The sequence below is a fragment of the Citrobacter sp. Cpo142 genome (genome assembly GCF_030332425.1).
Taxonomy (GTDB): Bacteria; Pseudomonadota; Gammaproteobacteria; order Enterobacterales; family Enterobacteriaceae; genus Citrobacter; species Citrobacter portucalensis.
On sequence record NZ_JAOWHW010000097.1, the window covers coordinates 57672 to 158976 of the forward strand.

Annotated in this window: 96 protein-coding genes, 2 tRNA genes, 4 pseudogenes, 1 riboswitch and 1 other annotated feature (1 of these 104 running past the window's edge); of the genes and pseudogenes, 57 read left to right on the forward strand and 45 right to left on the reverse strand. The window is 49.1% G+C overall.

Translation table 11 applies throughout. From position 1 onward, the window contains the following. The 14 genes and pseudogenes from OGY18_RS05385 to gnd all read left to right on the forward strand — a co-directional run. Window positions 1-873 carry the 3' portion of an NAD-dependent epimerase/dehydratase family protein gene (locus tag OGY18_RS05385; RefSeq protein ID WP_063940478.1) on the forward strand. 123 nt of this gene lie to the left of the window's left edge, so only the last 873 of its 996 coding nucleotides appear in the window; its start codon lies beyond the left edge, outside the window; its stop codon occupies window positions 871-873. 237 nt (window positions 874-1110) lie between these two features. Next, window positions 1111-2004: a UTP--glucose-1-phosphate uridylyltransferase GalF gene (galF, locus tag OGY18_RS05390; protein ID WP_286552152.1), complete on the forward strand. Its 894-nt coding sequence runs from the start codon at window positions 1111-1113 to the stop codon at window positions 2002-2004. 366 nt (window positions 2005-2370) lie between these two features. Next, a pseudogene (gene rfbB / locus OGY18_RS05395) lies at window positions 2371-3457 on the forward strand (dTDP-glucose 4,6-dehydratase). Between the two features lie 79 nt (window positions 3458-3536). After that, the gene (gene rfbA / locus OGY18_RS05400; RefSeq protein ID WP_286552154.1) at window positions 3537-4409 is read left to right on the forward strand and encodes a glucose-1-phosphate thymidylyltransferase RfbA; all 873 of its coding nucleotides are present in this window, start codon (window positions 3537-3539) and stop codon (window positions 4407-4409) included. A gap of 4 nt (window positions 4410-4413) precedes the next feature. Then, a complete protein-coding gene (locus tag OGY18_RS05405) occupies window positions 4414-4827 on the forward strand; it encodes a sugar 3,4-ketoisomerase (protein ID WP_286552155.1) in 414 nt (137 codons plus the stop codon). A gap of 38 nt (window positions 4828-4865) precedes the next feature. Next, a complete protein-coding gene (locus tag OGY18_RS05410; RefSeq protein ID WP_286552251.1) occupies window positions 4866-5963 on the forward strand; it encodes a DegT/DnrJ/EryC1/StrS family aminotransferase in 1098 nt (365 codons plus the stop codon). A gap of 31 nt (window positions 5964-5994) precedes the next feature. After that, window positions 5995-6540 carry a dTDP-4-dehydrorhamnose 3,5-epimerase gene (gene rfbC, locus OGY18_RS05415; protein WP_286552158.1) on the forward strand — a complete coding sequence of 182 codons (546 nt, stop codon included), beginning with the start codon at window positions 5995-5997 and terminating at the stop codon, window positions 6538-6540. After that, window positions 6537-7364 carry an NAD-dependent epimerase/dehydratase family protein gene (locus tag OGY18_RS05420; RefSeq protein WP_286552160.1) on the forward strand — a complete coding sequence of 276 codons (828 nt, stop codon included), beginning with the start codon at window positions 6537-6539 and terminating at the stop codon, window positions 7362-7364. Before rfbC ends, OGY18_RS05420 begins: the two co-directional genes overlap by 4 nt. Window position 7365: 1 nt before the next feature. Next, window positions 7366-8613 (forward strand): MATE family efflux transporter, encoded by a 1248-nt coding sequence (locus OGY18_RS05425; RefSeq protein WP_286552162.1) that lies wholly within the window; start codon window positions 7366-7368, stop codon window positions 8611-8613. Beyond that, the gene (locus OGY18_RS05430; protein ID WP_286552164.1) at window positions 8603-9577 is read left to right on the forward strand and encodes a glycosyltransferase family 2 protein; all 975 of its coding nucleotides are present in this window, start codon (window positions 8603-8605) and stop codon (window positions 9575-9577) included. The genes OGY18_RS05425 and OGY18_RS05430 overlap by 11 nt, the downstream gene beginning before the upstream one ends. Window positions 9578-9589: 12 nt before the next feature. Then, the gene (locus OGY18_RS05435) at window positions 9590-10126 is read left to right on the forward strand and encodes a serine O-acetyltransferase (protein WP_286552167.1); all 537 of its coding nucleotides are present in this window, start codon (window positions 9590-9592) and stop codon (window positions 10124-10126) included. Next, on the forward strand, window positions 10123-11103 hold the full coding sequence (locus tag OGY18_RS05440; RefSeq protein WP_286552169.1) for a WaaS/CpsH family glycosyltransferase: 981 nt from the start codon (window positions 10123-10125) through the stop codon (window positions 11101-11103). The genes OGY18_RS05435 and OGY18_RS05440 overlap by 4 nt, the downstream gene beginning before the upstream one ends. Before the next feature lie 19 nt (window positions 11104-11122). Continuing rightward, window positions 11123-12361 carry a hypothetical protein gene (locus OGY18_RS05445; protein WP_286552171.1) on the forward strand — a complete coding sequence of 413 codons (1239 nt, stop codon included), beginning with the start codon at window positions 11123-11125 and terminating at the stop codon, window positions 12359-12361. Window positions 12362-12550: 189 nt separating this feature from the next. Beyond that, window positions 12551-13957 (forward strand): NADP-dependent phosphogluconate dehydrogenase, encoded by a 1407-nt coding sequence (gene gnd, locus OGY18_RS05450; RefSeq protein ID WP_286552173.1) that lies wholly within the window; start codon window positions 12551-12553, stop codon window positions 13955-13957. Between the two features lie 372 nt (window positions 13958-14329). Here the strand turns inward: gnd and OGY18_RS05455 are convergent, their stop codons facing one another. Together OGY18_RS05455 and OGY18_RS05460 are read right to left on the reverse strand one after the other, a co-directional pair. Next, window positions 14330-14743 (reverse strand): MaoC family dehydratase, encoded by a 414-nt coding sequence (locus tag OGY18_RS05455; protein WP_212025338.1) that lies wholly within the window; start codon window positions 14741-14743, stop codon window positions 14330-14332. Then, window positions 14744-15481 carry an acyltransferase gene (locus tag OGY18_RS05460; RefSeq protein WP_286552179.1) on the reverse strand — a complete coding sequence of 246 codons (738 nt, stop codon included), beginning with the start codon at window positions 15479-15481 and terminating at the stop codon, window positions 14744-14746. A gap of 883 nt (window positions 15482-16364) precedes the next feature. On the opposite strand from OGY18_RS05460, the gene ugd reads away from it, so the two are divergent. Further along, complete coding sequence (gene ugd, locus OGY18_RS05465) at window positions 16365-17531, forward strand: UDP-glucose 6-dehydrogenase (protein WP_286552180.1); 1167 nt, start codon at window positions 16365-16367, stop codon at window positions 17529-17531. A 59-nt stretch (window positions 17532-17590) separates the two neighbouring features. Here ugd and OGY18_RS05470 read toward each other — a convergent pair whose 3' ends face one another. Beyond that, window positions 17591-18595: an NAD-dependent epimerase gene (locus tag OGY18_RS05470; protein WP_286552182.1), complete on the reverse strand. Its 1005-nt coding sequence runs from the start codon at window positions 18593-18595 to the stop codon at window positions 17591-17593. 399 nt (window positions 18596-18994) lie between these two features. On the opposite strand from OGY18_RS05470, the gene wzzB reads away from it, so the two are divergent. After that, on the forward strand, window positions 18995-19978 hold the full coding sequence (wzzB, locus tag OGY18_RS05475) for an LPS O-antigen chain length determinant protein WzzB (protein ID WP_063940466.1): 984 nt from the start codon (window positions 18995-18997) through the stop codon (window positions 19976-19978). Between the two features lie 55 nt (window positions 19979-20033). Here the strand turns inward: wzzB and hisIE are convergent, their stop codons facing one another. The 9 genes from hisIE to hisL form a co-directional block, all read right to left on the reverse strand. Then, complete coding sequence (hisIE, locus tag OGY18_RS05480) at window positions 20034-20645, reverse strand: bifunctional phosphoribosyl-AMP cyclohydrolase/phosphoribosyl-ATP diphosphatase HisIE (protein ID WP_103285506.1); 612 nt, start codon at window positions 20643-20645, stop codon at window positions 20034-20036. Then, window positions 20639-21415, reverse strand: a complete 777-nt coding sequence (gene hisF, locus OGY18_RS05485) for an imidazole glycerol phosphate synthase subunit HisF (protein WP_000880132.1) — start codon at window positions 21413-21415, stop codon at window positions 20639-20641. The genes hisIE and hisF overlap by 7 nt, the downstream gene beginning before the upstream one ends. After that, window positions 21397-22134, reverse strand: a complete 738-nt coding sequence (hisA, locus tag OGY18_RS05490) for a 1-(5-phosphoribosyl)-5-[(5-phosphoribosylamino)methylideneamino]imidazole-4-carboxamide isomerase (RefSeq protein ID WP_008785166.1) — start codon at window positions 22132-22134, stop codon at window positions 21397-21399. Before hisA ends, hisF begins: the two co-directional genes overlap by 19 nt. After that, the gene (gene hisH / locus OGY18_RS05495) at window positions 22134-22724 is read right to left on the reverse strand and encodes an imidazole glycerol phosphate synthase subunit HisH (protein WP_001103544.1); all 591 of its coding nucleotides are present in this window, start codon (window positions 22722-22724) and stop codon (window positions 22134-22136) included. The genes hisA and hisH overlap by 1 nt, the downstream gene beginning before the upstream one ends. Next, on the reverse strand, window positions 22724-23791 hold the full coding sequence (gene hisB, locus OGY18_RS05500) for a bifunctional histidinol-phosphatase/imidazoleglycerol-phosphate dehydratase HisB (RefSeq protein WP_032943910.1): 1068 nt from the start codon (window positions 23789-23791) through the stop codon (window positions 22724-22726). The genes hisH and hisB overlap by 1 nt, the downstream gene beginning before the upstream one ends. Continuing rightward, the gene (hisC, locus tag OGY18_RS05505; protein WP_048235080.1) at window positions 23788-24867 is read right to left on the reverse strand and encodes a histidinol-phosphate transaminase; all 1080 of its coding nucleotides are present in this window, start codon (window positions 24865-24867) and stop codon (window positions 23788-23790) included. The genes hisB and hisC overlap by 4 nt, the downstream gene beginning before the upstream one ends. Then, a complete protein-coding gene (gene hisD, locus OGY18_RS05510; RefSeq protein ID WP_279275744.1) occupies window positions 24864-26168 on the reverse strand; it encodes a histidinol dehydrogenase in 1305 nt (434 codons plus the stop codon). Before hisD ends, hisC begins: the two co-directional genes overlap by 4 nt. A 127-nt stretch (window positions 26169-26295) precedes the next feature. Further along, a complete protein-coding gene (hisG, locus tag OGY18_RS05515; RefSeq protein ID WP_003834191.1) occupies window positions 26296-27195 on the reverse strand; it encodes an ATP phosphoribosyltransferase in 900 nt (299 codons plus the stop codon). A gap of 45 nt (window positions 27196-27240) precedes the next feature. Next, window positions 27241-27363 (reverse strand) — a sequence feature (His leader region). Beyond that, entirely contained in the window at window positions 27339-27386 is a 48-nt protein-coding gene (hisL, locus tag OGY18_RS05520; RefSeq protein WP_100250077.1) for a his operon leader peptide, read from the reverse strand. (Overlaps the previous feature by 25 nt.) Before the next feature lie 174 nt (window positions 27387-27560). Between hisL and OGY18_RS05525 the strand changes: the two genes are divergently transcribed. From OGY18_RS05525 to plaP, 4 genes and pseudogenes are all read left to right on the forward strand, one after another. Next, the gene (locus OGY18_RS05525) at window positions 27561-28385 is read left to right on the forward strand and encodes an SDR family oxidoreductase (RefSeq protein ID WP_286552186.1); all 825 of its coding nucleotides are present in this window, start codon (window positions 27561-27563) and stop codon (window positions 28383-28385) included. 41 nt (window positions 28386-28426) lie between these two features. After that, window positions 28427-29411 (forward strand): annotated as a pseudogene (locus tag OGY18_RS05530) (LysR family transcriptional regulator). A gap of 162 nt (window positions 29412-29573) precedes the next feature. Continuing rightward, on the forward strand, window positions 29574-29636 hold the full coding sequence (gene yoeI, locus OGY18_RS27300) for a membrane protein YoeI (RefSeq protein WP_099045591.1): 63 nt from the start codon (window positions 29574-29576) through the stop codon (window positions 29634-29636). Then, window positions 29626-30987: a putrescine/proton symporter PlaP gene (gene plaP, locus OGY18_RS05535; protein ID WP_003834188.1), complete on the forward strand. Its 1362-nt coding sequence runs from the start codon at window positions 29626-29628 to the stop codon at window positions 30985-30987. The genes yoeI and plaP overlap by 11 nt, the downstream gene beginning before the upstream one ends. A 58-nt stretch (window positions 30988-31045) precedes the next feature. Here the strand turns inward: plaP and sbcB are convergent, their stop codons facing one another. Next, on the reverse strand, window positions 31046-32470 hold the full coding sequence (gene sbcB / locus OGY18_RS05540; RefSeq protein ID WP_286552190.1) for an exodeoxyribonuclease I: 1425 nt from the start codon (window positions 32468-32470) through the stop codon (window positions 31046-31048). Between the two features lie 399 nt (window positions 32471-32869). Between sbcB and phsA the strand changes: the two genes are divergently transcribed. From phsA to OGY18_RS05575, 7 genes are all read left to right on the forward strand, one after another. Further along, the gene (gene phsA / locus OGY18_RS05545) at window positions 32870-35143 is read left to right on the forward strand and encodes a thiosulfate reductase PhsA (RefSeq protein ID WP_286552192.1); all 2274 of its coding nucleotides are present in this window, start codon (window positions 32870-32872) and stop codon (window positions 35141-35143) included. Window positions 35144-35157: 14 nt separating this feature from the next. Then, complete coding sequence (gene phsB / locus OGY18_RS05550; protein WP_286552194.1) at window positions 35158-35736, forward strand: thiosulfate reductase electron transport protein PhsB; 579 nt, start codon at window positions 35158-35160, stop codon at window positions 35734-35736. Then, the gene (phsC, locus tag OGY18_RS05555) at window positions 35733-36500 is read left to right on the forward strand and encodes a thiosulfate reductase cytochrome B subunit (protein WP_191222409.1); all 768 of its coding nucleotides are present in this window, start codon (window positions 35733-35735) and stop codon (window positions 36498-36500) included. Before phsB ends, phsC begins: the two co-directional genes overlap by 4 nt. 139 nt (window positions 36501-36639) lie before the next feature. Further along, the gene (dacD, locus tag OGY18_RS05560; RefSeq protein ID WP_032934491.1) at window positions 36640-37812 is read left to right on the forward strand and encodes a serine-type D-Ala-D-Ala carboxypeptidase DacD; all 1173 of its coding nucleotides are present in this window, start codon (window positions 36640-36642) and stop codon (window positions 37810-37812) included. A 123-nt stretch (window positions 37813-37935) separates the two neighbouring features. Then, a complete protein-coding gene (sbmC, locus tag OGY18_RS05565) occupies window positions 37936-38403 on the forward strand; it encodes a DNA gyrase inhibitor SbmC (RefSeq protein WP_008785156.1) in 468 nt (155 codons plus the stop codon). A 107-nt stretch (window positions 38404-38510) separates the two neighbouring features. Next, the gene (locus OGY18_RS05570; RefSeq protein ID WP_003834178.1) at window positions 38511-39569 is read left to right on the forward strand and encodes an FUSC family protein; all 1059 of its coding nucleotides are present in this window, start codon (window positions 38511-38513) and stop codon (window positions 39567-39569) included. Between the two features lie 238 nt (window positions 39570-39807). Continuing rightward, entirely contained in the window at window positions 39808-40143 is a 336-nt protein-coding gene (locus OGY18_RS05575) for a DUF496 family protein (RefSeq protein ID WP_003834176.1), read from the forward strand. 40 nt (window positions 40144-40183) lie between these two features. Here OGY18_RS05575 and OGY18_RS05580 read toward each other — a convergent pair whose 3' ends face one another. The 21 genes from OGY18_RS05580 to pduA all read right to left on the reverse strand — a co-directional run bounded on the left by OGY18_RS05580 (window position 40184) and on the right by pduA (window position 56943). Beyond that, entirely contained in the window at window positions 40184-41050 is an 867-nt protein-coding gene (locus OGY18_RS05580; protein WP_003834174.1) for a GHMP family kinase ATP-binding protein, read from the reverse strand. Between the two features lie 92 nt (window positions 41051-41142). Next, a complete protein-coding gene (locus OGY18_RS05585) occupies window positions 41143-42357 on the reverse strand; it encodes an acetate/propionate family kinase (RefSeq protein ID WP_003834172.1) in 1215 nt (404 codons plus the stop codon). Then, complete coding sequence (gene pduV / locus OGY18_RS05590; RefSeq protein ID WP_286552201.1) at window positions 42342-42794, reverse strand: propanediol utilization protein PduV; 453 nt, start codon at window positions 42792-42794, stop codon at window positions 42342-42344. The genes OGY18_RS05585 and pduV overlap by 16 nt, the downstream gene beginning before the upstream one ends. Window positions 42795-42798: 4 nt before the next feature. Then, window positions 42799-43149, reverse strand: a complete 351-nt coding sequence (gene pduU, locus OGY18_RS05595; protein WP_003834168.1) for a propanediol utilization microcompartment protein PduU — start codon at window positions 43147-43149, stop codon at window positions 42799-42801. Further along, a complete protein-coding gene (gene pduT, locus OGY18_RS05600; protein ID WP_003030201.1) occupies window positions 43149-43703 on the reverse strand; it encodes a propanediol utilization microcompartment protein PduT in 555 nt (184 codons plus the stop codon). The genes pduU and pduT overlap by 1 nt, the downstream gene beginning before the upstream one ends. A 2-nt stretch (window positions 43704-43705) precedes the next feature. After that, window positions 43706-45061, reverse strand: coding sequence for a cobalamin reductase PduS (pduS, locus tag OGY18_RS05605; RefSeq protein WP_126317740.1), 1356 nt, complete (start codon window positions 45059-45061; stop codon window positions 43706-43708). Beyond that, complete coding sequence (locus OGY18_RS05610; protein WP_286552203.1) at window positions 45058-46170, reverse strand: 1-propanol dehydrogenase PduQ; 1113 nt, start codon at window positions 46168-46170, stop codon at window positions 45058-45060. The genes pduS and OGY18_RS05610 overlap by 4 nt, the downstream gene beginning before the upstream one ends. A 10-nt stretch (window positions 46171-46180) precedes the next feature. After that, window positions 46181-47566, reverse strand: coding sequence for a CoA-acylating propionaldehyde dehydrogenase PduP (gene pduP, locus OGY18_RS05615; protein ID WP_286552205.1), 1386 nt, complete (start codon window positions 47564-47566; stop codon window positions 46181-46183). Continuing rightward, window positions 47563-48570, reverse strand: a complete 1008-nt coding sequence (gene pduO, locus OGY18_RS05620; protein ID WP_148361808.1) for a two-domain cob(I)yrinic acid a,c-diamide adenosyltransferase PduO — start codon at window positions 48568-48570, stop codon at window positions 47563-47565. Before pduO ends, pduP begins: the two co-directional genes overlap by 4 nt. A gap of 8 nt (window positions 48571-48578) precedes the next feature. Beyond that, window positions 48579-48854, reverse strand: a complete 276-nt coding sequence (locus OGY18_RS05625) for a EutN/CcmL family microcompartment protein (protein ID WP_003030211.1) — start codon at window positions 48852-48854, stop codon at window positions 48579-48581. A gap of 3 nt (window positions 48855-48857) precedes the next feature. Next, entirely contained in the window at window positions 48858-49349 is a 492-nt protein-coding gene (gene pduM / locus OGY18_RS05630) for a microcompartment protein PduM (protein ID WP_003834149.1), read from the reverse strand. Next, entirely contained in the window at window positions 49346-49978 is a 633-nt protein-coding gene (locus tag OGY18_RS05635; protein WP_197385737.1) for a phosphate propanoyltransferase, read from the reverse strand. Before OGY18_RS05635 ends, pduM begins: the two co-directional genes overlap by 4 nt. Then, complete coding sequence (locus tag OGY18_RS05640) at window positions 49978-50442, reverse strand: BMC domain-containing protein (protein WP_148361809.1); 465 nt, start codon at window positions 50440-50442, stop codon at window positions 49978-49980. Before OGY18_RS05640 ends, OGY18_RS05635 begins: the two co-directional genes overlap by 1 nt. Window positions 50443-50466: 24 nt before the next feature. Then, entirely contained in the window at window positions 50467-50742 is a 276-nt protein-coding gene (gene pduJ, locus OGY18_RS05645; RefSeq protein ID WP_001057752.1) for a propanediol utilization microcompartment protein PduJ, read from the reverse strand. Window positions 50743-50754: 12 nt separating this feature from the next. Further along, window positions 50755-51111 carry a glycerol dehydratase reactivase beta/small subunit family protein gene (locus tag OGY18_RS05650; protein WP_198579311.1) on the reverse strand — a complete coding sequence of 119 codons (357 nt, stop codon included), beginning with the start codon at window positions 51109-51111 and terminating at the stop codon, window positions 50755-50757. After that, window positions 51101-52933: a diol dehydratase reactivase subunit alpha gene (locus tag OGY18_RS05655; RefSeq protein WP_198579310.1), complete on the reverse strand. Its 1833-nt coding sequence runs from the start codon at window positions 52931-52933 to the stop codon at window positions 51101-51103. Before OGY18_RS05655 ends, OGY18_RS05650 begins: the two co-directional genes overlap by 11 nt. A 15-nt stretch (window positions 52934-52948) precedes the next feature. Next, complete coding sequence (gene pduE, locus OGY18_RS05660) at window positions 52949-53467, reverse strand: propanediol dehydratase small subunit PduE (RefSeq protein ID WP_003834133.1); 519 nt, start codon at window positions 53465-53467, stop codon at window positions 52949-52951. Window positions 53468-53481: 14 nt separating this feature from the next. After that, window positions 53482-54156, reverse strand: coding sequence for a propanediol dehydratase medium subunit PduD (gene pduD / locus OGY18_RS05665; RefSeq protein ID WP_003834131.1), 675 nt, complete (start codon window positions 54154-54156; stop codon window positions 53482-53484). A gap of 10 nt (window positions 54157-54166) precedes the next feature. Continuing rightward, window positions 54167-55831 (reverse strand): propanediol dehydratase large subunit PduC, encoded by a 1665-nt coding sequence (gene pduC / locus OGY18_RS05670; RefSeq protein WP_003030249.1) that lies wholly within the window; start codon window positions 55829-55831, stop codon window positions 54167-54169. A gap of 18 nt (window positions 55832-55849) precedes the next feature. After that, window positions 55850-56662, reverse strand: a complete 813-nt coding sequence (gene pduB / locus OGY18_RS05675) for a propanediol utilization microcompartment protein PduB (protein ID WP_003834129.1) — start codon at window positions 56660-56662, stop codon at window positions 55850-55852. Next, window positions 56662-56943 (reverse strand): propanediol utilization microcompartment protein PduA, encoded by a 282-nt coding sequence (gene pduA / locus OGY18_RS05680; protein ID WP_003030255.1) that lies wholly within the window; start codon window positions 56941-56943, stop codon window positions 56662-56664. The genes pduB and pduA overlap by 1 nt, the downstream gene beginning before the upstream one ends. A gap of 525 nt (window positions 56944-57468) precedes the next feature. Here pduA and pduF point away from each other — a divergent pair. The 23 genes from pduF to ldtA all read left to right on the forward strand — a co-directional run bounded on the left by pduF (window position 57469) and on the right by ldtA (window position 77532). Further along, a complete protein-coding gene (gene pduF, locus OGY18_RS05685; RefSeq protein WP_003030258.1) occupies window positions 57469-58278 on the forward strand; it encodes a propanediol diffusion facilitator PduF in 810 nt (269 codons plus the stop codon). A 203-nt stretch (window positions 58279-58481) separates the two neighbouring features. Continuing rightward, window positions 58482-59393 (forward strand): transcriptional regulator PocR, encoded by a 912-nt coding sequence (gene pocR, locus OGY18_RS05690; RefSeq protein WP_003834122.1) that lies wholly within the window; start codon window positions 58482-58484, stop codon window positions 59391-59393. 332 nt (window positions 59394-59725) lie between these two features. Beyond that, window positions 59726-59900: riboswitch (cobalamin riboswitch) on the forward strand. Between the two features lie 88 nt (window positions 59901-59988). Beyond that, window positions 59989-61368 carry a cobyrinic acid a,c-diamide synthase CobB gene (locus tag OGY18_RS05695; RefSeq protein WP_286552208.1) on the forward strand — a complete coding sequence of 460 codons (1380 nt, stop codon included), beginning with the start codon at window positions 59989-59991 and terminating at the stop codon, window positions 61366-61368. Further along, window positions 61365-62324 (forward strand): adenosylcobinamide-phosphate synthase CbiB, encoded by a 960-nt coding sequence (gene cbiB / locus OGY18_RS05700; RefSeq protein ID WP_286552209.1) that lies wholly within the window; start codon window positions 61365-61367, stop codon window positions 62322-62324. Before OGY18_RS05695 ends, cbiB begins: the two co-directional genes overlap by 4 nt. 10 nt (window positions 62325-62334) lie before the next feature. Further along, window positions 62335-62967, forward strand: coding sequence for a cobalt-precorrin-8 methylmutase (locus tag OGY18_RS05705; RefSeq protein ID WP_003834115.1), 633 nt, complete (start codon window positions 62335-62337; stop codon window positions 62965-62967). Next, entirely contained in the window at window positions 62964-64100 is a 1137-nt protein-coding gene (gene cbiD, locus OGY18_RS05710) for a cobalt-precorrin-5B (C(1))-methyltransferase CbiD (RefSeq protein WP_126317751.1), read from the forward strand. Before OGY18_RS05705 ends, cbiD begins: the two co-directional genes overlap by 4 nt. Then, window positions 64094-64699 carry a cobalt-precorrin-7 (C(5))-methyltransferase gene (locus OGY18_RS05715; RefSeq protein ID WP_198579308.1) on the forward strand — a complete coding sequence of 202 codons (606 nt, stop codon included), beginning with the start codon at window positions 64094-64096 and terminating at the stop codon, window positions 64697-64699. Before cbiD ends, OGY18_RS05715 begins: the two co-directional genes overlap by 7 nt. Further along, window positions 64689-65258 (forward strand): decarboxylating cobalt-precorrin-6B (C(15))-methyltransferase, encoded by a 570-nt coding sequence (locus OGY18_RS05720; protein WP_003834109.1) that lies wholly within the window; start codon window positions 64689-64691, stop codon window positions 65256-65258. Before OGY18_RS05715 ends, OGY18_RS05720 begins: the two co-directional genes overlap by 11 nt. After that, complete coding sequence (locus OGY18_RS05725; protein ID WP_003030275.1) at window positions 65251-66024, forward strand: cobalt-precorrin-4 methyltransferase; 774 nt, start codon at window positions 65251-65253, stop codon at window positions 66022-66024. The genes OGY18_RS05720 and OGY18_RS05725 overlap by 8 nt, the downstream gene beginning before the upstream one ends. Further along, window positions 66005-67060 (forward strand): cobalt-precorrin 5A hydrolase, encoded by a 1056-nt coding sequence (cbiG, locus tag OGY18_RS05730; protein WP_286552213.1) that lies wholly within the window; start codon window positions 66005-66007, stop codon window positions 67058-67060. Before OGY18_RS05725 ends, cbiG begins: the two co-directional genes overlap by 20 nt. Then, window positions 67060-67785 (forward strand): precorrin-3B C(17)-methyltransferase, encoded by a 726-nt coding sequence (locus tag OGY18_RS05735; RefSeq protein ID WP_003030278.1) that lies wholly within the window; start codon window positions 67060-67062, stop codon window positions 67783-67785. The genes cbiG and OGY18_RS05735 overlap by 1 nt, the downstream gene beginning before the upstream one ends. After that, window positions 67782-68567: a cobalt-precorrin-6A reductase gene (locus OGY18_RS05740; protein WP_123267447.1), complete on the forward strand. Its 786-nt coding sequence runs from the start codon at window positions 67782-67784 to the stop codon at window positions 68565-68567. Before OGY18_RS05735 ends, OGY18_RS05740 begins: the two co-directional genes overlap by 4 nt. A gap of 10 nt (window positions 68568-68577) precedes the next feature. After that, a complete protein-coding gene (cbiK, locus tag OGY18_RS05745) occupies window positions 68578-69372 on the forward strand; it encodes a sirohydrochlorin cobaltochelatase (protein WP_003834103.1) in 795 nt (264 codons plus the stop codon). After that, a complete protein-coding gene (locus OGY18_RS05750; RefSeq protein ID WP_063940443.1) occupies window positions 69369-70082 on the forward strand; it encodes a cobalt-factor II C(20)-methyltransferase in 714 nt (237 codons plus the stop codon). Before cbiK ends, OGY18_RS05750 begins: the two co-directional genes overlap by 4 nt. Then, window positions 70079-70816, forward strand: a complete 738-nt coding sequence (gene cbiM, locus OGY18_RS05755; protein ID WP_003834098.1) for a cobalt ECF transporter S component CbiM — start codon at window positions 70079-70081, stop codon at window positions 70814-70816. Before OGY18_RS05750 ends, cbiM begins: the two co-directional genes overlap by 4 nt. Before the next feature lie 2 nt (window positions 70817-70818). Further along, window positions 70819-71100 (forward strand): energy-coupling factor ABC transporter substrate-binding protein, encoded by a 282-nt coding sequence (locus OGY18_RS05760; RefSeq protein ID WP_003030289.1) that lies wholly within the window; start codon window positions 70819-70821, stop codon window positions 71098-71100. Beyond that, complete coding sequence (locus OGY18_RS05765) at window positions 71087-71764, forward strand: energy-coupling factor ABC transporter transmembrane protein (RefSeq protein ID WP_286552253.1); 678 nt, start codon at window positions 71087-71089, stop codon at window positions 71762-71764. The genes OGY18_RS05760 and OGY18_RS05765 overlap by 14 nt, the downstream gene beginning before the upstream one ends. A gap of 8 nt (window positions 71765-71772) precedes the next feature. Continuing rightward, window positions 71773-72588 carry an energy-coupling factor ABC transporter ATP-binding protein gene (locus OGY18_RS05770; RefSeq protein WP_286552215.1) on the forward strand — a complete coding sequence of 272 codons (816 nt, stop codon included), beginning with the start codon at window positions 71773-71775 and terminating at the stop codon, window positions 72586-72588. Further along, on the forward strand, window positions 72585-74105 hold the full coding sequence (locus OGY18_RS05775; protein ID WP_003834085.1) for a cobyric acid synthase: 1521 nt from the start codon (window positions 72585-72587) through the stop codon (window positions 74103-74105). Before OGY18_RS05770 ends, OGY18_RS05775 begins: the two co-directional genes overlap by 4 nt. After that, a complete protein-coding gene (gene cobU / locus OGY18_RS05780) occupies window positions 74102-74647 on the forward strand; it encodes a bifunctional adenosylcobinamide kinase/adenosylcobinamide-phosphate guanylyltransferase (RefSeq protein ID WP_003834083.1) in 546 nt (181 codons plus the stop codon). Before OGY18_RS05775 ends, cobU begins: the two co-directional genes overlap by 4 nt. Continuing rightward, complete coding sequence (gene cobS / locus OGY18_RS05785) at window positions 74644-75387, forward strand: adenosylcobinamide-GDP ribazoletransferase (RefSeq protein ID WP_286552217.1); 744 nt, start codon at window positions 74644-74646, stop codon at window positions 75385-75387. Before cobU ends, cobS begins: the two co-directional genes overlap by 4 nt. A gap of 24 nt (window positions 75388-75411) precedes the next feature. Next, window positions 75412-76476 carry a nicotinate-nucleotide--dimethylbenzimidazole phosphoribosyltransferase gene (gene cobT, locus OGY18_RS05790; RefSeq protein WP_198579306.1) on the forward strand — a complete coding sequence of 355 codons (1065 nt, stop codon included), beginning with the start codon at window positions 75412-75414 and terminating at the stop codon, window positions 76474-76476. Window positions 76477-76602: 126 nt separating this feature from the next. Then, window positions 76603-77532, forward strand: a complete 930-nt coding sequence (gene ldtA, locus OGY18_RS05795) for a L,D-transpeptidase (protein WP_286552220.1) — start codon at window positions 76603-76605, stop codon at window positions 77530-77532. Between the two features lie 24 nt (window positions 77533-77556). On the opposite strand, the gene OGY18_RS05800 is transcribed toward ldtA, so the two are convergent. Genes OGY18_RS05800 through OGY18_RS05810 form a run of 3 tightly spaced genes read right to left on the reverse strand, consistent with a single transcriptional unit; the run spans window position 77557 to window position 80960 of the window. Continuing rightward, on the reverse strand, window positions 77557-78240 hold the full coding sequence (locus tag OGY18_RS05800; protein ID WP_032669186.1) for an ABC transporter ATP-binding protein: 684 nt from the start codon (window positions 78238-78240) through the stop codon (window positions 77557-77559). A 10-nt stretch (window positions 78241-78250) separates the two neighbouring features. Further along, on the reverse strand, window positions 78251-79939 hold the full coding sequence (locus OGY18_RS05805) for an ABC transporter permease (RefSeq protein ID WP_148361816.1): 1689 nt from the start codon (window positions 79937-79939) through the stop codon (window positions 78251-78253). After that, window positions 79923-80960 carry an extracellular solute-binding protein gene (locus OGY18_RS05810; protein WP_148361817.1) on the reverse strand — a complete coding sequence of 346 codons (1038 nt, stop codon included), beginning with the start codon at window positions 80958-80960 and terminating at the stop codon, window positions 79923-79925. The genes OGY18_RS05805 and OGY18_RS05810 overlap by 17 nt, the downstream gene beginning before the upstream one ends. A 793-nt stretch (window positions 80961-81753) precedes the next feature. On the opposite strand from OGY18_RS05810, the pseudogene OGY18_RS05815 reads away from it, so the two are divergent. From OGY18_RS05815 to OGY18_RS05825, 3 genes and pseudogenes are all read left to right on the forward strand, one after another. Then, window positions 81754-82817: pseudogene (locus OGY18_RS05815) on the forward strand (DNA cytosine methyltransferase). Continuing rightward, the gene (locus OGY18_RS05820; protein WP_286552222.1) at window positions 82804-85779 is read left to right on the forward strand and encodes an ATP-binding protein; all 2976 of its coding nucleotides are present in this window, start codon (window positions 82804-82806) and stop codon (window positions 85777-85779) included. Before OGY18_RS05815 ends, OGY18_RS05820 begins: the two are co-directional and overlap by 14 nt. A 1-nt stretch (window position 85780) precedes the next feature. After that, window positions 85781-87424: a response regulator receiver domain gene (locus OGY18_RS05825; RefSeq protein ID WP_286552226.1), complete on the forward strand. Its 1644-nt coding sequence runs from the start codon at window positions 85781-85783 to the stop codon at window positions 87422-87424. 1111 nt (window positions 87425-88535) lie between these two features. Here the strand turns inward: OGY18_RS05825 and OGY18_RS05830 are convergent. From OGY18_RS05830 to OGY18_RS05840, 3 genes are read right to left on the reverse strand one after another with little or no spacing between them, the layout of a single operon-like run. Continuing rightward, window positions 88536-88856, reverse strand: coding sequence for a hypothetical protein (locus OGY18_RS05830; RefSeq protein ID WP_286552229.1), 321 nt, complete (start codon window positions 88854-88856; stop codon window positions 88536-88538). 1 nt (window position 88857) lies between these two features. Further along, window positions 88858-93693 (reverse strand): RHS repeat-associated core domain-containing protein, encoded by a 4836-nt coding sequence (locus OGY18_RS05835; RefSeq protein ID WP_286552233.1) that lies wholly within the window; start codon window positions 93691-93693, stop codon window positions 88858-88860. 15 nt (window positions 93694-93708) lie between these two features. Continuing rightward, window positions 93709-94488, reverse strand: coding sequence for a DUF4123 domain-containing protein (locus OGY18_RS05840; RefSeq protein ID WP_286552235.1), 780 nt, complete (start codon window positions 94486-94488; stop codon window positions 93709-93711). A 445-nt stretch (window positions 94489-94933) separates the two neighbouring features. Here OGY18_RS05840 and OGY18_RS05845 point away from each other — a divergent pair, with 445 nt between their 5' ends. Then, window positions 94934-95395, forward strand: coding sequence for a hypothetical protein (locus tag OGY18_RS05845; protein ID WP_286552237.1), 462 nt, complete (start codon window positions 94934-94936; stop codon window positions 95393-95395). Beyond that, the gene (locus tag OGY18_RS05850) at window positions 95392-95613 is read left to right on the forward strand and encodes a helix-turn-helix domain-containing protein (protein WP_286552241.1); all 222 of its coding nucleotides are present in this window, start codon (window positions 95392-95394) and stop codon (window positions 95611-95613) included. The genes OGY18_RS05845 and OGY18_RS05850 overlap by 4 nt, the downstream gene beginning before the upstream one ends. Before the next feature lie 465 nt (window positions 95614-96078). Here the strand turns inward: OGY18_RS05850 and OGY18_RS05855 are convergent, their stop codons facing one another. After that, entirely contained in the window at window positions 96079-96201 is a 123-nt protein-coding gene (locus tag OGY18_RS05855; RefSeq protein WP_286552243.1) for a hypothetical protein, read from the reverse strand. A gap of 271 nt (window positions 96202-96472) precedes the next feature. Between OGY18_RS05855 and OGY18_RS05860 the strand changes: the two genes are divergently transcribed. Further along, window positions 96473-97360: an integrase domain-containing protein gene (locus OGY18_RS05860; protein ID WP_286552245.1), complete on the forward strand. Its 888-nt coding sequence runs from the start codon at window positions 96473-96475 to the stop codon at window positions 97358-97360. Window positions 97361-97985: 625 nt separating this feature from the next. On the opposite strand, the gene OGY18_RS05865 is transcribed toward OGY18_RS05860, so the two are convergent. From OGY18_RS05865 to mtfA, 3 genes are all read right to left on the reverse strand, one after another. After that, window positions 97986-99248 carry a tyrosine-type recombinase/integrase gene (locus tag OGY18_RS05865; RefSeq protein ID WP_286552247.1) on the reverse strand — a complete coding sequence of 421 codons (1263 nt, stop codon included), beginning with the start codon at window positions 99246-99248 and terminating at the stop codon, window positions 97986-97988. Window positions 99249-99409: 161 nt separating this feature from the next. Next, window positions 99410-99485, reverse strand: a tRNA-Asn gene (locus tag OGY18_RS05870). Between the two features lie 132 nt (window positions 99486-99617). Next, complete coding sequence (gene mtfA / locus OGY18_RS05875; RefSeq protein WP_126317759.1) at window positions 99618-100382, reverse strand: DgsA anti-repressor MtfA; 765 nt, start codon at window positions 100380-100382, stop codon at window positions 99618-99620. Window positions 100383-100475: 93 nt separating this feature from the next. On the opposite strand from mtfA, the gene OGY18_RS05880 reads away from it, so the two are divergent. After that, window positions 100476-100565 (forward strand) — tRNA-Ser (locus OGY18_RS05880). 166 nt (window positions 100566-100731) lie between these two features. On the opposite strand, the pseudogene OGY18_RS05885 reads toward OGY18_RS05880, so the two are convergent. Continuing rightward, window positions 100732-101305: pseudogene (locus tag OGY18_RS05885) on the reverse strand (IS3-like element ISSen4 family transposase); the annotation flags it as partial.

Consider the following 101305-nt stretch of genomic DNA (forward strand, 5'->3'; position numbering starts at 1 on the left):
ATCACGCAAATCGGCGATGTTCGCGATCAACAAATTTTGGATCAGGCGCTTTCAGGCTATGATACGGTTGTTTTGTTAGCGGCTGAACATCGTGATGATGTCAGTCCTACTTCACTCTATTATGATGTGAATGTCCAGGGGACGCGCAATGTATTGGCCGCTATGGAGAAAAATGATGTTAAGAACATCATTTTCACCAGTTCTGTTGCGATCTATGGCCTGAACAAAACCAACCCTGATGAAAATCATCCTCACGATCCCTTCAACCACTACGGTAAAAGCAAGTGGCAAGCGGAAGAGGTTCTCCGTGAATGGCATGCTAAAGCGCCTGATGATCGTTCGCTGACTATCATTCGTCCAACCGTTATCTTTGGTGAGCGCAACCGTGGTAACGTTTATAATCTGCTCAAGCAGATTGCTGGCGGTAAGTTTATGATGGTTGGGGCGGGTACGAATTATAAATCAATGGCTTATGTGGGTAATATTGTTGAGTTTATCAAGTATAAGCTGAAGAATGTGACTGCTGGTTATGAGGTTTATAATTACGTTGATAAACCTGATCTGAATATGAATCAACTGGTTACCGAAGTTGAACAGAGCTTAAGTAAAAAAATCCCCTCAGCACACTTACCTTACGCTTTAGGCATGTTAGGTGGCTATTGCTTTGATATTTTGGGTAAAGTGACCGGCAAAAAATATGCTGTCAGCTCTGTGCGCGTGAAGAAGTTCTGTGCCACTACACAGTTTGATGCAACTAAAGTCCACTCATCCGGTTTTGTCGCACCTTATACATTGTCTCAGGGGCTGGATCGCACTTTAAAATACGAATTTTTGCACGATAAGAAAGATGACATTACGTTTGTCTCTGAGTGATTGCTGTTTGTTGAGTGTTTGGGGCTTAGCTAACTTCGATTTTTCGGAAATGCTATAAAACTGACGAGATGAGTTCGTTTCCGAGGAATCCGAGTTCACCTCGGTGCTGGTGAAGTGTAAAGTTTGCATTCGGTTTACCTTAACCTGGTTATTTCGTGTTAAGGATGGAGCCAGCAATATTGGCTAACGTACGGCTAAAGTCTATACTTTATCAGCCGTTTGGAGGTAGGAGAGAGAATGACTAATTTGAAAGCAGTTATCCCGGTAGCGGGCCTGGGGATGCACATGTTGCCTGCCACGAAGGCAATCCCTAAAGAGATGCTGCCGATCGTAGACAAGCCGATGATTCAATACATTGTCGACGAAATTGTAGCTGCCGGTATCAAAGAAATCGTTCTGGTGACTCATGCGTCTAAGAACGCAGTTGAGAACCACTTCGACACCTCTTACGAACTCGAATCACTCCTTGAGCAGCGTGTTAAGCGCCAGCTCTTAGCCGAAGTGCAGTCTATCTGTCCTCCGGGCGTGACTATCATGAACGTTCGTCAGGCTCAGTTACTGGGTCTGGGTCACTCCATTCTTTGTGCTCGCCCAATTGTTGGTGACAACCCGTTCGTCGTGGTGCTCCCGGATGTCGTTCTTGATACCGCGAGTGCGGACCCTCTGCGCTACAATCTTGCTGCCATGGTTGCTCGTTTTAATGAAACCGGGCGCAGTCAGGTACTGGCCAAGCGTATGGAAGGCGATCTTTCTGAGTACTCTGTTATTCAGACCAAAGATCCTTTAGACAACGAAGGCAAAGTCAGCCGTATTGTTGAGTTCATCGAAAAACCAGACCAGCCGCAGACACTTGATTCCGATCTGATGGCCGTAGGGCGCTATGTGCTGTCTGCTGATATTTGGGCAGAATTAGAGCATACCCAACCAGGTGCCTGGGGGCGTATTCAGTTGACGGATGCCATCGCTGAGCTGGCGAAAAAACAGTCTGTTGACGCCATGCTGATGACGGGTGACAGCTACGACTGTGGTAAAAAAATGGGCTACATGCAGGCGTTCGTTAAGTATGGACTTCGTAACCTGAAAGAAGGGCCTAATTTTCGGAAAGGTATTGAGAAGTTGCTGAGCGAATAGCTTTCAGATCTTTGTAATAATATTTAGTAAAAAAGCGGCAGCTAACATCCCAGAGTCTATGCATTATGCATTGGAATGTTACTGTCGCTTTTTATATAAAAAGTAAATAATTACAATAGGTTAGTCCGCTCGGCTTAATCTGTTTTTTGTTGGATTTTTCCTTGTTTCTGGTTGCATTTGGTAAGACAATTAGCGTTTGAAGTTTGGAACGCTGTGCGATAACTGGCGGGGCTGGTTACACCACTATCATTAAGTAGTGCTCTGGTTGCTGCAAAGCCAGGGGCGGTAGCATGGGTAATACCAGATATGTGAATTGTTTGCCAGCATGTTAATAGTAGTCATATAAACGATATTCGGAATTAAAACGTGAAAATACTAGTTACTGGTGGGGCGGGTTTTATTGGATCCGCAGTTGTTCGTCATATTATTAAAAATACTCAGGATACCGTTGTTAATGTCGATAAACTAACCTACGCCGGTAATCTTGAGTCTCTTGCCGAAGTCAGCGAAAGTCACCGCTACTATTTTGAACATGCGGATATCTGTGATAAACCGGCAATGGAACGTATTTTTGCCGCGCATAAGCCGGATGCGGTGATGCATCTGGCAGCTGAAAGTCATGTTGACCGCTCTATTACTGGGCCAGCAGCTTTTATCGAAACGAATATTGTTGGTACCTACGTATTGCTGGAAGCAGCCCGTGGCTACTGGAACGAGCTGGATGCTGATAAAAAACAGGCATTTCGTTTCCATCACATCTCCACAGATGAAGTATATGGCGACCTGCCACATCCAGATGAAGTGGCTGTCGGTAGCGTACTGCCTCTGTTCACTGAAAAGACGGCTTATGCGCCGAGTAGCCCATACTCTGCTTCAAAGGCCTCAAGCGATCATCTGGTTCGCGCATGGCTGCGCACCTATGGTTTTCCAACGATTGTCACTAACTGCTCCAATAACTACGGTCCGTATCACTTCCCTGAAAAGCTGATCCCGCTGGTGATTCTGAATGCGCTGGAAGGTAAAGCATTGCCAATTTATGGCAAAGGCGACCAGATTCGCGACTGGCTTTATGTCGAAGATCACGCCCGAGCGTTGTACACCGTAGTGACCCAAGGGATTGTAGGTGAAACATACAATATCGGTGGTCATAACGAGAAGCAAAACCTGGACGTGGTGCATACTATCTGCGACTTGTTGGATGAGATGGTGCCAAAAGAAGATTCTTACCGAGAACAACTTACTTACGTGACTGACCGACCTGGGCATGACCGTCGTTATGCAATTAATGCCTCAAAAATCAGTAATGAATTGGGTTGGAAACCACATGAAACATTTGAAAGTGGCATCCGTAAAACGGTGAAATGGTATCTGGAAAATCAGAAATGGGTAGATAATGTTAAGACGGGAAATTACAAGATCTTGGATCACCAAAAATTATAAGTATAGAAGTTAAATCAGATTTAAAGTATAAATAGAATTTGCCATTTATATGACAAATTATTATATCAAATTTTGTTTTGTGAGGTGAAAATATGAAAGGGATTATATTGGCTGGTGGGTCTGGCACAAGACTGTATCCAATAACGAAGGGAGTTTCAAAGCAACTTTTGCCTGTCTACGATAAACCAATGATTTATTATCCTCTTTCAGTATTAATGTTAGCTGGAATACAAGATATAATTATCATTACAACACCTGAAGATAATAATAGTTTTAAACGTTTACTAGGTGATGGTTCAGATTTTGGAGTTAATATATCTTATGCAGTTCAACCTAAACCTGAAGGATTAGCTCAGGCATTCATTATTGCTGAAGATTTCATTGGTGATGACAGTGTTTGCTTGGTTCTGGGCGATAATATATTCTTTGGTCAAAGTTTTAGTAAGAAATTACGTGAAGCAGCTCAAAATAAAAATGGTGCGACTGTTTTTGGCTATCAAGTAATGAATCCTAAAAGTTTTGGTGTGGTTGAATTTGACGACGAATATAATGTTATATCCATTGAAGAAAAACCAAAAACACCAAAATCAAATTGGGCTGTTACTGGTCTTTATTTTTATGACAATGATGTTATCTCTATTGCAAAAGATATTAAACCCTCAGAACGAGGTGAACTTGAAATTACCTCAATTAACCAACAATACCTCAAAAAGGGAAAATTAAAGGTCGAGTTACTCGGTCGTGGTTTCGCTTGGTTAGATACGGGAACACATGAAAGTTTGATTGAAGCCGGCAATTTTGTTGAAACCGTGCAAAAACGTCAGGGGATGATGATCGCTTGCCTTGAAGAGATCGGTTGGCGTAATGGTTGGGTAACATCTGCAACTTTAGAATATCGGGCAAAAGAGCAAAGCAAAAATGATTATGGTAGCTATCTCTTAAGAATTTTGGGTGGGGCTCAATAACTCTATGGAAATTAAACTTATCCCACTTCAAACTCATGGTGATGATCGGGGGTGCTTGGTATCCCTTGAACAAACAAAAAATATACCCTTCGAAATTAAAAGAGTATATTACATGTTTGATACTAAGCAAGGCATAAGCCGTGGTTATCATGCTCATATCAAATTAAAACAGGTTGCTATTGCTGTAAAAGGTTCCTGTCGGTTTATCCTCGATAATGGTTCAGAACGTGTTGATATTATTCTGAATAATCCAGCACAAGGTTTGTTAATAGACTCGACAATGTGGCGAGAAATGCACGATTTCTCAGAAGACTGTGTGCTTATGGTACTCGCTGATTCTTTTTACGATGAAACAGATTATATTAGAGATTATAATCAATTTAAATCATTAGTTAATAGCAGTAAGTTATCAGACTAAAGAAATTTTATTAAAAAAAGGCTTGCAAAATGAATAAGATTATAGATTTTTTAAATTTGGGTAAAATAAACAATAAGTATAGAGCAGAAATATTAGAAGCATTTACCCGAGTATTAGACTCTGGATGGTACATCGGAGGTAGAGAACTGAAAAACTTTGAGTCGGCTTTTGCAAAATATTGTGGTGTGAAATTTGCCATTGGTGTTGCAAATGGATTAGATGCTTTAACTTTAACACTACGCGCTTGGAAGCTTATGGGTAAATTAAAAGATGGGGATAAAGTAATTGTACCCGCAAATACATATATTGCTTCAGTTTTAGCTGTTACTGAAAATAAACTCCGGCCTGTATTTGTTGAACCAAATATTAATACCTTTAATTTATCAGCTGATAATGTAGAAAAGCATATTGATGATGATGTAAAATGTATCCTTGCTGTTCATCTTTATGGCCAAATTAGCCCAATGGATGAATTGACAGCATTGGCTGCCAAACATAACTTATTGGTACTTGAGGATTCGGCTCAGTCTCATGGTGCGAACCTTGCGGGAATTAAAAGTGGGAATTGGGGTGATGCTAGCGGTTTTAGCTTTTACCCGGGTAAAAACCTCGGTGCGTTAGGCGATGCAGGATTAATCACCACGAATGATGCTGAACTAGCTGATATGTTAATTGCATTACGCAATTACGGTTCATTTAAAAAATATGAGAATACTTATATTGGTGTTAATAGCCGGCTTGATGAACTCCAGGCTGCCATTCTTAATATAAAACTATCTCATCTTGAGAATGAGAATGAGAATAGAAGGAGAATATCAAGTTATTATAGGATTCATATTAATAACCCGAAAATAAAACTGCCGACAGTGAAAAATGAGAGTGAACATGTCTGGCACCTTTTTGTTATTACGACAAAATACCGTGATGAATTGCAGAAATATCTCAAAGATAATGGTATTGAAACACTTATTCACTATCCAATTCCACCCCACAAGCAAAAAGCGTATGCAGAATATAACCATTTATCGTTGCCGATTACTGAAGAAATACACCGAACAGTGTTGAGTTTACCAATTGATACCACAATGTCTGAAGAAGATATGATTAAAGTTGTGAGTGTCATCAATGCGTTTTAGTCGTTTGTATTTTCAGTAGAGATAATAATATATGAAAGTTATTGATACAGGGCTTGATGGTTGTCTGCATATCCAACCTAACGTATTCAAGGATGAAAGAGGTTATTTTCTTGAAGCTTTTCACGAAAAGAAATACGCAGAATTTGGTATTGTGGATAAATTCGTACAGGATAATCGTTCACGTTCAGTCAGGAATGTGTTGCGGGGCTTGCATTTTCAAATATGTAAGCCACAAGGCAAATTGGTATCAGTTACAGCAGGTGAGGTTTTTGATGTTGCGGTAGATTTACGCCCAATGTCAAGAACCTTTGGTAAGCATTATTCAGTTATACTAAGCTCAGATACACATAACCAACTTTATATTCCTCCCGGTTTTGCACATGGATTTTGTGTACTTTCAGAAACAGCTGATTTTCAGTATAAATGTACCAGCTTCTATGATTCCAATGATGAGGGTGGGATCATCTGGAATGATATAGAACTCAATATACCTTGGCCTATAGAGATACCAATTATATCCGCAAAGGACCAAAAATTATTATCATTCGCGGAATTTAAATCCAGGGTTTTAGCATGAGAAAAACTAAGGTTTTTATTATTGGTGGGAATGGGTTTATTGGTAGCGAGATCGTAAAAGAATTTGCCCATGAAGAGGTTGAAGTAGTCGTTCCTGCGAGAAATGAACTGGTTGCTGGTAATGGTGAAAAAGATATCATCATTTACTGTGCAGGTAATGGTGATTGTTCAAAACCTGAACAAATGCTTGATTCGAATATTAATTATCTGCAGAGAGTTTTAATTCATTGCACCTTTAAAAAATTAATATATTTATCTTCAACCAGATTGTATCTAAATTCGGAATTATCTGACGAAGATTCGGCAATAACTATTCACAGTGAAGATAGTAGACGTCTTTTTAATTTAACAAAACTCACTGCAGAAGAATGTTGCTTAAAATCTGAAAAAAATACTCTTATAGTTAGACCAAGTAATGTATATGGTAAAGCCTTTGATAGTAAATTATTTCTTCCAATGATTGTCAAACATGCAATTCTTAACAAAAAAATTAATATGTATGTCGATAAAGATTATAGTAAGGATTATGTCTCAGTAAGTGATGTTGCAGATGTGGTGAAATATCTTGCGTTAAACTACAATGGCAATAATGATATATTTAATATTGCTTCTGGAAAAAATACTACAGCGCTAGAACTTGCAAATATAATTCAATCAAAAATTAATTGTGAAGTTGTTTGGAATGAAAATACAACAAAAGAAAAATTCCCATTAATTAATATTTCTAAAATTAATGGTATTATGCAATACACTCCAAATAGTGTAACCGATGATTTATCTCTAATGATCGATAAGTTTGTAGAACGTTTTCAAAAAGAGATATAGGATGATTATTAAAACTGCATTCTGGGCTATGTCACAGACATTAGCAAAACTAATAGCTGGTTTTATAATTATCAAATTGATTGCAAAAGTGGGAGGGCCTGATGCCCTCTCTAATTTTGGCTTATATCAAAACTTGGTGACTGTATTATTAATGGTAAGTGGCGGTGTGATGTTTGCAGGCGTAACATCAAAAATCGCAAGGGCCGAAAATAATGACGAGTTTACACGGTTTTATACTGGCGCCAATATATTTCTGAATAGACTGTTATTAATCTCTTTCTTTGTTTTTTTCCCATTATGCATCTTTATTTTATATGTCACGGTTGATTGGATGAGAGGTAACATAATTGCGTTGCTTCTACTATCGTTACCATTTATTTTACTACAAACGCGGTTTAATTTTTATTTGGCCGTTTTAAATGGACTAAGTAAGGTTAATTTATTAGCGCGAGATAATATTTATGCTAGTATTCTAACGATTCTGATTGCGTGCGTTGCTTTCTTCATCACAACTGATTGGCGATATTTTGCTATTTGTATGTGCCTAGGACCGACCCTCAGGTATATATATGTTGTTGGTAGAAATAAGCAGGAGTATAAGTTATCAGAAAACATAAAGCCTGAAAAAGATCTTCGCTACTTGTTGAGATACTCTCTCGTTGGTCTGATATCATCTCTTTGCCTGCCTATCGCACAAATCATTGCTAGAAATTTTATAACAAACCATAATGGACTTTTTGAATCAGGCATTTGGCAGGGATTAACTCGTTTTTCTGAAGTTTATTTAGTATTAGTCTCTTCGGTATTGAGTGTCTATGTATTACCAAAAATTTCTCCTGCCAAGAATAGAATACAAATAAAGGAATGTATACTTCCATTAATCATATTGTTGATACCACTTATTGGTATAGGTGTATTATTTATATACTGTCTAAAAGAATATGTTGTGATCATTTTGTTCAGCCGTGAATTTCTTCCAATGCAAGATTTATTCATTTATCAACTACCGGGCGATATATTCAAAATTTTTGCATGGGTTTTAACATTTTCATTGTTGGGATTAGGGAAAACAAAGACTCTTATTTTTTTAGAGTTAGCTTATTTTTGCACCTATCTAGCTCTGGTATATTTCGCTGTTCCAATCTATGGAGTTAAAGGCGCTGTTGTAGCATATTCTGCAAGTTATTTATTATATTTATTTCTTACAATAGCAGTATTTGTTTATTGGTATAAAAAATATGACAAGTAAGTATTCACCTAAAGTTTCTGTTATTATTATTACGTACAATCAAGAAGCATTCATTAGCGACACTTTAGATAGTGTGCTGGTTCAAAATTATCCTAATCTTGAAATCGTAGTAGCAGATGATGCTTCTACAGATAATACACCAATGATTATTGAGCAATACCATGAAAAATATCCTGAAATTATAAGGCCAGTACTAAACCCTAATAATTTAGGCATCACTGGAAATTCTAACGCAGCATTTTTTCATTGCACCGGGGAACTTATTGCAATCCTTGGCGGTGATGATATTTTTCTACCTGGCAAAATAGAAAAGCAAGTAAGACAGTTTGAAGATCCAAAAGTGGTCCTTTCCTATCATCAAGTTGATATATTTTTGCACCAAACAGGCGAAACTTTATTTGTGACAAACACCACTGAGCGTGAGTTTATCGGGAATGCATATGATATTATTTCTAAAGGTGGGATTCCTGGGGCTTCTTCAGTAATGGTGAGGCGTTCAGCTTGTCCTGAACATGGTTTTGATCCTCAATTTCCGGTTGTTTCTGACTGGATTTTTTACATTGAGGTCGCGTTAAAAGGAAAAGTTGCATTTCTCAATGAAATGCTCGGCCGCTATCGGAAGCATGGTAAAGGTGCGAGTGAACGTACCCTTGAACTTATGTCTGAGTCTTTAATGACCCTTGATGTTGTTATTGAGCGATATGGAAAAAATGATAGACACTTAATTAACGTTTGTAAGAAAGGGAAAAGACGTTATATTCTGGGTGAAGTTTATCGGCAGATTATTTTAAATAAAACGGAAAATATGCCGTACCTGTTTAAATTACTACAGCAAAACAATAATGGAATTGAAATATGTTTCATGAAATTTTTTGGAATTATTTTGTCAAATAAATCTATAGTCACATATTTATCACTTGTGCTACCTAAACTTAAAAATTTCATCAAGCGGAATATATTGTAAAGGTACCTGAAAATGATTAAAGAAGATTTGGCCCATTTCTTTAGCATATATAAAATGAATAAAAAAATATCCGTTATTAACATTATTAAATACTCTTTTCACCCACGATTCTCAAGTGTGGCTATTTATAGAGCTAGCAAGTATTTTCATCTTAAAAGAATGAGAGTGTTATCTCGTCTTTTACAACTATTAAATTCAATTGTTTTTGGTGTTGAAATTAGTATGGACACCGATATTGCTGGTGGTCTTTTTATTCCGCATACTTATGGAATAGTCATCGGTGCATCTAAAATCGGGAGAAATTCAGTAATATACCAGGGTGTAACACTTGGTGCAAAAGAACTTGATGTACCTTTTAATCATTCTCACAGACCAACAATTGGCAATAATGTAATAATTGCGTCAGGTGCAAAAGTTATAGGTGGAATATATATAGGTGATAATGTCACTATAGCTGCCAATAGTGTTGTACTTCATTCTTGTGAAGGTCACTGTATTATAGGCGGCATGCCTGCCCGTATTTTGAAAGTAAAGGATGTTGTTGTATGAATGCATTACTGATTTGCCCTGAGTTTTTTGACTATGCTACTCATATGCAAGATGCAATAGAGAGACAAGGTTTACAATGTTTTCGTATCGATGAAAAACCATCTAATATCTCCTTTTCTAAAATTATAATTAGATTGTTAGGACGGAAAAAAATCGTTCAAAAATTTTTGCTTAAAAGCTTACAAAATAAAGTTAATACACTAAACATTGATTCATTTGACTATATCGTTATTATTAAAGCTGAATGTGTATCTAATGAATTTATGATATGGCTGAAGAGTAAATATATTAAAAGTAAATTTTTGTTCTATGCTTGGGATTCAATTAGAAACTATCCACATGTTGAAGGTTTATTGCATCATTTCGATCAATGTTTTTCATTTGATAGAAATGATTCATTAAATTATGAGCGACTCGAACATTTACCACTTTTTTATTCTCCGCATTATAAAAAAAGTACAGAGACACCTAAGGTTGGAAGAATCTCGTTCATAGGTTCATACCATAGTGATAGATTTGATGTATTGAATAAAATACAAGAAAAATATAGCGATATATATGATCTAAACTTTAATATATATTTTCCATCAGTAATTATATTCTCATCTTTTTTGATGAAAAACTATAGATCACTATCATCTTTCAAAAACTTTCGACTTACACTTAAACCGATATCAGGTGAAGATATTGTTAAAGTATATAATAACTCATCGGCTGTTGTGGATATTCATCACCCCCACCAGAATGGTTTAACCATGAGGGTTATAGAATTATTACCACTAAGACGCAAGATAATAACAACTAATGAATCTGTAAAAGATTACCCTTTTTATCATAAAAATAACATTTGTATTATTGATCGTGATGATCCAGTCATTGATGATGAATTTATTACTGGAAAATATGTTCAGACGGATGAATTATTTATTAGTCTATATAGCATAGATTCTTGGGCTAAAAAATTGCTCTCTATTTAGGATTTAATTTGGAGTTATTATGTCTCAAACTAGGCGAGGAATTCCTGTTTCGACATTGTTTCTGTTAAGTGTTATTCCTGGGGGAACACTTTTTTTTTATATTCTGCCTGCACTGCTTAGCTATTTAATAAATGGTGATAATTACTCTCTGGAAATGTTAATAATATCTACAGTGTCTGTGGCTTTTTTTATTCTGGTACTGCTTTCTAATTTCGATAGGTTGTTATTACCCTATATCCCAAAGAAATTTTACATTGATTTGGCATCGGTTTCTAAAATAATCATTGTTACATACAGTATCCTGATGTTATACACAGCTATTACTGCTCCATCAATACCTCTGTTGGATGCACTTAGAGGCAGTAGCATAGATGTTATATCAAATGGGCGAGAAACTTTTTTGCGAACTCGAACTGGATGGGAGTCGTTGCTAAATTATTTTTTCGCAATGTATCGTTCTATACTAATGCCATTTGCAATTTGTTGGCTTTTTTATATAAAGAGTAATTGGAGATTTACTTCGGTTTTAATTTTCCTAATGACTTTATTGTTAACTCTTGAAAAAAGTGTCTGTGTTATAGCGCTGATACCTTTGTTCTTTCTCTTTTTCCAAATAAAGCCTAAGATTGCTCGTAGGATATTGTATGTAACAATTCTATTAGTTGCTGCAACATCGTTTCTTGCTCGCGGTGGTGTATCTACTGATACAGGATCAAGTGATTTAAGCTACGTTCCAACTCAATACAATATGTTTAAATCTGATAGCCAGATTTTTTATGTGCTGAACAGAGTGCTCTTTATCCCCTACGCGACAAGTGTTGATTGGCTTAGATATCGAGATGTAAAATTAGGTGGAAAGGAGTTGATGGGGCGTAACATTTCAATTGTTGCGGCTTTAAATGGTGAAGAGAAAATTAATATTGAACGTGAGGTTTTTGCATTTCAATGGGGACAAAATGAAAGCGGTACAGGTTCAGCGAATACCTCGTATTTTATTGATGCCTATATAAACTGGGGGGTGCTTGGCGTTCTTCTTTACAATTTAATTATTGTTTTTATTATAAGGGTTTCAATTCGCAGTGATATATTCGTTATTAAGGCATGCACGTTTGTACCATTGATTTTTCTTTTGTTTAACTCTCTTTCGGCTATGCTATTTAGTGGTGGTTTATTTATTTTGTTATTTATTGGATTATTTCTTTTTGACCCAGCGCAATATGAGCGAGGGCGAATGAATCGTATTCGGGTAGGTGATTGAATTTATTTCTAATAAGTATTGTTTTATGCTGGACCAATTTTTGATTTGCACTTTAATTTCACTCTCGATGTATTTTAAATCAAAAAGCTAACTAAAGACTGGTCGCTACCGTTTACTTTAGGTTAATATCTTTAGTACATTCAAACCGCGCATACGTAGCGCGGTGACCACACCTGACAGGAGTATGTAATGTCCAAGCAACAGATCGGCGTCGTCGGTATGGCAGTGATGGGGCGCAACCTGGCGCTCAACATCGAAAGCCGTGGTTATACCGTCTCCATCTTCAACCGCTCCCGCGAGAAAACTGAAGAAGTTGTTGCCGAGAACCCGGGTAAGAAACTGGTTCCTTATTACACGGTGAAAGAGTTCGTCGAGTCTCTTGAAACCCCACGTCGTATCCTGTTAATGGTGAAAGCGGGCGCTGGCACCGATGCTGCCATCGATTCCCTGAAGCCGTATCTGGATAAAGGCGACATCATCATTGATGGTGGCAACACCTTCTTCCAGGACACTATCCGTCGCAACCGTGAACTGTCCGCGGAAGGTTTTAACTTCATCGGTACCGGCGTGTCCGGCGGTGAAGAGGGAGCCCTGAAAGGCCCATCTATTATGCCTGGTGGCCAGAAAGAAGCGTATGAGCTGGTTGCGCCGATCCTGACCAAAATCGCAGCCGTTGCGGAAGATGGCGAGCCGTGCGTGACCTATATTGGCGCTGACGGCGCAGGCCATTACGTGAAGATGGTTCACAACGGCATTGAATATGGCGATATGCAGCTGATTGCTGAAGCCTATTCTCTGCTGAAAGGCGGTCTGAACCTGTCTAACGAAGAACTGGCAACTACCTTCACCGAGTGGAATGAAGGCGAGCTGAGCAGCTATCTGATCGACATCACCAAAGACATCTTCACCAAAAAAGATGAAGACGGTAAATACCTGGTTGACGTGATTCTGGACGAAGCTGCGAACAAAGGCACCGGTAAATGGACCAGCCAGAGTTCTCTGGATCTGGGCGAACCGCTGTCGCTGATCACCGAATCCGTATTCGCTCGCTACATCTCTTCTCTGAAAGACCAGCGCGTTGCGGCATCTAAAGTCCTGTCTGGCCCGCAGGCTAAACTGGCTGGTGATAAAGCAGTGTTTGTTGAGAAAGTGCGTCGCGCGCTGTATCTGGGTAAAATCGTCTCCTACGCGCAGGGCTTCTCTCAACTGCGCGCTGCGTCTGACGAATACAACTGGGATCTGAACTACGGTGAAATCGCGAAGATCTTCCGCGCGGGCTGCATCATTCGTGCGCAGTTCCTGCAGAAAATCACTGACGCTTATGCTGAAAACAAAGATATCGCGAACCTACTGCTGGCTCCGTACTTCAAAAATATCGCTGACGAATATCAGCAAGCGCTGCGTGATGTAGTGGCTTACGCTGTGCAGAATGGTATCCCGGTACCGACCTTCTCTGCAGCAGTAGCCTACTACGATAGCTACCGTTCTGCAGTACTGCCGGCAAACCTGATCCAGGCCCAGCGCGACTATTTTGGTGCACATACGTATAAACGCACCGATAAAGAAGGTGTGTTCCACACCGAATGGCTGGGTTAATTTATTAACTAGTAGCAGTTTTAGTTAGTCAGCGTATCCAGGTTTTTTCTACTCTTGGATACGTTCATCTATCTGTCCTCGGTTGATTTTGGCGATAATGGTTATTTTATCTCATTCTTAATTTTTGTAATTATATGCATACCATATTATGGCATTCATAAGAATGATTATAATGAGTTTTTGTGGTTTTATAAATTGTATATTTTAAAGTCTAATTAATATTCATGTCTTTTTATTGCTAGGTTTTCATATAAATGTGCGCTTCATATAATATATTGAATTTTAGATGTTGTAATTTGTCAGTTGCTAAATATAAATAATATTTGCAACTGACAAAAATATTTAATAATTTTTTAGGCGTTAATGATTATTTTATTCCTGTTCTGGTATGTATATTTCAGCCTCTCCTGTTATTACTTTTGATTTTCCGACCTTGCAATAAGTATCAAAAAAAACACGTCTTTTATTAATATCTATGCTTTTAACTTCAATGGTGGCAACTACCGTATCGCCTATATATACAGGCTTCCTAAATTTAAGGTTTTGCGAAACATATACACAACCTTCTCCCGGTATTTTAGTCCCAAAGAGCGCAGAGAAAAAACCCGCACTTATCATGCCATGTGCAATTCTTTTTTTGAAGCGAGAAGATTCGGCATATTTTTCATCTAAATGTACTGGGTTTCTATCTCCTGATATTCCAGCAAAAGACTTTATATCAGCATCGGTTATTGTTTGTGAATATGATGCAGACATGCCAATTGAAATGTCTTCTATTTTATACATTTAAAAGTCCTCTTTATTCCATGAATCGACGATATGTTTTGGATAACCTCTCGTGAAATGTTTTCGCCATGGATATGCTGGTTTTCTAGAACCATCACGTAATTTTAATTTACTTGTCGGGCCTATACATTTGGCGGGACTACCAGAATAGATCATATCTTCTTCTGTTTTTCCAGATATTGATGAGTGGGCACCTACTAACACACCCTTGGCAATATGTGCCCCAGGTAATATGACAGACATTGTTGCTATAACTGCAAAATCATCTAGTGTAACTCCGAGCATAACATTACTCGGTGGATGCGGATCATTAGTTAAAACTACATAGGGAAAAATCCATACGAAATTGCCTATTTCACTATGTTGTCCAATATGTACATTACTGTGGGTCCTTACATAGTCACCAATATTACAATGGCCCTGTATGTCTGAGAGTGTTCCTATTTGAAATCCTTTTCCGGCGCTAGTCTTTTCTCTAACAGTTACCCGGTGACCAGTTATTAGTCCATCACCAAATATGGAACCTTCATAAAAAATGCTGTGAGACCTAATGTGCGAGTTTTTACCTATAATTAAGTTGTCACCATTTGAAAGATGGTTTGGAACACCTAATTCAGTGTAGGATTCGATGATGCAATTGTCACCAATAATGACATTGTCATGTATGGTTACAAAATCACCTATTGTAACATTTATTCCTATTTGTGCTTTTTTTGAGATGATTGAAAATTGTCCCATTTTATTTCTCCGCTCGATTTTTACTAGGTTTCTATTTTCATCAGGAAAACCACTATTACTTTAGGCACTCTCCGATTCGCTAACTTAATGTTCAGCATAAAACTGAAAATAGAAGAGGCAATATAGATATTTTAGCATCAAAAAAAAATTTTAACAGTCGTCTTGCTATAGCAATTTTGCCACGGATAAGTGAGTCTAAGGCTTAAAATGGTTACGATTAAGATTTTAATTATGCTTACAATAAAAGAGAGATTGTATTCGTTTTAAACACCTACCACACTTTGTAGTGTTTGTCGATTTAATTGTGTTCATGATGGGTTTTGGAGGAATGTTATGCAGATTTATTAAAATAATTAAGGAGTTTTCCCTCTCGTAAATTAGGTGTGTTTAATCTACCTCTTACACTATAGGAGCCCCTGGGATTTTTGGTATATCTGTACTGATTATCGCTACCTATCGTGACCCTAATTTACTAAAGCGTGGTTCATTACTATTAGCAATATAGTTCGATAAATAGCATTTCCCGCCGCGTGTGAAAATATAAGTATGCTCGTAGATTGATTTTATTCTGATTAATGTTAACTTTATATCAAGAGTTAAAATGTTTTGGTTGGTCTAACAGTGCATTATTTAAAATAGTTTATGGGTTTTTAATAATTGCATGATAAGTTAAGTCTTTTTTCAAGTCCGTATAAGTGATCTTGGGTTTCAATACATCATTTTCTACAGTCCATTACTCTGATATCTATTTTTTTTGTGATGAGCATTATCTGATTTATTCAGCTTTTATTGGCTTTGTTTTTATTTTTGAGTTAGCATTACTTGCTTTTGTTAGGATGTGAACACTATATTATTGATGGTTAATTTTATTCTGAGGCATAAAATGAAAATAGCTGTTTCCGGTACTGGATATGTTGGTTTATCCAATGCTCTGCTCATTGCACAGCATCATCAGGTTGTCGCGTTGGACATTATACCATCACGTGTTGATGCTTTAAATAGAAGAATGTCACCTATAGTTGATAATGAGATTCAGCAGTTTTTACAATCTGAAAAAATTAACTTCAATGCTACGCTAGATAAATGTAAAGCTTACACTGATGCTGATTATGTAATAATTGCAACACCTACCGATTATGATCCAAAGACGAACTATTTTAATACATCTTCTGTGGAGTCTGTTATTCAAGATGTTATTGAATTAAATAAATCTGCAACAATGGTTATTAAATCGACAGTTCCAGTTGGTTTTACTGAGAAAACGCGTAAAAAATTTAACTCTAATAATATTATTTTCTCGCCAGAATTCCTGCGCGAAGGTCGTGCACTGTACGACAACCTGCATCCGTCCCGTATCGTTATTGGTGAACGTTCCGAGCGTGCCGAGCGTTTTGCCGCGTTGCTGCAGGAAGGTGCGGTTAAAAAAGACATTCCGACGCTGTTTACCGACTCGACTGAAGCCGAAGCCATCAAGTTGTTTGCTAACACCTATCTGGCGTTACGTGTGGCCTACTTTAACGAGCTGGATAGCTATGCAGAAAGTCTTGGCTTGAACTCACGGCAGATTATTGAAGGTGTGTGCCTGGATCCGCGTATCGGTAATCACTACAACAACCCGTCATTCGGCTATGGTGGCTACTGCCTGCCGAAAGATACTAAGCAGTTGCTGGCGAACTACGCGTCCGTACCGAATAACATTATTGGTGCGATCGTTGATGCGAACCGTACGCGTAAGGACTTCATTGCAGATTCTATTCTTGCGCGTAAGCCTAAGGTAGTTGGCGTGTACCGTTTGATCATGAAAAGTGGTTCCGATAATTTCCGGGCTTCATCGATTCAGGGCATCATGAAGCGCATTAAGGCAAAGGGCGTGCCCGTTATTATCTATGAACCGGTCATGGAAGAGGATGAATTTTTCCATTCCCGAGTTGTGCGTGATCTTAATGCGTTCAAAAATGAAGCGGATATTATTATTTCTAACCGTATGACGTCAGAATTAGCTGGTGTTGCCGATAAAGTGTATACCCGCGATTTGTTTGGTAGTGATTAATCTCGTCTCCATAAAAAAGGCCTTATATAAGGCCTTTTTTATTTTAATCAGGTCAGTAATTAAACTTTGTAGAAATCACGGTACCAGTCAACAAAGTTCTTCACCCCATCATTTACCGTGGTTTCAGGTTTAAAACCAATTACCTCATACAGTGCTTTAGTGTCCGCGCTGGTTTCCAGCACATCACCTGGCTGTAGTGGTAGCATGTTTTTCTTCGCTTCAATACCCAGAGCATCTTCCAGAGCCTGGATATAGTCCATTAGCTCAACCGGTGAACTATTGCCGATATTGTAGACGCGATAGGGCGCAATGCTGGCTGCTGGCGTGCCTGTTTCAACGGTCCATTGTGTGTCTGCGTGTGGAATGACATCCTGCAGGCGAATGATTGCTTCTGCGATATCATCAATATAGGTAAAGTCACGCTTCATTTTGCCGTAGTTATAGACGTCAATACTCTTCCCTTCCAGCATCGCTTTGGTGAACTTGAACAGCGCCATATCCGGTCGACCCCACGGACCGTAAACGGTGAAAAAACGCAACCCGGTTGTGGGCAATCCGTACAGGTGGGAATAAGTATGGGCCATCAGTTCGTTGGCTTTTTTGGTTGCTGCATACAGCGACACGGGATGATCTACGGAATCATCCGTAGAGAAAGGCATTTTGCGATTCAGGCCGTAAACTGAACTGGAGGATGCGTAGAGTAAATGCTGAATCTTATTATGGCGACACCCTTCCAGTATGTTCAGAAAGCCTGTGAGATTTGAGTCTGCATAGGCATGCGGGTTTTCAAGTGAATAACGTACGCCAGCCTGTGCGGCGAGGTGAATCACACGTTCAAAATGCCCGGATGCGAAAAGTTCAGTCATGCCTTCGCGGTCGGCTAAATCAATTTTATGAAACTGGAAACCAGGCTGCGCCAGTAATTCCAGACGAGCTTGTTTAAGGCTGACGTCGTAGTAATCGTTCAGGTTATCAATACCGACTACTTGATGGCCAGCCTCAAGGAGGCGTTTGCTAACGTGGAAGCCGATGAAACCAGCGGCACCCGTAACCAGGTATTTCATGTTCATTCCTCTTTTTGGCTAAATAATAGCCAGGCACCAACAGGTGCTACTAAAAAGTGGAACGATACCGTTAGATGGTAAAAAAGCTAATTGTTATATTTTTTACGCTTACCATCTTTACTGGTCAGACGGTAAGTATTCACGATATGAATTCAATAAAATGAGTTGTAAAGTATAACGATTAGCGGGCATGAAACCTGTTTGTTGATGGTTTTTTGCGCATGAAGATGTTCTTTGAGTATTGACACTTTTGTTTAATCGTATCGATTTTCAGTAGTGATTGAAATACCAATCAAAATCCCTGAAATAATTTGATTTTTTTATCATTAATCCTATGGCATTGCCGCAATTTATAGCTAAACTAATCCCAGTTTAAGTCTTTCCTTATCTAGGGTTTCTATGTCTGTAAGTGATAACAACATGTCCGGGCGCAGTCACGATCCGGAACAGATTGATCTGATTGATTTACTGGTACAGTTATGGCGTGGGAAAGTAACAATCGTTATCGCGATTGTTATTGCCATAGTGCTTGCTGTGGGCTATCTGGCAGTTGCTAAGGAGAAATGGACCTCAACAGCCATTATTACTCAACCGGATGTTGGTCAGATCGCCACATATAACAACGCCCTCAATGTGTTGTATGGTGTCAGCGCCCCCAAGGCTACTGAACTGCAGACAAACGTGGTTGGTCGTTTCAGTACTTCTCTCTCTGCATTGGCTGAAACGCTTGATAATCAGGAAGAACCACAGAAACTGTCAATTGAACAATCTGTTAAAGGTCAACCGCTGCCGTTGGCGGTTTCTTATGTGGGTAGCTCACCAGAAGACGCTCAGCGTCAGCTCGCCGAATACATTCAACAAACAGATGAAAAGGTTGCTAAAGAGCTGGAGCTTGACCTGGTTGATAATATCAAGTTGCAAACAACCACGTTGCAAGACTCTCTGAAAACTCAGGAAGTGGTCGCTCAGGAGCAAAAAGATCTGCGAATTAAGCAAATTCAGGAAGCGCTGCGTTATGCAGAGCAGGCCGGGGTGATTAAGCCGCAAATTCAGCAGACGCAGGATGTGACGCAGGACAGTATGTTCCTGTTGGGTAGTGATGCCCTGAAGTCCATGATTGAGCACGAATCTACACGCCCTTTGATATTGTCTGATAACTACTTCCAGACCAAACAAAAGCTGTTGGATATCGAAAGTCTTAAGCTTGAAGGGGCTGAGTTACACGCCTACCGCTATGTGATGAAACCAACGTTACCGATTCGTCGTGACAGCCCGAAAAAAGCGATTACCCTCGTGCTGGCGGTTCTGCTCGGTGGGATGATTGGTGCAGGCGTGGTGCTGGGGCGAAATGCTCTGCGTGGTTACAAAGCCAAAGCTGAGTAAGTCTAAAGCTGACAACAAAAAACCGGGCAGTGCCCGGTTTTTTCATATCTGCAACTTACTGATGACGTTTGCGTAAATTCTCAATCACCGTCGTCAGGTCGAGGTTCTGGTCCTGCAGCAGCACCAGCAGGTGATACATCAGATCAGAGGCTTCATTTGTCAGCTCAAAACGGTCGTTCACCGTCGCGGCCAGCGCGGTTTCTACGCCTTCTTCACCCACTTTCTGTGCGATGCGTTTGGTGCCGCTGGCATACAGTTTCGCGGTGTAGGAGCTGGCTGGGTCAGCGGTTTTACGTTCGGCCAGCAGTTGCTCCAGCTGATACAGGAACAGCCACTGGTGGCTGGCGTCACCAAAGCAGCTTGAAGTGCCTTTATGGCAGGTCGGGCCAATCGGGTTAACCAGCACCAGCAGGGTGTCGTTGTCGCAGTCAGGCGCAATGCTCACCACGTTCAGGAAGTGACCGGAGGTCTCTCCTTTGGTCCACAGACGCTGCTTGGTCCGCGAGAAAAAGGTTACTTTGCCGCTTTCGAGTGTTTTATCCAGCGCCTCCGGGTTCATATAACCCAGCATCAATACTTCACCGGAAACCGCATGCTGCACGATGACTGGCATCAGTCCGTCGGTTTTTTCCCAGTCCAGCTCGCGGCATTGTTGCTTCGTTAACATATCCTGATCTCCACGCCCTGTGTTGCCAGGTACGCTTTTAATTCGCCAATATTGATAATTTGTTTGTGGAAGACGGAGGCGGCAAGCGCGCCGTCAACGTCGGCATCCCGGAAGGCTTCGAGAAAGTGTTCCATGGTGCCCGCACCACCGGAGGCAATCAGCGGGACGTGGCAAACGTCACGTACTTTTTTCAGTTGTTCCAGGTCATAACCGTTACGTACGCCGTCCTGGTTCATCATGTTCAGGACGATTTCGCCCGCGCCGCGTTTTTGGACCTCCTGCACCCAGTCCAGTGTTTCCCACTGCGTGACGCGGGTACGGCTTTCATCTCCGGTATACTGATTTACATGATATTTACCGGTGTCGGCGTCATACCAGGTATCAATGCCCACCACGATGCACTGCACGCCGAAGCGGTCCGCCAGACGGGTGATAAGCTCCGGTTCGGCCAGCGCCGGGGAGTTGATGGAGATTTTGTCCGCCCCGAAGGAGAGAATGCGCGCCGCATCGTCGATGGATTTAATGCCACCGGCAACACAGAACGGAATATCGATCACTTCCGCCACGCGTGATACCCAGCTTTTATCCACTACGCGTCCATCGCTGGAAGCGGTGATATCGTAGAACACCAGTTCATCTGCGCCTTCATCGGCATAGCGTTTTGCCAGCGGGACAATGTCGCCAATAATCTCGTGATTGCGGAACTGGACGCCTTTTACCACCTGCCCATCACGGACGTCCAGACAAGGAATTATGCGTTTTGCCAGCATTGAATGGCCTCCTCAACGGTGAACTTTCCTTCCAGCAGGGCGCGTCCGACGATCACGCCGCGAACTCCGGTCCCGCGCAGGGCCGCTACGTCCTCGATTCCGCCAATGCCGCCAGATGACTGAAATGCCACCTGCGGGTATTTGGCGCACACTTCTTCATACAGCGCGACGTTTGAGCCGGCCAGCGTGCCGTCGCGGGAGATATCGGTGCACAGCACGTGCTTCAGGCCGACGGGTAAATAGGTCTCAACCAGTTCTTCCAGTGAAACCCCGGAATCTTCCTGCCAGCCACTGACCGCAACCTGTTTATTCCCGTGCTCGTCAATACGAACGTCCAGCGCCAGTACCAGCGCGTCGGCACCAAAACGGGCAAACCAGCTCTTGACTATCTCGGGGGATTTTACCGCCGTCGAACCCACCACCACGCGCGCCACACCTGCGTCAAGAAGCGCCGCCACGTCTGCTTCTGTACGCACGCCGCCGCCAACCTGAACCGGAACGTTGACGCCAGCGACCAGCGTTTTGATCAGCGGGATCTGGCGCTGTGCCGGGTCTTTCGCGCCGGTTAAATCAACCAGGTGCAGCACTTCAGCACCCTGGGCTGCATAATCCTGCAAACGGGGGAGAGGATCGTTGCCGTAATCACGCTGCTTAGCGTAATCGCCCTGATGAAGACGCACCACCGTGCCGTCGATTAAATCTAATGCCGGAATAATCATTACATCTCCAGAAAGTTTTTCAGCAACTGTGCCCCAGCCGCGCCCGAACGTTCCGGGTGAAACTGTACGCCAAAGAAATTGTCCTTTTGTACTGCCGCGGTAAACGGTTCGCCGTAATTGCACTGGGCGATGGTCCACGGGTTTACCGGCATAGCGTAGCTGTGTACAAAGTAGAAATACGCACCATCTTCAATGCCCTGGAACAGACGGTTCCCCGCCTGCGGATAGACGCGATTCCAGCCCATATGCGGCAGCGGCAGACCGAAATCGGTCATCTTCGGGACGTCCTGTTCAATAATGCCCAGTAGTGAGACACCGTTACTCTCTTCGCTGCGACGGCCCAGCAGTTGCATACCTAAACAGATCCCCAGTACCGGTTGCGTACAGGCTTTAATCAGTTCAATCAGTTCGCGCTCGTGCAACTGGTCCATAGCCGCCTGCGCGGTGCCGACGCCCGGCAGAAACAGTTTATCGGCGCGCAGCACCACGTCCGGGTCACGGCTGACAACCGGGTCGTATCCATGGCGTGCGACGGCGGATTTTACCGAGTGCAGATTGGCGCAGCCGGTGTCCAGAATCACCACGTTCATTACAGCACTCCTTTTGAAGAGGGCAGCGTGTCGCCTTCTACACGAATCGCCTGACGCAGCGTACGGCCAAAGGCTTTAAACAGGCTCTCCACACGGTGATGGTCATTTTTGCCTTTGGTTTTCAGGTGCAGGGTGACGCCCATGGTGTAGGAGAGTGAACGGAAGAAGTGTTCGATCATCTCCGTGCTCAGATCGCCAACGCGCTGGTAGGTAAACTCCGCGCGGTACTCCAGGTGTGGACGGCCGGAGATATCCAGCGCGCAACGTGCCAGGCATTCGTCCATCGGCAGTACAAAACCAAAACGGTTGATGCCGCGTTTATCGCCTAACGCCAGCTTTAAGGCTTCGCCCAGCGCCAGACCGGTATCTTCAACGGTGTGGTGATCGTCTATATACAGATCGCCCTTGACGGCAATCTCCATGCGAAAACCGCCGTGGGTGGCGATTTGATCCAGCATGTGGTCAAAGAAGCCAACGCCAGTATTGATTTTGCTGCGGCCTTCGCGGTCCAGCCAGACTTTGACGTCAATCTGCGTTTCTTTTGTATTACGCTCAACGTGTGCGTAGCGGTCACGTTTGGTCAACTGCTCGCCGATCATCGCCCAGTTTAGGGTGTCGCGATGGTAACGCAATCCGCTAATGCCCATGTTTTCAGCGAGCTGAATATCGGTCACCCGATCGCCAATGACGTAGCTGTTCGCCATATCCATGGCCTGTTCAACCAGATACTGTTCAACCAGCTTCACTTTTGGCTTACGGCAATCACACTCGTCCGCTGGCAGGTGCGGGCAGATCAATACTTCATCAAACGTCACGCCCTGAGAGGTGAAAATTTGCATCATCAGGTTATGCGGACCGTCAAAATCAGCCTGCGGGAAACTCTGGGTTCCGAGTCCATCCTGGTTAGTGATCATAACCAGCTTAAAACCTGCTTTTTGCAGTTTCAGCAAAACGGGAACAACTTCCGGCTCGAAGGCGAGTTTGTCAAAGCGATCGACCTGAAAGTCACTTGGCGGTTCGGAAATCAGGGTTCCATCACGGTCAATAAAAAGATACTTCTGGCTCATACTTGCTCCGCACGTAAGGCGTCAATGACGCGCTGGCTCTCTTCACGGGTTCCGACAGTAATTCGCAGGCAGCCGCTTAACGAAGGTTGTTTATTCTGATCTCGTAAGATAATGCCCTGATCCCACAAAGATTTAAATACGCTACTTGATGCGGTGAAGCGCGCCAGAACATAGTTGGTTTCAGAATCGAATACCTGCTCTACACAGCGAATTGTTTTCAGGTTATCTACCAGATACTGACGCTCTTCCAGGATCTGCTCTACGCGTTTACGCATGGCGGAAATCCCTTGCGGCGTCAGCGCCTGGGCGGCGATATCTGCCACCGGCGTAGAGAGTGGGTAAGGGGCAATCACTTTTAACAGCAGATTGATAACCTCTTCATTCGCCAGCGTAAACCCGCAGCGTAAACCGGCGAGCGCAAACGCTTTGGACAACGTGCGTAATATCACCAGATGCGGATACTCAGACAGCCAGCCTGCCAGCGTGGCCTGCGGGCAAAACTCGATATACGCTTCATCGGCAACCACGATAGCTTTACCCTGCGTCATGTCGAGCAGCGAACGCAGATCCTGTGGCTTGATCAGTTGGCCGGTTGGGTTGTTCGGGCTGCATACGTAAACAACTTTCACGCCATCAAGCTTGTCCGCGATGCCTTGCAAATCAAGTTGCCAGCTATCAAGGGTTGGAACGGTGCGGCACTCAACACCAATCGTTTCGGCACTGACGCTGTACATGCCGTAAGTCGGCGGGCAGTAGAGAATGGCATCTTTACCGGGTTCACAAAACGCGCGCACCAGCAGTTCGATCCCTTCATCTGCGCCGCGGCTGACCAGCACCTGCTCCGGTTTGACGCCAGCATACTGCGCGTAATTCTCAATCACCGCTTTCGGCTGACACTCCGGGTAGCGGTTCAGCGTCTGCTGACTGAGCTGGAACTCCACGGCAGTGGGGTATTCATTCGCGTTGAGCCAGACATCGCCGTTACCACCGAGACGACGGGCAGACTGATAGGGCGTTAATTCGCGAACATTCTTACGGGCTAAATCAGTGACGCTGAGAAAGTTGTCAGTGCTCATGCTTGCTCCTTCAGGGCGTTAACGCGCAGGGTGACGGCATTTTTGTGGGCAGTCAGTCGTTCAGCAGCGGCCAGTGTTTCAATGGTGGAGGCCAGGGCAGAGAAACCTTGTGGGGTTAATTCCTGTACGGTCATCCGTTTCTGGAAATCAGCCAGTCCAAGGCTTGAGCAGGTCGCGGTATAGCCGTAGGTCGGAAGAACGTGGTTGGTGCCAGAAGCATAGTCGCCTGCGGATTCTGGCGACCAGTCGCCGAGGAACACCGAACCGGCGCTGGTGATCTCATCAACCAGTTCACGCGCGTTGCGGGTCTGAATAATCAGGTGTTCCGGACCGTAGGCGTTAGATATTTCAACGCACTGCGCCAGATCTTTCGCCACGATTAAGCGGCTGGCGGAGAGTGCCTGACGGGCGGTCTCAGCGCGGGAAAGCTCAGCGAGCTGGCGTTCAACGGCTTTGGCAACGCCTTCGGCAAGCGTAGTGTCTGGCGTCAGGAGAATAACCTGCGAGTCGGGGCCGTGTTCTGCCTGAGAAAGCAGGTCAGAGGCAACAAAGTCCGGCGTCGCGCCGCTATCGGCGATAACCAGCACTTCGGACGGGCCGGCAGGCATGTCGATGGCCGCGCCGTCAAGACGCTGGCTGACCTGGCGTTTGGCTTCGGTCACATATGCATTGCCTGGCCCGAAGATTTTATCGACCTTAGGAATAGATTCGGTGCCCAGCGCCAGCGCGGTAATGGCCTGCGCGCCGCCCACATTAAACACCTCTTTTACGCCACACAGCTGCGCGGCGTAGAGGATTTCATCGGCAATCGGCGGCGGTGAGCACAGCACCACTTTTTTGCAGCCGGCGATGCGCGCCGGGGTCGCCAGCATTAATACGGTAGAAAACAGCGGCGCCGAACCTCCAGGAATATACAGGCCCACGGAAGCGATAGGGCGGGTAACCTGCTGGCAACGTACGCCTGGCTGGGTTTCGATATCCACCGGCGGCAGGATCTGCGCGGTGTGGAAAGTATCAATATTTCTCACCGCCGCCTGCATCGCTTGTTTTAGCTCGTTGCTCAGGCGACTGCTGGCTTGCTGGATTTCTTCCTCGGTCACGCGCAGCGCGCCAACCTCGGTTTTATCGAACTTTGCGCTGTATTCACGCAGCGCCCGGTCGCCGTTATTTTTGACGTTCTCAAGGATCTCGGCCACCGTACGGCTGATGCTTTCAGAGGCGGAAATTGCCGGGCGCATCAGCAGTTCGCGCTGCTGCTCAGGGCTACAGCTATTCCAGTCAATCGGGGTATTGAAGCTCATGGTCGTTACTCCATCATCGGGTGTTGCCGGATGGCGTCGCTGCCTTATCCGGCCTACAAGACCCGTAATATCAATAATTGTGACAATTCTTGTAGGCCTGATAAGCGAAGCGCTATCAGGCAACAGATCACTCCATCATCTTCTCAATCGGCAACACCAGAATTGAGCTGGCACCGAGCGCTTTCAGTTTTTCCATTGTTTCCCAGAACAGGGTTTCGCTGCTGACCATGTGCATGGCAACGCGCTGCTGGTCGCCTGCCAGCGGCAGAATGGTAGGGCGCTCTGCGCCGGGCAGCAGGGCGATGACCTCGTCCAGACGCTCGCTCGGCGCGTGCATCATGATGTATTTGGATTCGCGGGCCTGAATAACCCCCTGGATACGGGTCAGCAGTTTGTCGATCAGTTGTTGCTTGGCTTCGGCCATTTCGCCGTCGCGCTGAATCAGACAGGCTTTAGAGCGGTAGATCACTTCTACTTCGCGCAGACCGTTGGCTTCAAGCGTTGCGCCGGTGGACACCAGATCGCAAATCGCATCAGCCAGACCCGCACGGGGAGCGACTTCTACTGAGCCGTTTAACAGACAAGATTTAAACGAAACTCCTTTCTGATCGAGATAACGTTTGAGCAGGTGTGGGTAAGAGGTCGCGATACGTTTACCGTTCAGCGCTGCCGGGCCATCCCAGGCTTCATCAACCGGGGTTGCCAGCGAAAGACGGCAGCCGCCGAAGTCCAGACGGCGCAGGGTAAAATAGCGAGGGTCTTCACCCTGGGCCCGGCGGTTGAGCAGTTCCTCTTCCAGAACATTTTCCCCGATGATGCCGAGGTCAACGACGCCGTCCATCACCAGACCTGGGATATCGTCATCACGCACGCGCAGAATATCGATCGGCATGTTCTCCGCCATCGCAATCAGGCGCTGGGTGTGAAGATTAATTTTAATGCCGCAACGGGCCAGTAATTCGCGTGAATCATCGCTTAAGCGGCCTGATTTCTGCATAGCTATGCGTAAACGGGTGTTGTCTAACATTCTTTATTCCTCGTTATCCTGTCTGAATCAGTTTGGGTCACGCACAAAAAAAAGCCCCCGGAAGAAATCTTCCGGGGGCTTTCTCATACGCTCATGCACCGCTGGAAGATTTAAACGTCTCCCAGCACACATCGCCTGAAAGACTAGTCAGGATGATGGTGATGATGGTGTTTGAATTGAGCGCGTGTCATAAATTTTCTCGATGAATGTTTATTCATTTGATGTCTTTTAACCTAAACCACTTTAGCTACGGAAAGCAAGGGCTTTTTTTGATCATTAATTCATTTCATATTGATACTATGAATTGTCAGCCACCGTGGGCTGGCGTAGCCTTGCGTTATAGGCCAAAAGTCAGGAGAGAAGGCATGAAAAAGGTCGCAATTGTCGGGTTAGGTTGGTTAGGCATGCCGTTAGCCATGTCGCTGGCGGCGAGAGGCTGGCAGGTTACCGGCAGCAAAACCACATTGGATGGGGTGGACGCGGCCCGCATGAGCGGTATCGAGAGTTATTCGCTGCGCCTGGAACCTGAACTGGTCTGTGAGGCTGACGATCTCGATGCACTGATGGACGCCGATGCGCTGGTTATTACGCTGCCTGCACGCCGCAGCGGTCCTGGGGAAGCATTTTACCTGCAGGCAATGCAGGAACTGGTCGACAGCGCGCTGGCGTATCGCATCCCACGAATTATTTTTACCAGTTCGACGTCAGTCTATGGTGACGCTCAAGGCACAGTGAAAGAGGGAACGGCGCGTAATCCGGTCACGGCGAGCGGTCGTGTCCTGAAAGAACTTGAAGACTGGTTGCACAATTTGCCAGGTACGTCGGTGGATATTTTGCGTCTGGCCGGGTTGGTCGGTCCGGGAAGACATCCTGGTCGCTTCTTCGCTGGCAAGACAGCACCTGACGGACATCATGGCGTCAATCTGGTGCATCTGGACGATGTAGTTTCTGCCATCACGTTACTGCTGCAAGCGCCTAAAGGGGGACACATCTATAATATATGTGCGCCTATGCATCCGGCGCGTAACGTGTTCTATCCGCAGATGGCCCGCCAGTTGGGGATGGAGCCGCCGGAATTTCGCGGCGGTACGGATAACGGTAAAGGTAAAGTCATTGATGGCAACCGTATTTGTAATGAGCTTGGGTTTGAGTACCAGTATCCTGACCCGCTGGTGATGCCGATGGAGTGACAATCCAGCAGAGTGCCGCTGTATACCGCCAGGGGGCGAGTATGAAACCACTGCTGGACGTTCTTATCATCCTCGATGCATTAGAAAAAGAGGGCAGTTTCGCGGCGGCGTCGGCAAAATTGTTTAAGACGCCGTCTGCGCTTAGCTACACGGTCCATAAGCTGGAAAGCGATCTTAATATTCAGCTACTCGATCGCAGCGGACACCGGGCTAAGTTCACCCGCACCGGACAGATGCTGCTGGAAAAGGGGCGGGAGGTGCTGCACACCGTCCGTGAACTCGAAAAACAGGCGATTAAACTTCACGAAGGCTGGGAGAATGAACTGGTTATTGGCGTAGATGATACGTTTCCCTTTTCACTGCTGGCCCCACTCATCGAATCTTTCTATCAACACCACAGCGTGACGCGCCTGAAATTTATCAATGGCGTGCTGGGCGGCTCCTGGGATGCCCTCATTCAGGGCCGGGCGGATATTATCGTTGGCGCCATGCATGAACCCCCAGCAGCGAGCGAATTTGGTTTTGCACGGCTGGGAGTTTTGGAACAGGTGTTTGTGGTTGCGCCGCATCACCCGCTGGCGCAGGAACAGGAACCGTTAAATCGTCGTACCATTCGCCGTTTTCGCGCCATTGTGGTGGGCGACAATGCGCAGCATGCCAACGTCTCAGGTTCCCAGGTGCTTGACGATCAGGAAGCTATTACCGTTTTTGACTTCAAAACCAAGCTGGAATTGCAAATCAGCGGTCTGGGATGTGGTTATATTCCGCGCTACCTGGCGCAGCGATTTCTGGAAAGCGGCGCACTGATTGAGAAAAAAGTGGTCGCACAAATTGTCTTTGAACCCGTGTGGATAGGCTGGAATGAACAGACCGCCGGGTTGGCCAGTGCCTGGTGGCGGGATGAAATTTTAGCAAATAGTGCTATTGCAGGGGTGTATGTGAAAACGGCTGCTGATAAATCAATCAGTTAAGAAAAAATATTCTTTTGTGGCTACTTCAATCTCTTGTTATTTCTCCCCAATTTAGTGCAAAATACGCCGCTTGCAAAAAATGACATTAACCGACGTTTTAATACGCGTCGGTTATTTTTTTGCATCAAACCAATCATTCATAAAAGAGGCCGGGCTTCGTACCGGATAGATACTTACTTAAAAATCGACAGTTGTTGTCGCTGAGGATTAACAAAAAATGGGGCAATTTTTTGCTTACGCGACGGTTTTCGCCGTAATGGGGGATAACCATGTCGCATAACGCTACTCCAAACACCTCTCGCGTGGAATTACGTAAAACGCTTACGCTGGTTCCGGTTGTCATGATGGGCCTTGCCTATATGCAGCCGATGACGCTGTTCGATACATTCGGTATCGTATCAGGAATGACCGATGGTCACGTCCCGACAGCTTACGCCTTTGCACTGATCGCCATCCTCTTTACCGCACTGAGCTACGGTAAACTGGTGCGTCGCTATCCGTCTGCAGGCTCTGCCTACACTTACGCCCAGAAATCCATTAGCCCGACCGTTGGCTTTATGGTGGGTTGGTCATCACTGCTGGACTACCTGTTCGCTCCGATGATCAACATTCTGTTGGCAAAAATTTATTTTGAAGCCCTGGTGCCGTCGATACCGTCATGGATATTCGTGGTGGCGCTGGTGGCCTTTATGACAGCCTTTAACCTGCGCAGCCTTAAATCCGTTGCGAATTTCAACACCGTAATCGTGTTGTTGCAGGTGGTGCTGATTGCAGTGATCCTCGGCATGGTCGTTTATGGCGTGTTCGAAGGGGAAGGTGCCGGTACGCTGGCGAGTAGCCGTCCGTTCTGGTCAGGTGATGCACACGTGATCCCGATGATCACAGGCGCGACCATCCTGTGCTTCTCGTTCACCGGTTTTGACGGTATCAGCAACCTGTCAGAAGAAACCAAAGACGCTGAGCGCGTGATCCCGCGTGCGATTTTCCTGACTGCGCTGATTGGTGGCCTGATCTTTATCGTCTCCACCTATCTGTTGCAGCTGTACTTCCCGGATATCTCGCGCTTCAAAGATCCAGACGCTTCACAGCCGGAAATCATGCTGTACGTCGCCGGTAAGTTCTTCCAGGTTGGCGCGCTGATTTTCTCTACCATTACCGTACTGGCGTCCGGTATGGCGGCGCATGCTGGCGTAGCGCGTTTAATGTACGTGATGGGGCGTGACGGCGTGTTCCCGAAAAGTTTCTTCGGTTATGTACACCCGAAATGGCGTACTCCGTCTATGAACATCATTCTGGTTGGTGCGATTGCTCTGCTGGCAATCAACTTCGACCTGGTGATGGCGACGGCGCTGATTAACTTTGGTGCGCTGGTGGCGTTTACCTTCGTTAACCTGTCAGTGATCTCCCAGTTCTGGATCCGTGAGAAGCGTAACAAGACGCTGAAAGACCACTTCCAGTATCTGTTCCTGCCGATGTGCGGTGCGCTGACAGTTGGTGCGCTGTGGGTTAACCTGGAAGAGAGCTCAATGGTTCTGGGTCTGATCTGGGCCGGTATTGGTCTGATTTACCTGGCTTGTGTGACCAAAAGCTTCCGCAACCCGGTGCCGCAGTACGATGAAGATGTCGCGTAATAACGGCATTTAACTAAAAAAAACGGAGACATGTTCTCCGTTTTTTTATATGTGGGATTTATACAATCTCTTCGGCATATTGCCAGAGTGATTTCAGCAGCATCAACTTTTCTTTGTTATCCGCATACTGCTGGCTCAATAACTGCAGTTCATTGGCGTAATTTTGCAAAAACTCCGGTGTGAATACCTGGCGGCGATGGTCCAGCCAGCGTTGCTGTTCTGCTTCGTCCAGCGTTCCCGGGAAGTTACGTGCACGGTAATTAAACAGCAGCTTTTCAATGCGCTTATCGACGAAGGAGATATCCAGCGCCGGTAAATTGCGCGGTTCGGTTTCCAGAACGATTTTCATCGCCGCACGGTCAGCATCGCTGAAAAAGCCGTTGTACAGTTGGGCATCCACGTTATCTGATGGTGTAAAGGGTTCCGCATCGGCAAAGATCGCGACCACTTTGTCGCGTATGTGCGGATTTTCGCGCAGAATTTTGAGATTATCCAGACAATGCTGGCGGTTAATGCCAAGACGGTCGGCATCTTCCGGACGCAGGGTATTCGCCTGTGCCAGTACCGGGCATTTGTTGATGTGCACCAGTTTAACCGGTACGGCCGGGTTATCACCCAGATCCGCTTTAGACGTGTAGAGCCGTTCGCGCAGGGCGTCGCTGTCGAGTTCGAGCAGCGACGAAATATCACCGGCTAAGTCGACCATAATAACCGCGTTGCGATTCTCCGGATGCCACGCCAATGGCGCTACCCAGCTGGTGTTGCCGCGCCATGCGCCGAACATACCAGAGACATGGACCAGCGGCTTCATTTGCGGGACATCAATCAACGCGGCCAGCTTGTGCTTATTACGATGGCTGTAGAGATAATCAAAAAGACGCGGCTGGCGCGACTTCACTAATTGCGCCATTGCAATTGTGGCGTATACGTCCGCCATCGCATCGTGAGCATTGGTATGCTCAATACCGTTGGCTTTGGTCAAATGCTCCAGGCGGAAGCTGGGTAAGCCGTCGTCGTTTTCCGGCCAGTTAATGCCTTCAGGGCGCAGGGCATAGCAGGCGCGCATCACATCCAGCAGATCCCAGCGCGAATTATCGTTCTGCCAGCTCCATGCATAGGGATCGTAGAAATTGCGATACAGGATGTTACGCGTCACCTCATCATCGAAGCGCACGTTGTTATAGCCCAGGATACAGGTTTTCGGTACGGTGAACAGGGCGTGGATGCGTGCAGCAAAAGCGGCTTCATTTTCTCCCTTTTCACGTGCTTCCTGCGGTGTGATACCCGTAATCAACACCGCCTCAGGCTGCGGTAGATAGTCGTCTGCGGGTTTGCAATAAAAGACCTCTGGCTCGCCTATGATGTTGAAATCATTATCTGTGCGAATAGCCGCAAATTGCGCGGGTCTGTCCAGCGCCGGATGGGTACCAAAGGTCTCGTAGTCGTGGAAGAGAAAACCAGGTTGCTGCTTGCCGTCATTCATTGTTCAGTTATGTCCGGGATCAATTTAGCGCTGGTTCAAGAATACCAAAAAATAGCGAGATAATCAGCCATGGCATTATCGAAGCTGGATTGTGCACGCAATAAAATTGAGATAAACAGGGCATTAATGGAATTAATTAATAAATTTCGCACTGTTAAAATAAATTACGGGAATAAAATATCTTGAAGTTGCGGGTTTGTAAATAATCTAACTGATAACCATTATTGTTATTTTCCTCTTCTTTGTTGTGTTCTGGAAACTTTAAAAATCTTTTATAAACAATGGTTTTTTATTTATGTCAATTCGCTGTCATGCATTGTAATGAAATGTGATTGATGTAAAAAATAAATAATCTAAACGCCATATAATTATTGGATATATCTAATAACAGGAGGTTATATGAGCATTAGTCGGCGTAATTTTTTGCGAGGCGTGGGTATAGGCTGTTCAGCCTGCGCGATAGGCAGTTTCCCGCCCGGGGCACTGGCACGAAATTCTCCGGAGAGTATCAAAGGGAAAACATCCCTGACGCCAAGTTTGTGCGAGATGTGTTCTTTTCGCTGCCCAATTCAGGCTCAGGTGATTAATAATAAAACGGTTTTTATTCAGGGAAACCCTAATGCGCCACAGCAGGGGACACGTGTCTGCGCTCGCGGCGGCAGCGGCGTTAGCCTGGTCAACGACCCTCATCGCATTGTTAAACCCATGAAACGCACAGGACCTCGCGGGAGCGGTGACTGGCAGGTTATTAGCTGGGAACAGGCGTATAAAGAAATCGCCGAAAAAATGACGGCAATAAAAACGCAATATGGTCCCCAGGGAGTCGTCTTCTCGTCTAAATCCGGCTCGCTGTCTGGCCATTTATTCCACCTCGCGACGGCTTTCGGGTCACCGAATACCTTTACTCACGCATCAACGTGTCCTGCCGGTAAAGCCATTGCCGCTAAAGTTATGATGGGTGGTGATTTAGCCATGGATATCGCCAATACCCGTTATATGGTCTCTTTTGGCCATAACCTCTATGAAGGGATCGAGGTTGCTGATACGCATGAGCTGATGACCGCGCAGGAGAAGGGTGCGAAGATGGTCAGCTTCGATCCCCGTTTGTCCGTATTCTCCAGCAAGGCGGATGAATGGCATGCGCTCAAACCGGGCGGCGATTTACCGGTGCTGATGGCCATGTGTCACGTCATGATCAATGAAAATCTGTATGACGCAGACTTTGTGGCGCGCTACACCACGGGGTTTGAGCAACTGGCAGAAGCGGTACAAGAGACCACGCCGGAATGGGCGCAGCAGCTCGCGGATGTGCCTGCTGATGTCATTGTTCGGGTCACCCGCGAAATGGCCGCCTGCGCGCCTCATGCCATCGTCAGTCCGGGCCATCGAGCGACGTTTTCGCAAGAAGAAATTGATATGCGGCGCATGATTTTTACCCTCAATGTGCTGCTTGGCAATATTGAGCGTGAAGGCGGTTTGTATCAGAAAAAAGCGGCGGCAACTTACAATAAGCTGGCTGGAGAGAAGGTCGCTCCGGTGCTGGCAAAACCCGATGTCAAATTACCCAAGCCAACGGCGCAGCGTATCGATCTGGTAGCCCCGCAGTTTAAGTACATCGCGGCGGGCGGTGGTGTGGTGCAAAGCATCATTGATGCTGTGTTAAACCAGAAGCCTTATCCGGTGAAGGGATGGATTATGTCCCGACACAACCCTTTCCAAACCGTAACCTGTCGACCAGATCTGGTCAAAACCGTTGAACAGCTCGACCTTGTGGTCAGTTGTGATGTCTATTTAAGCGAAAGCGCGGCGTATGCCGACTACCTTTTGCCTGAATGTACTTACCTTGAGCGCGATGAAGAAGTTTCAGACATGTCGGGCCTGAATCCCGCCTATGCCCTGCGTCAGCAGGTAGTAGAACCTATTGGGGATGCGCGTCCGAGCTGGCAAATCTGGAAAGAGCTGGCCATGCAGTTAGGCCTTGGCCAATTCTACCCATGGCAGGATATGCAAACGCGTCAGTTATACCAGCTTAATGGCGATCATGCGCTATCGGCTGAGTTGCGTCAGAAAGGGTATCGGGAGTGGGGTGTTCCGTTACTGCTGCGTGAACCTGAAGCGGTGCGTCAGTTTGTGGAACGCTATCCGGGCGCGGTGGCGGTTGACAGCGACGGTACCTATGGCGAGCAACTGCGCTTTAAATCTCCGTCAGGAAAAATCGAACTCTATTCCGAAGAGCTGGAAACGCTCCTGCCTGGCTACGGTATTCCGCGCGCGCGCAATTTTGCGCTCAAAGGCGACAGTGAACTCTATTTTATCCAGGGAAAAGTGGCGGTGCATACCAACGGTGCGACGCAATACGTGCCACTGCTTAGCGAGTTGATGTGGGATAACGCGGTGTGGATCCACCCGCAAACGGCCCGTGAAAAAGGCATCAAAAGCGGTGATGACATCTGGCTGGAAAATGCGACCGGCAAGGAAAAAGGCAAAGCGCTGGTCACCGCCGGAATTCGGCCCGATACGCTGTTTGTTTATATGGGATTTGGCGCCAAGGCGGGAGCCAAAACCGCAGCGACAACGCACGGTATCCATTGCGGTAATTTGCTTCCGCATGTTACCAGTCCGGTTTCCGGTACGGTGGTCCACACCGCTGGCGTTACGCTTCGTCGGGCATGAGAAAGGAGAACATCATGAATCAATCTACGAACCCTTATGTCATGCTGCATGACGAGAAACGCTGTATCGGCTGTCAGGCATGTACGGTTGCCTGCAAAGTTTTGAATGATGTGCCAGAGGGTTTTAGCCGCTTACAGGTGCAGATCCGTTCACCCGAACATGAACCCGAGGTGCTGTCCCACTTCCAGTTTGTTCGCGTTTCCTGTCAGCATTGTGAAGATGCGCCGTGTGTCAGCGTTTGTCCGACCGGGGCGTCATTTCGCGACGAAAATGGCATTGTGCAAGTGGATAAGTCTCGCTGTATTGGCTGCGACTACTGCGTTGCCGCTTGTCCATTCCATGTCCGTTATCTCAATCTGCAAACGGGAATTGCCGACAAATGTAACTTCTGCGCAGATACCCGACTGGAGGCAGGACAATCGCCCGCCTGTGTTTCCGTTTGTCCGACGGATGCGCTGAAATTTGGTCGTCGTGACGATCCGGAAATTCAGCACTGGATAAATCAAAAAGAGGTTTATCGCCAGCAGGATACGCGTAGCGGCCCGGTAAGTGTTTATCGGCGTAAAGAGATCCATCAGGAGGGTAAAGCATGAATTCTATCTGGGGAGCAGAGCTTAACTATGCGCCGGACTACTGGCCGCTGTGGCTCATTTATGCAGGCGTTGTTATTGTGCTGATGATTGCGGGCCTGGTTATGCACGCGCTGTTACGTCGGATGCTGGCACCTAAAACAGCAATCGGAGAAGAACATCGGGACTACCTCTATTCGCTGGCAGTTCGTCGCTGGCACTGGGGTAATGCGCTGCTTTTTATCCTGCTTCTGCTGAGCGGCCTGTTTGGACACTTCTCTGTCGGACCGGTGGCATTGATGGTGCAGATACATACCTGGTGCGGTTTCGCCTTGTTGGCCTTCTGGGTTGGTTTTGTGCTAATCAACGCAACCAGCGGCAACGGTTGTCATTACCGGGTGAAGTTTAACGGGTTGATATCACGCTGCTTGTTGCAAACGCGCTTTTATCTGTATGGCATCATGAAAGGTGAGCCGCACCCATTTGCCGCAACGGCAGAGAGTAAATTTAACCCGCTACAACAGCTGGCTTATCTGGCCATCATGTATGCGCTGGTTCCGCTGCTAATCATCACCGGGTTGTTATGCCTCTACCCGCAGGTGGTAGGGGCTGGGCCTGTGATGCTGGTGCTGCATATGGTGTTGGCGATTGTCGGCTTACTGTTCATCTGTGCACATATTTACCTGTGCACGCTGGGTGACACTCCGGGGCAGATTTTCCGCAGCATGATAGATGGCTATCATCGTCATCGCAGCCATCACGCAGAGACAGCACCGCGCAAAGGGTAACGCCAGACGTGGTTGATATCTGAAATCCTATCCTTACAGCAAGAAAATGTGCCTTATGTCACATTTTCTTGCAATTTATCCATGTTTGTTCGCCAGAACTTCCGTAAAAAGAACGGCTATTTCTCCATTTCCTGAGGACATGCTGTTGAAACGCCGTTTGTTTATTGCCGCTTCACTATTTGCGATGATTTTTTCGCCCGCGTATGCGACCGACGTCGCCAGTTTCGCTCCACAGCCTCCAGCAATTAATGCCGGGGCGTGGGTATTAATGGATTACACCACGGGCCAAATCCTGACAGCCGGAAATGAACACCAGCAGCGCAACCCTGCCAGCCTGACCAAGCTGATGACCGGCTATGTTGTCGATCGCGCAATCGACAGTAAGCGTATTAGTCCGACAGATATTGTCACTGTAGGACGAGATGCCTGGGCGAAAGATAATCCGGTATTCGTCGGTTCATCCTTAATGTTCCTGAAAGAAGGGGATCGCGTTTCTGTGCGCGATCTGAGTCGCGGGTTAATTGTTGATTCCGGTAATGATGCCTGTGTGGCGCTGGCGGATTACATCGCCGGAGGGCAGCCGCAGTTTGTCGCGATGATGAACAACTATGTGCAAAAGCTGAACCTGCGGGACACGCATTTTGAAACGGTACATGGTCTGGATGCGCCAGGTCAGCATAGCTCAGCTTACGATCTGGCTGTGCTGTCGAGAGCTATCATCCATGGAGAGCCGGATTTCTACCATATGTACAGTGAAAAAAGCCTTACCTGGAACGGAATTACGCAGCAAAACCGTAACGGTTTGTTGTGGGATAAAACCATGAACGTCGATGGTCTGAAGACAGGACATACCTCCGGCGCTGGATTCAACCTGATTGCTTCTGCCGTTGATGGGCAGCGCCGCCTGATTGCGGTTGTGATGGGGGCGGAGAGTGCGAAAGGGCGTGAAGACCAGGCGCGAAAACTGCTGCAATGGGGACAACAGAACTTCGATACCGTGCAGGTTTTACGTAGCGGTAAGCAAGTTGGTATTGAACGGATCTGGTATGGCGATAAAGAAAAAATTAGCCTTGGCACAGAGCAGGATTTCTGGATGGCCCTGCCTAAAGCCGAAGTCGCTAATATCAAGGCAAAATATGTTCTTGATAAGAAAGAACTGGTTGCCCCCATTGCTGCCCATCAACGTGTGGGGGAAATTGAACTCTACGATCGGGATAAACTGGTGGCGCACTGGCCTCTGGTTACGCTGGAGTCTGTCAACGAAGGCGGCGTCTTCTCGCGTTTGAGCGATTACTTCCACCACAAGGCGTAGTTTTTCCTGATGTGCCTGACTGGCAAGAGTGCGAATCTGCTCACATAATAATCACTGATTCCTTGTGGCCGTCATACCTAAAAATTACACTGTATATAAATACAGTGTAATAGCGGAGGTTATATGGAGTACGAGATAAAGCAGGTCGAGAAACGCATAATTGCCGGTTTCCATATGGTTGGACCGTGGGAACAAACGGTAAAGCAGGGTTTCGAGCAGTTAATGATGTGGGTCGACGGTAAGCAGATCGTACCGCTGGAATGGATAGCCGTTTATTACGACAACCCTGACGTTGTTCCGGCGGAAAAACTGCGTTGTGATACCGTGGTGTCTGTGCCTGAAGGTTTTGAGATCCCAGAAAACAGCGAAGGGGTGATCCAGACCGAACTGGCGGGGGGCGACTATGCTATCGCCGTTGCGCGCGTTGAAAATCATGACTTCGCGACGCCGTGGTATCAGTTCTTTGAGCGCCTGCTGCAGGATTCGACGTATGCGATAGCCGCTAAACCCTGCTTTGAAGTTTATATGAACAATGGCATGGAGGACGGCTACTGGGACATTGAAATGTACGTGCCGGTACAGTCGAAGTAACTGTTTTTGGTGTAAATCAGGATGAATGTCCTGGTCATCAGGGTGATGTTTTCACTCAAAAAACAGGTACAATTCTGTTCTTTGCAATTCCCTGACGGAGTGCATGAGTGCGTGCAGATAAGTCACTGAGTCCTTTTGAAATTCGTTTGTATCGTCATTATCGTGTGGTGCATGGTGTTCGCATTGCGCTGGCGTTTCTTTTTACTTTTCTGTTGGTTCGCCTGTTGAACATTCCTGAAGGTACATGGCCTCTGATTACGCTGGTGGTAATCATGGGGCCTATTTCCTTTTGGGGGAACGTTGTCCCCAGAGCATTTGAGCGTATTGGCGGAACAATTCTGGGATCGGTACTTGGGCTGGTGGCCCTTCGTCTGGAGCTCTTTTCACTTCCGCTAATGCTGATATGGTGCGCGGTGGCGATGTTTCTCTGCGGCTGGCTGGCGTTGGGTAAAAGGCCGTATCAGGCGTTGCTGATTGGTATAACGCTTGCGGTCGTTGTGGGTGCCCCCGCTGGAGATATGAACACAGCGTTATGGCGCGGTGGCGATGTTATTTTGGGTTCATTACTGGCAATGCTGTTTACCGGTATCTGGCCGCAGCGGGCATTTATACACTGGCGAATTCAACTGGCGCATTGTGTAACGGGGTACAATCGGGTGTATCAGGCTGCGCTATCTCCCAACCTGCTGGAGCAACCGCGACTGGAGAAGCATTTACAACAGCTTTTAAGCGATGTTGTCAAAATGCGTGGGCTCATCGTCCCCGCCAGCAAGGAAACCCACATTCAAAAATCAATCTTTGAAGCTATTCAAACGGTTAATCGTAACCTGGTCTGCATGCTTGAGCTGCAAATCAATGCGCTTTGGGCCAGCCGTACCAGCCACTTTGTCATGTTGAATGCGCACACTTTGCGTGAAACACAGCTCAGGACACAACAGGCGCTACTGACGATAACCCACGCATTGTATGAAGGTAATCCACAACCGGTGCTTGCCAATACGGAAAAACTCAATGACACCGTGGTGGAGTTACGTCAGCTTATTGCTGAGCATAAGGGCGATAATGTCGCTGAAACGCCCATTCACGGCTACGTTTGGCTAAATATGGAAATGGCGCGACAGCTGGAGTTGCTCTCTCATTTGATCTGTCGCGCGCTGCGCAAATAAAGAGCAGATGAGGGGATTGGTTCTACTGCTGCTTCGATTCAGCAACGATTAGAGGTATGATACTGAAAAAGGCTAAAACCATTGGTAACTGCAATGGCTTTACCCTCGATAATTCAGGTTTCAACCATGCATGGTCGATGCAGATGCAACTTGAAGTATGGCGGGCATGAAAGTAATGTTGACCCACTTTAGCCGTTGTTTTAACGAATCCGAATCTCACATTATCAGGGGTGTAAAAATGGAAACTACCAAGCCTTCTTTCCAGGACGTGCTGGAATTTGTTCGTCTGTTCCGTCGTAAAAACAAACTGCAACGTGAAATCCAGGACGTTGAGAAAAAGATCCGTGACAACCAGAAACGTGTTCTGCTGCTGGACAACCTGAGTGACTACATCAAGCCAGGAATGAGCGTGGAAGCGATTCAGGGCATTATCGCCAGCATGAAAAGCGATTATGAAGATCGTGTTGATGATTACATCATCAAAAACGCTGAGATCTCTAAAGAGCGCCGCGACATCTCTAAAAAGCTGAAAGCGATGGGCGAAGTGAAAAACGGCGAAGCGAAAGCCGAGTAACGATTTTATGCTTGTTCGGGTCGCTGCTTAGCGGCGGCCCTTATTGCAGTTCGACCCCGCCAGTTACCATCCGCAACAAATGCTGTTCCGGCCAGTGCTCCGTCAATTTTTTCTGCGTCAGCATCCATTTAATGTAGTCCACATCATGACGCTTTCTGTCGAGCATCAGACCGACTACGCTGCCACTGTGCGCAACGTTGACACCGTATAAATCACATTCCTCTACCAGCGCTAAAAGTGAATCAAAATTTGGTTTAGGTAACAGCAACTGGCTGGCGATCGCGCTCAGCGTGGCGGCTTCACCCATCCGATAGGGATTTTGACTGATACAGGCTTCCTGTACCTTTTCCCATGCGCGTTTCAGCGCTGGAGCGCCTGCCAGTAATCCTGACTGGCGTGGAGTACGGTGATAATCAGCAGTAAGCAAGGTTTCCGGACTTTCGAGAACCAGCAGATCGAGTTGAGGCTGGGCTTCACAGGCAATTTGCGTGGAGGCGTCGTTATGATCGAACAGCGTAAGCTGGCGGAAAACGGTGCTGTCGGTAGGTTCCAGCGAAACGCAAAGCTGCGCCAGAGTGGATTCGTCTAGCTGATGCCCCAGATACTGCGCCGTGGCGATTGCCGTGGCGGCGATATCCGCTGTGCTGCTGGCCATCCCTTTAGCGACAGGAATGGTTGACTGGACATCAATTCGAATATCCTGACTCATTTGTGCCGGGTATTGCCAGTGCAGCAATAACCTCTCAACCATCGCCCGCGAAAGTGGACGTTCATCTGTCAGCGGTGAACCTGAAGTGACCTCAACGGTGCTATACCATTCAACCGGGCAGGAGACCAATTTCTCACTGCCCAGAATCCAGCCCTGGATAAGTTCTCCGCACGATGCGGGACATTGCGCAACAGCCACGTCTTCACCTATGTGATCAGCAATCCTCGGCGCATAGTGTCATGGCGATCGCGCTATTACCATGATTTGCCGCAATTTGCGGTGCGGCAGTATTATGCAGGAATGCCCAATGTCACAGTTTCAGATATCGCTAAACGCATAACGTCTTGCGCAATCATTAGCTCTTCATTGGTATTAATCACTGCTACTTTGACCATCGCATTTTCCGTCTGAATGAAGGTGGCATTACGCTGATTTTTTTCCTCATCAACGGCCAGACCCAGGAAATTCAGATTACGACAGATCGCAGCGCGCGCCCGTGCGGAGTTTTCGCCAATACCACCGGTAAACACCAGGGCATCCAGACCGCCCATCTGCATAATATAGCTACCAATGGTGGCACGAATGCGCTCAGCAAAAAGCGTCAACGCCAGCGCAGCCTGGTGATTGCCCGTATCTGCGGCATGTTCAACGTCGCGGTAGTCAGGTGAGATACCAGAAACACCGAGCAATCCGGACTCATTGTTGAGCAATTGGTTGAGCTGCTGCGGTGTTTTGCCTTCTCGCAGGGCAATCCACGGTAAAATGGACGGATCGATATCGCCACTTCGCGTGCCCATCATCACGCCAGACTGCGGCGTAAAGCCCATTGACGTATTCACCGATTGTCCGCCTTTGATGGCGCAGATGCTGCTGCCGTTGCCCAGATGACAACAAACAACGCGCAGGGCGCTGAGTGGTACACCCAGTTTTTCAGCAAGCTGTGAGCTAACGTATTTGTGGCTGGTACCATGAAAACCATAGCGACGAATACCCAACTCTGCATAGTAACGCCAGGGCAGGGGATAGATGAAAGAAGGCTCATCAAGCGTTTGATGAAAGGCGGTGTCGAACACCGCAACGGCTGGCGTTTTGGGCAATAGCTGGCGGAATACCGCGATCCCCAGCGCATTGACCGGGTTATGCAGAGGAGCCAGTTCCGCGAGGCGCTCGATTTCTGCCAGCGTTTCATCAGTTACCAGCGCTGAGTCTTTAAAGGATTCCCCGCCGTGCGCGACGCGATGGCCCACGCCGTCGATCTCATCCAGACTGCTGATAATGTGGTGGTTGAGCAGTTTTTCCAGGAGCAACGTTACGGCTTCACGGTGATCGGCTACGGGCAAAGTCTCCTGCCATTTCTGCGCTGGCGTTTTTAGGGTGACTTGCGCATCAGACAAACCGATACGTTCAATCAACCCCTGACAGATCATTTCACCCTGCGGCATCGCCAGTAGTTGAAATTTAAGCGAGGAACTACCTGCATTAATGGCCATTATTTTGTGAGACATGAAGGTTCCTTTGCATTCAGAAAAATGAACATCTCATCGACCCCGGTATTCTCCAGCGCGCTGGTGACAAATACTTTTTGCGCACCAGCCTGAACTAACCAACTCTCCGTAAGAGAAATACGCTGCGGGTTGGCTAAATCGGCTTTGGTAACGAGGCCAATAACGGGTCGGTTCATTGGTCCGGTAAAACCGGGAGAAAATGGTGACCACGGCGCGTCAGCATTTAGTACCAGCGCAATAATGTCTGCTTCACAGGCGCTGGCCAGCAGCGCACTGTACAGGCAGCGGTTCTCAAGATATTCACCCGGCGTGTCTATTGTCGTAGGAGACCAGACTATGGCCTGGGTCTTCTGATAGTGAAGTGCCTCTCCCCGCATGCACTGCGTGAGCGACGTTTTACCGCACTGGCTGGGGCCAATTAGCATGATACGTCTCATGAGATTACGTCCGGGTGATGGGACACGCGGTAAAACGCATCATTTCGCCCAGCGTTCGGGTTACCTGTTTCAGTGCGTACTCAACGGCAGAAACATCACCCGTCAGTACCACCGCGCCGGTAAACCGGTCGAGAAAACCAATCTCTACCGCCCCGGATTTCGTGGCGATATCACAGGCGATGATTGAGGCTTCGCTGGGGGTAATGGTCAGAATACCGATTGCGGAAAGCGAATCGGGTAATCCCAGTTTCTTGAACAAATCTTTACCTGGATTAGCAATAAGATGCGCCAGCGTGACCTGTTTGCCAGGTACATATTCCTGAATCATCCGATCCGTGGTGGGTTGTCTTTCCATTATCCCTCCACCATTTGTCGCCACATACTTTCATGCGGGCGGGGTATGACCGAGCGGTAAACCAGCAGGCCTTTTTCACCCGCACTTTCACTGGCAACCGTCACTGCGTTATTCACATCGGATACATCGCCAGCAACGACCATGTAGCACTTGCCGCCAATACCAAATGCCATATGGACGCGTACCAGCGTGACGTTGGAGGCTTTAACCGCCCGGTCGGCGGCGCAGATGCAGGCAGCAACGCTCCATGTTTCGACAATACCAACAGCCTGACGCTTATCCACGCTGTTTAGTCCGCTGATTGCGGGGAGTACGCTGGCATGAATGTTGGGGAGTACCAGACTGTCAACGAGCATATCGCCAGCAAGAGATGTTCCAGTGGCAATCGCCTGTTGTACGGCACCTACGTCACCACCGAGCATGAGTAGAAATTTTCCCGGGCAGATGGTCTTGCTGACCAGTAAATTCACATTCGCGCTTTTTAACATGGCATCGCCAGCTTCCATTCCTTTGGCAATGCTGGTGAGTTCTAAAATCCCTATAGCCTGAGACATGATTAACCTCTAATTACCGTGATGGATTGCTCAGTGATTTCGCTGACAATACCGTCAATACTGGCGTGAACAGGCGCGCCTAATGCACCGGAGGGCACATCGGCAACACATTGACCGCGAACAACGCGTTCGCCTTGTTCTACACATGGGATGGCGCTGGCACCTATATGCTGGCGTAACAACAGCGTCGTTTTATCTGTGGAATAATCAGTTTCAGCCAGTGGCGCATCGTGATACCAGTCGCTAAGACCCAGTTTGGTAATAAGGCGTTTAACTGGGATCAGCCGGTACTTCGCCATTTCATCCTCAGGATTTAGCGGCCCTTCATAACGATGGTTGAGCGCCCGCAATTCACGTTTAAGCATACGGTTGATGCGCATCGGTGAAATCCCAACCGGACAGGCTACGCTTTCACACACATTGCATTCTGAGCAGGTCAGGGCCGTGAGCAGCAGTTGCGGTGTGGCCGCCTGCTGATAATTAACCGCACGAACCAGCAGATGCGGGGATAATTCATGACCGATCAAATGCCTCGGGCACAAATCCGTACACAAACGGCACTGCTCGCAAACGGTCTTTGCTACAGAAAGCACGGTGCGTTCATCCTGCATCCGCCGCTGAATCAACGCATGAGACTTAGGCAAAACCAGCAGGCCCCCGGTGGTCTTGCTGACAGGGGTATCCAGTGAAGTAATCAGGCCGCCCATCATCGGACCACCGTTAATAAAGCCGGGATCGTCAACGGTTGCACCCCCGGCCAGCGCCAGAACGTCACGTAAAGACATTCCGATAGGGACTGTGAGTGTGATAGGACTGGCGACTGCGCCGTTAACGGTCAGGGTACGACGCGTAACGGGGTACTGCTGCTCAACTGCTCTGGCGATGTTGAGCACGGTCTGGACGTTATTGACCACCACGCCGACGCTGACCGGCAGCGCGGCAGGCGGAACTCTCCGACCTGTTGCCATCCAGATGGTCAGAACCTCGTCACCAGCCGGGTAGACATCAGGCAAAATATGTAAGCGGATCCCGGTAGGCAGAAGGGGCGTTAATGCATTGATAGCCTTCTGGTATTTCTCTTTGAGTGCAATAATTCCGGCACTGGCTCCGGTAGCCGTCATGGCATATTGAACACCGCGGATAAGTCGCTCAGCCTGGACGGCCATCAACTGCTGGTCAACTTTCAGCATTGGCTCACATTCAGCCGCATTGACCAGAAAGGTATCGACCTGCGCCTGTAATTTTACGTGAGCAGGAAAGCCTGCGCCTCCGGCGCCGACAACACCCGCTGCGCGAACGCGTTCGCGAATGGTCTGTGCATCATAAAGCGTGGACTCTGCCGTCATGGCTGTCTTCATAATAATTCCTCAAGCAGTTCCTGCATGGCACTGGCATCGGCAACACGAGGATTGGTTTGCAGCGTGACGTCAGCCAGCGCGGCCTGAACCATCGACGGGATACGTTGTGACCAGGCTTGCTTTCCGTCTTTAAGCGCGTCAACAAAAGAAGGCAACGCACACTGTTTTTTCAGTAGCTCGATATGATGAATGAGCGCATTCAATGCCGCTGTATCGTTCGCGTTATCCGGGCATAAATGGCAGGCTTTAGCGAAACGGGCATAGCGCTTCGCAGCCCGCGGGTCGCGGGCATTAAAATGAATGACATGGGTCAGCAGCAGCGCATTGGCAAGTCCATGCGGCAGATGAAACTGACCACCCAACTGATGGGCAATCGCATGATTGATCCCCAGTCCAGCCTGACTAAATGCCATTCCCGCGAGCGTTGACGCATTGTGCATTTTCCCCCTGGTTGCCAGACAGTCGCCTTTGCTGACGGCGACAGGCAGGTACTGGAAGACGATTTGAGCCGCTTTTTCAGCCAGTGCATCGGTGAAGTCACTGGCCTTCGTGGATACGTAAGCCTCCAGTGCATGCGTTAACACGTCCATGCCGGTATTCGCGGTGATGGCAGGTGGTACGCTGACGACCAACGTTGGATCAAGAATGGCCATGTCCGGGTAAAGTGCGTTATTGAACAATGGGTATTTAATGCCTTTATCCGGATCGCTAATCACGCAGGCGCTGGTTACTTCAGAGCCTGTGCCGCTGGTGGTGGGAATTGCGACACAGGTTTCAATTTCAATACCGAACTGTCGGCTGAACCAGACGATGGCTTTTGCGGCGTCCAGTGCTGAGCCGCCACCAAAACCCATCACGACGTCCGGTCGCAGGGACTGCATTTGTGCAATCCCTTGAACTACCGTACCGATGGTGGGATCGGGGGTGATATCGCTGAAAATGCTGATGCGGTTATCCGCTGGCAGAGCGTTGCGCAGCTTTTCAATCAGGAGAGAACGCGCGAGAAAAGCATCGCAAATAATCCAGATATGCTTATTCGTGAAACGCTTGAGCACATCCAGACTTCCCTGGCCGCTGTACAATCGAGTTTGCAGTGAAAAGCTATTCATAACGGCCCCATTAGCGAATAGAAAAACCGTTTGTCAGCACGCAACGACGAGAGCGTGCGAAAGTGCGCGCAGATGTTGTTCCTTCACCGGTTGGCGTCGCAATAGTGAAGGTGGTAAAGCCTTCACCACCAACGCCAATCCCGGCGTAAGAGGGGCCATTTTTCACAAAGATGGAGGTCTGAAGCGTGCGCGCGGCAAGGTTCAAACGTGACACATTTTGCGAATGCATAATGGCGGTGTGATGCAATCCCTCTTCAACCTCCAGGGCCAACGTTAATGCACTGTCAAAATCGCTCACTGTTACGACGGGGAGCATTGGCATTAATTGCTCGCTGGTAACCCACGGGTCGTCAGCCTTGACGATGCCTATCAGTAATCGAGGTGCTTTTACCGGAACCGGTATTCCTGCTGCTTCCAGTAAGGTTGCCGGGCTTTTACCCACCAGTTTTTTATTGGCTATGCCTTCTGGTAGACAGACAGCGCGCAGTTTGTCTACCTCTTCGCTATTGAGAAGCATCGCACCAAAAGACTGCATCTGTTGAACCAGTCGTTCGGCAACGGCATCAACAACAATCAGGCTCTTCTCAGCAATGCAGGGGAGGTTGTAATCAAAGGATGCGCCATTGATGATATCTTCCGCCGCCTTAACCAGGTCGGCCGTTTCATCAACAATGCAGGGTGGATTTCCTGCGCCTGCGCCGATGACTTTTTTCCCGCTTTTCATGCCCATAGCAACAATGCCTGGGCCACCGGTAATCGCCAGAACTGCGATTTTAGGGTGCGCCATCATCTGCTGGGTAGCCTCAAAAGTGGGTTCTGTGACCGTGACGACAAGATTACGAATTCCGCAGCAACGGAAAGCAATATCTTCAATCATGGCAATCAGCTTGAGTGAAACCTTTTTAGCACCCGGATGCGGACTGAAATAAACGCTATTCCCTGCCGCCAGCATGCTGATGCTGTTGTTAATAATGGTCTCTGTCGGGTTAGTACTGGGGGCGACAGAGCCAATCACGCCAAACGGTGAATACTCGAATAACACCATGCCGCCGTCGCCGGTTAACGCCGTGGTGGTGAGATCTTCGATACCTGGAGTGTTGTCCAGCGCGGCTTTATTTTTAAGGAACTTATCCTCTTTGTTTCCCATCCCCGTTTCGGCAGCGCTCTCAGCGGCCAGTGAAGCAAGACGAGGCGTCAGTTCTTCGCGTAGGGCGTTTATGATGGCGCTGCGGGTTTTCAATGGACATTGCTGGTAACGCAGAAAAGCCTGATGCGCTGCATCGATAGCTTCGTCAACGGACGGAAAAATACCGTTACCCTGAACTTCTGCTTTTGCCGGGGCGAGTTGTTCACTCAAAATGTTACGAATAAGGGTTTCAAGTTCTGAAGTATTCATTGATGTGTTCTCACGTTAATCGCCGCAATGGCCGTTTCTGCAATGTCCATATCCTGTTCAACGCTTCCTCCGCTGATGCCAAGACCCCCGAGGAGTAAACCCTCACGCCATAATGCGTACCCGCCACCGAAGGTGACGACTTTTCCCTGCATATGGCTTTCCAGACCGTAAAGCGCAGCACCGGGTTGAACTGCTGATGTCAGCTTATGTGTGGCGGTTTTCATCGCCACGGCAGTCCAGGCTTTTTTGGGTGCCAGTTCGCTACTCACGAGTAATGCGTCAGGCATGCGCCAGGTCACCATTTGGGTCCCGTTCGCATCAACAATGCTAATGACGATCGGAACCTGAAGTTCTTCTGCTCTCGTCACCGCAGCGCGAGTGAGTTGGTGGAGCTCCTGAAAAGACAGAGACATAGTCGGCTCCTTTATGGCTGGTGCTTGAACGGCAGCGAGATAGCGCTCAGCCACTTTCTGAATGATGTCGTTTTGATGGGCGTCATGATCTTCTGCTCGTGCAAGCGCATATAAGCAGTCGGACAGGCGATTGATATAACGCATCAGCACGTGTCTGACGGATATCTCGGTGGAGAGCTCGACCAGTCGTCTCTCTGCACGGCGTGCCAGCGTACGGGCAAAGTGCAGTCGGCTGGCGGCTTCGCTGCGGCCAGGTAGAATAAAGCTGCGCAGGGGCGGAACTCTTCCCATTGCGGTATCGATGGCCGCTTCCAGTGCCGCAATTTCTTCCGAGCTGATATAGCGCTGCTCTGGCGTTGGTTCTTCGCTTTCGCTTGCCAGTTCGGCGCTGAACCAAAAAAGCTGCAGCTGGATATTTTCAAGTAACTGCCGGTGCTGCGGGTTTTTCGCTGCACAAATGCACAGACTTAGCGCCGCATTCAGTTCGTCCAGCGTACCGTAGGCTTCCACGCGTGGATGCGTTTTGCTCACGCGCTGTCCGGTAAAGAGGGCTGTTGTTCCGGCATCACCAGTGCGGGTATAAATCGCCATAGTTCCTCCTAACGAGAAAGCGTGTCGACAATGCCGACGATAGCCAGATCGATGGCCTCATTAGGGCCAGAAAAAACGTGTCTGGCGCTGGAGCCGCTGCTGAGTAATACCAGTTCGCCAGTTCCCGCGCCGACAGAATCAACAGCGACTTCATCTCCACTCACAGGGGACGCAGGAAGCTCTCCGTCAGCACTTACCCGACGTACCAGCAACAGTTTTTTTCCCACCAGTGATGGGGATTTTTGCGTGGAAACCACAACGCCTGTAACCCGTGCCAGATGCATAGCTCACTCCTGCTTAATTAGTTGGACATTTCGCAGACTGACTGCTTCCTGAGCCAGAGCCGTCACGACACACCGACGGCGCAACACCAGTACGCCATCCCTTAATTGGGCGACGTCGGCATAGCTGAGAAGCTTCTCAGGATGCAAAAAGATGATTCGTCCCCGTTCGTCATTGAACTCCAGCGGCAGACGTGCGAGTTTTTTCACGGGGATTGCGGGTAACAATCGGTGCTGTAGTGAAATTTTCACGCGGACTCCGCATGCCAGCGCGTCGTGAATCTTTCCCACCGACATGTTGGCTGGGCAGCCTTCGGCAATTCGCTCCAGTAATGGCAGATCCACTTGCTGGAGATGGAGCGACGAGTACTGGCAGCATACTGTCCGTGAATCGATTTCCCGTAACTGCGCGACGCTAAGAGTGAGCGTGCTTTCCGCGCGTTTTTTTAATCGGGAAACAACCTCCTCGATAATGCGTTGCAGCAGTTCGTTGTTCATCGTGAGGTCACCAGTGTGGCGAATGTCTGGGGATTATCAGCGCCTGCAGCATTGGCTTCGTCTGTATCGATATGCATTTCGAGGCGCATATCCGGCGAAACGCGTACGGCGACGTTATCGAAAATCAGTCGACGTTCATCGCCATTAATGGCGACCGAGACTCTATCGCCATGGGAAACCCGCAGAATCAGAGCATCGAGCGGCGACATATGGATATGCCGTTGGGCGACGATCACCCCGGATGCTAAGTCCAGTTCAGCAAATGGGCTGACGAGACGAACACCGGGTGTGCCCTGAATATTGCCCGACATCCGCAGCGGAGCAGCAATTCCCAACGTGCGGGCGTCGGTACGAGAAATTTCGACCTGGCTGGTACTGCGCAGCGGGCCGAGTAAACGCACATTTTTTAACTGACCTTTTGGCCCCACCAGCGTGACAGTCTGCTCTGCTGCATATTGTCCTGGCTGCAATAGCCCTTTTTTCTCACTAATGGGGTGATTGGGAAACAAGCGACCGTAATCTTCAGCGCACAGATGAATATGACGATTAGAGATCCCCAGCGGAATCGGGCGCTCGCGCATTTCATCCAGAACCTTAGCGACAGTGGTCTCCAGTTGCTGTTTATCCATTACGCTTCACCTCGTTTGCCAGAGTGAAGACAAAGCGTGCGCGGCTCGCCTTTTTGGCGAGGGCAGGCAGGATCAAGACATAAATTGCAGCTAATCAACTCTGCATCTTGCGGGGCTTCGGGTACATCATGGACTACAAATATCTCTTCATGCGGTACGGCTGGTATGGGCTCTGGCGTTGGCTCAGGCTCCAGGGCAACGCTATGCGACAGGATCCCGTCCCCGGGTCTGGAAATGACTTTGTGAGCCACCAGTCCATCTCGCTGGTCAGCGAAACTGACACCGGTGGAAATGGCCGCCTGGACGGAGGCCACATCCCCGATTATCTTGATCACCGTCCAGCCTGAGCCGTTGGTTTTTTCGAGGCCCACCAGCGTGATGGAGGCGGCTTTCGCCATGACGTCCGCGCAACTGATGGCTAATGCCAGACCACTAACTTCAAGTAATCCCAGTGATTGCTTCACGCTGTGCTCCTTGGTTGCAACGACTTATGCGGATTTAGGTAAAATGGCTTCAACGTCGCTGTGCGGACGCGGGATAACGTGGCAGGATTTCACCTCACCAACGGCGCTTGCGGCTGCGCTTCCAGCATCTACGGCTGCTTTCACCGCGCCGACATCACCGCGAACCATAACGGTGATAAGGCCAGAGCCGATTTTTTCGTAACCAACCAACTGCACGTTTGCGGATTTCACCATGGCATCAGCGGCTTCAATAGCGCCGACAAGCCCTTTTGTTTCAACCAGTCCCAGTGCGTTATTCATACTGCTTTTCTCCTATGGGTTATGAGTGCATTCCCGGAACGGAATGCCTTTAACCAGCCGCGCAGCGTTGTTACCAATGCTGCGGCGATCGTGGCTATTTTGTTGATACGTCAGCGTAAAAAGTGGTGCTGACGTGGGTAAGTTTTTGTAGTGCACGACCAGTTTTTCGCGGCTACAGCCAATACCGACCAGCAATGGAGACTGGCAGGCGGCCAACCATGCGTTGTGGATAACGTCAGCTGAGCCACTCTCCTGAATCACAAAGGGGATCCCTTCTTCTTCAATACCCAGCAGTACGTCATTCCAGACGTCAGCACAGTCAGCACTGGTGAAGATAACGATGGCTGGTGTGGTGAGATTACTTTCCATGAGCGAATGCCTTATGCCAGGAGAGAATCAGTCCTGTCGCAACCGCATTGCGCGGACCTTCGGTACCACGAATGTTGCCGCGCCCGGCAACCAGTCGATAATGCGCCAGAGCATCGGTGACCAGCTGTGGAACTTCAAAATCCAGAGATGAGCCGCCAACCAGCACCACAAAGGGAATATCCCGAATGTTCCCGGTCGGACTGACCTGACGTAGCGCTCTGAGTGCGTTAGTAACGAAAACGCGCTCCTTGGCGCTTCGACGAATGGCCCGTACTTTCTCCAGCGCCAGTTCACCAGGCAGTGGCACCAGTTCATCGGGTTTCACTACGCACACGCGCGCAAAAACCGTTGGTGGGAGAGGCGTAGGGAAGAACTGAACGCTGCCGTCTTCGTGGCGAAGGTGGAACAAGCTCTCAACTTTCGCCAACGGATACTTTTTAATCTCTTCAGCGAGATAACGGTCATCCAGACCCAGTTCACGGGCAATGATCATCGTGACCATATCGCCTGCGCCTGCCAGGTGCGTGGCAATAATTTCGCCCTTAGGATTGATGATAGAAGCGTCGGTTGAACCCGCGCCGAGGTCCAGAATTGCCAGTGGTCGCGTTGTGCCCGGAGTAGTTAAGGCCCCCAGAATGGCAGCTTCGGCTTCGGCGCCGCCAACCTGGACGTCAATGTTGAGCTTTTGCGTGATCTCCTGGGCAATCATCGCCATTTGCAGGCGGTCTGATTTCACCATGGAGGCTATGCCGACAGCCTGTTCCAGCGAGAATTCACCGGCAAGCCCACCCGTCACGCTGACGGGAACCGAGGTATCGACCGCCAGCAGATCCTGAATAAAAATTTCATGACTGGGTTTGTTGGTTAATTCAGCCATTGTCTGGCGCACATGCTCCAGCATGCCGCCAATATTGGTGCCAGCTTCTCCGGTAACGTTATCCAGTTTCGGGCATTCACCAACCGCTTTCATAATCGCTTCGGCGCCCGCGGCAACGTCGACCCGTACGGTACGCCCCTGAGACTGTAGCTCCAGATTTCCGGCAGGAATCGCTCGCGCTTTCACATCACCTGACGGCGTTTTCACCACCACGGCTGAACGGTTGCCGATCAGCGCCCGTGCCATCGGAACAATGTTTTTAGTCTCATCGGCATTGAGGCCAAAGACAGTTGCAATGCCGTAGGGGTTAGAAAGGGTTTCAATGACCTTTCCTGGTACAGCGACCTCAATGGCAGCCAGCATCCCCAACGGGATACGGTCGATATGAAGGACTTCATCGACGATGGGCAGGGGGTAAGTCAGACGATTGCTGACCAACACGCCATCGTCCTGTTGTAAAATAACACCAGTCAACTGGTATCCAGCACGGACGGAGGCATTAATCATCGTAGCGACATCGGCGAAATCAAATGCCGATGACACCACCAGAATATAGGGCGTATCCGCCGGGCGACTGAGAAGGTCTTCCGGCGTAATAGTGACGCCCACGCCTAACCCGACACCGCCCGGTGTTTTAGGGTTATGGCCGATCATGGTGGATTCAGTGATGATGGTTTCGGTTATTGTTTCCATCGCCACATCGCCAATGACCGGAGTGGCTTCGTTAATGCGGATGAGCGAAATATCACTGACATTGATACCGGCGTTTTTTGCCGCCAGCGTCAGGGCCTCCTGAATGCCAAACACATTACGTAATGTGCCCTTAATTCCGGTGGTTTCTGCCAGCGCGCTGCCGGTGATGCTCAGCACGCCAGACTCATCGAGAGTAGCTAGAGCGACTTCCGTTGATGAGTTGCCTATGTCAATGCCAGCTATATATCGCATGATCCTTTCCCTGAGTTAGTCGTCGCCTTTGAGTTTTTTACGCTCAACGTACAGCGCTGCCGCTTCACGAACGAAAGCTGCACAGATTTTTGCCTGATAACGATTTTCGAGATCGTCGGCGATAGCCATCAGCTCATCTTTTGTTGAGCGGTACGGGCGCAGCGCGTTGTAGATCTCAAGAATGCGATCGTCAGGAACAGCGGTTAGCTCGGCTGCGCGCTCGAAGTTCATCGCCAGCCTGTCACGTCCGGCATCTTTGGCGATTTCCGCCTGCAGGCGCAGTGTTTCAGGGGTGATGCGCATGTCCTGCGCGGTCACTTTGTTGCTCAGAACATTTTCAAGCGTGAAGTCGTCCAGCGTTTTGTTGGTCGCAGTTTTTACCCACTCAGGATGTTTATTCGCGAGAGGGTAATCCGTGACTTTCGCGGTATGTGCTGATGAACTCACCGCGGGCGGAGTCGCGGACTCGCCTTGCAGGCTGTTCATCCGGCTCAACACATCCCGAACCATCGATTCAATTGCGTCGGTATTCATGGAGGTATCCTTTATCAAAGCGCCACGCGCAGTTCCTGCGGGTTTTTGCCTGTCACAACGTATTTGGTCTCTTTAATGTGCAGAATGGCTGATTTCGCCTGGTACTTAGGACGGGCCATCTGGTCATTCAAAGTAGGGACCGGTTGCGGAGATTCACGCTTGGCATAACGCGCGGCGTTTTTACCGATCTGACGATAGGTTTCCAGCGTCAGAAGCGGTGCCTGAGGGAACAGCTCCAGGTTTGAAAGCGGCGGTAACCCCTGCTGGTGGATAACCGTGGTACCTTTTGACTGGATGCCGATAGAGATCCCGGAACCGCTCAGACGGTTCCCCTCAACGGCGACAAACGCCACATCGGAGGATTTAAAGCAGCGGATAACGCGCGCTTTAATGCCTTCTTCTTCAATACCGGCAATCACTTCGCGCAAGATATTCTTATGCGGGATCCCTACGATATTGACGGTTTGCGAGAGCCCGAACGCCGGCCCTACGGCAATAATCACTTCGTCCTGTTGCTGGCCTTGTTTGGCTTCACCAATCTCGGTCAGAAAGCTGTCTCCCTGTGTCGCCGCAGCCTGAGGTGCGCTTGCCGCTGTAGATGCGCGGAAAGAGACGGGTTTGTCGCTGGTCTGCATTTCAGACAACACATCTTCAATTATCTGGCGCAGCAGTTTTTCATTAATTTCCATTTTTCACCCCTTAGCCAAGCTCGTTGGGATCAAGTGCGCCAGGGATGTTTTTGATCTCTTCCCAGCGTTCGCCTTGCAGGCGATAACCTGTTGCCGGACCGGCATAGTCGTTAACATCATTGACAGCGGATAGCACCTGTCCGTCGCCAACGATAATGGCGGAGGTATGCAGGTAATCCCCGGTTAACTTGGCTTTCTGGATGTTGAGCATGTCCTGAGCGACATCGGTAAATCCGCCCTGAGCTAGGGCTTTCACCACTTCCAGACCGTTACGGTTTTTATTGATGATCTCTTGTGCAAACTTGATGTCTTCAACGATGTTACGTTCCGGCATATCTTTCGAACCGTGGGCGTAAGTCGCAGCTTCCACTTCTTCATCAGTGATTGGTGGTAATCCCATCCCGGCAAAGACGGCCTGCAGCGCACGTGCCGCTTTGTTACGAATGGCGATAACATCTTCTTCACGAACCGGACGCAGACCACCGTCTACTTTCAGGTCGCGCTGAAGAACGTTGTAGTCGTCAAAATCTTCAGCATCCTCGTTCGAACCCGCAAACATGTTGTCGTAGTTCGGCACCGCGGAATAACCAGAAGAAATGAAGTCAGTACCCGGCAGGAACTGCATCAGCAGACGCGCAGTACGACGCATATCAGAGTGGGTAAAGGTTTGGTCGTTGCTGGAGGCGCATTCCAGATCCAGAGAAGAACAAATCAGGTTTTCAGCCAACACTGCACGAATGCCTGACGGCACGGCGGAAGGGACACCGATGCAGCTTACTGAACCGTTTTGCAGGCCCTGTACGCCCGCAGCTTTGGTGATGTAAATGCAGCGGGCTTCCAGATAAAGCATTGATTTGCCTTCGGCGTAACCCATCTGAACTTCTGAGCCAGAACCGGAGGTAAAGCGCATTTTCAGACCACGGGATGCATAGGACGAGGCGAGGAAGCCTTTCGACCATGGCGTGTCATCGCCGTCGGTAAAGACGGGTTCAGTACCATAGACGGAGATGGTTTCCGCGTAGCAGGTGTGGCCTAGCATGCCGAGTTTAAGTTCGGTAGCTTCTTCCAGCGAGCACTGGGTTAATACGCCAGGGCGTCCAACCTGCGAGCCGACTAACAGCGCAATGGCGTTAAATGGCGCATAACGTGCAACGGCAACGGTTGTTTCCTGTTCGTCAAACCCGCGCCATGCGCCTTCAGCGGCATCAGCGGCAATCTGCACCGGGTTATCTTTGACGTTAGTGACGTGCGCTTGTTGAGAGGGTGTACGACGAGCACGCATTTTCTGCATCGCCATCATCATCTCAACGACGTTCATATGGGACACCACTTCGACAATTTTTGCCGGCGTCATTGCGGTGGTCAGCGGCACTATATCTTTGCGCTTCACGTTAGGGTCGCAAAGCATATTGGCCAGTTTGACAGAGTCCATCGCCATGACCTCTTCAGCGCGCGCCAGGTTAATGCCGTAGCGGGCAATGAAATGGTCGATTAAGTCAAATTCACTGGCGGATTTTCCGTCCAGTTCAGTGACTGTACCGTTGACGATTTTAATCGACGGTTTGGGGTCGTTCGGGCTTTCCATCGCAATGAAGCCTTCTTCGATCCACTCCTTAACGAAACCATCCTGATTCACAGGGCGCTTCGCCAGTGCTTCAAATCTTTTCGATCTCATGAATCAGCCTCACTGATATCAGATGTAGGACGGACGATCGTTTTTCGGCTCTGAGCCGAGGGTCCCGAGTACGGTTTTACCGATTTCACGGGCGGAGATAACGGCCTGACGAACAGCGCCAGAGTCACCCGAAATAACCAGAATGGCTTCGTTACTGAAGCTGGTGCCATGGGCAGGGGAGCTGTAGGCCACAACTTCCACGTTGGCTGATTTCAGGGCCGTATCGGCCATCAGGACACCAACGGATGCCGGCGCGCCGACGATAACGCCACAGGCACGGCCAATCGGTGCGCCAAAGGCTTTTTCAAGTGCGTAGCTGGCGCGTGCGGTGTACTGCATTTCGATGTGACCCGCTTCATTGGCATAAACATCGCCAAAGGTGCGATCCAGTTCTTTCAGTGCGACTTCAATGCCGCGTTTCACGTCGGAAACATCGTTGCCGCCAAGAATAATCAGCGAGCCATGACCTGCGCCGCCTTTGGTATCACGTGGTAACTCAATACTGACGACTTCAGTATTGGTGGCTTTTACCGCTTCATCGGCGGCCATGATGTGCGGGCCTGCGCCAGTACGGGCGCCAAGGATGCCAATGGAGCGATACCGTTTTTCAAGTTTCATTGCGTCCAGTAGGGCGCTGTCTACGTTGGCGATTACCAGACCGACGGTGTCGCCAATCGCGGTACCGACAAACTCCGTTAAACTGCAGCTTTTCTCTGCCATAGCCGTTTCTCGTGTTGGAGGATTATTTTCAGGGATAGCCTGCTGTTCCGGCGTTGCCACGCGAGCAATCACCTGCGCCATGATCTGTTCAACCAGCTCATTGCTGCTCATTAGCTAATTCCCTTCGGTAAGATTTTTTCTACATCGGTATGCGGGCGTGGGATGACGTGTACGGCTTTCACTTCTCCCACATTACGGGCTGCGGCGGCACCTGCATCTGTTGCTGCTTTGACTGCGCCGACATCGCCACGAACAATGACTGTTACCAGCCCCGAACCAATTTTTTCGTAGCCGACCAGCATTACATTGGCTGACTTCACCATTGCATCTGCGGCCTCTATGGCTGCAGTTAAGCCTTTGGTTTCTACCATTCCTAACGCTTCTTGTTGCATAAAGACCTCGCCTGGGTTGTCCCGATTTTCATGACTATAAAAAGAAGCGAGGAAAAAGAATGGCTGAGTTGAAAGTAAGAGTGAAAAAATAGTGGGGTTATGGTGAGATAAAATTGCTATGCACAATTATAACAATTTGTTTTTATTGGTTATTTCTAGTTTTAACAATGTGACTATTTGGTTATGTTAATTCCATATTTACACTTTTCCGAGTGACAGTTTAAATATCATTTGCTATGCGAGAAAAATGAAATTGTGATGATCGTTTGAAAATAGAATTCTGCTGTTCGCAATATTTTATTATTTTGAAAATGTACTTTTAATAGGGTAAATCCTCGTTTTACCGCCTGCTTTATTAAAGGTGATGGCAAGAATTTGCTATCACAACACGATTTTTAAGGGCATGTGGCTTGCAGATTGCCAACAATTTGCCGATACAGATTTTTATAGTAAGCCTTGAAGTAATCTTCCTGCCAGCAAGGAGTCCGCTGGTAAAGACACGAACTCTGCTTAGAAGGTGTCACAATGAACGATTCACTAAGAGCGCAATGTATTGCTGAGTTTTTGGGTACCGGACTATTTTTGTTTTTTGGTATTGGGTGCCTGAGCGCCCTGAAGGTCGCGGGTGCCAGTTTGGGATTGTGGGAGATCTGCATCATATGGGGCTTGGGGATCTCGCTTGCAGTTTACCTGACAGCCGGGATTTCTGGGGCCCATCTCAACCCCGCTATTACCATCGCACTTTGGTTGTTTGCCTGTTTTCCGGGTCGTAAGGTACTACCTTATTCTGTCGCTCAGATAGCGGGGGCCTTTGGTGGCGCTATGCTGGCCTATTTGTTGTACGGCAGCTTATTTATTGAGTATGAATCAGCCCATCAAATGGTACGCGGCAGTCTGGAAAGCCTGCAACTTGCCAGCATTTTTAGTACGTATCCTGCCGCCGCACTGAGTGTCTGGCAGGCCGCACTGGTCGAAGTGGTGATTACCTCCATTCTGATGGGGATGATTATGGCGCTAACGGATGACGGTAACGGTGTTCCCAAAGGCCCGTTAGCACCACTGCTGATTGGTATTCTGGTTGCTGTTATCGGCGCATCAACCGGTCCACTTACCGGCTTTGCGATGAACCCGGCACGTGACTTTGGTCCTAAATTGTTTGCCTGGATGGCCGGGTGGGGTGATGTTGCGATGACCGGGGGGCGCGATATCCCTTATTTCATCGTGCCGATTGTGGCACCCATCATCGGCGCCTGTGCGGGCGCAGCAATTTATCGTTATTTTATTGGCAAAAATTTACCGTGTAATTCGTGTAAGTTGGAGGAAAACGAGAGCTAGCTTCACGAAAGATGTTTATTATTGAAAGGTAAAAACTGTTTTCGTGATCCGGTTTCCTGAACGGCTTAAAAAGTCTCCCAACAATGGGAGACTTTTGTTATGTTCAATGCTGACTTTCATCAGAGCGCTGGATCGCGAGATGAAAATGAATGTGTGAATAATATGTTTTATTTATAACAATAAATTAACTGAGAGGTTTTATCATGATTTCTGCGAGTGCCCTGAACTCAGAACTCATTAATAAAATCGCACAGGATTTTGCACAGGCCACCAGTCTGGCTGTTGTGGTTGTCAATATTCACGGTGATGAAATTTCTGAGCTTTTTAATTTCACTCCTTTTTGCCAGTTGATGCGCCAGCATCCTCAGCATAGTACGCGTTGTCGTATGAGCGACCGCTGTGGAGGGTTGGAAGCCTCTAAATCCGATCAACCCTGCATTTATCGCTGCCATGCCGGGCTTACCGATTTCTCAATTCCGCTGGTCATCGCGGGACACCTGGTAGGGTTCGTGCTTTGTGGACAAGTACGCTTAAGTAACGATGTAGGCCTCGTTGATATTCTGAACGTCGATGACCGCTGGCAAGCCGATCCCGAACTGGTAAACGAGTTCCGTAATGTACCTGAAATGGACTATTCTCGAGTCATTGCTTCAGCGGATTTACTCAAGCTCATCGTCGAAAATTGCCTTAAGAAACAACTTAATTTTGTTGTTATCAAAGATAACCCGCAGCAGTCAGAGCCGGTACGCGCTAACCGTAGTACCAACCCTCATGACAGTAAAATGAAAAAAGCCCTGCGCTATATTGATGCACATTTATCAGACGATCTGCGTCTGGAAGATGTTGCCTCTCATGTTTTCCTTAGCCCGTACTATTTCAGCAAATTGTTCAAAAAATATCAGGGTATTGGTTTTAACGCATGGGTAAACCAACAAAGAATGGCCAGTGCCAAAGAGCTGCTTTGTCACAGTGACTGGAGCATAGCCAGCATTGCGCGTAATTTAGGCTTTTCGCAAACAAGTTATTTTTGCAAAGTTTTCCGCCAGACCTATCAGGTTACGCCGCAGGCATTTCGCCAGCAAATAAATGTCATTTCACGCGGTGAATCCGCTTAAATAGCAATATTTTGCTATTGCCGATTTTTGATATCGGGTGCTATGTCAGTCATTATAAAATGAAATGTGACAACAGCAGTCAATAAATTGTCATAGCGCAACAAAATAATGGTATTAGAGGGATAAACTGCACCAGTTTTTATTTTTGTGATGAGATACAGTGTCTGTGCGAATGACTTTCTTTATTCTTAGCTGATACTTTCATTCAAAAAGTGAACGTATGAATAAGTGGGTTAAGGCCAGAAAATTGGCTGAATGAACTCGGAAAGATATTAAATTGAATTATTGTCATGAGGTTGTGAAATTACCTCATAACAGAGAGCTTAATTAACCAGGCTCTTGAACTGACAGGTTTGCCACATTTGTGGTAGGGAAGGGGGTGAGAATCCCCCGCAGCCCCCGCTGCTGTGATGCTGACGACCCCGTATGGACCACTGATCGCAAGATTGGGAAGGACGGGTGAGGATGACGCTAAGCCAGAAGACCTGCCTGTCAGTGACTACCAACAACTTCGGTGGGAAGTGGGTGGTTCAGATGCATACAGTCGAGAGACTGGGTATCTCTACACCCCTACCACCCTGAACAGGATCAGGGTATGGCGGCCAATTTTCACGCATTTGTTCTTGCAGGTACCGGAAGCGGCTGTGGTAAAACCACGGTGACGCTGGGCTTGTTGAGATTGTTGAAAAAACGCGGTTTGCGCGTCCAGCCTTGCAAAGTAGGTCCTGATTACCTTGATACCGGCTGGCATACAGCGGTATGCGGTACCGCTTCCCGCAATCTTGATAGCTTCATGCTTCCCGTCCCCACGCTGAACGCTCTATTCAACGAGCAGATGCAACATGCGGATATCGCCGTTATTGAAGGTGTGATGGGGCTGTATGACGGCTATGGTACCGACCCATACTACTGCAGCACCGCCGCGATGGCTAAACAGTTAGGCTGTCCGATCATCTTACTGGTTGATGGTAAAGCCGTTTCCACTTCAATCGCCGCAACGGTAATGGGGTTTCAGCATTTTGATCCCACCCTGAACATCGCCGGGGTTATTGTTAATCGGGTTAACAGCGAAACGCATTACCAGTTACTGAAAGTCGCAATTGAACGTTACTGCGATGTACCCGTCTTGGGCTACGTACCCCGTATGGAGGGCGTTGCCCTTCCCGAACGTCACCTGGGTTTAGTAACCGCACGTGAGTCGGTTATCAATCAGCAACCGTGGCAGGCTTTTGCCGCGACACTGGAGCAAACCCTTGATATTGACGCGCTGCTGACATTAAGCCAGTCAACCAATCTTCCTGCTGGCGAATGGCCAACGCTGCCCGCCGCAGACGCCGGAGCAGGGCTAACGGTTGCAATTGCCGATGACGAAGCCTTCAACTTCTACTACCCGGATAACATTACGCTGCTGGAACGTACGGGGCTAAATATTGTTCGTTTTAGCCCGTTGCACGACACCTGTTTGCCGGACTGTCAGATGATCTGGTTAGGTGGCGGATATCCTGAGCTACACGCTGCGGCGCTGGCTCGCAATGTCTCGATACTGAATCAACTGCGAGAGGCACATCAACGTGGCGTCGCGATTTATGCAGAGTGCGGGGGGCTGATGTATCTCGGCAGTTCGCTTGAGGACAGCAACGGCGATACCTGGCTGATGGCGGATATCATTCCCGGCCACAGCAAAATGGGGAAACGTCTGACCCGATTTGGCTACTGCGAAGCGCAGGCCGCGCAGCAAACATTGTTAGCTGCAGAAGGTGAAGTGCTGCGCGGACATGAATTCCACTACTCCGATTTTACTCCTGAAACGCCAGCGGTGATGAACTGTCGCAAAGTGCGCGATGGTAAAACGCTGCAAGCCTGGTCCGGCGGCTGGCAGGTCGGAAACACCTTCGCCAGCTATCTACACGTTCATTTTGCTCAACGTCCGCAGATGCTTAACCATTGGCTGGCAGCCGCGAGGAGTGCGCTATGACGATCCTTACGTGGTGTGTTGCCTGGCTGCTTGATTTTATCATCGGCGATCCGCAGAACTGGCCGCATCCGGTGCGCTGGATTGGCAATCTGATTTCTGCCGTGCAGCGAATTGTTCGGCGTTACTGTCATAGCGACCGTGCGCTGCGCATTGGCGGTGCGGTGATGTGGATTGTGGTGGTTGGTCTGACCTGGGCTGTGTCCTGGGGCGTGCTGGCACTGGCAGAATCTGTTCATCCCTGGTTGGGTTGGGTGGTAGAGGTATGGATGATCTTTACCGTGCTGGCCGGGCGCTGCCTGGCAAAGGCCGCGCAGGATGTCGAACGTCCGCTGCGGGCCGGTGACCTTGCTCAGAGTCGGGAAAAATTGTCATGGATTGTGGGGCGTGATACCTCACAACTGCAACCGCAGCAGATCAATCGCGCGGTGGTGGAAACCGTGGCTGAAAACACCGTAGACGGCATTATCGCGCCGTTGTTCTTTCTCCTCCTCGGCGGTGCGCCCCTCGCGATGGCCTACAAAGCGGTAAACACCCTTGACTCCATGGTGGGCTACAAACATGAAAAATACCGCGCTATTGGTATGGTCAGCGCGCGTCTGGACGATGTTGCGAACTTTATTCCTGCAAGACTGAGCTGGCTGTTGCTGGGCGTGGCGGCATTTTTATGCCGTAAAGACGGCTCGCGAGCTTTACAGATTGGCTGGCGCGATCGCTACAACCACAGCAGCCCAAACTGTGCGTGGTCAGAGGCATCCGTAGCCGGGGCATTAGGCATTCGTCTGGGTGGTCCTAATGACTACTTTGGCGAGCGCGTTGAGAAACCGTGGATCGGTGATGCTCAACGCGACATTTCGGTAGACGACATTTCCCATACGATTCGACTGATGTGGGTGGCATCGACGCTGGCACTGGCGCTGTTTATTGCGCTGCGGTGGCTGTGGGTCGGTGTAGCCTGAGGACAACATAATGCAATATATCCAGCAACCCCAGGCGATTGAAGCCAAAAGTTTCGACATTATTGGCGAGATCATCCGTGAAACGCGTCCGGACTATCAGTTTGCCAGTCCGTTACATGAAGCCATTATCAAGCGTGTTATTCACACGACGGCAGATTTTGACTGGCTGGACATTCTGTGGTTTTCCCGTGATGTGCTGGAGCAGTTTTGTGCTGCGCTTAGCCGTTCGAGCGTGATTTATACCGACACCACGATGGCGCTTTCCGGGATCAATAAAACGCTGCTGGCAAAATTCGGCGGTGAATGCCGCTGCTACATCAGCGACCCGCGGGTTGTGCGTACGGCAAAAGAGCAGGGTATTACCCGGTCCATGGCGGCCGTTGACATTGCGGTGAAGGAAGAGGGGGAAAAGCTGTTTGTCTTTGGCAACGCGCCGACTGCGCTGTTCCGCCTGCTTGAGCATGATGTTGCCGTCAGCGGTGTGGTGGGTGTACCGGTCGGGTTTGTTGGTGCTGAAGAGTCGAAAGATGCCCTGACCCAAAGCAATTTGCCCGCCATTGCAGCGTTAGGCCGCAAAGGGGGAAGCAATGTCGCCGCCGCTATCGTCAACGCCATGCTTTATCACATGCAGGGGGCGCGATGAGCGAGGCCTTCGATACGCCGGTGTGGCACAACGGTAAAGCGCTGCGTAAAGGATATACCACGGGATCGTGCGCCACGGCTGCGGCAAAAGTTGCCGCGTTGATGGTATTGCGCCAACACCTCATCCATCAGGTTTCCATCGTGACGCCTTCCGGGGTGACGCTGTGCCTGAGCGTGGAGTCACCGCATATCGAAGGGCAGCAGGCAATAGCGGCCATCCGCAAAGACGGTGGAGATGATGTGGACGCCACCCACGGCATGCTGATTTTTGCCCGCGTGACGTTAGACGATAGTGGCGTGATTGCCTTACAGGGCGGTGAAGGGGTCGGTACGGTAACCCGCAAAGGGATTGGCCTGCCGGTGGGCAGTTCGGCGATTAACCGTACACCTCGCCAGACCATTGAATCTGCCGTCCGCGAAGCGATTGGCCCAAATCGTGGGGCGCAGATTGAAATCTTCGCGCCAGAAGGCGAAGAACGGGCGCAAAAAACCTACAACTCGCGCCTTGGCATTTTGGGCGGCATTTCGATTATTGGCACCACGGGTATTGTCACGCCGATGTCGGAAGAGAGCTGGAAACGTTCGCTGTCGCTGGAGCTGGAAATTAAGCGGGCGGCAGGACTGGAGCGCGTCGTACTGGTGCCTGGAAACCACGGCGAGCGTTTTGTTCGCGAGCAGATGGGTATCGACACCCAGGTTGTGGTCACCATGAGCAACTTTGTCGGTTACATGATTGAAGAAGCCGTACGTCTGGGGTTCCGGCAAATCGTGCTGGTGGGGCACCCCGGTAAGCTCGTCAAAATCGCGGCGGGGATCTTCCACACCCACAGCCATATTGCCGATGCCCGCATGGAAACGCTGGTGGCCCACCTCGCATTACTTGGCGCGCCGCTGGAACTGCTGACGCTGGTCAGCGACTGCGATACCACCGAGGCGGCGATGGAACACATCGACGCATACGGTTTTCAGCACATTTATAACCATCTGGCTCAGCGCATCTGTATGCGTGTCCTGCAAACGCTGCGCTTTACCAAAAATCCCCCGACCTGCGACGCCATCATGTTTTCTTTTGATAATCAGGTGCTTGGCAGTAATCGCCCGGTCGCAGAGATTGCTGAGGAGATGCAATGTTAACCGTTGTAGGGATGGGGCCAGCCGGTTTGCATTTGATGACGCCTGCGGCGCGTGAAGCGGTCGCGACGGCGGATGTGCTGGTCGGTGGAAAGCGGCATTTGCAGCAATTCCCGGATTTTACCGGTGAACGGTTTGCTCTTGGCGCCAATATCGCGGAACTCCTGAGCTGGGTAACTGCGCACCAGGATAAGCACGTCGTCGTGCTGGCGTCTGGCGATCCGCTGTTCTACGGCATTGGGACGCGCATGGTGGCGCATTTTGGCATTGAGAATGTGCGGATAATTCCCGGTATTAGCGCGGTGCAGTACCTGTGCGCGCAGTCCGGTATTGATATGAACGATATGTGGCTGACCAGTAGCCATGGCCGCAGCGTCTGTTTCGACGAGCTGGCGCGGCATAACAAGGTGGCGATGGTGACTGATGCGCTGTGTGGCCCGCGTGAAATCGCACAGCAGCTCATTGCCCGAGGCAAGGGGCATCGCTGGATGGTGATTGGCGAAAACCTGGCGATGGAAAACGAACAGATCCATTTCCTGCCTGTGCGTGAAGTTAACGCTGACTATGAGATGAATACAGTGGTGATCCTTGATGAAAGATGAGCTGTTTCTGCGTGGAGAGAAAGTGCCGATGACCAAAGAAGCGGTACGCGCACTTGCCCTCTCAAAACTTGAATTACACCGCGCCAGTCACCTGATTGATATTGGCGCCGGAACCGGCAGCGTGTCGATAGAAGCCGCGTTGCAATATCCCGGATTACGTGTAACGGCCATCGAACGTAACCCGGCGGCGCTTAGGTTGCTGGATGAAAACCGCCAGCATTTTGCCTGCGCAAATATCGATATTTTTCCCGGTGTTGCACCCATGACCATCACGGAAAAGGCTGATGCCATCTTCATGGGCGGCAGCGGCGGCCATCTGACCGAACTGATTGACTGGTCGATGCGCCAATTGCATCCCGCAGGGCGTTTGGTGATGACGTTTATCCTCCAGGAAAACCTCAACACCGCGCTGGCACATCTGGACCATCTTGGCGTACAGGGAGTGGATTGCCTGCAGTTACAGGTTTCCTCGCTTGCCACGCTTGGCAGTGGTCACTATTTCAAACCGAATAACCCCGTATTTGTTATCGCCTGTCAGAAGGAAGGAAACCATGTCTGAGATTTTTGATCCCCGTAGCGTGTGGTTTGTTGGCGCAGGTCCTGGCGATCGCGAGCTGATTACCCTCAAAGGTTACCGGTTGCTGCAGCAGGCGCAGGTTGTTATCTACGCCGGATCGCTGATTAACACTGAACTGCTGGAGTATTGCCCTGCCGGTGCTGAATGTCACGACAGCGCTGAACTGCATCTGGAGCAGATCCTTGATCTGATGGAAGCTGGAGTGAAAGCGGGCAAGACCGTTGTGCGCCTGCAAACCGGCGATGTCTCGTTGTACGGTTCCGTACGCGAGCAGGGTGAGGAGCTGACCAAACGTGGGATTGACTGGCAGGTGGTGCCTGGCGTCAGCGCGTTCCTCGGCGCGGCGGCGGAGCTGGGTGTTGAGTACACCGTACCTGAAGTTTCACAGAGTCTGATCATTACGCGCCTGGAAGGCCGCACCCCGGTACCGGAACGTGAACAGTTGGAGTCTTTTGCCAGTCACCAGACATCTATGGCGATTTATCTTTCCGTCCAGCGCATTCATCGGGTGGCTGAGCGTCTGATTGAAGGCGGCTATCCGGCGACCACGCCCGTGGCGGTGATCTATAAAGCGACCTGGCCGGAAAGCCAGACTGTGCGCGGGACCCTGGCGGATATTGGCGACAAGGTTCGCGATGCGGGCATCCGTAAAACGGCCCTTATTCTGGTCGGTAATTTCCTGGGCTCGGAGTATCACTACTCCAAACTCTATGCGGCGGACTTTAGCCATGAATACCGTAAAGCCTGAGTCAATTGCGCTTTTTTGCCTGACTCCTGGTGGCGTTGTGCTGGCGAAACGTCTGGCAGCCATGCTGCCGGTTACCTGTTTTACCAGTGAAAAGCTGCTGGAGGAGGGGTTTATTCCCTTTGAAAACGGTTTTGCGAATACCGCCCGCGAAGCGTTTACGAATTACTCGGCGCTGATTTTTATCGGTGCGACCGGCATTGCGGTGCGCGTACTGGCCCCGCTGGTCAATGACAAATTCTGCGATCCGGCAGTGGTGGTCATTGATGAACGTGCCCAGCATGTCATCAGCCTGCTCTCCGGCCACGCGGGCGGTGCCAATGCGTTGGCGCGTTATCTGGCGGGCATGTTGGGCGCTGACCCGGTTATCACTACCGCGACGGATGTGAACGATATGGCGGCACTGGATACGCTGGCATTTCAACTCAACGCCCGGATGAGTGATTTCCGTTCGGCGGTGAAGATCGTGAATCAGATGCTGGTCAGCAATAAACGGGTTGGTCTGTGGTGGGATGACGAACTGACGCAGGATGTCAGCCATTGCGACCGGCGCGGATTTATTACGGTTACCGATCTTAACCAGCTCCCCGAACTGGATACGTTGGTGTGCATCACCTTACGCACCAATTTACCTGACCTGCCTGTTCCGCACTGGAAGTTGGTGCCACAGCGGGTTGTGGCCGGAATTGGCTGTCGCCGTGATACGCCGTTCCCTCTGCTGGCTGCGCTGCTTGCCCGGCAACTTGAAGCTCAACAGCTCGATCCGTTGGCGCTAAAAGCGATTGGCAGCATCACGCTGAAAAAAGATGAACAGGGACTTATCCAACTGGCTTCGTGCTGTCGCGTTCCTTTCGAAACCTTTACCGCTGACGCGCTGCGTGAGCATGAGCACCGTTTTCCGGCCTCATCGTTTGTTCGCAAAACGGTAGGTACAGGAAGCGTTTCCGGTCCTGCAGCCTGGCTGTTGAGCCACGGAAAACTGTTAGGCGAGACCCTGCGAGAACAGGGCGTCACCATCACTTTGGGAGTTTCACACTGATGTTAAGCGTAATTGGAATTGGCCCTGGCTCGCAGGCAATGATGACCATGGAAGCCGTTGAAGCACTGCAGGCAGCGGAAATCATCGTTGGCTATAAAACCTACACCCATCTGGTAAAAGCGTTCACGGGTGACAAGCAGGTGATCAAAACCGGAATGTGCAAAGAGATTGAACGCTGCCAGGCGGCGATCGAACTGGCACAGGCGGGTCATAACGTGGCGCTGATCAGTAGCGGTGACGCGGGGATTTACGGTATGGCCGGGCTGGTGCTCGAACTGGTCAGCAAGCAAAAGCTGGATGTTGAGGTCAGGCTAATACCTGGCATGACCGCCAGTATTGCCGCGGCCTCTTTGCTGGGCGCGCCGCTGATGCACGACTTCTGCCACATCAGCTTAAGCGATCTGTTAACGCCGTGGCCGGTTATCGAAAAACGTATCGTTGCCGCCGGTGAGGCAGACTTTGTTATCTGTTTCTACAACCCGCGCAGCCGGGGTCGCGAAGGCCATCTGGCGCGCGCATTTGAATTGCTTTCCGCCAGTAAAAGCGCACAAACGCCGGTTGGTATTGTGAAGTCTGCCGGACGTAAAAAGCAGGAAAAATGGTTAACCACGCTCGGTGAAATGGATTTCGAACCAGTTGATATGACCAGCCTTGTGATCGTGGGTAACAAAACAACCTATGTTCAGGACGGCCTGATGATCACGCCACGAGGTTATGTGCTGTGAATTACGGTGATGTGCTGGTCATGGGCGGCACCAGCGATGCGCGCATGCTGTGCCAGCAACTGGATGCGGCAAACGTGGCCTACACCCTGTCAGTTGCCACCCCAACGGGGAAACAGCTGGCGGGAGACATCAAAGGCCAGGTGCGATGCGGGCGTCTGGAACGTGAACAAATGATTGCCTGGCTACAGGAAAACCGGACGCGCTGGGTGATCGATGCCTCGCATCCGTACGCCGAGGTAGTGAGCCGCAACATCATGAGCGCCTGCGAAGCGGCGGGCGTACTGCTGAGCCGCTACCAGCGCCCTGAGCAGTTGAGCGGATTAACTCACCCGCACCTGTATACCGTACAAAGTATTCCGCAAGCCTGTGAGGTGGCGCGACGCTTTGGCGATCGCGTGCTGCTGACGACCGGCAGTAAAGATCTGGCCATCTGGCGCGAAGGGTTGCCTGAAAAAACGCTGCTGGCGCGCGTTCTGCCTGTTCCTGAGGTCATTCAGCAATGCGCGGATCTGGGATTTGGTGTCGGTGAAATCTTCGCACTGTGCGGACCGTTCAGCGCCGAGTTCAACGCCGCGTTTTATCGCCAGTGTCAGGCTGATGTGGTGATCACTAAGGCTTCAGGCGCTGAAGGTGGTTATCAGGAAAAGGTTCAACCCTGTCTGGATGCCGGTATCCCCTGCATCGTGATTACACGTCCGGCACCGTTGGTGACGGGAGAAGAGTTACTGGAAAGTCAGGCCGCCTTTGGGGCGCGTTTAACGCGCTGGCTGGCCGCTGCTTAAGGAGTTAGAGATGAAAAAGGCGCTTCTGGTGGTCAGCTTTGGCACCAGCTATCACGACACCTGCGAGAAAAATATTGTGGCCTGTGAGCGCGATCTCGCAGCCAGTTGCCCCGACCGCGACCTGTTCCGGGCGTTTACCTCCGGGATGATTATCCGCAAGCTCAAGCAGCGCGACGGCATTGAAATCGACACGCCGCTGCAGGCTCTGCAAAAGCTGGCGGAGCAGGGGTATCAGGATGTGGCTATTCAGTCGCTGCACATTATCAATGGCGACGAATACGAAAAAATTGTCCGCGAAGTGCAAAGTATGCGTCCGCTGTTTTCACGCCTGACGCTGGGTGTACCGCTGCTGAGCAGCCATGAAGATTACACCCAGTTGATGCTGGCGCTGCAACAGCAGATGCCGGCGCTTGGCGAAAGTGAAAAAGTGGTGTTTATGGGACACGGCGCCAGCCACCATGCTTTTGCCGCCTATGCCTGTCTCGACCACATGATGACGGCGCAGCGCTTTCCCGCGCGGGTTGGGGCGGTGGAAAGCTATCCGGAAGTGGATGTGTTGATTGAAAGTTTATCTCAGGAAGGGGTGACGGCGGTGCATCTGATGCCGCTGATGTTAGTCGCTGGCGACCATGCCATCAACGATATGGCCTCCGACGAAGATGATTCGTGGAAAACGTTGTTCAATGCAGCAGGGATACCGGCTACGCCGTGGCTTAGTGGTCTGGGTGAGAACCCGGCGGTTCGCGCCATGTTCGTGGCACATTTACAGCAGGCGCTTAATGTGGCGCTGGAGGAAGCAGCATGAGCGGAAAACTGTATGCACTGAGCACCGGGCCAGGTGCTTCCGACTTGATTACCGTGCGTGCCGCACGCACGCTGGGCGCGCTGGATATTCTCTATGCGCCTGCCGGGCGTAAAGGCGGTGACAGTCTGGCATTGTCGATTGTACGTGAGTATATCGGTGAACAGACCGAAGTCCGCTGCTGTCATTTTCCTATGAGTGCCGATAGCGTTGAAAAAGAGGCTGTCTGGGATGAAGTTGCTGCCGCGCTGGTTCAGGAAGTCGAGGCCGGTAAGCAGGTGGGGTTTATCACTCTCGGCGATGCGATGCTGTTCAGCACCTGGGTCTTTTTACTTCAGCGTATTGGTTGTCCTGACTGGCTGGAAATCGTTCCTGGCGTCACGTCTTTCGCCGCGATTGCCGCGCGTTCCAAAACGCCGCTCGCTATGGAGCAGCAGTCACTGGCGGTGGTCTCCTGTACCGCACCGGAAGCGGAAATCCAGCAAGCGTTAAAACAGCATGACAGTCTGGTGTTGATGAAAGTGTACGGTCGTTTTGCGCGTATTAAAGCGCTGCTACAACAAGAGGGTTTGTTGGACTGTGCATTAATGATGTCTGAAGCCACGCTGCCAGGTGAACAGTGCTGGCGTCATCTCGATGAGGTGAGCGACGATCAGCCGCTGCCTTATTTCTCGACCATTCTGGTCAATAAACAGTGGGAGTATGCACAATGAAGCTTGAACAACAGCTAAAACAGCTGTCTTTCAGCGGGTTGGCTGCGGCGCTATTACTGATGATTGTTCCTGAACAAGCGTTCGCCATGCACATTATGGAAGGTTTCTTGCCGCCGATGTGGGCGCTGGCCTGGTGGCTGCTGTTTTTACCCTGCCTGTGGTACGGGCTGGTACGTCTGCGCCAAATTGTGCAGGAGGATAACCACCAGAAGGTTTTGCTGGCCCTGTGTGGCGCTTTTATTTTTGTGCTGTCGGCGCTGAAAATTCCTTCCGTTACAGGAAGCTGCTCACATCCTACCGGTGTAGGCCTGGCGGTTATCCTGTTTGGACCGGGCGTGGTTGCCATCCTTGGGGCGATTGTCCTGCTGTTCCAGGCTCTGCTGCTGGCACACGGTGGTTTAACGACGCTCGGCGCGAACGGCATGTCGATGGCGGTAATTGGCCCGGTAGTGGGTTACATGGTGTGGAAAATGGCCTGCCGCGCAGGGCTGCGTCGTGATGTCTGCGTCTTCCTGTGTGCGATGCTGGCGGATCTCGTCACCTATTTTGTGACCTCGGTACAGCTGGGCGTTGCGTTCCCGGATCCCTCTGCTGGTGCTACCGGCTCAATCATTAAGTTCATGGGGATTTTCTGCCTGACGCAGATCCCAATTGCGATTGCGGAAGGGTTACTTACCGTGCTGATTTACGATCAGCTAACCAAACGCCAGTTGATAACCGCACAAGGGCATTAACGATGAAAAAGACGCTGATTATATTGGGCATGGTAGTGGCGCTGGTGATCCTGCCGTTCTTTATCAACCACGGTGGGGAATACGGCGGTTCAGATGGTGAGGCGGAAAGCCAGATTCAGGCTATTGCCCCGCATTATGAGCCCTGGTTCCAGCCGTTGTATGAACCCGCAAGCGGTGAAATTGAAAGTCTGCTGTTTACACTCCAGGGATCGCTGGGCGCAGCTGTGATTTTCTATATCCTGGGTTACACCAAGGGTAGGCAACGCCGTGATGACCGGGCTTGACAGGCTTAGCTATCAAAGCCGTTGGGTTCATGTCTCGCCGGTGCGGAAATTTCTGCTCTGGCTGGTGATGATGATTCTGGCGTTTACTCTGCCCCCATTGGGGCAGGGTATTGAGCTTTTACTTATTGCCGCGCTGAGCTGCTGGCTGCTGCGTATTTCCTTCTGGCGCTGGTGCCGTTGGATGGCATTACCGTTTGGTTTTCTCACGGTTGGCGTGGTGACCATTTTGTTTAGCATCAGCCGCGATCCACAGACGCTGTTGGCCAGCATACCTGTGGGAAGTTATTGGTTGGGGATCAGCGTACCAGGACTGGTGACCGCCAATGAAACGTTCTGGCGTAGCCTTGCCGCGCTGGCGGCAACCTTCTGGCTGGTACTGAATCTGCCGTTTCCGCAATTAATTATCTTACTCAAACGCGCGCACGTTCCTCGCCTGCTAACTGAGCAGATCCTGCTGACCTGGCGGTTTATTTTTATCCTGTTAGACGAGGCGCTGGCTATTCATCGCGCACAAACGCTGCGTTTTGGTTATCGTAGCTTGCCGTTGGGCTACCGCTCTCTGGCAATGCTGGTGGGATTGCTGTTTACCCGCGTGTTGATCCGCTACCAGCAAATGACCACCACACTGGATATCAAACTGTATCAGGGTGATTTTCACCTGTAAGGAAAAGTATGCTTGCCACCTCAGCGCTTTGGTTTCGCTATCAGGATGACCCGATCCTCAAAGGGCTAACGCTGGATTTTTCTACGCATGCCGTCACCGGGCTGGTAGGCGCTAATGGTTGCGGGAAATCCACGCTGTTTATGAACCTGAGTGGCTTATTGCGCCCACAGCAAGGGGCGGTGATGTGGCAGGGCAAACCGCTGGATTACAGCAAGCGCGGCCTGCTGGCGCTGCGTCAACAGGTGGCAACGGTATTTCAGGACCCCGATCAGCAAATCTTTTATACCGATATCGACAGCGATATCGCCTTTAGCCTGCGCAATCTTGGGGTGGATGAGGCTGAAATCGCTCGCCGCGTGGAAGATGCGCTTACGCTGGTCGACGCCCAGCACTTTCGCCATCAGCCCATTCAGTGTTTAAGCCATGGGCAAAAAAAGCGCGTAGCGATTGCCGGGGCGTTGGTGTTGCAGGCGCAGTATTTGCTGCTGGATGAACCTACTGCTGGCCTTGACCCATCAGGCCGCACGCAGATGATTGAGATTATCAAACGCATCGTAGCGCAAGGAAATCACGTCGTAATTTCCAGCCATGATATCGATCTTATCTATGAAGTCAGCGATGCGGTGTACGTTTTACGCCGGGGCGAAGTGCTCACGCACGGCGCGCCAGGCGACGTTTTCGCCCGTACGGATCTTATTGAACAAGCGGGATTAACTCAGCCCTGGCTGGTGAAGCTGCATACCGAGCTGGGCTTCCCGCTGTGTAAAACAGAGGTTGAATTTTTTAGCTGTATGCGAGAGAACGCACTGAAGGAGGCGTCATGACGCAGGCAATAATGTTGCAGGGAACGGCATCTGATGTGGGTAAAAGCGTATTGGTCGCCGGGCTGTGTCGTATTTTTTATCAGGATGGACTGCATACCGCGCCGTTCAAATCGCAGAACATGGCGCTGAACTCTGGCATTACGCCAGAGGGAAAAGAAATGGGCCGCGCGCAAATTTTTCAGGCTGAAGCCGCAGGTATTACGCCAGATGTGCGTATGAACCCGGTGCTGCTTAAACCGACCAGCGATCGAAAAGCGCAGGTGGTGCTGATGGGCAAAGTGGCGACCGATATGGACGCGGTGAGTTACCACGAGTACAAGCCACGTCTGCGGGAACAGATCCTGTCAGTTTATAACAGCCTGGCGCAGGAGTTTGATGTGCTGGTGCTGGAAGGTGCGGGGAGCCCGGCAGAGATTAACCTGCGCGATCGCGATATCGTCAATATGGGTATGGCAGAGATGGCTCAGTGCCCTGTCGTTTTGGTGGCGGATATCGATCGTGGCGGAGTGTTTGCTTCCATCTACGGCACGCTGGCGCTGTTGCACGATCACGAACGCGCGCGGGTAAAAGGGGTGATCATCAATAAGTTTCGCGGTGATGTGACGCTGCTGCACTCTGGTATCGAGCAAATTGAAGCGCTGACCGGTGTTCCGGTACTGGGCGTGATGCCATGGCTGGATGTTGATCTGGAAGATGAAGATGGCGTTGCGCTGCAAAAGGGCAAGTATTTGCGCACTGACAAACGCGACATCGACATCGCCGTTGTTCAAATTCCACACATATCTAACTTTACTGATTTTAATGCGCTTGCTGCGCAGCCGGATGTGCGCGTGCGCTATGTTCGTCAGCCTGAAGAGTTGGCGGGGGCCGATCTGGTGATTTTGCCGGGTAGTAAAAATACCCTTGGCGATCTGGTGTGGCTGCGTGAAAGCGGGATGGCACATGGCGTCGTGCAATTACATCGTAATAACGTACCGGTGGTGGGGATTTGCGGCGGCTATCAAATGCTCGGTGACACCATCATTGATGAAGTAGAGTCGGGACTCGGTACGCTGCCGGGGCTGGGCTTGCTCAATACAGTCACCCATTTTGCCCAGCACAAAACCACGACCCTGGTTGAGGGAAAAATGTCCTCATCGCTTCCTGACTGGTTGGCGGGCACGGCGGGGTTATCCGTTCGCGGTTATGAAATTCATATGGGCGAAACAGCATTAACCGATGAATGCCGGTCGGTGATGACGTTGCACAAAGACGGCGGCAACGTTGCTGACGGCGCGGTCACTCCGGATGGCCTGGCGTTCGGCACCTATCTTCACGGTCTTTTCGACAGCGATGATTTCACCCGAGCGTTGATCAATGGCCTGCGAGAACGTAAAGGGTTAGCTCCGCTGGATTCCACCTTCCATTACGCGCAATATAAATCGCAGCAGTTTGATCTGCTGGCGGATGCGATGCGGCAACACATCGATATTGAGAAAATTTATACCATCATGCAGCAACACCGGGAGCCAGTATGATGATTCTGGTTACTGGCGGCGCGCGAAGCGGTAAGAGTCGGCATGCGGAAGCGCTGATCGCTGATTCCCCAAACGTTTTGTATATTGCGACTTCGCAGATTTTTGATGAGGAGATGGCTGCGCGAATTCAGCATCATCGCGATGGACGTCCTGCGCACTGGCGGACAGCCGAACGTTGGCAACATCTTGATGAACTGATCACGGACATGAACGATCCTCAGGAAGCTATTCTGCTGGAATGCATCACCACGATGGTGACCAACTTGCTGTTTGCGCTGGGCGGTGAAAGCGATCCGGACAGCTGGGATTACGCGGCGATGGAGCAGTCTATCGAAGGTGAAATCCGTTCGCTGATCGCAGCCTGTCAGCGCTGCCCGGCAAAGATCGTGTTGGTCACAAACGAAGTGGGAATGGGGATTGTGCCGGAGAACCGTCTGGCGCGGCATTTTCGTGATATTGCAGGACGCGTGAACCAGCGACTGGCGGCGGCAGCGGATGAGGTCTGGCTGGTGGTATCAGGAATTGGAGTCAAAATTAAATGAGTAAGTTGTTCTGGGCAATGCTCTCTTTTATCAGTCGCTTGCCCGTTCCTGCTCGCTGGTCGCAAGGACTGGATTTCGAGCATTATTCCCGCGGTATTGTGATGTTTCCCCTGATTGGCGTCGTGTTGGGAGGGCTGACGGGGCTGGTCTTTATGGCGCTCCAGCCCTGGTGCGGTATTCCGTTGGCGGCCCTTTTTGCGGTGCTGACGCTGGCGTTGCTGACCGGGGGATTTCATCTGGATGGTCTGGCGGATACCTGTGACGGCATTTTTTCGGCGCGCCGACGCGAGCGGATGCTGGAAATCATGCGCGACAGTCGTCTGGGCACCCACGGTGGACTGGCGTTAATTTTCGTTTTACTGGCGAAGGTGCTGGTGATGAGTGAACTGGCTTTGCGTGGCACGCCGATGCTGGCCGCGCTGGCAGCTGCATGTGTCGCCGGGCGAGGAACGGCGGTGTTGCTGATGTATCGGCATCGCTATGCCCGCGAAGAAGGGCTAGGCAACGTTTTTATTGGCAAAGTCACCGGGCGTCAAACCTGCGTTACGTTGGGATTAGCGGCGATCCTTGCCGCCGTGCTACTTCCCGGCATGCGCGGCGTGGCAGCGCTAGTTGTCACAATAGTGGCGATTTTTATTCTTGGGCAGTTATTAAAACGCACGTTGGGTGGGCAAACCGGCGATACGCTGGGCGCTGCCATTGAACTTGGCGAGTTGATTTTCTTGCTGGCTCTGCTCTGAGTCAGCCCACATACTGGAACCCTTATGCAGACTTTAACCTCTTTACTCCGCACGATCCCATCACCCGACAGTGCCGCGATGCTGCGTGCACAGCAGCATATCGACGGCTTGCTTAAGCCGCCGGGAAGTTTGGGGCGACTCGAATCTCTCGCCGCACAATTGGCCGGGATGCCTGGCCTGAAGGGTGTGCCGCATGTGAATGGCAAAGCGATGCTGGTGATGTGCGCCGATCACGGTGTGTGGGATGAAGGGGTTGCCGTTTCGCCTAAAGTTGTCACGGCTATTCAGGCTGCCAATATGACGCGTGGAACGACCGGCGTCTGCGTCCTGGCCGCTCAGGCGGGGGCGAAGGTCCATGTGATAGATGTTGGGATTGATGCTGAACCTATTCCCGGTGTGGTGAATATGCGTGTGGCACGCGGCTGCGGCAATATAGCCGAAGGTCCGGCAATGAGCCGTTCGCAGGCAGAAGAGCTGTTGCTGGAAGTCATCCGCTATACCCATGAACTGGCAAAAGACGGCGTAACGCTGTTTGGTGTCGGTGAGCTTGGTATGGCAAATACCACACCTGCGGCGGCCATTGTCAGTGTGCTGACCGGCAGTGATGCTGAGGAAGTCGTGGGTATTGGCGCTAACCTTCCTCTTTCTCGGGTGGGGAATAAGGTAGACGTTGTGCGCCGGGCAATTGCCGTCAATCAACCGGATCGCCTTGACGGTGTCGATGTGCTGGCTAAGGTTGGCGGGTTTGATCTTGTCGGTATGGCGGGGGTGATGCTTGGTGCGGCCTCCTGTGGCCTGCCGGTCGTGTTGGATGGTTTTCTTTCGTATTCTGCTGCTCTGGCGGCCAGCCAGATTGCACCGCAGATTAAACCCTACCTAATCCCGTCACACTTCTCCGCTGAGAAGGGTGCCCGCACCGCGCTGGCGCATCTTGAATTAGATCCTTATCTGAATATGGGGATGCGTTTAGGTGAAGGTAGCGGGGCCGCGCTGGCGATGCCGATTATTGAAGCTGCCTGCGCTATGTACAAAAATATGGGGCAGTTAGCCGCCAGCAATATTGTGCTTCCAGATGGTAAGGAAGCGTAGTTACCGCTCAACCTGAACCTCGCCTGATGGCGAGGTTTTTTATGCGCAGATATGTCGTAACCCACTAAAACAGATAATAAAAGCTATACTTAACGGATATCTGTTGCGACGAAGGAAAGGAAAAAGATGCGTCGTGTAAAACTGCTTTGTTCACTCATTATGCTGCTTGCGAGTCAGGGCGCACAGGCGGTGAGTTATCCGCTGCCGCCAGAGGGGAGTCGCCTGGTGGGTAGTCCTTTGACTATTACGGTTCCACCAGGAAACACCAAGCCGCTGGAGGCATTTGCCGCTCAGTACGGGCAGGGGTTGAGCAATATGCTTGAAGCCAATCCGGGCGTCGATGTTTTTCTGCCTAAATCGGGTTCAACGCTGGTTGTGCCGCAGCAACTGATACTTCCGGATACCGTGCGCGAGGGGATTGTCATCAACGTCGCCGAGATGCGGCTTTACTATTATCCTGCTGGCAGCAATACGGTTGAGGTTTTACCCATTGGCATTGGTCAGGCGGGTAGAGAAACGCCGCGTAACTGGGTGACGGCGGTCGAACGTAAGCAGGAAGCACCAAGCTGGACGCCGACGCCAAATACCCGACGGGAATACGCTGCACGCGGGGAAAGCTTGCCAGCATTTGTGCCTGCCGGGCCAGAAAATCCGATGGGCCTGTATGCAATTTATATTGGCAGGCTTTATGCCATTCACGGGACAAATGCCAATTTCGGTATTGGTTTGCGGGTAAGTCAGGGGTGCATCCGTTTGCGGAATGATGACATCAAGTACCTGTTTGATACGGTGCCTGTAGGGACGCGTGTACAATTAATTGACCGACTGGTGAAATACAGCGAAGAGCCGGACGGTAGTCGCTGGGTGGAAGTACATGAGCCGCTGTCACGAAACCGTTCGGAATACGAGTCTGACAGAAAGGTGCCTTTACCAGTCACTCCCGCTTTGCGCACCTTTATCAGCGGGAATGACGTGGATGTGAGCCGCGGGAGCCAGGCGTTGGAAAGACGTTCCGGTATGCCGGTGAACATCAGCCTGGTACAGAAGCATTTTTAATTTTCAGGGCGACTTTGTTGACCTTCAGGTCGGATGGGTCGCTTTTTTAATTTGATACTGCCCCATTTTTACCACGCCAATATGGTCAGCCATTAGTTGGGCTTCGTGTTCACTGTGGGTAACCAACAGCGCCGTTTGCCCGGCGGCGCGCAAAATATCCCGTACCTCGTTGCCAAGACGCTCACGTGTGCGCTTATCCAGGCTGGAGAAGGGTTCATCCAGCAACAGGATTTCCGGATGTGGCGCCAACGCGCGCGCAAGTGCGATACGCTGTTGTTGCCCGCCGGAAAGCTCATGCGGATAGCGGTTGGCATGGCTGTGTAACTCCACCATTTTCAACAGCTCAGTCACTCTGGCCTGTTGTTCCTCACGCGGCATGCGACGCAATCCAAAGGCCACATTTTGCTGCGCGGTCAGATGGGGGAATAACGCATATTCCTGGAAGACCATGCCGACATGACGTTTTTCCGGTGGCAGATGAACGCCGGGACCGGCAACACGTCGCTGTGACACATAGATCTCTCCGTTTTGCAGGCGTTCAAATCCGGCAACTGCGCGTAGTACCGTGGTTTTTCCGCAGCCTGAAGCACCCAGCAGACAGGCAATTTCACCTTTACGTACCGACATTGAAAATCCGCTCAGTACCGATTGCTGGCTGTTGCCATAAGCAACGTGTACATCCTGGAGTCGTAATGCAATTTCTGACATTGTTGCTCTCTTAACCACGGCGAGTCATTTGGTGACGCACCAACAAAATAACCGGTAGCGTGCCAGCTAAAACAATCATTAGCGCGGCGATAGCACCTTCTTCATAGGTTCCACGTGCGGCTTCCGCATACAGTAACGTTGCCAGCGTTTCAAAATTGACCGGGCGCAAAAGCAACGTTGTTGGCAGCTCTTTCATGGCATCAGCAAAAACCAGCAGGGCACTGCTGACTAATGCCGGGCGCAGCAGGGGAAAATGGACTCGTGCAAACGTCCCCGCACCATTCTCGCCTAACAGACGAGACGCCTGTTCCAGCGAAGGTGGAATGCGGCCCAGACCAGAATCCAGCGCGCCAATGGCAATCGCCTGGAATCGCATGGCACAACAAATTACCAGCAGGATCCCTGCGGACATCAGCGGCAGGCCGCGAACATCCAGTAAATCGGCCAGCCAGCGGTCGACAGCCATGGCGGGGGGTAAAAAACCAATCGCCAGAATTGTGCCGGGAACCGCATAGCCTAAAGAGGCCAGACGCATCACGCCGCGACGAAATCCCGGCATGGCGTTGTCTGCGGCGCTATGGCGGGCGCTCCAGGCCACCAGCATACTGACACAAACCACCACCAGCGTGGTTCCCGCTGCCAGCGATAGCGTATTTTGCAATGCTGACAGTAACGAAGAGGAAAGGGGGTTCTCATCGCCTATGCGTTTGGCGCTTTCCCACATTAAAAACAGTACCGGTGCCAGAAAACCCAGTACAACCGGCAGTGAAATAACGCCACCGAGCAGCCAACCGCGCCAGCCCTGCACGCGCGAAGGTTGAATTTCCCGCAGGCTGCGGCTGCTGAATCCTTGTTTTCTGCGACCATAAAATTCCAGTGTCAGAATCAGGAATATAAACATCAGCATCATGCAGGCAATTTGCGCCGCAGCAGATAAATCAGAACGTGAGATCCATGTGGTGTACACGGTAACGGTTAACGTCTGTACCCCGAGAAACTCCGATGCGCCAATATCGTTGAGCGTTTCCAGCAGTGCCAGGCTGATCCCAACGGCCAGTGCCGGACGGGCCATGGGCAAAGCAACACGAAAAAAGGTTCCGGTTGCGCTGCATCCCAGCGTGCGTGCGGCTTCCAGTAAATGGGCGGGCTGGCTGATAAACATAGCGCGGGTTGTCAGATACACGTATGGGTAAAGCACTAATCCGAGCAGGATGATTGCGCCGGAAAGTGAGCGTAAATCTGGCAGCCGGAACTGTCTTGGGCTGTCAAAGCCCAGTAAAAAACGGATAAAGGTTTGCAGGGGGCCAATCGGATGCAGCAGATCGAGCCACGCAAAGGCCACAATGTAGGTTGGCATTGCCAGCGGCAACAGTAACGCCCAGCTAAGAATTTTACGTCCAGGAAAATCCCATGCCGTTACCGCCCATGCGCTGCCTACGCCAATCACGCCGACCATCACCGCGACACCGGCTAATAACAGCACGGTATTTTTTAGTGCGGCAGGCAGTACATACGTCAGGAGATTATCCCAGTGAGATAAATCGGCCTGGGTAGCCTGCCAAATCAGCGCAATGATCGGTGTCAGAACGCCAAGCGCTACGCACAGCGCGCCAAGATGTAGCGGCGTTAATAATGACTGCGGCCCGGAAACCAGGCCGCGTAACGTCGGAAACTGCAGAGGTTTATTGATCGAATCCAACTTTATCTACCAGCAGACTAGCTTGTTTACGATATTTAACGATTTCGGTTAACGGCGTTTTATCGACGTTGATTTCACCAATAGTTGCGCTGATAACCGGATCAAGCGTCACGCCTTTCAGTACCGGGTATTCGAAGTTCGCTTTCGCATACTGCTGCTGGGCAGGTGCGGAAACCAGATATTCCATCAGCTTAACGGCATCGGCTTTATTTGGCGCATAGCGGGCTACAGCTGCGCCACTGATGTTGACGTGTGTACCGCCATTTTCAAAGGTGGGTTTAACGACTTTAATCGCATCGCCCCACTGACGTGCATCACTGCCTTCTTTGGCGTTTTTCATATGGCCGACGTAATAGGAGTTGGCGAGACCAATATCGCAAATGCCGCCGAGGATATCGCGAGCAACATCGCGGTCGCCACCGGTAGCTTTACGCGCCAGGTTAGCTTTCACACCGCGCAGCCATTCTTCGGTCTTTGCTTCGCCGTGGTGAGCGATCATTGCGGCGATCAGCGCCGTGTTATAAGGATGCTGTCCGGAACGAATACAGACTTTACCTTTGTACTCAGGGCTGGCGAGTTGCTCGTAATGCCAGTTATCGATTGGCAGTGACTTCTCGGCATACAGCACGCGGGCACGCATCGACAGCGCAAACCACTGATTATCTGCGCCGCGCAGATTAGCCGGAATAGCGGTTTTCAGTGCTTCTGACTCTACTGGCTGAGTTACACCCGCTTCCACTAAATCAATGAGATTACCGGCATCGACGGTCATCAGCAGGTCGGCAGGTGAATTTTTACCTTCAGCTTTAACGCGCTCAAGCATACCGTCCTTGATATAGACCGTACTGACTTTGATGCCGCTGGTTTTGGTCCAGCTATCAAGCAAAGGCTGGATCAGACCCGGTTCACGGGTGGTATAGAGCGTTAACGTTTCCTGAGCGAAAGCCGGTAGGCTAACAGAGAAGACCAGGGCAGAGGCAAGTGTGATACGGCGCAGTCCGGCGCGAGGCAGAGAATTCATCGTTTATATCCCAGAGTAATTGGAACGTACAGTGAACCGAGCGGGGGCTCGTTCCTTTGGCTCGCGTACAATAAATGATAATCACTAGCACTTACAATAATTGCAAAGTTTAAACGATTTACATTTACATAACTTTAATCAACGTTGTGATGCGGCATGTAACAGCGGTGCAGAGCAGGCAGGGGACTTATTAGAGGGTTTTTTATAGCGACCGGAAAAGCAAAAAGCCTGCTTAGTTTCCTAAGCAGGCTTCTTAAATATGGCTCCTCTGACTGGGATCGCCTTTGCCATTAACTGGCTGATTGGTAAGCTAAACCTAAAAGTTAGGGTTGTCAAGACCACCAGAATGACCACCAGTAGATGGTGTATATACTGAAGGTTGCTCTGTGTCCTAGAAAATGAGGGGCTAAAAAGATATTGAGGCAGCATCAAAGATCCCTCTGTATGTGAAAAAATTGCAGAGTTGCTGGTCTTTGTGTTAGCTGTTTGCGCTAAGGCTACCAACTCCCCCTGAGAGTAGTAACTCTCATTGACAACGACCTTTTAGGACGTCTTATCATACTGTATAAAGCTAGTTTTCTAAACGATGTTGGATGAACAGTCATGCTGCCAATTCTCTGGTTTTTATGGTTATTTGTTTCTTTCTATATCATTATCAAGTTCGATCATAAATTTTTGTCTAAAAGACTTTGTTGGGGCAAAATAGAAACATTCTTCATATTAGATTTTTACAAAAAATAATGTAAAAATTCAATAAAAACAAATAGTTATTTTTAGATAATTGGATGCTAAATTGATTGCGATAGATTTCTTTTGTGGATGTGGAGGGGCTAGTGAAGGGCTACGTCAGGCTGGTTTTGACGTTGTTCTTGGTATTGATGTGGATCGGCAGGCCTCGGAACATACAAAGCTAACTTCCCTAACGCTGATTTCATCTTCGATGACATCCGAAATGTAACTGTTGAGAGGGTTGCGAATTCTATAGCGTTCAAAAGTGCAGATGGTTTGCTTTTAAGTGCCTGCGCACCATGTCAACCTTTTTCACAGCAAAACAAATATAAAAACGAAGATGATGAGAGAATTTGCCTCTTGGACGAAACCCATCGATTCGTTTCAAAACTTTTACCAGAATACATTCTATTAGAAAATGTTCCAGGTATTCAGAAAATCGATGGCAGCAAAGAAAGTCCTTTCACAAGATTTATTACTTTACTTAGTGAACTAAACTACCATTATGTGTATTTTGTTGCAAATGCTGAAAAATACGGCGTGCCGCAAAGAAGAAAACGGTTTGTTCTTCTAGCCAGCTTGCTAGGACCAATATCTATACCAGAGCCAACTCATAATATTGAAAATTCTCCTATAAAAACTGTTAGAGAATTTATTGGTGAATATCCAAAGCTCAAATCAGGGGAAGTTGATAAGAATGATGAATTGCATCGCTCAGCGATACTTACTGAGTTAAATTTAGAGAGAATTAAAAATACCCCAGAGGGAGGGGACCGCAGGGATTGGCCGACTGATTTAATCAACACTTGCCACATAGATTATACAGGCCATACTGATACTTATGGCAGAATGTCATGGGATAAACCGGCCCCGACTTTGACAACAAAGTGCAATAGTTATTCGAATGGACGATTTGGTCATCCAGATATAACACAAAATCGAGCTATAAGTATTAGGGAAGCATCTCGCCTGCAAACATTCCCAAAAAACTATATATTTAAAGGCTCTTTTAATTCAATGGCGAAACAAATTGGAAATGCTGTCCCATGTGAATTAGCTCGACAATTTGGGCTGCACTTCATTAAGCATAATGAAGTTTCAAAGAGAGACAATCATGGCAAATTTTAAGACAAGAGCTAGAACCTTAGACTTATTAGGCCGACAACAGATCGCGGGCATCCCTACGGCGATAAATGAACTATTGAAAAATGCTCATGATGCTTATGCGGATAATGTTGATATCGATTATTTTCGTAGGAAAAGCCTTTTTATTATCAGAGATGATGGCGTAGGTATGTCGAGATCTGATTTTGAAAATAGGTGGCTTACATTAGGTACTGAGTCGAAAGTTCAACATACAAATGCATCCCTTCCTCCAGTAGACAAATCTAAAAAATTCAGACATCAGATGGGGGAGAAAGGTATTGGTCGCCTTGCTATAGCATCAATAGGGAAGCAGGTATTAATAATAACTAAGGCTAAAAACACAGAGGAGATCACTGCTGCACTTATCAATTGGCAAATATTTGAACTGCCGGGATTGAACCTTGATGATATAGTTGTTCCAATCGAAACATACAAACATATTCCTGATCTAGAACAGTTGAATTCAATGAAGATTGAGTTGCTGGATTCAATTAGCGGTTTGCTGAAAAAGAAATTATTGAGTAAAGAAAAATTTTTAGAAATAAAAGAAACGATTACATCTTTCTCTGTTTGCCCAAGAACTCTAAGTAAGAAATTAATTCGTTTTAAATCATTCGATAACGATGATTCAGGAGGTACAATTTTTATTGTTTCCCCCGTCGATGAAATTTTGAATTCCGATATTGATGGTGATAGTAGTGGTAAAGAAGCTACTAAAATTGAAAAAATGTTGATGGGTTTTCATAATACAATGACAATATCCCATCCAGAGCCTTTATTAGATATCGTCTTCCGAGATTACAGAAGTGATGACAGTACATATATTGATATTATTGATAAGGAACATTTTTTTACTAGTGAAGACTTTGAACAAGCAGATCATCATTTCCATGGTTTTTTTGACGAATATGGACAGTTTAAGGGTAACATAAGAATCTATCATGATAAAAACTTTGAACATATTGTCAATTGGTCAGGGAATAACCTTAATCTTACCAGTTGTGGTCCATTTGAGATAAATCTTGCCTATGTTCAAGGTGATAGAAAACATTCAATAATGGCTAATGAAGATTATGCCAGGGTTACATCAAAATCTGATAAATTTGGTGGTTTGTATATTTATAAAGATAATATTAGAATTTTACCATACGGTGATTCTGATTATGATTATCTGGAAATTGAAAAAAGACGTTCTAAACATGCAGGCTCTGCTTTCTTTTCATATAGAAGAATGTTCGGAGTTATAAGTCTTTCTCAAAAAGAAAATTTTAGATTAAAAGAAAAAGCTGGGCGTGAAGGTTTTATTGAGGATCAAGCATACAAACACCTCAGAGATATTCTTAAAAATTTCTTTATTCAACTAGCAGCCGATTTTTTCCGAGATGATATAAAAGCGGGTCCTAAAGCTGAAATATGGGCAACTAAAAGAAATGAATTAATTTCCTCTCACAAGGCATTAGAGAAACGAGAAAAACAGGCTAAGGCAAAAAAAGCTAGATTTGAATTGGCTCTTAGTTTTTTCTTTGATCATCATTCAAATGGGTTAATTGAACAAGATGTAAATAATATTTTGATAGAGAGTGAACATAGATTTCACAGCGTATACTCAATTAAGGATCCTGATATAGCGAGTCAGAAAATAATTGATATAGAATCGCAGACTAGAGAAGAAATTAATGCGTATAAACGCTCTATTATCGTCCCAACTCCCAGAGGTTTTTTAATAAGAGGGGAACTAAAAGAGGATTATAATACATATCTGACGACTTTGCAGGATTTAGAAAGGACATGTTTTCAACCGGCTATAGATAATATTGATCAATTAGTTGATAAAGCAATTAATGATTATCAAATAAAAATAAGTAAGCGCAAGCGTTTAGAACAGGCGGTTGATTTCATTTCTATTGAAGCAAGAAAAGTTAATACTGAAAAAAGAAAAACTACGGAACAAGTTGTTCTGGATATAAACAAAAAGGTTAAAGAACTAACATCTGATTTAATGATTGATTTGGATAACCAAATCCGCATTGTAAAGGACAAATTTAAGCACATATCTATAGAAAGTGAGTCTGATATTGATTTAGTTGCAAAACGAAATGAACTGGCGGCAGAAATTACTAATGTTAGCGAAAGGAATACAAATGTTTTAGATGCTATCATTAGACAACTTGAGGGTATCTACTGGGAGAAAGATGAAGATAATAATTATATAACCAGCGAACAAATAACCGAAGTGCTTGGCGAAGAAGTGGATGCTTTGAGAGAAAAAATTCATGCTGATGTTGAATTGAGTCAGCTTGGCTTAGCTGTAAGTATCATTCATCATGAATTTAATAGTACGGTAAGATCAATAAGAACGAGCCTTAAAGATTTAAAAGCTTGGAGTGATGTCAATGAAGATCTTGAAGATGTCTATAAAAACATTAAGATCAACTTCGAGCATTTAGACGGTTATCTCAATCTCTTTACTCCTTTAAACAGAAGACTACAGAGAAAAAGAGAGGAAATTAAACTTTTAGAAATTAAATCGTTCTTAATTGATTTATTTAAAAACAGAATGGATAGGCATAATATATCTTTTAAACATACAAATGGATATTCAAAAGGAAAACTTTATGGTTTCCGCTCATCCTTTTATCCTGTTTTTGTGAATGTAATTGATAATGCAATTTATTGGTTAAATGAAAGTAATAGTAGTGATAAAACTATAAGATTACATGCTGATGATAACGGTAATGTCTATATTTCTAATAATGGATCCGTAGTTGATAATCGTGATAAAGACAGAATATTTAGTCTGGGTTTTTCAAGGAAATATAATGGTCGAGGAATGGGGCTGCATATTAGTAATGAAGTTCTTGAATCGGTTGGTTATAAATTAACATTAGATGAGCCAAGAGAAGGCTCAACCGTTACATTTAAAATTTCCATGGTGGAAAAATAAAATGAAAACATTCAACGAATTTTCAGCAACAATTACAGATCATTTTATTCAGAACATTATCTTCATTGATGATAAAGCATATAATCAAAATGGGCCAAAGGATCAGCATGAATTTGATGCTCAAGAGGTTACAAAAATATTTTCTAAGAAAGGAAAAATTTGTGCCGTCTATAAACCTCAATTAGTTAGTGATCTGGAATACTTAACTTCAATTGCAACTAAGTCTGATGTCACAATACTTGATTGGCAAATTGTACTTGATGAAGAATTTTCAGATAATGACTCTCAGAATGATGAAGATGATGCTGAAGAAGATGATGTTAGAGGTGTGTATACTAAAAAAATAATCACATCGCTGCTCGCTAATATCGATAATCAACACTGTATAAAATTAATTTTAATTTATACCGGTGAAGTGGATCTGCCCAAAATAGCCTCTGAGGTTGATGCAGTATTGACTGAAAAAAATATTTCTGGTTTTAAAATTAATGAAAATGATCCATGCACTGTTATGTCTAATAATTGTAAGATTATGGTCATATCAAAATCGAATGGTGGAGAGGGGCGAGCACAACATTTACCGCAGCTAGCTGATAAAACAAAAACATATGATGAGCTACCAGACTTTATATCATTACAATTCACTGAAATGACTAGTGGCTTACTTTCTAATTTTGCAATGGAGTCCCTGGCTGAAATTAGGAAAAACTTTCATCACATTTTAACTTTATTTTCTAAAGAATTGGATGCGGCTTATTTGGCACATCAAACATTATTACCTAATACATATGATGCTAATGAATTGTTAGTCCAATTATTAAGTGATACGTTCTCCTCAATCATTCGATATAAAAATCTAAATCAATTCTTAAATGAAGATAAAATTAAATTATGGCTTGGCCATAATATTGAAGGTGGAGTAAAACCATTGTATAAATCTGATGGTACTCCAGAGAATGTTTTTTACCAAAGAAATCCGGATGTACTATTGCAATTATTACAATCTAACTCAGATGTTAAGGATAAATTCTGCAATTCTTTAGTTAGCAGTGATGGGCAACAACTATCATCAAAAAAAATCGATATACTGATAAATAAATATGCCACAACTTTGTTTACGGAATTTGAAAAAACAGAAGAAATTAATAAAACTTTTGCAAAGTTATGCTATCATAGAAGCGCTATATTTTCACCTCATCATCTTCCATTCTTAACACTAGGTACTGTTGTTAAAAGTACTCTGGATAATGGGTCATACTATATATGCATTCAACAAAGATGTGATTCTGTACGAATTCAAAATGGAGAGATTCGTCGTTTTCTTTTTATTTCGTTGGAAAAAGTTAATGATGGTGGTTTTAACTTTTTAACCCCTGATGGTATAAAACTTAAAATTGATAAGTCTACCTATTCTCTACGTACTGTTAAGTTTTCCGGAAATAATGGTTTCGCTCTTGCAACAAAATGTGAAACTAATAATAAAAAATATTTTGAACCCTCATATTACTCGAAGGAGCACCCTGAGAAATTTGAATTTATTGTTGAGTTAAAAGAGCTTTATGCTCAACGTATAGTTGAGGAATATAGCTCTAGTCTTTCTCGTGTAGGTTTAGATGAGCCAGAATGGGTTAGGCGGTTGAACTGATTTTTCAAGTCCATAAGTGTATGGGTTTGTGGATATTTTCTGACAGTTCCCAGTTAGCAATAAAGGTAGCTGTCAGTGTTAGTTCCACGTTCTTTTAGCGATTTCCGACTGTTGGTGTCTCAGGCGATATGCTTCTGGTGTCTGGCTGCTCTGTAGTATCCAACGGATCCTCTCCATTTCGTAAGTCAGAATTTACATAAATGACGAGTTAATGCGATTTTGATTATATGAATAACGCTCCATTTTCCACAAACTCTTTTTCCGTCAGTCAACCCATAGCAAGTGAGGTCTCAAAACCTCTTTCACGCGGCCAGAATCACCTCCGTCAGTGTTGGCTTTTGTTCTTACGAACGGAGGGTATAAAGGTGTTCGCATATGCGCTGAACCAGTGTGCTGACCCGCTATGTAGAAAATGGCCGGGTAATAACATCGCCGAGAACGTGTTGCGGCTGGTGAGTCTAGGAAGAAAAAACAGGCCGTTCTTCGGCTCGCAGTCGACCGGAACGGGGGGCTACACACGGAGGACATTCAATTAACGAAATGACTCCATTGATTGTGGAATCTCTGACAACTTGTTTTATGGAGTTAATAAAGTCTTCAGTATTCATAGTGTTGCCTATTTTTTAAATGACTATGGGTACATTTCTAGTGTTAATTCTATTAGTTTTTGCAATGCTGAGTTTGGCGCGTTTGTATGATTTCTCAAATCTCTAATATCCTTTGCCAATTGATCTCTTGCAGTCCCTGTATACGTTCCCTTTGATGTTGGGATTTGCTGGTGTTCAGTTTTAGGTAAAGATATTGATGGCGCAGTGTAGGCTAGCTCCCTAAATCCCCAGTGTTAGGATCGTGCCCATCAATGACTTGCCCTGCTGGATGTTTTTGAGGTATGTGGTGAATGCCTAAGTCATTTCCTGTTGTAGAGTGTTTTTTTAGATCATCATAAGTACTGACTTCATATTTTGTTACCGGACATCTATCTAACCCAGCGGATCAAGCAAATAACTGTAGGTATTCAGACCACCCATACTCCTCATACTGTTCCTTGAAAGTGAGTTATAATACAGATAGTTAAATGGCTATCTGTATTATAATAAAAATTTCCATCAAATTAATTAAAAGAAAGACGACAGAAAAAACCTCTCATTTGTTCATTTGCAGTGATAAACTCATAAACAACATTTTCATCTCTAATGTGTTTCTGGTAACAAACTATATGAGAATATTTCATAAAAGAAACAAACATATTAAAAGCATTTTCTATTTCTTTTTTTGTCTTATTTATTAACTCTATATCAATAAAGTATTTATTTTCATCTGAGGATATACTAAACGATAGTATATTTTTATTTTCATTGAGAATGACATTAATATCAGTTGATATTCCCGACTCTTTAAATAAGCTAATTTCATTTATTGATTGAAACATCATCTCACCTCTCAAATTTTAATTTTGGGATATACATCCCTTCAGCAGCACCTTGGGGGTAGGAGTATACTGTGACAATTTTATCTCCGGCTTCATTTGTAATCACTGTGTTTCCTCTGGCATCTTGATAGCGCCACTGTGTTCTTCCTGTTTCGGGATCTATTTCCTTAACTCTGTTTTTTCTATTATTATTTATAATGTTATCGATTGATTCAGGCGTAAATCCTCGTTCATTTGCTCGTTGGGCACCATGTTCTGTAAATTCACGACCATTGGGTGTTTTATCTCCAGTCTGGACACAGGCCAATCCCAGTGGGTCAACCCACCCCAGCGGATCAGGAACATAAGCATAATGGTTGATCCCCCCCGATAATCCAATTGGATCTGGTGTCAGGTATCGCCCGCTCAACGGATTATAGTACCGATAGCGGTTATAATGCAGCCCCGATTCCTCATCGGTGTACTGCCCCTGAAACCTTAATGGCTGGCGGATACCCGCCTGCATTTCCGCGTGGCCGTAAGCGCGATAAATGGCGCTCCACACCACGTTGCCGTCCTCGTCCAGCAGCTCTTGCGGGGTGCCGATATGGTCATTGACGTAGTAGCTGATGGTGCTGCCCACACCGCGTCCCTTAATCTGCGCCAGCGGGCGGAACTCGCCGCCTGGCTCGTACAGGTAGCTGGTGCAGTCAAAGTCAGTGGCTTTCGTGTGTCGGTTAAACATGAGGCTGGGGGTAAAATCCGCGTGTGCTTCATCGCACTCGGTGACCATCCTGTCGTCCTGCCAGAAGAACAAGGTGGATTTGCCGGTTTCCTCGTCGGTCTTGCGGATACGCCTGCCGAAGACGTCATACTCATAGCGCCATGAGTGGGTGAGGGTGTGGCGCGGAAAGCCCTCATCGTCATAGTGGCGCACGTCGGTAAAGCGCACCAGGCGGTACTCGCAGTTCCATTCAAACCGGTGCTCCCTGCACTGTGCCTTGCCCCAGCGGTCAGCGATGAGATTACCGAACTCGTCATACTCGTAGTGGTGGTCGCCCTGTAACAGCAGGCGGTCACCTTTGACCTTCGCCGGATGTTCGCCCCCCTCGGGCGGCATATTCATGCCCAGCAGGTTGTCGTCGCCGTCAAAGCTGAACTCCTCGTGCAGGGCGTTCCAGCGCGGGTCTTCCGGCAGACCGTCGCGCAGGTGGGCGTGCGGTTCATGGCGGGCGGTGGCGAGGCGGTTTTTCAGGTCGCGGGTGAAGGTGCGGGTGCCTTTGCGCGAGTCCAGAATTTGTTGCAGGTTGCCCGCCGGGTCGTACTGGTAATCCCGCCGGAGAATATCGCCTTCCCCGTCACGCTGCCGCGCCCGCTGGCTGATAAGGCGCTGCTGGCTGTCGTAGTCGTTGTACAGTCCGCACTTGCTGTGGTTCTGGTGCTGGCTGCCGAACAGACGGCGGGTTTCCCGTCCCCGCTGCCACTGGTGTTCGCTCAGCACCAGCCCGTTATGGATAATCTGGAACAGCTCACCGTTCTGGTAGTCCATCTTCAGGATGTTGCCGTCCACCATGCGCATATGGCTGAGCTGGCCGTCGGCGTTATAGGCATAATACTGGCTGGCGAAGCCCTGATGCTCCTGCGTCAGGCGGTTGCAGGCATCGTAGCCCCAGGCCAGCGGCCAGCGGCCGTCATCCGCTACGTGCAGGCGGCCGAAACCGTCGTACTCATAATGCACTTTCTGCCCGTCCGGGCGGATGCGGGTAATGAGCCGACCGGCGGCATCGTATTCATACCCGGTAGTCAGCGCCGTCTCTTCGCTGCCGCTGTCGCCATACTCGGTGCGTTTCACGATGCGCCCGTTCAGGTCGTGAAGATAGCTCAGGCGGCGACCGTCAAAGGTGCGCTCTTCCTGCAGCCTGCCGGAAGGGGTGTACTCAAGGTGATAGCGCTCGCCCTTATGGTTGATGATATCGCTGACCAGCCCGTGAATGTTGTTGTAGTGGTATTCCAGCGAACTGTTGTTCGGGTACTGCACGCGCTGCACCAGCGCCGAGTTCGGATGGTAGTGATAACGGGTGACAAGGCCGTTTTCATCGGTCTCTTCCGTCACCTGACCGTAGGGGTTATAGCGCCACTGGCGGCGGGAGCCATCGGACCATTCCACGGTAGCCAGCCGTCCGGCCGCGTTCCAGTGCAGGTGGGTGACGCTGTGCTCAGCTCCCGGTGTGTCCGGCGCGCTGTGGTTTTCTTCAGTGAGCAGTCCCTGCGCGTTGTAGCGGTACCAGGTGGTTTCCCCGGCGCGGTTGCAGTATTCCGTCACCTGTCCGAGGGCGTTGACCGCCCAGGTCTCGCGACTGTCGTCCGGGTGGCGGATGGTGACCAGATTACCGGTTTCGTCCCATTCATAGTGCCACTGGTCGCCAGCGGCGTTGGTGTGAGTGATAACGTTGCCATCGGAGTCATATTTCCACGATTCGCGCTGTTTTTCGAGCATATCGGCACTGACGCGGATGCGCTCCAGCAGGCGACCAAATGACCAGTGCTGGCGGGTGACCTGCCCGTCAGGATGGGTGATGCGGGTCACCAGCAGGTCGTGGTTGTAGCTGTAGCGGGTGACTTCACCGCCGGGGCCGGTTTCTTCCAGCAGTTCGCCGCGTTTGCCATAACGTTTTTTCTTCACCGCGCCATCTGGCGTGACGCTGCGCGTCAGGCGGGCAGTCTCTTTATCGTGCTGCCAGACTTCCTGCGAGCCGTCTTCATAGACGACAGTCACTCCACCTTTAGCCGTATCCCACTCGTAGCGGCGGTCAAGGTTTGGCAGGTTGCTCCAGTGACGCACGGCACGTACCTGTTTGCCTTCGCCTTCCCACTGCCAGTAAAACTCAGCGCCTCCGGCAAGGGTGCGTTTTTCAAACACGTAATCAGGGCGGTATTCGTAGCGCTCGGTTTCCCCGGCGGCGTTGGCGGCGGCGCTGAGCTGGCCCCGTTCATCATACGTATACTGCATCAGCAGCAGGGTTTCGTCTTTCTCCAACTCCGGCGGGCGGATTTCTGCCGTGGGGTCATACGCCAGATACAGTTCGTGCAGCCGCGGGCCGTTCTCCGTTTGCTGATAACGCAGCAACAGGGAAACGCCTGCCGGGTTTTCCAGCCTTACGGGCAGTCCGTCGCGGTAGTGCAGCAGGAGATGTTGTTTACCCTGCGAGAAGCCGGTTACTTTACCGCTATCTCCCTCGCGCTGTATGTGCATTATCCAGCCGTTAAGCGATGAAGAGGTCAGCAGGTATTCGTCATCGGTCTGACTCAGCCAGGCGGCGGCTTTCGCCATGCGGTTGCGGGCGGCAGGAATATCCTTGTCCGGCAGCGGCAGTTCAGTGGTCAGATTCTCATGGTCTGTCCAGCGAATGCCGTCGGCGGTAAATGTCACCCGGTGTTGCAGGCTGTGGCTCCAGCCGTGACCAAAGGACGATGAACACGCTACCGCGCTGGTACGGTACTGACGGGTAAAGGTAAACGGGTACACGCCGGGAAGGCGGGTGTCATTCAGGCTGAGCAGTTCTTCACCGGTGACCATTGAAACCGGGCAACCGTTAATGCAGGTATCATTCGTTTTATCATTTGGCTTATCGTTCGGCGTCGTACCCGGCGTGTCGGCGTCTTTCGTTTTAATCCCAAGCTCGGAGGGATGGCTGGAGCCCAGATCCACCTGCTTGTTTTTGGACAGCGGCGCGTTAATCTGGCGACGGTGGTTGATGTTGCGGGTTTTCTCAAACGCCTTCTTCAACAGTTCGATACTGGACTTCATGATTTTTGTCAGCACTGCCCAGACTTCCTGCACCAGATGCAGCGCTTTTTTGAATGCCCTGCCGAGGCGGTAGGCCAGATAGGCGATGCCCAGCGGCCCGGCAATCAGCGACATCAGCGCCCCGAACACCACGCCAATCAGCATCTCGCCAATCATGCTTCCGCCTATCCCGGCGACTTTTACCAGCAGTTCTCCCCACGGGTACATTCGCAGGTTGAGGATAACGCTGCGTGCCAGCAGGTACAGCATGGCTTCATCATTGAACAGGGCGAACAGTTCGCGGGCCATCTTCTTGCTGGAGGTCAGAATGGCTTCGATATCGGCACTTTCCAGTTGACCGACCTGGGCGTACAGTTTACTGGCTTCCTCATAGATTTTGGTGGCGTATTTTTTCGGATTGGTGATGACGTTATAAGCGGTTTTGGCGTCGCTCCATATGCTGCATAATCCATCTTCCAGACCCTTGCCAAAACTTTTCAGTATTGCCGCCCCCAGCTTACTTTGCTGCCACTGTGGTTTGTATTCTTCCCAGCGGGTCGACATGGACTGGTACAGCGCCAGCATATGCTCATCGTAAGCCCGTATCATGGTTTTGTTGTTTTCAACCAGATTGTTGTCGGTCACGATGGGGTAATACAGCTTGCCCGGCTCCAGACCGGAGAACACCACTTCGCCGTTTTCGTTGGTATTTCCCTTTTTGACTTCCTTATCTTTGGCCCAGTCTTTGTCCTCATACAATTTGACTTCAACGCCAGGGATGGGCAGGTCGATGGTGGATTCGTGCGCCAGTCTGACGCGGATTTCACCGGACTTGGGACAGGGCATGGCGCCGACGGAGAAATTATCGTCGCTGCCGCTGACGGTGGTGGATTTGCCGTTCATGGACACGACTTTGTCCATTTCCAGTGTCGGGCCGTCAAAGGCTGATGAGGCGTTGTCAAAGGCTTTTGCCGCCCATGAACTGATGGCGTTGCGGTAGTCTTTATCAATAAGGGTTTTGTTTTTGAATGACGCCAGTTCGTCTTCAATGCCCTGGATGTATGCAGTCAGCATAAGTTATCGTCCTGATTAACGGTCTGAAGTGGAGTCGGTAAACTCAAAGGGCTGAGCCATCGCTGTGCGCTCCTGTTGTAACGATGCAACGAGTTTCGCCATAAGGGCGGGGATGTCCTGCGACGAGGAACGAAGCCATGTGGTGATTTTCTGGCGTAACACCGTCTTGGGGAATGGTTCACAGAGTTCAGCATGATTGTCGTTCAGTTTGCGCAGAATACTGTCCACCAGCGGGGTGTTGTTCTTTTGCATCATGGCGTCGATCAGCGCCTGCGGCACCCGCCACCACGGAGAGGTTTTGGGCTCCCCCTGACCGGTAATATGAACAGTAAAGTCTTCGCCGTTGACGAAATAGAAGGCGAACGGTGGCATCACTTCGCGCCAGTCATCGCCCATAAAGCGCAGTTGCTCTGCGAACCATTTACCATCCCAGTAGCGAAAGAACATGTCATTGCCGTCGGGCAAAAACACTTTTATCAGCCCGCGCAGATGTTGCAGGATGCGCTCAAACGGCATGGGCGAGCGCGCCAGCCAGCCCCAGTTTTTATGCTCTGTGGTTTCCACCCATTTAAGAAATGGGCTGTTTTCGTTCAGCCTGACTATCATCGGCATCGCCTCCGTCCAGTTGGCATACGGCGTGGCACTGTACAGGCCGGTCGGGGTCTGGCTGCCGTCATGAAGGTAGTATTCGCGAACCGGTTTTGCTTCGCTGACGTTAGACAGAATGGCGTACAGCGGCATATTTGACGTGGCGGTGATGTCCAGCCACTGGCGCAGAGGGAGGGAAATATCCATATTGGGAACAGGCTCCTTGACATGTAAACTATAAGATTTCAAATAGTTTCGGATGGTATCAGTAGCCAGGTATAAAACTGTGAGCTTATTCAAATAACGGGAAAAGCGTTTTAATATCAATAAATAAGACGAGGGTATTGAATTTGCGGGATGTATTCAGGGATGTTCTATTGTTGTTTGTTTGTAATCACAGTATCCTTTATTCGCACCTGCAAAATCAGATGCCGGGATTGGAACCCTGAGAAATGTTACAGGCGACATACGACGCGCCCGCGTCTTTTTTTATGTCGTGCGCTTGGCTATACCTCAATGGTGGGCTGGGCGGGGGCACCGTAAGGTGCGCCGGTTGCCTGTAACGCCGGTAGTTCCAACCCCGTTCAGTCCACCACCATGAGATTGGAACCTCTGGTGGTGGGTTTTTAACCCGTTACAGGAGGCTGCCACTATGGCTACGATCCCCGCTCAAACACACCCGTTACTTTCCGTTCCCTTCAATGCCGCCACGGATTTCACTGTACTGGCAGAACACTGCAAACAGTTCGCCGAAATCCTGATCGAACACGACGATCTTACGCTGAAAATGGCGCTTTGCGGCAGGCTTCACGCCTGTCTGCGACTGCTTCAGCCCTCACTGCTCGATCCGATCCCGGATCACATGATGGAGAGCCTGACCGTTGATACGCTCCCCACCTGCTCACCGCGTTTCGATCCCGAATGTAGTGAACTTTGTCACTACTGCCTTGCCCTGACACAGGTACTGACGGGACAGGGGCTGTTACCGGAAACTCGGGATTACCTCGGTTGCCTGCTGTACGATCTGATCCACTATTTCTCTGATGAAATCACTGCCCCGCGCTGGTTGCGTACCGCTGAGGGCGTGAAGTTTATTGATGGGGAAGCAACATGATGCAACCGGACTGGCATTCTGCCGATATTATCGCGGCACTGAAAAAGCAGGGGACGTCGCTGTCCGCCGTTTCCCGCAAGGCTGGGCTGGCATCCTCCACGCTGGCAAACGCGCTGATAAGGCACTGGCCCAAAGGCGAAAGGTTGATCGCCGATGCGTTGGGTACTGCGCCAGAGCAAATCTGGCCTTCCCGCTACCGTAAGCCTGAAAATGGCTAAATCATCTCTCCCGATCTTCTGATGGCTTTGCTGTCAGAAGATCGGGAGAAGGCAAGCGAAGCGCGGTAATTCAAGTTCACAAAAAATTCTTTGACGCAAAAACAGTTTTTCCTTTCTGCACCAGCAGCACTGGCATAGTCTTTCTCCGGCTCCATGCTGTCGTTGACAGCGCCCAACGCTTCACAACCTGAAAGAAGCGCCTGTTATCAGGACGGTTGTCCGTTTACCGGTGCAGACCTCTGCAAACACCGGGTTGCAGAACATCGCGACGGAGGCCCGAGTTTTAACGCGACATATCCTTTTACTGCGCCAGCCTGCTGGTCTGAATCTGCACCGCGCCGGAATTTTCCCGACTAACCTGTATCTGCTGACACCTTCAGCGTCTTATACCTTTACGGGCTGCGGCCTGCATTGCCGAAGGCTTTGCTGCCGCGTGGCCGTAAAACTGCACCAGAAACGCAACGTTTAAACGCTGCACCAGTGCCAGTGCGTCACTTTAACCGCGCAGAGCGGGAAAGTGACGCACGCAGCCTTTTCGACCTGCACCAGACAACTCAACTGCGCCAGCTCATGGCTGGATTCTGACACTGCCTTTTCAGGCCATTTTACCCATAAGGAGAACATGAACCGATACCGAGGCGGATCCGGACGATCCGGGGGATGACCCGCTAACGCGGGCGGCTGCTCAGAGAGCACAACCGAAGCCCCACCACACCTCAACGGCTGCCGCCCCGGCGCTCAGGTATCGTTCGCAGCCCCGACAAAAAAACAGGGGCTATCGGCCTGTGCGCCGGGGAAAGCTGTATCAGTTTTGGATTTTTGGGGAATGAGTTTGCGGCAATCATGAAAAGGGGAATGTGTGGGAATACTGGAGCAGGAAATGAAGCGTCTTGCACAGCAGGCGGGCGGCAGCCATAAAACCGTTCACGACCGCATTAAGCTGGCGCAGCGGTTTTGTGAACGTCTGGTTCTGACGCAGAATGTGCAGATCCGGCGGGTAGAGCAGCTTAAGGCGCGGCATATTGAAGGCTATGTCCGTGAACGGCTGGCGCAGGGCATTACAAAGCGTTCCCTGCAAAATGAGATGGCAGCGATACGTTGCATTCTGAAACAGGCCGGGCGTGACAGGCTGGCGCAGAGTGAGCGGCTGAACAACCGTTCTCTTGGTCTGTCTGGCGCATCCCGCAACGGTATAAAGCTGGCGATCACGCCGGAGCACTATCGTGACGTGCTGGAGACGGCCCGCGTAAAAGATCCGGGACTGGCGGCAGCACTGGAACTCTCAAGGCTGATGGGATTACGTTCGCAGGAGGCGGTGCAGAGCGTACAGTCGCTGAAAACGTGGCGGCAGGCGCTGGAGCGTGGTGACACTCGCTTAACCGTGGTGTTCGGCACCAAAGGCGGACGGCCTCGCGAGACGATTATTCTTGATGCTGGCGCAGTCAGAAAAGCGCTGGATAATGCGCTGGCTGTGGCAGAAGATCGCCACGGCAGGCTAATAGATAAGCCGGATCTTAAAAGCGCCATGAAATACTGGCACAGCCAGGCGTCGTGTCTTGGCTTAACGGGCGCATACTCTCCGCACTCGTTGCGCTATGCGTGGGCGCAGGATGCCATTAGTCATTATCTGGCGCAGGGATTTTGTGAGAAGGAAGCGCTGGCGATGACGGCGATGGATTTGGGGCATGGCGACGGGCGCGGACGGTATGTCGCGCAGGTTTACGGAAGAAAGGATGGTGGTGATTGATAGCTTCAGACTTGCAATATGAGGTTATTCATTGGTTTTCGTACAAAAAATTTTGGGGCCAAAATTTTTTGTACTGTTTCCTCTTAATAACGGTACTTACGAACGGTATGGCCTATTAACAGGCTTCTGGTGCAGGACTACGGTATTTTTTCTGGTGATTGCGCCAGCAAAATGAAAAAGGCCCGATAAAGGTAAAGGGCGACTAAGGGTAACAGCGCCAGACCGGAAAAGGCCAAAGGGCTTAAAAGGATAAAGCTGGCACAGATCGGTATTTATCCGGTGGTATCTGGTGCAATCCTGACATAGACAGGCGACGGCAAACTGGTGCAGATAAATGGTGACATTGAACTGGTGCAGTTATGGCGTATCGGCAAATCAGTTTCTGGTGCAGATTATCTGGCAGCTGTCGCCTGAAATTATTCACTGTGAATAATTTTTGATATTTACCTATTGATGCGTGAAGTATTGATAGATTTTCGTACAAAATTATTCTACGTAGAATAATTCTGTACACTTTCCGATTAATAACCCAAAAATTGAAGATAAATCCTTTCAATGCAAAAAGCAGATCCGAATTCAATCAGGATCTGCTTTTTCATTTTTAACAAATTATACTGCTACTGGCTCAGGCTGCCTTATGCCGCCGCGCATAAATATACGGGGCAATGTATCCTTCGCGGCTCACGTCCAGATAGTCTGACCACCATTGCATCATGGCCTTGCGGGCATCCAGATGTTCCGCTTTATGTATATATGCTGCTCGCACGCTGTTGCGCTCCTGATGACTCATCTGCCGCTCCACGGCATCCCGCGACCAGAGTTCGGATTCAACCAGCGCGCTACAGGCCATTGCCCGGAAGCCATGCCCGCAGACGTCGGTTTTGGTATCGTAGCTCATCAGACGCAACGCCCGGTTGATGGTATTTTCACTCATCGGTTTATACGGGTTATGGTCGCCGGGAAATACCAGTTCCAGATGCCCGGAGATTTCATTTATCTGCTTCAGAATGGCTATAGCCTGACGAGAAAGCGGCACGATATGTGGGGTGCGCATTTTTGCGCCGCGACCAGAGAAACGGACTTTCTCAATCGTTTCCCGTGTGGCGGGGATGGTCCAGATTTTGTGTCTGAAATCTATTTCGCTCCAGCGGGCAAAGCGCAGTTCACTGGAGCGTATAAACAGATGCAGGGTCAGCGCTACCGCCAGTCTTGTTAACTGCCGCCCCTGTTGATAGTCTCCGATACGTTCCAGCAGCTCGGGCAACCGTTCCAGAGGCAGGGCAGGATAGTGATTTTTTATCGGCGGCGCGGTGACGCCTTCCAGATGCAGTGCCGGATTGTTTTCAGTCAGCCCTTGCTGCACGGCGTAACGCATGATGTTGCAGAGTTGCTGCCGGGTACGGGACGCGACTTCCAGAAAGCCTTTATCCTCGATAACTTTCAGTAACGCCGTGAAATGCTGCGTTTTCAGCATCGTGACGGGCAGATGACCAATTGCCGGAAAGATATGATTTTTCATACTGGCGAGGATGCGCTCTGCATAGTCAGCCGACCATTTCTTGTTGGTTTTGTGCCATGCCACCGCAACGGCCTCAAAGCATTTTTCCGGTGATGCGGCGGCTTTTTCAGTCATACGCTGTTGTGCAGGATTGATATTCTGCGCCAGTAGTTTACGGATACCGTCGCGCTGCTGGCGGGCGTCGGAAAGCGAGACCTGCGGATAGGCACCTAAGGCAATGCGGGATTCTTTTCGGTTGAAGCGATATTTGAGATACCAGAGGCGTGAACCGCCCGGATTGACAAGCAGATACAGACCATGAGAATCGGTCAGTTTAAAGGGTTTATCAGAAGGCTTGATACTGCGGATTTTCGCGTCGGACAGGGACATATGGTGGTCACTCCATTATCGAACTGAAATGACCCCAAATCAGACCACCAATTTCGCTGGATGCGGAGGGAAAACCAGATACGCATCGGGAAATATTTTCACGCTAACTCATTGAAACCTAATTAAATAGGGACTTATAAGCACGCCTGAAAACAGGGATTTGGCTCCTCTGACTGGACTCGAACCAGTGACATACGGATTAACAGTCCGCCGTTCTACCGACTGAACTACAGAGGAATCGTGTGAACGAGGCGCATATTACTGACCTCACCATGAGGTGTCAACAGTAAAATTAGCGCGTCATTTCAATTGGTTAATTAATCTTCAAATTCAGCGTTAATGCACATTTGGTGAGCGATAATAGCCATCTTAGCGGGTATCGCGTAACCGCTCCATGGGGTTCTGGCGGTAAAACTGAATAAAACGCTGCCATAAGGCCGGAAAGCGTGGTGCAAATAATTCAGGGGCACTGAAGAAATACTCCGATAGAACGGCAAAGCATTCGGCCGGGTCTGTTGCTGCGTAAGCATCTATACTGCATGCGGTTTCACCGACCAGATCAATTTCATCCTGAATGTTATTCATTGCGGCATGCAGGTCGTGCTCCCAACTGGCGATATCGCGCAGGGGGATTGCCGGAACACCGCTGGCACGGTCGCCATTACGCATATCAAGCTTATGTGCCACTTCATGGATGATCAGATTAAAGCCGGAGGCATCAAAAGAATCCTGAATATCGAGCCAGTTAAGGATTATCGGACCTTGTTGCCAGCTCTGCCCGGACTGTACAACGCGTTGATTATGCACCAGCCCAATATCGTCCTCCCATTCATCGTCTACGACAAACGGGGCAGGGTAGATGAGAACCTCATGAAACCCGTCGAGCCACTCGATCCCTAATTCCAGAACAGGTAAACAGAAAAGCAGCGCAATGCGCGCACTTTTCAGTGGGTCAAGTTCAAACCCCTGAAGTGCTACCAGTCTTTTTTGCTGTAAAAAGCGCTCGGCCAGGGCGATAAGCCTGGCTTGTTCTTGCTCGGTGAGATTCACCAGAAGAGGAATAGCCAGGGCGTCGTCCCACGGCCAGTCGTCACTCCGGGTTGTTTCTTGCTCTTTCCAGGGCCACTTAATCATCGTTTTGCTCGCAAACTCGTCACTTGAACGAAATTGACGGAACGGGGTCTGTTAAAATGCCAAATTACCTGGCATCATGGCAACCGCCAAAACGGAGAGATGCCAGAGCGGCTGAATGGACCGGTCTCGAAAACCGGAGTAGGGGCAACTCTACCGGGGGTTCAAATCCCCCTCTCTCCGCCACTATTCAAGCACTTATGTCGTTTCACTACAACGACAGATGTCACACTTGGTAAAGTGTTGGTATATTCGCTTGGTATAAAAACTGATCCCCCCCTTTCAATATTTTGCAAGGATAGCGGAAATGACTAAACTCACCATGACCTGCCCCCACGATTAGATACAACACTCAGTTAGTAACGTCGGAATCTTCATTCTCAGAATGACCCTTTCTCCAGCCCGCTGCAAATTCAGACGGTGTCTGATAATTCAGCGTGGAGTGCGGGCGGCATTCGTTATAATCCTGCCGCCAGTCATTAATAATTTTCCTGGCATGAACGATATCGCTGAACCAGTGCTCATTCAAACATTCATCGCGAAATCGTCCGTTAAAGCTCTCAATAAATCCGTTCTGCGTTGGCTTGCCCGGCTGGATTAAGCGCAACTCAACACCATGCTCAAAGGCCCATTGATCCAGTGCACGGCAAGTGAACTCCGGCCCCTGGTCAGTTCTTATCGTCGCCGGATAGCCTCGAAACAGTGCAATGCTGTCCAGAATACGCGTGACCTGAACGCCTGAAATCCCAAAGGCAACAGTGACCGTCAGGCATTCCTTTGTGAAATCATCGACGCAGGTAAGACACTTGATCCTGCGACCGGTGGAAAGTGCGTCCATGACGAAATCCATCGACCAGGTCAGATTGGGCGCCGCCGGACGGAGCAGCGGCAGACGTTCTGTTGCCAGCCCTTTACGACGTCTTCTG

Bases quoted from the DNA above. Each gene is read 5' to 3' on its own strand.
- galF (WP_286552152.1), top strand. From the start codon at position 1,111: ATGACTAATTTGAAAGCAGTTATCCCGGTAGCGGGCCTGGGGATGCAC.
- rfbA (WP_286552154.1), top strand. From the start codon at position 3,537: ATGAAAGGGATTATATTGGCTGGTGGGTCTGGCACAAGACTGTATCCA.
- OGY18_RS05405 (WP_286552155.1), top strand. From the start codon at position 4,414: ATGGAAATTAAACTTATCCCACTTCAAACTCATGGTGATGATCGGGGG.
- rfbC (WP_286552158.1), top strand. From the start codon at position 5,995: ATGAAAGTTATTGATACAGGGCTTGATGGTTGTCTGCATATCCAACCT.
- OGY18_RS05420 (WP_286552160.1), top strand. From the start codon at position 6,537: ATGAGAAAAACTAAGGTTTTTATTATTGGTGGGAATGGGTTTATTGGT.
- OGY18_RS05425 (WP_286552162.1), top strand. From the start codon at position 7,366: ATGATTATTAAAACTGCATTCTGGGCTATGTCACAGACATTAGCAAAA.
- OGY18_RS05430 (WP_286552164.1), top strand. From the start codon at position 8,603: ATGACAAGTAAGTATTCACCTAAAGTTTCTGTTATTATTATTACGTAC.
- OGY18_RS05435 (WP_286552167.1), top strand. From the start codon at position 9,590: ATGATTAAAGAAGATTTGGCCCATTTCTTTAGCATATATAAAATGAAT.
- OGY18_RS05440 (WP_286552169.1), top strand. From the start codon at position 10,123: ATGAATGCATTACTGATTTGCCCTGAGTTTTTTGACTATGCTACTCAT.
- OGY18_RS05445 (WP_286552171.1), top strand. From the start codon at position 11,123: ATGTCTCAAACTAGGCGAGGAATTCCTGTTTCGACATTGTTTCTGTTA.
- gnd (WP_286552173.1), top strand. From the start codon at position 12,551: ATGTCCAAGCAACAGATCGGCGTCGTCGGTATGGCAGTGATGGGGCGC.
- OGY18_RS05455 (WP_212025338.1), bottom strand. From the start codon at position 14,743: ATGTATAAAATAGAAGACATTTCAATTGGCATGTCTGCATCATATTCA.
- OGY18_RS05460 (WP_286552179.1), bottom strand. From the start codon at position 15,481: ATGGGACAATTTTCAATCATCTCAAAAAAAGCACAAATAGGAATAAAT.
- ugd (WP_286552180.1), top strand. From the start codon at position 16,365: ATGAAAATAGCTGTTTCCGGTACTGGATATGTTGGTTTATCCAATGCT.
- OGY18_RS05470 (WP_286552182.1), bottom strand. From the start codon at position 18,595: ATGAAATACCTGGTTACGGGTGCCGCTGGTTTCATCGGCTTCCACGTT.
- wzzB (WP_063940466.1), top strand. From the start codon at position 18,995: ATGTCTGTAAGTGATAACAACATGTCCGGGCGCAGTCACGATCCGGAA.
- hisIE (WP_103285506.1), bottom strand. From the start codon at position 20,645: ATGTTAACGAAGCAACAATGCCGCGAGCTGGACTGGGAAAAAACCGAC.
- hisF (WP_000880132.1), bottom strand. From the start codon at position 21,415: ATGCTGGCAAAACGCATAATTCCTTGTCTGGACGTCCGTGATGGGCAG.
- hisA (WP_008785166.1), bottom strand. From the start codon at position 22,134: ATGATTATTCCGGCATTAGATTTAATCGACGGCACGGTGGTGCGTCTT.
- hisH (WP_001103544.1), bottom strand. From the start codon at position 22,724: ATGAACGTGGTGATTCTGGACACCGGCTGCGCCAATCTGCACTCGGTA.
- hisB (WP_032943910.1), bottom strand. From the start codon at position 23,791: ATGAGCCAGAAGTATCTTTTTATTGACCGTGATGGAACCCTGATTTCC.
- hisC (WP_048235080.1), bottom strand. From the start codon at position 24,867: ATGAGCACTGACAACTTTCTCAGCGTCACTGATTTAGCCCGTAAGAAT.
- hisD (WP_279275744.1), bottom strand. From the start codon at position 26,168: ATGAGCTTCAATACCCCGATTGACTGGAATAGCTGTAGCCCTGAGCAG.
- hisG (WP_003834191.1), bottom strand. From the start codon at position 27,195: ATGTTAGACAACACCCGTTTACGCATAGCTATGCAGAAATCAGGCCGC.
- OGY18_RS05525 (WP_286552186.1), top strand. From the start codon at position 27,561: ATGAAAAAGGTCGCAATTGTCGGGTTAGGTTGGTTAGGCATGCCGTTA.
- plaP (WP_003834188.1), top strand. From the start codon at position 29,626: ATGTCGCATAACGCTACTCCAAACACCTCTCGCGTGGAATTACGTAAA.
- sbcB (WP_286552190.1), bottom strand. From the start codon at position 32,470: ATGAATGACGGCAAGCAGCAACCTGGTTTTCTCTTCCACGACTACGAG.
- phsA (WP_286552192.1), top strand. From the start codon at position 32,870: ATGAGCATTAGTCGGCGTAATTTTTTGCGAGGCGTGGGTATAGGCTGT.
- phsB (WP_286552194.1), top strand. From the start codon at position 35,158: ATGAATCAATCTACGAACCCTTATGTCATGCTGCATGACGAGAAACGC.
- phsC (WP_191222409.1), top strand. From the start codon at position 35,733: ATGAATTCTATCTGGGGAGCAGAGCTTAACTATGCGCCGGACTACTGG.
- dacD (WP_032934491.1), top strand. From the start codon at position 36,640: ATGCTGTTGAAACGCCGTTTGTTTATTGCCGCTTCACTATTTGCGATG.
- sbmC (WP_008785156.1), top strand. From the start codon at position 37,936: ATGGAGTACGAGATAAAGCAGGTCGAGAAACGCATAATTGCCGGTTTC.
- OGY18_RS05575 (WP_003834176.1), top strand. From the start codon at position 39,808: ATGGAAACTACCAAGCCTTCTTTCCAGGACGTGCTGGAATTTGTTCGT.
- OGY18_RS05585 (WP_003834172.1), bottom strand. From the start codon at position 42,357: ATGTCTCACAAAATAATGGCCATTAATGCAGGTAGTTCCTCGCTTAAA.
- pduV (WP_286552201.1), bottom strand. From the start codon at position 42,794: ATGAGACGTATCATGCTAATTGGCCCCAGCCAGTGCGGTAAAACGTCG.
- pduU (WP_003834168.1), bottom strand. From the start codon at position 43,149: ATGGAAAGACAACCCACCACGGATCGGATGATTCAGGAATATGTACCT.
- pduT (WP_003030201.1), bottom strand. From the start codon at position 43,703: ATGTCTCAGGCTATAGGGATTTTAGAACTCACCAGCATTGCCAAAGGA.
- pduS (WP_126317740.1), bottom strand. From the start codon at position 45,061: ATGAAGACAGCCATGACGGCAGAGTCCACGCTTTATGATGCACAGACC.
- OGY18_RS05610 (WP_286552203.1), bottom strand. From the start codon at position 46,170: ATGAATAGCTTTTCACTGCAAACTCGATTGTACAGCGGCCAGGGAAGT.
- pduP (WP_286552205.1), bottom strand. From the start codon at position 47,566: ATGAATACTTCAGAACTTGAAACCCTTATTCGTAACATTTTGAGTGAA.
- pduO (WP_148361808.1), bottom strand. From the start codon at position 48,570: ATGGCGATTTATACCCGCACTGGTGATGCCGGAACAACAGCCCTCTTT.
- OGY18_RS05625 (WP_003030211.1), bottom strand. From the start codon at position 48,854: ATGCATCTGGCACGGGTTACAGGCGTTGTGGTTTCCACGCAAAAATCC.
- pduM (WP_003834149.1), bottom strand. From the start codon at position 49,349: ATGAACAACGAACTGCTGCAACGCATTATCGAGGAGGTTGTTTCCCGA.
- OGY18_RS05635 (WP_197385737.1), bottom strand. From the start codon at position 49,978: ATGGATAAACAGCAACTGGAGACCACTGTCGCTAAGGTTCTGGATGAA.
- pduJ (WP_001057752.1), bottom strand. From the start codon at position 50,742: ATGAATAACGCACTGGGACTGGTTGAAACAAAAGGGCTTGTCGGCGCT.
- OGY18_RS05650 (WP_198579311.1), bottom strand. From the start codon at position 51,111: ATGGAAAGTAATCTCACCACACCAGCCATCGTTATCTTCACCAGTGCT.
- OGY18_RS05655 (WP_198579310.1), bottom strand. From the start codon at position 52,933: ATGCGATATATAGCTGGCATTGACATAGGCAACTCATCAACGGAAGTC.
- pduE (WP_003834133.1), bottom strand. From the start codon at position 53,467: ATGAATACCGACGCAATTGAATCGATGGTTCGGGATGTGTTGAGCCGG.
- pduD (WP_003834131.1), bottom strand. From the start codon at position 54,156: ATGGAAATTAATGAAAAACTGCTGCGCCAGATAATTGAAGATGTGTTG.
- pduC (WP_003030249.1), bottom strand. From the start codon at position 55,831: ATGAGATCGAAAAGATTTGAAGCACTGGCGAAGCGCCCTGTGAATCAG.
- pduB (WP_003834129.1), bottom strand. From the start codon at position 56,662: ATGAGCAGCAATGAGCTGGTTGAACAGATCATGGCGCAGGTGATTGCT.
- pduA (WP_003030255.1), bottom strand. From the start codon at position 56,943: ATGCAACAAGAAGCGTTAGGAATGGTAGAAACCAAAGGCTTAACTGCA.
- pduF (WP_003030258.1), top strand. From the start codon at position 57,469: ATGAACGATTCACTAAGAGCGCAATGTATTGCTGAGTTTTTGGGTACC.
- pocR (WP_003834122.1), top strand. From the start codon at position 58,482: ATGATTTCTGCGAGTGCCCTGAACTCAGAACTCATTAATAAAATCGCA.
- OGY18_RS05695 (WP_286552208.1), top strand. From the start codon at position 59,989: ATGGCGGCCAATTTTCACGCATTTGTTCTTGCAGGTACCGGAAGCGGC.
- cbiB (WP_286552209.1), top strand. From the start codon at position 61,365: ATGACGATCCTTACGTGGTGTGTTGCCTGGCTGCTTGATTTTATCATC.
- OGY18_RS05705 (WP_003834115.1), top strand. From the start codon at position 62,335: ATGCAATATATCCAGCAACCCCAGGCGATTGAAGCCAAAAGTTTCGAC.
- cbiD (WP_126317751.1), top strand. From the start codon at position 62,964: ATGAGCGAGGCCTTCGATACGCCGGTGTGGCACAACGGTAAAGCGCTG.
- OGY18_RS05715 (WP_198579308.1), top strand. From the start codon at position 64,094: ATGTTAACCGTTGTAGGGATGGGGCCAGCCGGTTTGCATTTGATGACG.
- OGY18_RS05720 (WP_003834109.1), top strand. From the start codon at position 64,689: ATGAAAGATGAGCTGTTTCTGCGTGGAGAGAAAGTGCCGATGACCAAA.
- OGY18_RS05725 (WP_003030275.1), top strand. From the start codon at position 65,251: ATGTCTGAGATTTTTGATCCCCGTAGCGTGTGGTTTGTTGGCGCAGGT.
- cbiG (WP_286552213.1), top strand. From the start codon at position 66,005: ATGAATACCGTAAAGCCTGAGTCAATTGCGCTTTTTTGCCTGACTCCT.
- OGY18_RS05735 (WP_003030278.1), top strand. From the start codon at position 67,060: ATGTTAAGCGTAATTGGAATTGGCCCTGGCTCGCAGGCAATGATGACC.
- cbiK (WP_003834103.1), top strand. From the start codon at position 68,578: ATGAAAAAGGCGCTTCTGGTGGTCAGCTTTGGCACCAGCTATCACGAC.
- OGY18_RS05750 (WP_063940443.1), top strand. From the start codon at position 69,369: ATGAGCGGAAAACTGTATGCACTGAGCACCGGGCCAGGTGCTTCCGAC.
- cbiM (WP_003834098.1), top strand. From the start codon at position 70,079: ATGAAGCTTGAACAACAGCTAAAACAGCTGTCTTTCAGCGGGTTGGCT.
- OGY18_RS05760 (WP_003030289.1), top strand. From the start codon at position 70,819: ATGAAAAAGACGCTGATTATATTGGGCATGGTAGTGGCGCTGGTGATC.
- OGY18_RS05765 (WP_286552253.1), top strand. From the start codon at position 71,087: ATGACCGGGCTTGACAGGCTTAGCTATCAAAGCCGTTGGGTTCATGTC.
- OGY18_RS05770 (WP_286552215.1), top strand. From the start codon at position 71,773: ATGCTTGCCACCTCAGCGCTTTGGTTTCGCTATCAGGATGACCCGATC.
- OGY18_RS05775 (WP_003834085.1), top strand. From the start codon at position 72,585: ATGACGCAGGCAATAATGTTGCAGGGAACGGCATCTGATGTGGGTAAA.
- cobU (WP_003834083.1), top strand. From the start codon at position 74,102: ATGATGATTCTGGTTACTGGCGGCGCGCGAAGCGGTAAGAGTCGGCAT.
- cobS (WP_286552217.1), top strand. From the start codon at position 74,644: ATGAGTAAGTTGTTCTGGGCAATGCTCTCTTTTATCAGTCGCTTGCCC.
- cobT (WP_198579306.1), top strand. From the start codon at position 75,412: ATGCAGACTTTAACCTCTTTACTCCGCACGATCCCATCACCCGACAGT.
- ldtA (WP_286552220.1), top strand. From the start codon at position 76,603: ATGCGTCGTGTAAAACTGCTTTGTTCACTCATTATGCTGCTTGCGAGT.
- OGY18_RS05800 (WP_032669186.1), bottom strand. From the start codon at position 78,240: ATGTCAGAAATTGCATTACGACTCCAGGATGTACACGTTGCTTATGGC.
- OGY18_RS05810 (WP_148361817.1), bottom strand. From the start codon at position 80,960: ATGAATTCTCTGCCTCGCGCCGGACTGCGCCGTATCACACTTGCCTCT.
- OGY18_RS05820 (WP_286552222.1), top strand. From the start codon at position 82,804: ATGGCAAATTTTAAGACAAGAGCTAGAACCTTAGACTTATTAGGCCGA.
- OGY18_RS05825 (WP_286552226.1), top strand. From the start codon at position 85,781: ATGAAAACATTCAACGAATTTTCAGCAACAATTACAGATCATTTTATT.
- OGY18_RS05830 (WP_286552229.1), bottom strand. From the start codon at position 88,856: ATGATGTTTCAATCAATAAATGAAATTAGCTTATTTAAAGAGTCGGGA.
- OGY18_RS05835 (WP_286552233.1), bottom strand. From the start codon at position 93,693: ATGCTGACTGCATACATCCAGGGCATTGAAGACGAACTGGCGTCATTC.
- OGY18_RS05840 (WP_286552235.1), bottom strand. From the start codon at position 94,488: ATGGATATTTCCCTCCCTCTGCGCCAGTGGCTGGACATCACCGCCACG.
- OGY18_RS05845 (WP_286552237.1), top strand. From the start codon at position 94,934: ATGGCTACGATCCCCGCTCAAACACACCCGTTACTTTCCGTTCCCTTC.
- OGY18_RS05850 (WP_286552241.1), top strand. From the start codon at position 95,392: ATGATGCAACCGGACTGGCATTCTGCCGATATTATCGCGGCACTGAAA.
- OGY18_RS05865 (WP_286552247.1), bottom strand. From the start codon at position 99,248: ATGTCCCTGTCCGACGCGAAAATCCGCAGTATCAAGCCTTCTGATAAA.
- mtfA (WP_126317759.1), bottom strand. From the start codon at position 100,382: ATGATTAAGTGGCCCTGGAAAGAGCAAGAAACAACCCGGAGTGACGAC.